Source organism: Candidatus Melainabacteria bacterium, from assembly GCA_003963305.1.
Lineage (GTDB): Bacteria > Cyanobacteriota > Vampirovibrionia > Obscuribacterales > Obscuribacteraceae > PALSA-1081.
In genome coordinates this window covers 115,343-222,497 of the sequence record RXJR01000023.1, presented here as the reverse complement: position 1 = coordinate 222,497, position 107,155 = coordinate 115,343, and the positions used below count along the sequence as shown (strand labels likewise).

The 107,155-nt window shown below is 49.1% G+C and carries 105 protein-coding genes, 1 tRNA gene and 1 riboswitch (1 of these 107 only partly in view); of the genes, 51 read left to right on the top strand and 55 right to left on the bottom strand.

Annotated elements, in window-relative coordinates; genetic code table 11:
* The first annotated feature begins 265 nt into the window (after positions 1-265).
* Complete coding sequence (locus EKK48_22885) at positions 266-826, top strand: universal stress protein (protein ID RTL38146.1); 561 nt, start codon at positions 266-268, stop codon at positions 824-826.
* A 123-nt stretch (positions 827-949) separates the two neighbouring features.
* Here EKK48_22885 and EKK48_22880 read toward each other — a convergent pair whose 3' ends face one another.
* From EKK48_22880 to EKK48_22835, 10 genes are all read right to left on the bottom strand, one after another.
* On the bottom strand, positions 950-3,313 hold the full coding sequence (locus EKK48_22880; protein ID RTL38145.1) for a nitric-oxide reductase large subunit: 2,364 nt from the start codon (positions 3,311-3,313) through the stop codon (positions 950-952).
* 182 nt (positions 3,314-3,495) lie between these two features.
* Positions 3,496-3,903, bottom strand: coding sequence for a ribosome-associated translation inhibitor RaiA (locus EKK48_22875; protein ID RTL38144.1), 408 nt, complete (start codon positions 3,901-3,903; stop codon positions 3,496-3,498).
* 140 nt (positions 3,904-4,043) lie between these two features.
* The gene (locus EKK48_22870) at positions 4,044-5,363 is read right to left on the bottom strand and encodes a Ni/Fe hydrogenase subunit alpha (protein ID RTL38143.1); all 1,320 of its coding nucleotides are present in this window, start codon (positions 5,361-5,363) and stop codon (positions 4,044-4,046) included.
* A 116-nt stretch (positions 5,364-5,479) separates the two neighbouring features.
* Complete coding sequence (locus EKK48_22865) at positions 5,480-6,256, bottom strand: hypothetical protein (protein ID RTL38142.1); 777 nt, start codon at positions 6,254-6,256, stop codon at positions 5,480-5,482.
* Positions 6,246-7,109, bottom strand: coding sequence for an oxidoreductase (locus tag EKK48_22860; protein RTL38141.1), 864 nt, complete (start codon positions 7,107-7,109; stop codon positions 6,246-6,248). The genes EKK48_22865 and EKK48_22860 overlap by 11 nt, the downstream gene beginning before the upstream one ends.
* The gene (locus EKK48_22855; protein RTL38140.1) at positions 7,099-8,151 is read right to left on the bottom strand and encodes a hydrogenase; all 1,053 of its coding nucleotides are present in this window, start codon (positions 8,149-8,151) and stop codon (positions 7,099-7,101) included. The genes EKK48_22860 and EKK48_22855 overlap by 11 nt, the downstream gene beginning before the upstream one ends.
* Positions 8,152-8,320: 169 nt before the next feature.
* Complete coding sequence (hypB, locus tag EKK48_22850; protein RTL38139.1) at positions 8,321-9,016, bottom strand: hydrogenase accessory protein HypB; 696 nt, start codon at positions 9,014-9,016, stop codon at positions 8,321-8,323.
* Positions 8,997-9,389, bottom strand: a complete 393-nt coding sequence (locus EKK48_22845; protein ID RTL38138.1) for a hydrogenase maturation nickel metallochaperone HypA — start codon at positions 9,387-9,389, stop codon at positions 8,997-8,999. Before EKK48_22845 ends, hypB begins: the two co-directional genes overlap by 20 nt.
* Positions 9,371-9,985 carry a hydrogenase maturation protease gene (locus EKK48_22840; GenBank protein ID RTL38137.1) on the bottom strand — a complete coding sequence of 205 codons (615 nt, stop codon included), beginning with the start codon at positions 9,983-9,985 and terminating at the stop codon, positions 9,371-9,373. The genes EKK48_22845 and EKK48_22840 overlap by 19 nt, the downstream gene beginning before the upstream one ends.
* The gene (locus tag EKK48_22835) at positions 9,978-10,472 is read right to left on the bottom strand and encodes a universal stress protein (protein ID RTL38136.1); all 495 of its coding nucleotides are present in this window, start codon (positions 10,470-10,472) and stop codon (positions 9,978-9,980) included. The genes EKK48_22840 and EKK48_22835 overlap by 8 nt, the downstream gene beginning before the upstream one ends.
* Positions 10,473-10,623: 151 nt before the next feature.
* Between EKK48_22835 and EKK48_22830 the strand changes: the two genes are divergently transcribed.
* Positions 10,624-11,250 (top strand): rhomboid family intramembrane serine protease, encoded by a 627-nt coding sequence (locus EKK48_22830; GenBank protein ID RTL38135.1) that lies wholly within the window; start codon positions 10,624-10,626, stop codon positions 11,248-11,250.
* A 25-nt stretch (positions 11,251-11,275) separates the two neighbouring features.
* Here the strand turns inward: EKK48_22830 and EKK48_22825 are convergent, their stop codons facing one another.
* Entirely contained in the window at positions 11,276-11,770 is a 495-nt protein-coding gene (locus EKK48_22825; protein RTL38134.1) for a universal stress protein, read from the bottom strand.
* A 219-nt stretch (positions 11,771-11,989) separates the two neighbouring features.
* On the opposite strand from EKK48_22825, the gene EKK48_22820 reads away from it, so the two are divergent.
* The 3 genes from EKK48_22820 to EKK48_22810 all read left to right on the top strand — a co-directional run bounded on the left by EKK48_22820 (position 11,990) and on the right by EKK48_22810 (position 13,792).
* Entirely contained in the window at positions 11,990-12,658 is a 669-nt protein-coding gene (locus EKK48_22820; GenBank protein RTL38133.1) for a universal stress protein, read from the top strand.
* The gene (locus EKK48_22815) at positions 12,658-13,209 is read left to right on the top strand and encodes a universal stress protein (GenBank protein ID RTL38132.1); all 552 of its coding nucleotides are present in this window, start codon (positions 12,658-12,660) and stop codon (positions 13,207-13,209) included. Before EKK48_22820 ends, EKK48_22815 begins: the two co-directional genes overlap by 1 nt.
* Positions 13,210-13,423: 214 nt before the next feature.
* On the top strand, positions 13,424-13,792 hold the full coding sequence (locus EKK48_22810) for an ArsR family transcriptional regulator (protein ID RTL38131.1): 369 nt from the start codon (positions 13,424-13,426) through the stop codon (positions 13,790-13,792).
* Positions 13,793-13,797: 5 nt separating this feature from the next.
* Here the strand turns inward: EKK48_22810 and EKK48_22805 are convergent, their stop codons facing one another.
* A complete protein-coding gene (locus tag EKK48_22805; protein RTL38130.1) occupies positions 13,798-14,562 on the bottom strand; it encodes a tetratricopeptide repeat protein in 765 nt (254 codons plus the stop codon).
* A gap of 188 nt (positions 14,563-14,750) precedes the next feature.
* On the opposite strand from EKK48_22805, the gene EKK48_22800 reads away from it, so the two are divergent.
* The 3 genes from EKK48_22800 (at position 14,751) to EKK48_22790 (ending at position 16,115) form a co-directional block, all read left to right on the top strand.
* A complete protein-coding gene (locus tag EKK48_22800; protein ID RTL38129.1) occupies positions 14,751-15,245 on the top strand; it encodes a universal stress protein in 495 nt (164 codons plus the stop codon).
* A gap of 24 nt (positions 15,246-15,269) precedes the next feature.
* Positions 15,270-15,608, top strand: coding sequence for a cytochrome c (locus EKK48_22795; GenBank protein RTL38128.1), 339 nt, complete (start codon positions 15,270-15,272; stop codon positions 15,606-15,608).
* A gap of 105 nt (positions 15,609-15,713) precedes the next feature.
* On the top strand, positions 15,714-16,115 hold the full coding sequence (locus tag EKK48_22790) for a hypothetical protein (protein ID RTL38127.1): 402 nt from the start codon (positions 15,714-15,716) through the stop codon (positions 16,113-16,115).
* Positions 16,116-16,179: 64 nt separating this feature from the next.
* Here EKK48_22790 and EKK48_22785 read toward each other — a convergent pair whose 3' ends face one another.
* The 3 genes from EKK48_22785 to EKK48_22775 all read right to left on the bottom strand — a co-directional run bounded on the left by EKK48_22785 (position 16,180) and on the right by EKK48_22775 (position 18,914).
* Positions 16,180-16,635 carry a cytochrome c gene (locus tag EKK48_22785; GenBank protein ID RTL38126.1) on the bottom strand — a complete coding sequence of 152 codons (456 nt, stop codon included), beginning with the start codon at positions 16,633-16,635 and terminating at the stop codon, positions 16,180-16,182.
* A 36-nt stretch (positions 16,636-16,671) separates the two neighbouring features.
* Positions 16,672-18,237, bottom strand: a complete 1,566-nt coding sequence (locus tag EKK48_22780) for an MBL fold metallo-hydrolase (protein RTL38125.1) — start codon at positions 18,235-18,237, stop codon at positions 16,672-16,674.
* Between the two features lie 167 nt (positions 18,238-18,404).
* On the bottom strand, positions 18,405-18,914 hold the full coding sequence (locus EKK48_22775) for an Hsp20/alpha crystallin family protein (protein ID RTL38124.1): 510 nt from the start codon (positions 18,912-18,914) through the stop codon (positions 18,405-18,407).
* Positions 18,915-19,207: 293 nt separating this feature from the next.
* On the opposite strand from EKK48_22775, the gene EKK48_22770 reads away from it, so the two are divergent.
* Together EKK48_22770 and EKK48_22765 are read left to right on the top strand one after the other, a co-directional pair.
* Positions 19,208-20,167 carry a universal stress protein gene (locus EKK48_22770; GenBank protein ID RTL38123.1) on the top strand — a complete coding sequence of 320 codons (960 nt, stop codon included), beginning with the start codon at positions 19,208-19,210 and terminating at the stop codon, positions 20,165-20,167.
* A 5-nt stretch (positions 20,168-20,172) separates the two neighbouring features.
* Complete coding sequence (locus tag EKK48_22765; GenBank protein ID RTL38122.1) at positions 20,173-20,931, top strand: hypothetical protein; 759 nt, start codon at positions 20,173-20,175, stop codon at positions 20,929-20,931.
* A 125-nt stretch (positions 20,932-21,056) separates the two neighbouring features.
* On the opposite strand, the gene EKK48_22760 is transcribed toward EKK48_22765, so the two are convergent.
* Positions 21,057-21,272, bottom strand: a complete 216-nt coding sequence (locus EKK48_22760; protein ID RTL38121.1) for a hypothetical protein — start codon at positions 21,270-21,272, stop codon at positions 21,057-21,059.
* A gap of 173 nt (positions 21,273-21,445) precedes the next feature.
* On the opposite strand from EKK48_22760, the gene EKK48_22755 reads away from it, so the two are divergent.
* Together EKK48_22755 and EKK48_22750 are read left to right on the top strand one after the other, a co-directional pair.
* Positions 21,446-22,747, top strand: coding sequence for an acetyl-CoA hydrolase/transferase family protein (locus EKK48_22755; GenBank protein ID RTL38152.1), 1,302 nt, complete (start codon positions 21,446-21,448; stop codon positions 22,745-22,747).
* An 83-nt stretch (positions 22,748-22,830) separates the two neighbouring features.
* Entirely contained in the window at positions 22,831-23,058 is a 228-nt protein-coding gene (locus EKK48_22750; protein ID RTL38120.1) for a hypothetical protein, read from the top strand.
* A gap of 548 nt (positions 23,059-23,606) precedes the next feature.
* Here the strand turns inward: EKK48_22750 and EKK48_22745 are convergent.
* From EKK48_22745 to EKK48_22725, 5 genes are all read right to left on the bottom strand, one after another.
* A complete protein-coding gene (locus EKK48_22745) occupies positions 23,607-24,080 on the bottom strand; it encodes a hypothetical protein (GenBank protein RTL38119.1) in 474 nt (157 codons plus the stop codon).
* A 116-nt stretch (positions 24,081-24,196) separates the two neighbouring features.
* Positions 24,197-25,549: an erythromycin esterase family protein gene (locus tag EKK48_22740; GenBank protein RTL38118.1), complete on the bottom strand. Its 1,353-nt coding sequence runs from the start codon at positions 25,547-25,549 to the stop codon at positions 24,197-24,199.
* Positions 25,550-25,612: 63 nt separating this feature from the next.
* Complete coding sequence (locus tag EKK48_22735; protein ID RTL38117.1) at positions 25,613-26,314, bottom strand: phosphoribosyltransferase; 702 nt, start codon at positions 26,312-26,314, stop codon at positions 25,613-25,615.
* Between the two features lie 63 nt (positions 26,315-26,377).
* Entirely contained in the window at positions 26,378-26,638 is a 261-nt protein-coding gene (locus tag EKK48_22730; GenBank protein RTL38116.1) for a hypothetical protein, read from the bottom strand.
* A gap of 266 nt (positions 26,639-26,904) precedes the next feature.
* Positions 26,905-29,652 (bottom strand): cation-transporting P-type ATPase, encoded by a 2,748-nt coding sequence (locus tag EKK48_22725; protein ID RTL38115.1) that lies wholly within the window; start codon positions 29,650-29,652, stop codon positions 26,905-26,907.
* A gap of 279 nt (positions 29,653-29,931) precedes the next feature.
* Here EKK48_22725 and EKK48_22720 point away from each other — a divergent pair, with 279 nt between their 5' ends.
* Positions 29,932-31,584, top strand: a complete 1,653-nt coding sequence (locus tag EKK48_22720) for an AMP-dependent synthetase (protein ID RTL38114.1) — start codon at positions 29,932-29,934, stop codon at positions 31,582-31,584.
* Between the two features lie 92 nt (positions 31,585-31,676).
* Positions 31,677-32,399: a cytochrome c gene (locus EKK48_22715; protein ID RTL38113.1), complete on the top strand. Its 723-nt coding sequence runs from the start codon at positions 31,677-31,679 to the stop codon at positions 32,397-32,399.
* Between the two features lie 96 nt (positions 32,400-32,495).
* Here the strand turns inward: EKK48_22715 and EKK48_22710 are convergent, their stop codons facing one another.
* From EKK48_22710 to EKK48_22700, 3 genes are read right to left on the bottom strand one after another with little or no spacing between them, the layout of a single operon-like run.
* The gene (locus EKK48_22710; protein RTL38112.1) at positions 32,496-33,080 is read right to left on the bottom strand and encodes a GNAT family N-acetyltransferase; all 585 of its coding nucleotides are present in this window, start codon (positions 33,078-33,080) and stop codon (positions 32,496-32,498) included.
* Between the two features lie 2 nt (positions 33,081-33,082).
* Positions 33,083-33,520, bottom strand: coding sequence for a universal stress protein (locus EKK48_22705; GenBank protein RTL38111.1), 438 nt, complete (start codon positions 33,518-33,520; stop codon positions 33,083-33,085).
* A gap of 34 nt (positions 33,521-33,554) precedes the next feature.
* Positions 33,555-34,052: a universal stress protein gene (locus EKK48_22700; GenBank protein ID RTL38110.1), complete on the bottom strand. Its 498-nt coding sequence runs from the start codon at positions 34,050-34,052 to the stop codon at positions 33,555-33,557.
* Positions 34,053-34,605: 553 nt separating this feature from the next.
* On the opposite strand from EKK48_22700, the gene EKK48_22695 reads away from it, so the two are divergent.
* The 3 genes from EKK48_22695 (at position 34,606) to EKK48_22685 (ending at position 36,517) form a co-directional block, all read left to right on the top strand.
* Positions 34,606-35,385: a hypothetical protein gene (locus EKK48_22695; protein RTL38109.1), complete on the top strand. Its 780-nt coding sequence runs from the start codon at positions 34,606-34,608 to the stop codon at positions 35,383-35,385.
* A 218-nt stretch (positions 35,386-35,603) separates the two neighbouring features.
* Positions 35,604-36,050 (top strand): universal stress protein, encoded by a 447-nt coding sequence (locus EKK48_22690; GenBank protein ID RTL38108.1) that lies wholly within the window; start codon positions 35,604-35,606, stop codon positions 36,048-36,050.
* Positions 35,963-36,517 (top strand): universal stress protein, encoded by a 555-nt coding sequence (locus EKK48_22685; GenBank protein RTL38107.1) that lies wholly within the window; start codon positions 35,963-35,965, stop codon positions 36,515-36,517. Before EKK48_22690 ends, EKK48_22685 begins: the two co-directional genes overlap by 88 nt.
* A 103-nt stretch (positions 36,518-36,620) precedes the next feature.
* Here EKK48_22685 and EKK48_22680 read toward each other — a convergent pair whose 3' ends face one another.
* On the bottom strand, positions 36,621-37,289 hold the full coding sequence (locus tag EKK48_22680) for a hypothetical protein (protein ID RTL38106.1): 669 nt from the start codon (positions 37,287-37,289) through the stop codon (positions 36,621-36,623).
* A 218-nt stretch (positions 37,290-37,507) separates the two neighbouring features.
* Here EKK48_22680 and EKK48_22675 point away from each other — a divergent pair, with 218 nt between their 5' ends.
* The 3 genes from EKK48_22675 to EKK48_22665 are packed head-to-tail and all read left to right on the top strand — an operon-like array spanning position 37,508 to position 39,706.
* On the top strand, positions 37,508-38,833 hold the full coding sequence (locus EKK48_22675; protein ID RTL38105.1) for an aminotransferase class I/II-fold pyridoxal phosphate-dependent enzyme: 1,326 nt from the start codon (positions 37,508-37,510) through the stop codon (positions 38,831-38,833).
* A 22-nt stretch (positions 38,834-38,855) separates the two neighbouring features.
* Positions 38,856-39,374, top strand: coding sequence for a hypothetical protein (locus EKK48_22670; GenBank protein ID RTL38104.1), 519 nt, complete (start codon positions 38,856-38,858; stop codon positions 39,372-39,374).
* A gap of 2 nt (positions 39,375-39,376) precedes the next feature.
* Entirely contained in the window at positions 39,377-39,706 is a 330-nt protein-coding gene (locus EKK48_22665; protein ID RTL38103.1) for a hypothetical protein, read from the top strand.
* Between the two features lie 47 nt (positions 39,707-39,753).
* On the opposite strand, the gene EKK48_22660 is transcribed toward EKK48_22665, so the two are convergent.
* Both EKK48_22660 and EKK48_22655 read right to left on the bottom strand, forming a co-directional pair.
* Positions 39,754-40,260, bottom strand: coding sequence for a universal stress protein (locus EKK48_22660; GenBank protein RTL38102.1), 507 nt, complete (start codon positions 40,258-40,260; stop codon positions 39,754-39,756).
* 34 nt (positions 40,261-40,294) lie between these two features.
* The gene (locus EKK48_22655) at positions 40,295-40,756 is read right to left on the bottom strand and encodes a cytochrome c (protein RTL38101.1); all 462 of its coding nucleotides are present in this window, start codon (positions 40,754-40,756) and stop codon (positions 40,295-40,297) included.
* 166 nt (positions 40,757-40,922) lie between these two features.
* On the opposite strand from EKK48_22655, the gene EKK48_22650 reads away from it, so the two are divergent.
* A complete protein-coding gene (locus EKK48_22650; GenBank protein ID RTL38100.1) occupies positions 40,923-42,863 on the top strand; it encodes an ATP-dependent metallopeptidase FtsH/Yme1/Tma family protein in 1,941 nt (646 codons plus the stop codon).
* On the opposite strand, the gene EKK48_22645 is transcribed toward EKK48_22650, so the two are convergent.
* Entirely contained in the window at positions 42,832-43,281 is a 450-nt protein-coding gene (locus tag EKK48_22645; GenBank protein RTL38099.1) for a universal stress protein, read from the bottom strand. The genes EKK48_22650 and EKK48_22645 overlap by 32 nt on opposite strands.
* Before the next feature lie 79 nt (positions 43,282-43,360).
* Positions 43,361-44,188 carry a response regulator transcription factor gene (locus EKK48_22640; protein RTL38151.1) on the bottom strand — a complete coding sequence of 276 codons (828 nt, stop codon included), beginning with the start codon at positions 44,186-44,188 and terminating at the stop codon, positions 43,361-43,363.
* Between the two features lie 144 nt (positions 44,189-44,332).
* Here EKK48_22640 and EKK48_22635 point away from each other — a divergent pair, with 144 nt between their 5' ends.
* On the top strand, positions 44,333-45,961 hold the full coding sequence (locus EKK48_22635) for a PAS domain-containing protein (protein RTL38098.1): 1,629 nt from the start codon (positions 44,333-44,335) through the stop codon (positions 45,959-45,961).
* 57 nt (positions 45,962-46,018) lie between these two features.
* On the opposite strand, the gene EKK48_22630 is transcribed toward EKK48_22635, so the two are convergent.
* Together EKK48_22630 and EKK48_22625 are read right to left on the bottom strand one after the other, a co-directional pair.
* The gene (locus EKK48_22630) at positions 46,019-46,432 is read right to left on the bottom strand and encodes a hypothetical protein (GenBank protein ID RTL38097.1); all 414 of its coding nucleotides are present in this window, start codon (positions 46,430-46,432) and stop codon (positions 46,019-46,021) included.
* A gap of 49 nt (positions 46,433-46,481) precedes the next feature.
* Entirely contained in the window at positions 46,482-47,021 is a 540-nt protein-coding gene (locus tag EKK48_22625) for a hypothetical protein (protein RTL38096.1), read from the bottom strand.
* A gap of 292 nt (positions 47,022-47,313) precedes the next feature.
* Here EKK48_22625 and mgtA point away from each other — a divergent pair, with 292 nt between their 5' ends.
* Positions 47,314-49,824, top strand: coding sequence for a magnesium-translocating P-type ATPase (gene mgtA / locus EKK48_22620; GenBank protein RTL38095.1), 2,511 nt, complete (start codon positions 47,314-47,316; stop codon positions 49,822-49,824).
* 60 nt (positions 49,825-49,884) lie between these two features.
* Here mgtA and EKK48_22615 read toward each other — a convergent pair whose 3' ends face one another.
* Positions 49,885-50,166 carry an XRE family transcriptional regulator gene (locus EKK48_22615; protein RTL38094.1) on the bottom strand — a complete coding sequence of 94 codons (282 nt, stop codon included), beginning with the start codon at positions 50,164-50,166 and terminating at the stop codon, positions 49,885-49,887.
* 309 nt (positions 50,167-50,475) lie between these two features.
* Here EKK48_22615 and EKK48_22610 point away from each other — a divergent pair, with 309 nt between their 5' ends.
* The 3 genes from EKK48_22610 (at position 50,476) to EKK48_22600 (ending at position 52,257) form a co-directional block, all read left to right on the top strand.
* Entirely contained in the window at positions 50,476-50,757 is a 282-nt protein-coding gene (locus EKK48_22610; GenBank protein ID RTL38093.1) for a hypothetical protein, read from the top strand.
* Positions 50,758-50,844: 87 nt separating this feature from the next.
* Positions 50,845-51,321, top strand: coding sequence for a universal stress protein (locus tag EKK48_22605; GenBank protein ID RTL38092.1), 477 nt, complete (start codon positions 50,845-50,847; stop codon positions 51,319-51,321).
* Between the two features lie 24 nt (positions 51,322-51,345).
* Positions 51,346-52,257, top strand: coding sequence for a universal stress protein (locus tag EKK48_22600; protein RTL38091.1), 912 nt, complete (start codon positions 51,346-51,348; stop codon positions 52,255-52,257).
* Here the strand turns inward: EKK48_22600 and EKK48_22595 are convergent.
* Positions 52,254-52,574: an ArsR family transcriptional regulator gene (locus tag EKK48_22595; GenBank protein RTL38090.1), complete on the bottom strand. Its 321-nt coding sequence runs from the start codon at positions 52,572-52,574 to the stop codon at positions 52,254-52,256. The two genes, EKK48_22600 and EKK48_22595, sit on opposite strands and share 4 nt — an antisense overlap.
* Positions 52,575-52,730: 156 nt before the next feature.
* On the opposite strand from EKK48_22595, the gene EKK48_22590 reads away from it, so the two are divergent.
* From EKK48_22590 to EKK48_22550, 9 genes are all read left to right on the top strand, one after another.
* On the top strand, positions 52,731-54,707 hold the full coding sequence (locus EKK48_22590) for a hypothetical protein (GenBank protein RTL38089.1): 1,977 nt from the start codon (positions 52,731-52,733) through the stop codon (positions 54,705-54,707).
* Positions 54,662-55,636, top strand: coding sequence for a hypothetical protein (locus EKK48_22585; GenBank protein RTL38088.1), 975 nt, complete (start codon positions 54,662-54,664; stop codon positions 55,634-55,636). The genes EKK48_22590 and EKK48_22585 overlap by 46 nt, the downstream gene beginning before the upstream one ends.
* On the top strand, positions 55,633-56,283 hold the full coding sequence (locus tag EKK48_22580; GenBank protein RTL38087.1) for a hypothetical protein: 651 nt from the start codon (positions 55,633-55,635) through the stop codon (positions 56,281-56,283). The genes EKK48_22585 and EKK48_22580 overlap by 4 nt, the downstream gene beginning before the upstream one ends.
* Positions 56,284-56,292: 9 nt before the next feature.
* Positions 56,293-57,723: a hypothetical protein gene (locus EKK48_22575; protein RTL38086.1), complete on the top strand. Its 1,431-nt coding sequence runs from the start codon at positions 56,293-56,295 to the stop codon at positions 57,721-57,723.
* Positions 57,720-59,198: a hydrogenase gene (locus tag EKK48_22570; protein ID RTL38085.1), complete on the top strand. Its 1,479-nt coding sequence runs from the start codon at positions 57,720-57,722 to the stop codon at positions 59,196-59,198. The genes EKK48_22575 and EKK48_22570 overlap by 4 nt, the downstream gene beginning before the upstream one ends.
* 9 nt (positions 59,199-59,207) lie before the next feature.
* Positions 59,208-59,981 carry an NADH-quinone oxidoreductase subunit NuoB gene (nuoB, locus tag EKK48_22565; protein RTL38084.1) on the top strand — a complete coding sequence of 258 codons (774 nt, stop codon included), beginning with the start codon at positions 59,208-59,210 and terminating at the stop codon, positions 59,979-59,981.
* Positions 59,982-60,273: 292 nt separating this feature from the next.
* On the top strand, positions 60,274-60,948 hold the full coding sequence (locus EKK48_22560; GenBank protein RTL38083.1) for a carbonic anhydrase: 675 nt from the start codon (positions 60,274-60,276) through the stop codon (positions 60,946-60,948).
* Positions 60,949-61,007: 59 nt separating this feature from the next.
* On the top strand, positions 61,008-62,519 hold the full coding sequence (locus EKK48_22555) for a tetratricopeptide repeat protein (protein ID RTL38082.1): 1,512 nt from the start codon (positions 61,008-61,010) through the stop codon (positions 62,517-62,519).
* 57 nt (positions 62,520-62,576) lie between these two features.
* Positions 62,577-63,434, top strand: a complete 858-nt coding sequence (locus tag EKK48_22550; protein RTL38081.1) for a DUF4412 domain-containing protein — start codon at positions 62,577-62,579, stop codon at positions 63,432-63,434.
* A gap of 119 nt (positions 63,435-63,553) precedes the next feature.
* Here EKK48_22550 and EKK48_22545 read toward each other — a convergent pair whose 3' ends face one another.
* Positions 63,554-64,729, bottom strand: coding sequence for a serine protease (locus tag EKK48_22545; GenBank protein RTL38080.1), 1,176 nt, complete (start codon positions 64,727-64,729; stop codon positions 63,554-63,556).
* Between the two features lie 150 nt (positions 64,730-64,879).
* On the opposite strand from EKK48_22545, the gene EKK48_22540 reads away from it, so the two are divergent.
* On the top strand, positions 64,880-65,125 hold the full coding sequence (locus EKK48_22540; protein ID RTL38079.1) for a hypothetical protein: 246 nt from the start codon (positions 64,880-64,882) through the stop codon (positions 65,123-65,125).
* A gap of 74 nt (positions 65,126-65,199) precedes the next feature.
* Here the strand turns inward: EKK48_22540 and EKK48_22535 are convergent, their stop codons facing one another.
* A complete protein-coding gene (locus tag EKK48_22535; GenBank protein RTL38078.1) occupies positions 65,200-66,720 on the bottom strand; it encodes a DUF4127 family protein in 1,521 nt (506 codons plus the stop codon).
* 121 nt (positions 66,721-66,841) lie between these two features.
* On the bottom strand, positions 66,842-67,555 hold the full coding sequence (locus tag EKK48_22530) for a hypothetical protein (protein RTL38077.1): 714 nt from the start codon (positions 67,553-67,555) through the stop codon (positions 66,842-66,844).
* A 121-nt stretch (positions 67,556-67,676) separates the two neighbouring features.
* On the opposite strand from EKK48_22530, the gene EKK48_22525 reads away from it, so the two are divergent.
* The 3 genes from EKK48_22525 to EKK48_22515 all read left to right on the top strand — a co-directional run bounded on the left by EKK48_22525 (position 67,677) and on the right by EKK48_22515 (position 71,636).
* Complete coding sequence (locus tag EKK48_22525; protein ID RTL38076.1) at positions 67,677-67,919, top strand: hypothetical protein; 243 nt, start codon at positions 67,677-67,679, stop codon at positions 67,917-67,919.
* 359 nt (positions 67,920-68,278) lie between these two features.
* On the top strand, positions 68,279-71,107 hold the full coding sequence (gene recJ / locus EKK48_22520; protein RTL38075.1) for a single-stranded-DNA-specific exonuclease RecJ: 2,829 nt from the start codon (positions 68,279-68,281) through the stop codon (positions 71,105-71,107).
* Positions 71,055-71,636, top strand: a complete 582-nt coding sequence (locus EKK48_22515; protein RTL38074.1) for an adenine phosphoribosyltransferase — start codon at positions 71,055-71,057, stop codon at positions 71,634-71,636. The genes recJ and EKK48_22515 overlap by 53 nt, the downstream gene beginning before the upstream one ends.
* 93 nt (positions 71,637-71,729) lie before the next feature.
* Here EKK48_22515 and EKK48_22510 read toward each other — a convergent pair whose 3' ends face one another.
* Together EKK48_22510 and EKK48_22505 are read right to left on the bottom strand one after the other, a co-directional pair.
* Positions 71,730-72,560 (bottom strand): biotin--[acetyl-CoA-carboxylase] ligase, encoded by an 831-nt coding sequence (locus EKK48_22510; GenBank protein RTL38073.1) that lies wholly within the window; start codon positions 72,558-72,560, stop codon positions 71,730-71,732.
* Positions 72,561-72,977, bottom strand: a complete 417-nt coding sequence (locus EKK48_22505) for an OsmC family peroxiredoxin (GenBank protein ID RTL38072.1) — start codon at positions 72,975-72,977, stop codon at positions 72,561-72,563.
* A 226-nt stretch (positions 72,978-73,203) separates the two neighbouring features.
* Here EKK48_22505 and EKK48_22500 point away from each other — a divergent pair, with 226 nt between their 5' ends.
* From EKK48_22500 to EKK48_22490, 3 genes are all read left to right on the top strand, one after another.
* Complete coding sequence (locus EKK48_22500) at positions 73,204-73,797, top strand: N-acetyltransferase (GenBank protein RTL38071.1); 594 nt, start codon at positions 73,204-73,206, stop codon at positions 73,795-73,797.
* 11 nt (positions 73,798-73,808) lie between these two features.
* Positions 73,809-74,561 carry an NAD-dependent deacylase gene (locus tag EKK48_22495; GenBank protein RTL38070.1) on the top strand — a complete coding sequence of 251 codons (753 nt, stop codon included), beginning with the start codon at positions 73,809-73,811 and terminating at the stop codon, positions 74,559-74,561.
* A 122-nt stretch (positions 74,562-74,683) separates the two neighbouring features.
* Positions 74,684-75,505, top strand: a complete 822-nt coding sequence (locus EKK48_22490) for a hypothetical protein (GenBank protein ID RTL38069.1) — start codon at positions 74,684-74,686, stop codon at positions 75,503-75,505.
* Positions 75,506-75,653: 148 nt separating this feature from the next.
* Here EKK48_22490 and EKK48_22485 read toward each other — a convergent pair whose 3' ends face one another.
* From EKK48_22485 to EKK48_22420, 14 genes are all read right to left on the bottom strand, one after another.
* Entirely contained in the window at positions 75,654-77,060 is a 1,407-nt protein-coding gene (locus EKK48_22485; GenBank protein RTL38068.1) for a hypothetical protein, read from the bottom strand.
* The gene (locus EKK48_22480; GenBank protein ID RTL38067.1) at positions 77,057-78,148 is read right to left on the bottom strand and encodes a cytochrome bc complex cytochrome b subunit; all 1,092 of its coding nucleotides are present in this window, start codon (positions 78,146-78,148) and stop codon (positions 77,057-77,059) included. Before EKK48_22480 ends, EKK48_22485 begins: the two co-directional genes overlap by 4 nt.
* Positions 78,149-78,167: 19 nt before the next feature.
* Positions 78,168-78,839: a Rieske (2Fe-2S) protein gene (locus tag EKK48_22475; protein ID RTL38066.1), complete on the bottom strand. Its 672-nt coding sequence runs from the start codon at positions 78,837-78,839 to the stop codon at positions 78,168-78,170.
* Complete coding sequence (locus tag EKK48_22470) at positions 78,832-79,929, bottom strand: hypothetical protein (GenBank protein ID RTL38065.1); 1,098 nt, start codon at positions 79,927-79,929, stop codon at positions 78,832-78,834. Before EKK48_22470 ends, EKK48_22475 begins: the two co-directional genes overlap by 8 nt.
* A gap of 96 nt (positions 79,930-80,025) precedes the next feature.
* The gene (locus EKK48_22465; GenBank protein ID RTL38064.1) at positions 80,026-80,877 is read right to left on the bottom strand and encodes an acyl-CoA desaturase; all 852 of its coding nucleotides are present in this window, start codon (positions 80,875-80,877) and stop codon (positions 80,026-80,028) included.
* A gap of 124 nt (positions 80,878-81,001) precedes the next feature.
* Positions 81,002-81,781 carry a hypothetical protein gene (locus EKK48_22460; GenBank protein RTL38063.1) on the bottom strand — a complete coding sequence of 260 codons (780 nt, stop codon included), beginning with the start codon at positions 81,779-81,781 and terminating at the stop codon, positions 81,002-81,004.
* Between the two features lie 25 nt (positions 81,782-81,806).
* Positions 81,807-83,396 (bottom strand): hypothetical protein, encoded by a 1,590-nt coding sequence (locus EKK48_22455; protein ID RTL38062.1) that lies wholly within the window; start codon positions 83,394-83,396, stop codon positions 81,807-81,809.
* A 78-nt stretch (positions 83,397-83,474) separates the two neighbouring features.
* Positions 83,475-83,903, bottom strand: coding sequence for a hypothetical protein (locus EKK48_22450; GenBank protein RTL38061.1), 429 nt, complete (start codon positions 83,901-83,903; stop codon positions 83,475-83,477).
* Positions 83,896-84,393 carry a hypothetical protein gene (locus tag EKK48_22445; protein ID RTL38060.1) on the bottom strand — a complete coding sequence of 166 codons (498 nt, stop codon included), beginning with the start codon at positions 84,391-84,393 and terminating at the stop codon, positions 83,896-83,898. The genes EKK48_22450 and EKK48_22445 overlap by 8 nt, the downstream gene beginning before the upstream one ends.
* Positions 84,394-84,867: 474 nt before the next feature.
* Positions 84,868-86,796 (bottom strand): HAMP domain-containing histidine kinase, encoded by a 1,929-nt coding sequence (locus EKK48_22440; GenBank protein ID RTL38059.1) that lies wholly within the window; start codon positions 86,794-86,796, stop codon positions 84,868-84,870.
* 2 nt (positions 86,797-86,798) lie between these two features.
* A complete protein-coding gene (locus EKK48_22435; protein ID RTL38058.1) occupies positions 86,799-87,524 on the bottom strand; it encodes a response regulator transcription factor in 726 nt (241 codons plus the stop codon).
* A gap of 77 nt (positions 87,525-87,601) precedes the next feature.
* Positions 87,602-87,850: a hypothetical protein gene (locus EKK48_22430; GenBank protein RTL38057.1), complete on the bottom strand. Its 249-nt coding sequence runs from the start codon at positions 87,848-87,850 to the stop codon at positions 87,602-87,604.
* Between the two features lie 803 nt (positions 87,851-88,653).
* Entirely contained in the window at positions 88,654-91,071 is a 2,418-nt protein-coding gene (locus tag EKK48_22425) for a hypothetical protein (protein RTL38056.1), read from the bottom strand.
* Positions 91,072-91,288: 217 nt separating this feature from the next.
* Complete coding sequence (locus EKK48_22420) at positions 91,289-92,887, bottom strand: FAD-binding oxidoreductase (GenBank protein RTL38055.1); 1,599 nt, start codon at positions 92,885-92,887, stop codon at positions 91,289-91,291.
* A gap of 1,043 nt (positions 92,888-93,930) precedes the next feature.
* Between EKK48_22420 and EKK48_22415 the strand changes: the two genes are divergently transcribed.
* The 5 genes from EKK48_22415 to EKK48_22395 all read left to right on the top strand — a co-directional run bounded on the left by EKK48_22415 (position 93,931) and on the right by EKK48_22395 (position 100,935).
* A complete protein-coding gene (locus EKK48_22415; GenBank protein ID RTL38054.1) occupies positions 93,931-94,380 on the top strand; it encodes a tetratricopeptide repeat protein in 450 nt (149 codons plus the stop codon).
* 19 nt (positions 94,381-94,399) lie between these two features.
* A complete protein-coding gene (locus EKK48_22410; protein ID RTL38053.1) occupies positions 94,400-94,939 on the top strand; it encodes a DUF3267 domain-containing protein in 540 nt (179 codons plus the stop codon).
* Positions 94,940-94,967: 28 nt separating this feature from the next.
* Complete coding sequence (locus EKK48_22405; GenBank protein RTL38052.1) at positions 94,968-96,119, top strand: hypothetical protein; 1,152 nt, start codon at positions 94,968-94,970, stop codon at positions 96,117-96,119.
* Between the two features lie 472 nt (positions 96,120-96,591).
* Positions 96,592-96,734, top strand: a riboswitch (cobalamin riboswitch).
* Between the two features lie 129 nt (positions 96,735-96,863).
* Entirely contained in the window at positions 96,864-99,671 is a 2,808-nt protein-coding gene (locus EKK48_22400) for a ribonucleoside-diphosphate reductase subunit alpha (GenBank protein ID RTL38051.1), read from the top strand.
* 46 nt (positions 99,672-99,717) lie between these two features.
* Entirely contained in the window at positions 99,718-100,935 is a 1,218-nt protein-coding gene (locus tag EKK48_22395; GenBank protein RTL38050.1) for a ribonucleotide-diphosphate reductase subunit beta, read from the top strand.
* Here the strand turns inward: EKK48_22395 and glpK are convergent.
* Positions 100,932-102,416: a glycerol kinase gene (gene glpK / locus EKK48_22390; protein RTL38049.1), complete on the bottom strand. Its 1,485-nt coding sequence runs from the start codon at positions 102,414-102,416 to the stop codon at positions 100,932-100,934. The two genes, EKK48_22395 and glpK, sit on opposite strands and share 4 nt — an antisense overlap.
* Before the next feature lie 431 nt (positions 102,417-102,847).
* On the opposite strand from glpK, the gene EKK48_22385 reads away from it, so the two are divergent.
* A complete protein-coding gene (locus tag EKK48_22385; GenBank protein RTL38048.1) occupies positions 102,848-103,927 on the top strand; it encodes a hypothetical protein in 1,080 nt (359 codons plus the stop codon).
* Here EKK48_22385 and EKK48_22380 read toward each other — a convergent pair.
* Positions 103,900-104,646, bottom strand: coding sequence for a pyroglutamyl-peptidase I (locus tag EKK48_22380; protein ID RTL38047.1), 747 nt, complete (start codon positions 104,644-104,646; stop codon positions 103,900-103,902). The two genes, EKK48_22385 and EKK48_22380, sit on opposite strands and share 28 nt — an antisense overlap.
* Positions 104,647-104,672: 26 nt before the next feature.
* Between EKK48_22380 and EKK48_22375 the strand changes: the two genes are divergently transcribed.
* Both EKK48_22375 and EKK48_22370 read left to right on the top strand, forming a co-directional pair.
* A tRNA-Leu gene (locus EKK48_22375) sits at positions 104,673-104,755 on the top strand.
* 243 nt (positions 104,756-104,998) lie between these two features.
* On the top strand, positions 104,999-106,276 hold the full coding sequence (locus EKK48_22370) for a hypothetical protein (GenBank protein ID RTL38046.1): 1,278 nt from the start codon (positions 104,999-105,001) through the stop codon (positions 106,274-106,276).
* Positions 106,277-106,386: 110 nt separating this feature from the next.
* Here EKK48_22370 and EKK48_22365 read toward each other — a convergent pair whose 3' ends face one another.
* Positions 106,387-107,004, bottom strand: a complete 618-nt coding sequence (locus tag EKK48_22365) for a hypothetical protein (protein RTL38045.1) — start codon at positions 107,002-107,004, stop codon at positions 106,387-106,389.
* Positions 107,005-107,131: 127 nt separating this feature from the next.
* On the opposite strand from EKK48_22365, the gene rpoD reads away from it, so the two are divergent.
* Positions 107,132-107,155, top strand: partial view of an RNA polymerase sigma factor RpoD gene (gene rpoD, locus EKK48_22360; GenBank protein RTL38150.1) — the 5' end (the start) only. Its footprint extends 1,185 nt past the window's final position; the window shows 24 of its 1,209 coding nt (coding positions 1-24); it begins with the start codon at positions 107,132-107,134; the stop codon falls past the right edge of the window.

Below are 107,155 nucleotides of genomic sequence, written 5' to 3'. Positions count from 1 at the left end.
CCGAGTGCCCGGAACGCCATTCGTCCCGCCTAGCCATGGAACGCACTCGTCCCGAGTGCCCGGAACGCCATTCGTCCCGCCTGGCCATGGAACGCACTCGTCCCGGGTGCCATGGAACGCACTCGTCCCGAGTGCACCACCACCACTTCATCCCGGTGACCTTTGGGTGTCATCCCAAAGGATGATACACACCAGTCCTCATTGTCATAGACTGTAAGCACAGAGGCGAAAGACAAACCAAACCCAAACCTCCAAAGTTGAACCAATCGGCCGTGCCAGGCGCAGCTCTCCTAAGAGTTTTAATTTGGACACGGCCGTTGGTTTTTCTGTTTTGGTATGGAGTCCCAAGATAATGCGCGTTATCATTGCTGTAGACGGTTCAAGAGCAAGTAAAGATACAATCGCAGCGGTGCTAGGCAGATACTGGGCCGCAGGTACTAGCTTCAGAATTCTGTCTGTGATTCCTTTTCCACTCAGTTACGATGACGAACTCGATGATGATGAGAATGAACTTCTGGAAAGGCAGTTTCAGAAGCGCAAGAATCTCATTGAAGCTAGGTGTCGCAGGTATCAGAGAATTATCGAGCAGTCTCTGCCGCATTGCTCTGTTCATATTCAATTGAAAGAAGGAAATCCACCGCCTGAAATTATCAAAGTTGCCAGCGAGTGGATCGCGGAAAAATTGATAATCGGAAGGTTTCAATCAGACACCTGCGATCGCTGTGTTTGGGGATCGGTCTCCAAGGCAGTAACGCTGCGGGCACCATGCGCGGTTGATGATGTAACCGGTTCCAGTAGTCATCGAGACGTAAGAACTGCTTGCTAACGGCTTGCTAACTGCTTGTCGACTGCTTGTCGACGATCTATAGATTGTTTGCTCACAAGCAGCAGCGTCCTAAATGCTCCTGCTTGTTTAGTCTACTGAATTATTCTGCGCAATCGCCGAGCCTTATTTCTGCGCCACCGCTACAGCAGTTGGAATGTTTTGGTCGAGCTCTTTGGAGATTGACCAACCCGTTTTCAGCCCAACTACAAACCAGGCTAAGGACATCACGCCGGCAGCGAAGATGGTATCGCCGATGACGCGCAGCCAGCGCAATGTATTCATGGTTCCAGTCTGCAAAAATTCGGCGGATCTCGCATACCACAAACCGTGCTCGACACTTGCCCACGTTTGCATCAATCCGACCGGCAATAAGCTAATCAGAACCATCAGTGCCAGACCAATGTTGATTGCCCAAAATGCGAAGCGCAGCGACCCTGTTTTCCAGATGTGTTTGGTGCCCAATCCTTTCAAACAAAACAGCATCAGTCCGATGGCGAGCATGCCATAGACTCCGAACAGCGCAGTGTGTCCGTGCACTGGTGTAGTGTTCAGTCCCTGCATGTAATATAAAGCGATGGGAGCGTTGATCAAGAAGCCGAATAACCCAGCGCCAACCAGATTCCAAAATGCAACTGCGACGAAGAAATTAATTGGCCACTCGTAGCTCTTCACCCATGGTTTTGCTCTGCTGAGCGTCAGATTCCCGTAGCCTTCGAAACCTATGAGCGTAAGTGGCACCACTTCCAGTGCGCTGAATGTAGCTCCGAAAGCAAGCACCGGAGTTGGTGTGCCGCTAAAGTACAGATGGTGCATTGTGCCGATGATTCCGCCAGCAAGAAAAATAGCTGTGGAGAATAGCACCCCGGCTGTTGCTGTTCCGGCTGCTAATAGACCCATGCGTGTAAACAGAAATGCGATTACGACAGTTGCGAAGACTTCGAAAAATCCCTCTACCCAGAGATGAACCACCCACCATCTCCAGTATTCAGCAATGGCGAGATTAGTGCGCTGTCCATAAAGCAGACCCGCACCATAGAAGGCTGCTATAGCCAGTGACGATATCAAAAAAAGTGCCAGCAGACTCTTGTTTTCTTTTGGATTTTTGAACGCGGGTGCGAGACCGCGTGTCATCAAAGCGAGCCAAACGAAGAGACCTACAAATAGGAATATCTGCCAGAATCGTCCCAGGTCGATGTATTCATAACCCTGGTGACCAAACCAAAAGTTCGCTTCTAATCCAAGCTTTTGTTGTACTCCCAGCCATTCTCCGGTCAGTGAACCTACGACAATCAAGAGCAGACAGAAGAAAAGGAAATCGACTCCAGCTTTTTGGAACTTCGGCTCTACTCCTGAAACAGCGGGTGCCATAAAAAGACCTGTGCCGAGCCAGACTGTAGCTATCCACAAGATGCCGAGCTGCGTGTGCCAGGTGCGTGTGACAGCGTAGGGCAGCCAATCCGCCAGCGGAATGCCATAGAAGCTTGAGCCTTCTACACCGTAGTGCGCTGTGACTGCACCCAGTCCGACTTGCACTACCAGTAGTGCGCCAGCGATCCAGAAATACTTGAGTGTTGCGTGCATCGACGGCGTAGGCTTCAATCCCAGGAGCGGGTCTGAATCTGGAATATGATCGTTTACTTCTTCACGCCCGCGCTGCACTGCGAAGTACCATGCCAGTGCACCAATTCCGGCGAGCAAAAACACGAAGCTGAAGACCGACCAGACCACAATCATTCCGGTTGGTTTGTTATCGATCAGCGATTCTGCCGGCCAGTTGTTGGTATACGTTATGTCGCTGCCCGGGCGATTTGTCGAACACGCCCAGGCTGTCCAATAGAAGAATGCATTCAAGCATCGCATCGAATTAGCATTTTGTACTGCGTGCGGCTGGAGTGCATATGCGTCTCGCAGGTCTTTGGTTGCCGGATCTCCCGTGAACAGAGCCGTATAGTGTTTGCTGACAACTTCGATGGCTTCCGCTTGAATGGGCTCTACTGTAAGTTGCCCGGTGCCCGGATCAAAAGTGTTTTTGCGCATGAGTAGCTGAAGTCGCTCTCGAAGCGCAGCTTGCTGCTCGGGATCAATGTTTGCGTAGTCTTTACTTGCCGATTCTTTTGTTGCGTAGTCTTTGCCTGCAAAATCTTTGCTTGCGGAATCTTTGCCTGCAAAGTCTTTGCTCTCGCTTCGAAGAGCCCATTTGTCGAGTATGCATGTGATTTCTCGATGCAGAAAATCTGCAGACCAATCGGGCGCTACATACGCGCCATGTCCCCAGACTGAGCCGACTTCTTGCCCACCCAGCGATTGCCAGACGCTCTGCCCGGTGCGAATGTCATCGCCAGTAAATAGTGTTCGTCCATCAGTTACTACGACGCGATCTGGAACCGGTGGTGCTTGCATGTAGATCTCGTAACCGAAATATCCGAGCACCAAAAAGGAGGCGGCCACGACGATGGCTAGACCCCACCATAGTCTTCGATACGACATTACAGTGAACCTGCAATTAGGAATGCGCCATGCCCAGACTACTGTATTGCAGTCTGGGCGCCAAGCTGAGCTGTAGCTGAAGTCAGCTGCAGCTCAGCTTACTTCGCGCCGCAGGAGTTGACTTCGCGCTGTGCACGAATGCAATCATCCTTTAGGATGATTTTTATGCAGATTCAAACAATTTAGAGTGCGTTTTCTATCAGGTTGTCCCGGTGCGCCTGCACTTTCGGGGCATCCAGCTTTCGCTTCGCGTAGTCTTCCAGTCGACGTCTTGCCATTAAGAATGCGTCCCGAATGGCAACGTACACGTCTTGATATTCTTCATGGTTGTCGGATTTAGTCTCAACTGAAATCGTCTGTCCCGGCACAGAAATATCGATACGCACCTGAAAGATGTTGCCTGAATGGTGACTCTTGTGCGGCATCTCAATAGCTACATTGATACTTGCTATACGTGGATAAAAGCGCGAAAGCCGTTCAGTGGACTGGCGCACCATTTGCTCGACAGCTGCAGAACTTTCCACGTTGAGGAACGAGATTTGAATCGGATAATTCACGTTGGGACTCCGTAAAATGAGACTGATGTCCATTTTGCCAGTGGGTTCGTCTCAGGTCATCATCCGCAGGGCTGATTCGAATTCTGATGTTTTTGCGAGCTTTTCGGCAGGGCTGATTCGAATTCTGATGTTTTTGCGAGCTTTTCGGCAGGACTGATTCGAATTCTAGGGCTTTACTTCAACTGTCTCACTGATACCATGTGGGTCGCGCATGTGTTGCACGGGTCGTATGCTCTGACGAGTGTTTCGAGTGTACTGCGCAAATGGTCAGGAGCCTTTTTGAGTTCCAGCTCCGCCGCCTTGCGTATGTCTAACTCAATATGAGCTGAGTTCTGCGCAGATGGAGTGATCATGTCTGCTGCGGTAATGTTGCCGCTCTCATCGAGCGTGTAGCTGTGATAGAGAGTACCCCTGGGGCACTCCACGGCACCAACTCCTCGACCGGCTTTGAGCTTATTCTTAAAGTCCGTGTTTTCGCTGCCAGCAATCGTGCTTGTGAGCAGAATTTCGATTATTACTGTTGCGCGCTCAATTGCTTCGACGATTTCTATCGCCTGCGCGAAGTTGTTCCATAGTGAGCTGACTCTTTTGTTCTTTTGGGCGAGCGGGCTTTTGTCGAATATATCTTTCGCTGTTTTGCCGAGCTTTTCCGAAAAGAAAAACAATCTCGCCATCGATCCGACCATGAATGGCTTAGTACCGAGTAATGAACGCTTGGAGTGACTATATTCGACGCTGCTTTCAGAGAGATATGTTGTGTACTCTTCGACCGGTGCTTGCCATCCGTCGCTGGCTTTGATGGTCTTACCGAAATAGCCGTACGAATCTCCCTCAGGAATAAGTGCTAAGAAGCATGGGGCGAGTTCTGTTTCGGTTGGCAGGTTAAAGCTTTTGAGCAATGTGATCAGGTGGGCAGCATCTTCTGTGCCGCGTTCAAGTTTTACGAGCAGTGGGCGCAGTTCCTTCCTGCTCGGATATCGCGATAGTCCACCGGCGTGCAGATTGACGGGGTGAAACGGACGACCGCCGACGACGGTTTGTATGGAGGCACCAAGATCGCGCAATCTAGTCCAAATGGCAAATTCATTTTCGTGTTTTCCGGCAAGGTCGCTGAGGTCGGCAGCGCCTACAAAGTCTGGTAGTGCCAGGGCGCAGATATGGGTCGCGTGCGATTCTATGATCATTCCGAGGTGCATCAGCTCTCGAAACAGTTTCTCAGTTTCAGACGGGCTGAATTGAAAGATATTTTCCACCGCTTTAATCGCAGCTAGCACGTGTCCGGTAGAGCAGATTGCACAGATTCGAGAGGTTATGTGCGGCATCTCATCGTATTTGTGTCCGAGCACAATGCGTTCGAAGAAGCGAGTTCCCTCGAAGACCTCAAGCTTCACATCAACCACTTTGCCGTTTTCGACATCGACAGTAACGGCTGAATGCCCTTCGACTCGACTTATTTCAGGGATTTCTATTTCTGTTCTCTCGATTTCGCTCATCTGTTTTTTGCTCGCCTGCTCACTTCGTTGTTCCCAAACTTTTGGCTTCTTACTTTACTCATCAGTTCTTCATCGCTTCTTCAAAGGTTCCTCATCAGTGCCTCTTCAGCGCCTCTTCAGTTCTTCTCGCTCGCCATTCGAGTGAAAAGTTCTTTGGGGGCACCAAACGTTTGCAGTCTGGAAAGCACGTCATCCAGCTCGTATCCTTTCTCTTGCAGAATGGTCGCCATTGCCTCCATTTGTGGCTCCTGGCACGGACCCCAGCAACCGTAGCAAGCAGCACCGACGCGCGGGCAGAGAGCACCACATCCGGCGGCAGTAACTGGTCCCAGGCAGGGTAGATTTTTTTCAATCAGGACGCAAGCTGTCTCTCTCAGTTTGCATTCCAGGCAAACAGGCTTATGCGTGATGAATGGCAGGTGATCTTTCAACAAGCTTGCCGTAACTGACAGAAACTGAGTGGCATTGATAGGGCATCCCGATAGACGAACGTCAACTTTGACAAACTCTTCCAATGGTTTCGCCTGCATGACTTCGAATTTGCAAGTATCGCCATAAACGCTGTGCATCATGTCATCAGCATGACAGCGAGAGCAAGAACCAGCCTGCACACAGCCCCAGACTGCGCAATTGCCGATGGCAACCAGCCAGCGCGTCTTGGCGCGAATCCTTTTGAGTTTTTCCAGATCATGAGGTTGGCTGACGCTGCCTTCGACGAATGCGATATCGAGCGGACCATCTTCATTTTTGCTTTGCGCAAATGGAAAGCTCATGATTCGAATGAAGGGCACAAGCTTCTCTAAGTTGTCCAAGATGACGAGCAATTCACCGGCGCATCCGGTCAAGCTCTCGACAGCGACTTTGGGAATTGGTTTTGCAGGATTATTTGACATGAGTGGCCGCTCCAGAATCCAATTCAACAACCTCTTCCATCAGTTGCAATTCAGTTAGTGGAAACACTGGACCCGATTGGCACGTAGAGCGCCCGCCGATGAAACAGTGTCCGCATTTGCCGATGCCGCATTTCATCTGTCTCTCCAGAGATAACCAGATGCTCTCGTCGCGGACGCACTTCTGTCTCAACTCGTTGATGACATATTTGTACATTACAGGCGGCCCGCAGATTGCTGCTTGATACGAATCAGAGAGCGCCGCTGCTCTGAGCATATCGGTGACTCGTCCCAGCTGCACCGCAAGTGGTGGCAGCTCGGGACCGATGAGTTCTTCTGCGGCGATATAAACATCAATGTCGCGACGACGCATCAAAAGCTCGAACTCTTTTCTGAAAAGCAGTTCGTCCGAGTGCCGCATCCCGTAAATCAAAGTCAGCTTGCCATAGTCTTCGCGATGATCCAGAACGTACTGCCACAGTGATCTGATTGGTGCTACTCCCAATCCTCCGGCTATCATGCACAGATCGCTGCCAACGTAGCTGTCGATGGGAAATCCATGACCATACGGGCCACGCAGTCCTACCCAATCTCCTTCTCTCATTTTGAAAAGTGCGTCTGTAACTCTTCCTACTTTGCGCACCATTAGCTGAATGCTGTCACCGACTCGACCGGAGCAAACTGAAATCGGACACTCTCCGACGCCAGGCACCCACAGCTCTACGAATTGCCCAGGCATGCAGCCACTGAGATTGGCGCTTTCTGTTGTGAATTCAAAAAGCCAGTTGTCTTCAGTCATTGGTATGACTGAGCGGATTGTGCCTTTTTCGGATAGGAGCGGGCTGCTACATAACATCTTGATTCGCCTCAGATTTTGAATCGTTTCCTTGCAGAGCTTTCACAACAGCGACAATATCGTCGATACCGGCGGGGCATGACACCGTGCAGCGTCCGCAACCCACGCAAGTTTTGAAGCCATAAGGATCATCGAATCCATGCAATTTGTGTTGATACCAGTATTTGAGCCGGTCTACTGGTGTTGGTCTGAAATTGTAGTCGCCGGCTACCTGCGCGAAAGCAACGAACTGGCAACTGTCCCACTGCCGGTGCCGCTCGCCTGACTCACCATCCAAACTGGCAATGTCGAGTATGTCGAAGCAATAACATGTCGGACAGACAGGTGTGCAGTTACCGCAGCTCAAACAGCGTTTTCCCAGCTCTTCCCAAATTTCGTTATTCCATTCCATCTGCATGACGGAACGAAGATTGCTTTCCGTAAATCCATTTGTGAAGGCTTCGGCGCGCTTGTTCCAAAAATCTTTGTATCGTGCGCGATCGCCGTCCGTTGCAGGAGTCAGATATTCCAAAACAGGATCAAGCGCCGACAGTCCTGCCACCGTTTCAACGTCAATGTAAAGCGCGTCGCCGATATCAGTGAGGAAAAGGTCGTAACCTTCTTTTGGACTGTCTGTGCCCATCGATTGACAGAAGCAGTGTTTGTCGGGCATACATGACATACCGACAATCAGACTCGCTTCTCGCTTTGACAGATAGTGACTGTCAGCGGGACCAGCCGCGAAGATTGTATCCATAATTCCAAGACCGGCCAGGTCGCATGGATGCACGCCGAACAGAACGACAAACTCGATATCTGCGTCATGCTCATAGATATTCTCTTTGTCGTAAGTGATAAGCGTTTCGTCTGTGGGATAGAAGAATTTCTTTGGCGGCAGAATGGTTCTTAGAGCCTCGAAACAAATCTCTTCTGGTTTTTTCACCGAACGAAAAGCATAAGACTGTTCTGAGACTTTCACCGGCGCATAGACTTTTCCCAGATCGCGCAACGCCGAAAAGAGATGATGGAAAGATTCTTTGGCGAGAACAAAACGTTGTTTCACAGCAACACCTAATCACTGACTTTCTAATTAAACTGAATGTAGGATCGATCGACATCGACCAAAGGAACGAATGCAATCTTGCACTGCCGACTGCACCGTTTAAAATCGTACTGATGAGCCTGAATGAAGAACTAGCTTTCATTCCGAGAGTATTGATGGAGCACTATCATCACCGCTGGTGGGTCACCAATGGGCTATTGGCTTTGTTTTCGCTAAGCTCTCGTGACAACCATGCAATCCATTCATCCATACCCTGACCAGTCACGGCTGATATCGAGAAGCAATGAACCAGAGGATTCAAGTTCTTCAAATGTTTTGTGGCGCGCTCGATATCGAATTTGACATAGGGCAGCAAATCACATTTCGTGAATATAACCGCATCACAGCGATGAAAAATAACTGGATACTTAATCGGTTTGTCATCACCTTCGGTTACTGACAAGAGCACTACGCGCCGGTGTTCGCCGAGCGGAAACTCTGCTGGGCAAACCAGATTTCCGACATTTTCGATGAATAAGAAATCAACTCCTGAAAACGCCTTTGCGTGCAGAACTCGTGCCACCATTTGGGCGTCTAAGTGACAGCTCCTGCCTGTAGAAATTTGAGTCACATCCACGCCGTTCCGGCGCAATCTGTCTGCATCAAGCTCTCCGACCATATCACCTTCGATGACAGAACAGCGCCAATCGTTTGTCAGACTGGTTAATGTCTTTTCGAGAAGCGTCGTCTTGCCCGCACCTGGTGCACTCATCAAATTGACGGCGAGTACGCCCAGTTCGTCGAAGTGCTCGCGATTGTGAAGAGCTAGATCTTCATTGTTCTGTAAAATTCGCTCTAACTGGTGTTCATCTACCGATTCGTGCATTTTCTCGCTCCTTCATTTTACCTGTTTCCATGCGCACGCTGACAATGTTCAACTCTTCACCACGAATCATGCGACCGATTCCACTTCCGCATATTTGACAGCAAAACGCGTTTTCGAATTGCGGATGATAAGAATGTTCATTTGATTGACAGGTAGCTTCGGCGTTGACTGTCTCTATCTCCAATTGGCAGTCCGCCATTCCCTCGTACTGCGATTTCATGTTGTCAAACGCAAACTGCAGAGATTCTGGGTCTACGTTACGGAATTCCCCGACTGAAACTCGCACTTTAGTTATCTGCAGAGCCTCCGGCGTAGTCAGAAGTTTTGCAGATGCAGATTGAAGTATGGCGTCAGCTATGCTCGCTTCATGCATTTTTTGTTCAATGTCTCCAGTACACTCTCAATCAGAGATTCCAGTGACTGTGCCAATTGCGGAATTTTAGCTTCGAGTTCGGGGCTGAGGTTTTCACTCCAGTCGATTGACTTCGCCTCGATTCCGAAGAAATAAAACTGACTTGGAAGTTCTGTCGACCTGTGGTAGAGCCTCAATTCATCCAGAAATGAGAATCCATGCGATGAGCTTACCTTTATGCTTCTATCACCCTTCAATAATGCTTCAATTTTTATAATCGTAAGTGCACCGGTGGTGGTGCCGTTTTCCGTTGCATCTATGACTATGGCTGCTTTGTGTTTGCGCAAACATTCCCCGAGAAAACTTGTGTAGGTACCCAGGTCATATCTGCATACATACTTTAATGCCGCAGCAGGCAATGCGTCGCAAACGCGCGAGGCGATGTCGTCGTCTGCTCTCAGCGAATTGCCAATTGTCGCTAAACCAATGGGGTATCGCTCAGTTAGCGTTCTTTGCAATGAGACTAATTCAGTGCCTTCGATCGTTTCAGTGCCTTCGATCGTTTGAGTGCCATCGATGGCTTGAGCGCCCTCAGCGGCATTGGTTCTGTCAGTCATTCTTTTCGTTTGCCCCGGCAGTTACTATTGTTTTCTCTTCCAATTTGGCTAGTTTAACAATTAAGACCGAGCAAGGTGAGTGCGATAAAACAGCTAGCGATGTGCTGCCCACGAGCAGTCGTTCTAAGCTGTTCCGGCTGTGAGACCCCATGACGATGAGATCTGCTTGCCATTCCGAGGCTAGATCGAGAATTTTCATTTTCGGGTCGCCATCTTCAACAATATCTTCCACCGTGGCATGCGGAACGTGTTGTGCCAGTTGGCTTCCTACACCGAGAACCAGACTTTTGGCGGCTCGACGACGCTCTTCCTGGACTTCGATAAATCTTGTGTCCACGACACCGGTAACTGCTGGAACCGGATACTTGAGCGGTGGCACGGTGCTGATGATTTTGAATTCCGGTTTTTCGTCCCAGTCCATAGAACAGATACAATCTGTAATAGCCTGTGCGTAAGTTTTGTCTTCTACGGCAACGATAATCTTCATTTCCGTTCTTCCTGTGCAGATTACCTGACGATCATGACAAAACAAGAAGCTGGGGTCATCGACCGCAAGACAGACATTGCGTCGTCCAAAAGGATGACAGTGGAGTTAAAAATACCTTGTTTCCGCTCGATGATTCAGTCGATATCAAGTCCTGGCCGATTTTCTTGTTCGGCATCGTTGTTGCGAACTTCTTCGTGTTTCTATACGAAGCATCTTTATCCAACACCGCTATCGAGCAATTGTTCCAGACTTTTGGATTGGTTCCAGCAACTGCATTCAGTACAATCCCTCATTTTTTTGTGGCTGCATCGACTTCAATGTTTTTGCACCTGGGCTGGGGGCACCTGCTCGGCAATATGTGGTTTTTGTGGATATTCGGGCGGGCTGTAGAAGACAGGCTGGGGCACCTGGAGTTTATTGTGCTCTACTGTTTGTCCGGCTGTTCGCTGCCGTGGTTCAACTGCTTATCAATCCCGGTGAAACGTCCCCAATGGTTGGGGCAAGCGGAGCAATTTCAGGAGTGCTGGGCGCCTACTGTTACGCCTTTCCGCGATCGAGAATAAAAACTTTGATGTTGATCTGGTTCTGGTTGAGGCTGGTCGAAATACCAGCCGCCGTCTATTTAGGTTTCTGGTTCTTCATGCAAGTAATAACTGGATTTAGCACCATTTTTTCCAGCGATCAAACGCCTGTACAGGTCGCGTTTTTCGCTCATGTCGGCGGTTTTATATGCGGCTTGATGATTGGTTATCTAACTTTAGACAGAGAAGCCTACTGAGAGCCCTGGCTTTGAAAGAAAGAAACTATTTCGCTGTCGACATAGAAGCAGCATTTTTAGCTGGTTCTGATGAACTTCCCTTTGGCAATTTCAAAACGATTACCGAGCAAGGTGCGATGCTCACTATCGCAGATGAAACACTGCCCATTGCAAAGCGGGTCAAACCTTTTCTGCCATGCGATCCAACAAGTAGAAGATCGGCAGGCCACTCTTGCGCTATTTGAATCAGGCGGTCTCCGGCATGACCTTCGATGACTTCAGTGATTATCTGCGGCGAGTCAAGGTGTGAAACCTTGATCTGTTGTGCTAAATCCTGAACCAGTTCGTGTGACGCCTTCTTTTCGCTCTCGACCAACTCGTTGAGCAAAGGTAAGAAGCTGACATCAGTTTCATGTACCAGGGCTGGTTCGATCACATGTACGACTCGAAAGGTTGTGCGGGGCTTCCAATTGTGTGAATTGATGAACGACGCGGTCACTTTGTTGAAGGCCAGGCTATCAACCCCAATCAGAACTTTCATTTACACACTCCACAGACAGAACGAAATTTAAGCCCTCAACTGCACGTGAAAAGCGACTCATCACCCCGTTTGTTGGTTCTTAAGAGAATCGGGCTTTGGGTGAGGTCGCTTTTCTATTGTTGATAACTTATGCTCCAGCTCCTTGCCATCCCGTTTGGCACTTCCTTTTTACATTTAAAGTGTAGCTCATGGACCTGAGAGGCAACATCATCTTTTGGGATGAGTATACGTTGCCGGAGAGTTCGGATAAAAGTCACAAAAGTCAAGAATCTTCAGCGAATGAAACGCGTAATACGCACCGGGGATGATGTCATCGTCGACACTGTTTGCGAAAATTTGAATGTTGACCAAACAGAGGGCTTAACAATGAAAGTTCTAATCGCGCTCGACGAGTCTGAGTGCTCCGATCTCGCTTTTCATTCCTTACTTGAGCGAACATGGCCTGATAACGCAGAGTTTCGAATTCTCACGGTTGTCGAACCTATTTATATGCAGCCCAGCTTTGGCGGAATGTATATGGAGCCCGCGGTTACGGCTCAGGTTGAGTTTGAAAAGTTATGCCAGATGAGAGTCAAAGATAAGATCAAAGAAATGCAAGCTGCGTTTCCAAAATATGCAGTTTGCGGTGACACTGTTTTAGGCCCGGTTGCTGAATCGATCATCGATGACGCCGAATCTTGGGGCGCTGATCTCGTCGTTGTAGGCTCGCATGGTCGACGCGGCTTTAGCCGATTCTTCCTGGGCAGCGTTGCAGAAAGAGTTGCAGCACACGCACCTTGTTCAGTTGAAATCATCAAACATAAGATAACTGGAAAGGAAAAATGCGTCACGAAGGAAGAGCAGAAATCTGTAACTGAGCCTGTCGCGTCGGGGGCAACGAAACCATAATGAAAGTCATAGTTGCAATTGATCAGACTGACTATGCCGATCAAATCCTGGATAAGGTATCGACATCTCATTGGCCGTCTGGTACTCAAATCAAAGTTCTGACAGTCATTAAACCCTTGCAGTGGGAATGCGTTCCGTGCATCGAATGGAACAAAGAAGCGGCAGAGTTCTTTAAACACAGAGAGAAAATTGCTGACGAAATTGTGCACAGGGCGAAGAAGGTCATTCACAAGGCTTGCCCTGATGTTAAGGTGAGCGTTGAAGTTTGCACCGGTGATCCCAAAGAGGAGATCACTAATGTTGCAACTGAATGGATGGCCGATCGCATCGTCATTGGTGCTCATGGTGCCTCTCCCAACCGCTTCTTCAGAGGCAGTGTCGCTCGCCTGGTATCGCAATATTGTGCGTGCTCGATTCAGTTGATTAGACTGAAGCCGCTGGAAGAGAAGGAAACGGCAAAAGAGAAGGAAGCTGTAAAAGAAAAGGAATCGGCAAAAGAAAAGGACAGTGAGAAGGCTCACAAACATAAATCAGCAGTTTCGTCGCATTGAGCTGGTCTACTCGGGTTGTACTCGGGAATGTGAATGAGATTCGTTTCAGAAAAGGGCGAGACTCTTAGTTTTGCTGCCTGGACAGGCTAGAATTGCTGAACGCGGGGGATTACAGAACTCGCAGGAAGCAGAAGAGCTCGCCGGAAAAATAAGAGCTCTCAGGAAACATAAGAGCTTGCAGGAAGCATAAAAGCTCGCTCGTTCACAGGTCAGGATGCCGACGAAAAAGAAAAACTCGGGAAAAGTCGAACGTGTGACTGCCGAACATCGTGAGAAATTGGTGCAGTTCAAAGCGGATTTTTTCAAGGCTCTTGCTAATCCGCTACGAATCAGAATTCTGGATGAACTGCGCTCCGAAGAGCTAACGGTCTCTGAAATACGTGACAGGCTCGACGTTGAAATGCCCAACGTCTCCCAACAATTGGCTGTTCTGAAAAGCAAACAGCTGGTGATCGCACGCAAGCAGGGCAACAACATTTATTATTCATGTGTTGATCCGACTGTCTTCGAACTTTTAGATGTCGCGAAACAACTTTTCCAGAATCATTTGACAGATATACACAATGCGCTTAAGCAGCTTTGAGTATCCTAGTGCGGAGTTTCTTGTAGTTTTTTGGCTGCGCTGTATTTGTGATTGACTTTGAGAACGCTGATGTAGTTCTCTTTGATCACCTGTTGCAGTTTTTCGTTGCCGGGATTTTTGCGAACTATCTCTAAAGCTTCTTTGAGAAACGGTTCGGCTCGAACATAATCATTTCGTTCGATGTACAAATCGCCGAGGGAATTGTCCAGCATGCCCACGAGTAAGTGAGAAGGTCCGAGTTTTTCTCTGGTTATTGCCAGACTTTCGCGAAGATATTTCTCCGCTCTCTCGTAACGATGTTCTTGCATATCCAGCCATGCTTCGTTATGCAGAGCAACTGCGAGTTCAACAGGATAATTGGCGCGATTGTGCCGCAGATTTGAAATCGCTTTCGCGTTAGCCTTTCTGGCCAGGGCGTGTTCACCAAGGGAAGCGTAATGTCCGGCCAGCTGTTCGTATGCTAACCCGATATCCGGGTCAGAGCTCGTAAACGCGCTTTCCAGGAAGCGTATCGCCAGGATGTAGGCGAGTTCAGCATTGACCGACCGTCCGGCTGCGTCGTAACTGTTGGCGAGTTGCTCGAAACCTCTGGCTAAACGACGAACGTCGTCATAAGTTTTGCAGTGGTTGTACATGTACTCTAGCTTTTCTTCAGCGCTGCCGCGCAAGACTTCGCCGTTCGTATCGATGTTTGGCTCCGGCATAGCCGGTGCTCCGGAGACGATCAAGAGCGAGGTTAAGAAATTGAGGAGTAAATTTGACATGAGCATTCACCTGAGCGGCAAGATCATTTTAGGTTCAGGCCGGTGCTGTCGGCATCGTTCAATAGAGTGACCGCGTCCAGCCAGGCTGCTTTCTACTGATGAGGAGGATCCTCCGCAAGATGGAGGCGTTTAGCCTCGCATACAGATAGCATCAAAGTGTGGTTTCATGCGGGGATAGAGCTGTGACGAACATATTGGTTCCAGTAGATGGTTCAGCTTACGCCAAGGTGATGACGGATTTTCTAGTTAATCATCGCTGGACCGCGAAAACGCACTTCAGACTTTGCCATGTGGTAGAGCCTTTAGCCGACGATGTTTATCCGGAAGCCCTCTGGGAGCAAACAGCGCACGTTGCGGCAATGAGGCTTCTTAATGAGATGTCGAAGAAAATCAACGCTTTATTGCCGAGCGTCACGGTATCCTGTGTTGTAAAGCGTGGTGATCCTCAGAATGAAATTCTGGAGGAAGCCGCCCAATGGCCAGCTGATTTGATTGTTCTAGGTTCGCATAGCCATCATGACCCCCACCAAACTCGGCTGGGTAGTGTTGCGCTGTCCGTATTGGGAAAAACGAGGTCAACTGTTATCATCGTTCGTGTTCCATCAGAGAAGATCAAAGAGTTGTCGACGCACTCAGATAAGGAAAATTCGCGGGCTCGTTACGGCTATTGTGATTCACAGGCGTCGTAGCATCGGTTGCAAAACAGGTATTGAATGAAACAGACTAGTTCGTTGAAGATGCTTTCGCTGGTTGCGTTGATGCTTGTTGTTTTTCCGCTTGTGTCGCCGGCGGCAAATAAGAAGAGCCAGTCTAAGAAAAATTCCGACCGCGGTGCATATCTGTACATGGCGAGCTGCGAGCCGTGCCACCAGACAGGCGGCAACATGATTAATCCGGACAAGAAAATAGTCAACTCGGATAAAATCACCTCTGAAGCCGTCTTCAAAAAGTTTTTGGCAGCGCAGCACGCGCAAATGCCGCCCTGGAAGACCATCGTCAAAAGTGAAGCTGATTTGAAGGCGCTCTATAACTATGTTCGGAAGCTGAAGTAGATTCGGTCAATAACTGAAGTAAGTTCAGTCAATCATCCTGCTGGTTGATTGCCAGCGGCTTCGCATGTTTTATTCTGAGAATGTGCGCTGATACAGGGTGGCTCGATGGAAGAACGGTGTAAGAGGTGTTTGCGCATCTGTAAGTGGCTTGACGCGACAGATATTCCTGAATTTTATAGTTTCAAATCACTGAGCGCATCAGATGTACTCACAATGCTGGAAGAGGCGCTAAGAACTCACACTTTTCAAATGTTACTCCTCAGGCAGTTCGCTCGCAGCCAGGGGAACCAACTGGCGATGACCTTCGTGCCGACTCTTTCAGGGTTGGAAACGTGTTCAATTGCATTGATAGCTCAGTGCGCAACTACAGCTTCGGGAACTGAGCTCTGGTTTCGATTTGGCGTCGATGATGAGGTGTGCGAATTTGAAGCAGTGGTAGATGAATTTCATCGAGTTTTGAACGAGACAGTAAACATGCTGAAGGATCGAGATTCATCGAGCTGCTGAGAGTGGCGTGATTCAAAGTTCTGAAGGCGCGACATTAATTGAGATGTTCAAATCGCTAGAGATTTCAGAGCGTGTTGTAGTCCTTCGATTTTAGCCCCTTCTTGGGAATGGGCTTTTTTAGCGTCTGCAGATAATCGACAATCAAATCAACCTCTTTGGGCGTGAGATTAGGATTCGTCATCATATTTGGTTCTGAGTTGAAGGCTTTGCGGTTTTTTTCTACGTGCTTTTCAGGATCTAATAGTTGCTCCTTGAGAAACTCTGCATCTCGACGCAAGCCTACACTGCTAAGACTGACTCCTTCTGTACAGCCCCGGCCATCAATGGAATGACAATCCATACATCCATTAGAAAGATACAACTGCTTCCCTCTGGCTGCATTTGAATTTGACTTTGCGTTTGATTTGTTTGGCGCTTTCGACTTAGATGCCAGCGAAGGCTGAATAACCATTGGCTGACCAGCCAGGCACAGTAGAAATAATGCGATGATTCTTTTCACGACAGCCCCTTCTGTTCTCATGCTCCCAGCAAACCGACTCCATTCTATAACATTGCACTATTCAAGATTAACTGTTTCATTCGCTTTCGGTTTGCTTACAACAAGATCGAAGTTCCGTTTGATTTCGTATGCCAGTTGATCGATGGAATGGCTTTCTCCATGAGTCAATACAATTGCCGGTTTGCTTGCTACCATGGGTTGCAGCCATTTGAGCAGATCCGCCTGGTCGGCGTGAGCGCTAAATCCTTCCAGGTTTGCAACGGTCGCCCTTACGTGGATAGTTTCCCCGAGAATTTTGACTTGTTTTGCGCCTTCGATTAGTTCGCGTCCAAGGGAGCCTCTTGCCTGGTATCCAACCACGATTAGTGTGTTGTCGGAGTCGTTTAATCCGTGTTGCAAGTGGTGAAGAATGCGACCGGCGTCACACATGCCTGCACCTGCCAGAATGATGCAAGGTCCGTCCAAAGAGTTCAATGCTTTTGATTCTTCGGCGGTCTCGCACGTTGTGAAAGTTGCGAGATCCCGCTCCAACTGCTCGTTCAATGTCATTTTTTCATATCTCTCATCCAGATCTTTCCGGTGGCGAGAGTACAAATTGGTGGCGTCGATCGCCATGGGGCTATCGAGGTAAACAGGCACCTGCGGAACCTTTTGTGTGCGCATTAAACTGGCTAGATGGTAGAGAATCTCCTGCGCTCGTCCGACTGCAAATGTCGGAATAAAAATCTTTCCGTTTCTTTGAATTGTCAAATTCAAAATAGATTCAAACTCAGATAATGTTTGGTCTAAAGATGGACGCGTTCTATCTCCATATGTTGACTCCATGAAGACGAGATCTGCTTTTTCAATTCGCGCAGGATCTTTTACGATCGGATCATTCCAGTGCCCAATATCGCCTGAAAAAATCACGATTCTCGATTTGTTTGTCCTGTCGTGCACCTTCAGTTGGATGCATGATGAGCCAAGAATGTGTCCAGCTTCTACAAACCGTGCTGAAATTCCTTCTGCTACATCCAGATTTTTGTCGTATTCAACTGTTTCAAATAATGCAACTACGCCGGTCACATCATGATCGCGCAACAAGGGTTTGATCAATTTCAGGCGATTTCTTTTGCGTTTTTCATTTTCGCGTCTGGCGTCGTCTTCTGCAATGCGAGCCGCGTCGCGAAGAACCAACTCAGCAATTTCGCTGGTTCCTTCCGTGGCGTAAATCGGACCTGTATAGCCTGCTCTGATAAGCAGTGGCAGTCTTCCGCAATGATCTAGATGTCCGTGAGTTAGCAGCACTGCGTCGAGCGGTTTGTTCAGAATTTCAGGCGGAAGTTTGTTTTTTCTTTCGAGTCGTTCAGACCCCTGGAACATTCCGCAGTCAATCAAAACTCTGGCGTTCGCCGTTTCAAGCAAATAACAGGAGCCCGTTACTTCTTGCGCGGCTCCGTGCAAGGTCACTTCTAGCACACTGCGGTTTTCGTCTGAACTCTTTGATGTCGAATTTTGAGATAACAAAGTGAACTCCCTGAGTTCTAATTGTACGACCATCTCGTTGTTGACATCGTGGCGCGTTGAAGCGGCTGGCCCACTGTCCCATCGTGGCGCGTTGAAGCTTCTGGCCCACTGATCCATCGCGGACGCGTTGAAGCGGCTGATTCACTGATGAACCGCTGGAGTAAATTACTCAATTCAGTTCAGTTCAGTGGATCAGCCGCCGCTGTATCACGGGCTGTATTGAGCGTGCACAGGCAATTGCCACCGACTGTCAGCGACAAAAGCTCAATCAGCGCACTCAGGTTCTAAGCGCTCTTCACTTCGATGCGCTTCGCGGCTTTCTGCTGCACCGCCGATTTAGGCAATTTCAGTGAAAGAATTCCGTTTTTATAAACGGCATCTACTTTGTCGCTTTCAACTTCGTATGGCAGCGGAATGTTTCGGCAGAACGAACCGTACTGACGCTCCATTCGATACCAGCCTTTTTCCGACTGCTCTTTCTCTTGTTTCTTTTCGCCTGAGATTGTGAGCAGTTCGTTGTTCACCGATACATTGATGTCTTTTTCGTTCATGCCAGGAAGTTCGACTTTTATGACAACTTCTTTCTCTGTTTCGACCATGTCGATTCGAGGAGCTAATTCTGCTGACAGAAACTCTTTGTCTAGTGATCCCAGATCGGCAAAATCGCCGAATCCTGGATAGCGGAAGAAGTTCTCAAAAACCTTGTTCATTTCTTTCTGCAATGCATAAACAGGATGGTCTTCTTCGACTCTAGCAGGCGTGCGCTTGTGACTCCATGGTTTTAGATTGAACATAATGTTCTCCTCTCTTCATGATTTGTGCATGTTTTTGCCGTGTTACCGTTTGACGAAGATGCTCTTGTAGAGTCGCTCTTTCGTCCTCTCGTCCAGGTAGTTATTTGATTCCGGCATTGATCTTGTCGCCGGATGTTCAAAAGATACTCCGCAAGCGCGGTGCCGAGTATCATCCGCCCGAATGACCTACGGAATGATTCGTAGCTCAGCAGTAGTGCCTGAAAATAATCCGCTTGATTGATGAAGAATTGGTGCTGGGCTGCCAATCTAGCAATAGCACTGGAGGAACAGTCATGAATACAAAATCCATATTGCTGGCTTTAAGCGGCTCGGAGCAATCTTATCAAGCCGCTCAGGTGGCGCGGAATCTGGCTCAGAAGACAGCGTCGAAACTGGTGGCAGTACACGTCGTCGATATTAAAAAGACCTGGGCGATGTTCGGCTGTGAGCGTGCCGGGCTTGTAGGCAGTGGAATGTATGTCGCTGCGTATGAATTGATATGTCAGTCGTTGCGAGATTTAGGAAAGAAGCTGGCAGAAAAATTCGAAGCGGTTTTCCCTGCTGTCGAGTGCCTTATCGTTGATGGTGATCCACTCGATGAACTTTGCCGTCGCGCCAGTGATTTTGACCTGCTGGTCGTGGGACACAGACCTCTTGTGTTAGACGAGAGCCATGCCGACACAACGACTCAATTCCGCTATTCATTAGCAGAAAAATTGTCGACTTTATGCAGCAAGCCACTGCTTGTGGTGCAGGGCGAGTGCAAGGAATGGGCTAATCTGAAGATTCTCGTATCTGTAGAGCATCTGAATTTCCGCTTTATAGATGAATCGCTAAATCTTGCCAATCGACTTGGTCTGAAACCGAAACTTGTTTGCCTCTCCAGCGGTGGCAATGAAGAGCCGGCTGCTAAGCTGCTTCCGAATCTGCGAACTTCTCATCCCGAATTAGCCAATATCGAGATCGATTTGATTGGTGTTGGCGGAGCGGTTGATGAACACTTCTCGACAAATGGAATAACAGGGGTTGAGATTGAGGCTGCTGAAGAAGATTTGTTTGTTTTGCCCACAGAGAAGATTTGTAACAAGCGTCTGTCCGTTTTGGGAATTCCAACTAGTTCATTCTTGAAGACATGGACGTTGCCCAACGTTATGTTTTATCCAGAGGAAAATTTGGCTAGTAGTTCCACTGAGCTGACTCAGGAGTCACAGTTCTTGAAAGATCAGGAAATAGTTGCTTCACACACACGCTGAAGGCAATGCGAAAAAGAAAGAATCTACTTTGGAAGCTTGCGCTGAAGATGATTGAGGCGAAAGTCAGCGTCGCGCCCCGCTATCAATTGACTGCAAAAGCACGGGAAGAAGTTAAGAAAATCGTCGAGTCAGGCGACATCTTGCTTGATTGCAATAGCGCCTTCCCGTGCTCCCAATTGATGGCTGGAATCTTTTTCAAAACGAGCTGGATTCATTCTGCGATGTACGTCGGAAATGGCGTAGTTATTGACTCAGGGCGAAAGTCACACGTGGCTGAAATCAGCCTGAACGATTTTCTGGAGACAACTGATGCAGCCGTGTATAGACCTCAATATGTTGACCAGGCTGACCGAGACGCTGCTGTGGCGTTCGTTCGAAAGGCACTCGGTAAGCCTTTCAACATTACCTTCGATGATAAGAATGGTAAAGCATTCTATTGTACGCAATTGATCTCGGAGGCGTTGGCTTCGATGCCTCATCCCATCAGTCTGCCGCGCCGCCAGCTATTCTGGAAGCAGGTCATTCCTCCTGCCTCAGTTGAGATTTGCTCTCAGATCGTCTGTGTTTGGAGCAGTCATCCCTCTGTATTCAAAAGCGTTCTCTGCCACACTCCTATTCTTGCTGGAGCTCTGACAGGCGGAGTAGCTGCGCTTGTTTTAACGGGATCAAACATTTGGGCTGGCGCCATCGCCGGCAGTTTTCTCACTTCTCGTCTTATGCAGACAGCCGTGGTTACGAACCGCAGAAGAAATATTCACGAGTAAGTACATCCGCACATTCGACTCCGGGTGCATGGAGCGCACCGTCCCGGGTGCAATGGAGCGCACCGTCTTGGGTGCATGGAGCGCACTCGTCCCGGGTGCAATGGAGCGCACCCGTCCAATCACTCCTACCGTGCGTTCCGCAATACGATCACGCGTTTCTTCTTCGCTTTACTCTGCTTGTGTTGCGGCTGAGCAATTTCCTGATCGATTTCCGGGTCATGGTACTGTTCGCCAACGGCCAATTTTGCAATTACTTTCGCCAGCATGCACTCGGAGTAACTGCTTTCTTCTTCATGCTTTTGGGAAGCTTTCAATTTCGCTTTAGATACACGCGGTTCCATAACGCTATGCTCCAACTTGAATGTCTATCTGGTATTGATTCAAGTTTAGTCCGTTCGGCACAGCGTTATATCGTCCGCAGGGAGGACAACTCATGGTTGTCGATTGTCTAAACTTGGTCTATGCGTAAGGAATCACTGATCGGGCGAAAAAAGTGCTTAATAAATCTACAATTCTGAAAAATTGGAAAGCGGAATACTCTGCCAAGCTGTCAACCGCGAGCGAGGCTCTCAAGCTAATCTCTTCCGGCGACACTGTGTATGTACATTCTCATGCAGCCGCTCCGCATCCCTTATTAGAGGCAATGGTGGCTCGGTCATCTCAACTTCGCGACGTCAAGATTGTGCAGATCATGACGCTTGGAGCTGCTCAGTATGCGCGCAGTGAGTACAGCTCTTCTTTCAAAGTTCAGGCGCTTTTCATTGGTCCTAATGTGCGCGAGGCAGTCAATGCAGGTCGCGCTGATTACATCCCCATTTTTCTTCACGATATTCCGTCTCTGCTGGGTTCGGATGATTTGCCCATAGATGTTTGTCTGATGCATGTCTCTCCGCCCGATGCACATGGTTTTTGCAGTTACGGTGTGTCTGTCGATTGCACGATTGCCGCCAGAAAGGCTGCTCGAATCGTCATTGCCGAAGTCAACAAGCAGATGCCCAGAACTTACGGTCGTTCTTTCGTGCATGTCAGTAAATTCGATCGCATTGTTGAAACCGACCGCCCCCTGCCCGAGCTGGCGAGCGAAGAGCCATCGATGGCTGAAAATGCCATTGGTAAGAATGTGGCTTCATTGGTTGAAGACGGAGCAACGATTCAGCTTGGCATCGGTGCAGTACCAAACGCAGTGCTGAAGTACTTGCGCGATCGCCAGGACTTAGGCGTCCATAGTGAGATGCTTTCTGATGGAATTATCGATCTCATTGAGTTGGGGGTCGTGACAAATAACAAGAAGACAGTGCTTCCGGGAAAGACCGCGGTCAGCTTCGTTATGGGCTCTCAGAGACTTTATGATTTCGTAAATGAAAACCCGGCGATGGAATTTCAGCCGTCTGACTTCATCAATGATCCATTTACAATTTCTCAGAACTACAAAATGACTGCGATCAATTCTGCCATCCAGGTCGATTTGACCGGACAGGTTGATGCTGACTCGATGGGAACTTATCTGTACAGCGGATTTGGTGGACAGGTAGATTTTATTCGCGGTGCTTCTCGTTCGAAAGAGGGTCGTGCCATTATTGCGATGCCTTCTACCGCGAAGAACGGTACAGTCTCGCGTATTTCGCCTGTTCTGCCTGCCGGCAGCGGAGTGGTTACGTCGAGAGCTGATGTTCACTACGTCGTTACTGAATACGGTATCGCTCAGCTCTTTGGAAAGACAATCAAACAGAGAATGCGGGCATTGATTGACATTGCTCACCCGCAATTTCGTGAAGAGTTGGAGCGCGGTTTCGCAGAGCATTATGGAAAGCTGTAGGACTATAGGACCTGTAGGACTGAGCTGGGACTGAGATAGGACTGAGATAGGACTGAGGTAGGACTGAGGTAGGACTGAGGATTATGAGAATATCGATGCATGACCTGAAAGAAGCTATGTACATTGTGCAAACAATGTTTGGTTTCATTCTGTTGGCTCTGGGAATTCACACGTTACAGATGGGCAAGACCTCAGGCGACTTTGCGACTGCCTTGATCACCGGAGTTGTTCTTGCAATTGTTGGAGTCGGATGTTTGTTCTTTGGGTTGGAAACGTACATCCTTAAGGATGAAGAAGACATCTGGCGTTGACCGCCGCGGGCATCTAGGTCGTTGAGCGCGGGAAGTTGTCGGCGCAGTCACTCGGTTCGCAGGGCATTACTTCAAGGTAATTAATTACGTGACAAACGATGCCCACCAGTTGGCACTCGAGGCGCATGGAATTAATTACATCGGAGTAAGGGTCCAGAAGGTTCTAGCATCTTGAGTCTAAGTACTGATAAGCATTTTCGGATGATCTTCATCGACAAGTGCTCGCATGGATCTTGCTGTGCCACAGCTAGACTTTGTTTTGATGATCTGTGATGAATTTTGATGAGCTGAGACTCGTCAGCAAAACAACTGGCGAGTCTCAGTCTGGTTTTAAAATCGTGTCGTTAGCCCTCATTACTGGCTTTCTTACGAACTCTTTTTCCGTGAGATGGTAGCTGACCATCCTTACGAACTCTTCTCCCGTGAGACTCCCTGCAACAGGGCACCGGCAGTATCAGTTTGTCCGAAGAACCAACTATCTATAAGGACGATAGACAGCGGAATTATCCACATTAAAAGCAGGGCGATGATGGCAAGTATTTCCATAATCAAGCTACTAGATTGTGGATGTCGACTGCGCCGCTTTCCTTCATTGCTGCTTCTATTGCCGGTTCAATTTCATTCGGAACGGTCGCTGAGATCGTGTATAAGGTGGGTTCTTCTATGTCCAGTCGGTCATCTAAGCTGCCGTTGAATACGACATCAGAAAGACCAGCCACCAACTGACCTAAAGCTGCTCCGGTTACACCAAAAGAGAGAGCGGCTAAAACCGTTGCACCGACTCCAACTGGTTGCAGAAATTGCACTGTGTAACCAACGCCAACCAGAGCACCTAGAAGCATCCACGCTGTAAACAAGCGAGTCAGATAGTTTTGATCGCAGTATTCGTAGCGAGTTGATACGTTCGCTTTGACCGTGATTTCGGATGCCGGAATGTGGAAGCGGCGTTTCGTCAAGTCATCGAGCAGGCTTTTCGCGTCTTCCAATTTGTCAAAATTGCCTGCGACTTTGTTGTTAAACATGATTTTGCCCTCCCGATCCGCTCCTTACAGGCCTTATTCTTATCCACTGCAGCGGTCATGACATCGACCTGGCGGATGGATGAAGATCAGCCTTTAGGCTGATGTCGCCCGGCACCCTAATCGATTCTGTCTTCGACCCGATCTTCTCCTGCCAGCCATCGAACCGTTCTTTCAAGCGGCTCTACTGCTTGAGTCTCTTGAAAGTGAATAATTGCGTCGAACTGCTCTGATAGGCTGGTGTAGAAGTAGTGACTTTGCCGCTCCGTTTCGGGGGCATAGATAACGCCAATGGCTCTTTCTAAGTATGGGCGGCAGAGCTGATATGCGAGTTCTTTGCTTCTCAGGTTGAGGATGAATGCCGGCAAGTCGATTGTATGAAAGAGGCTTTCGACACTGCCGCAGAGAGCGGGACGAACCGTCTTGCGCTCTGCAACAGAGCCCCAACGGGAGGCTGCAGTGACTGTTCCGGAAAAACCGGTAAATCCAATCAATTTGCACTCCTTTGGAAACTGTTCGCGCATCAGCTGTCCAAGATTCAGTTCTCCTCTGTCAATCATTTCGGTAGCGCGAGCATCGCCAAGATGTGAATTGTGAGCCCAGATCACTGCTTTCATCTTCTGTCCGTGTTTGGACAAATGCTCTTTCAATGACAGGGTAGTTTCGAACATGTGCCGATCGCGCAAATTCCAGGTGCTGACCTGACCTGTGAATAACTCGCGATAATACGCCTGGGCGTTCGATACAAGTTTCGCATTTTGTTCGATAAAGAAATAACCATCCGCAGCAGGCCTGCCATCTCTCTGCATATAGGTGGTGGCGTTTGCCTGCAGCTCCTGTAGTTCAGCGAGAACTTTTGCTTCGCAATCGTCAGTCAACCCCAGCGATGCCGCATATCCGTAAGCTTGCTCGTCTCGACCAAATTTAGCAAGACACGCATAGCGGTGATATGCACGCTGAGCTGCTGATGGATCAACATCTTTCAGATATTCGAGTACCTTTGCGGCGGAACGGTACAGGCTGTACAGATCCAATCCGTAAAAACCAACTTGGTTGTCGTATTTTGGTATCTGCGCATTGTGCGCTCTGAGCCATTCCACAAATGATAGAACGTCTGCATTTCGCCACAGCCAGGTTGGGAAACGCTGAAATTCGTTCAAGGACTCGTTTGCTGTGAGCGCTGAACCCGTTCCTTTGACGAATTGATTTACTTTCCAGCAGTCCGGCCAGTCAGCTTCGGCAAGTATGACGTTGAATCCTTTCTCTTCAATCAAACGTTTCGTCAAGTCGATGCGGGTTTTGTAATACTCATGTGTTCCGTGTGATGCTTCTCCGATCAGCACGTATGATGCATCACCTACTATTTCTAGCAATGAGTCGAAATCGTGATATTCACCGGTAAATGGCACCGCATGTTTTCTAATCGTTCTGCTGATATCCGTCTTTGCGGGACGGTGTTGAGTGGATGTCATTTTTGAAAACTCCGAAAAATTTGGACTCCGAAATAAATTAACACTGCGTGCTTTCGGGCTCCTTTAGCCGCCATGCAGATTGGGTGTTGCGTGTGGTGGTGTCGTAAATAGTCTGCTTTCTCTCATCGCCTGAATGACTTGTGAGTTTGAAGTTTGAGTGAAATCCAGATAGTGTTGTCCGACAGAATCCAATCGGTCGGGAATATTGACCGGCACTACGGCATCACAAAATTTGGACAGATCTTTGATACCTTCGTTACTCATTACCGGAGCCGCTAAGATGACCGTCTTAGCCCCACGTAACCGGACCGATTTGAGCGCTGCTGCCGCAGTCATGCCGGTCGCAATGCCGTCGTCAACGACAATGACGACTTTATCTTTCAGTGGTGACGGTTCGTAACCCGCTTCTTCATAAAACTCCGTTTCGAGTCCTCTCGAGAATTGCAGGAGCTCGAAATGCTGCTCATTAAGATATTGCTGCCACTGCATGTTGTGCGGAATATCCGGGTTGAGCACTATCACGTCGTCGGAAGATACTGCGCCGACTGCGTACTCAGGCTGTCCAGGAAACGGAATCTTTTTTGAAACAATTACATCTAGCGGGCACCCAAACTGCCGCGCCACTTCCAGTGCCACCATGACTCCGCCTCGGGGCAGTCCGACCACAATAATTTCGTTAGTCCTGACGCCTGGATTCTTTGCGAAATACTCTTGAAGCTTTATAGCTAGCCGGTGTCCGGCGTCCTTTCTATCTCTGAATAACATGGTCAAATCCTCAATCGATGTAAATCTTGTTCTTTTTTGAGTCGTCCGATTGGCGCAAAAGCATCACCGCAGCTGCTTGCAGTGATGCTTCTGTAGATTTGCTGACAGATCTCCCTGAGGCGAATAGCCATCCACAAGTGTCACCGCACGCAAGTTGTACTTGTCTGCGCCGCATACGGGACACATCCAGGATTCAGGCAGGTCATCAACTCTGGTGCATGGTTTAATTCCTCGTTCTTTGTGTCCGGCAGTTTCGTCGTAGACAAAGATGCGACAGCTGTCACAGAAGAAATTATCGAATTCCAGCACTCGTTGAAATGACATGATGACTCACCTGGCCTTGCAGTTATTTGCTCGATTGAGGTTGACTTTTCGCGCCTCTCAACTGTTCTCATTTTGGCTCATATCCGAGCCGCACATATCCTTCCAATGGTTGAATTTTTGTGCTTGTGTAGCAGTGCTGGAATGCGCCGCTTTGCTAATCAGACCACGTTCTCATACTCGCGACGGATAGTAACGAATAGTCGACTCAGAGCAGTCCTAATTAAAATGTGCAGAGTGAGCTTGAAATTGCCAGCGTCCAGGTCAGGCTAGCGGCGGATGGTAACGAATAGTCGACTCGAAATAGTCGTAATCAAAAATGTGCACAGTGAGCTGGAGACTACCAGTGTCCAGTCAGGCATGCTCATGGTCGTCGTATTTAAGATTTCTTGGACGGGTGTTAAGGAAGTTCCCGCAAGCAACATCAGTAGCCCAAGCAGGGTGCTTATCTGCATTGGTGCGTTTGAGAGAAGTGTCGACATTTTTATAGATGGTTTGGTGGCTAACCATGACCAGGATTGCATTAGCAGTGCCAGCGACATCGTGGCAAGGGCGACGGTTTGCTGTTCCATTACTGCTGCAGGCGTTCCATGTTGCGCTAGATTGATAGCGATCAAGCTAGCTATCGCAACGATGGCTCCTCGACCAATGATCTGCATCCAGCTTTTGCTGTCTAGCAAACTCTGGTTTCTTCCACGTGGCTTTTCATCCATTATGCCTGGATACGACTTCTGCAATGCCAGACCCAGACCAGGAAAAATATGCATGATTAAGTTGAGCCAGAGTAACTGCAGAGGTGTAAGCGGCATTGGCATATTCAGCATTGAAGCACCAGCGACTGTGAAAACTGATGCCAGGCTGGCGGTGAGAAGGTATGCAATCGCGCTGCGAATGTTTGCATAAATGGTTCTGCCCTGCTCGATCGCGTGTACTACAACGTTAAAATTGTCGTCAGTCAGTACCATATCCGATGCTTCACGTGCCAGCGACGTTCCTCCTTGTCCCATCGCTATGCCGATGTCTGCTTGTTTTAGCGCTGCCGCGTCATTGACACCATCACCCGTCATTGCAACTACTTTTCCCGCTGCCTGCAACGCTTTTACAATTCGAAATTTCCCTTCCGGCTCGATTCGTGCCAGTACGGTAATGTTTTCCAGTCGCCTGGCGTCATCATGCCAGTCTGTATAGCCTGTTGATCCATTTAGTACAGCATCGGCGGCATTACGATCGCTTGCGACAATTCCGATCTGTTTAGCAATCGCGCATGCTGTTTCCGGTTGATCTCCAGTCACCATAATCACTTTTATTCCAGCTCTATGACACTGACTGACTGCTGTATCAACGCCTTTCTTTGGTTGGTCGCTCATGCCCACCAGTCCTAAAAAAGTCATGTCGTTTTCAACGCTGTTTTGATCCAGCTGGGTGTCCGAAGTAATTTCTTTTCGGGCAAATGCGAGTACTCTCAGACCCTTTTTTGCCAGCGCGTTATTTTGCTCGACAAGCCAGGCTCTGGTTTTGTCATCTAGTGCTTGCGTGCCGTTCTCCGATGCGAATTGACTGCATGTTCGAATTACCGATTCAGGGGCACCCTTTGAATAAGCGATCAGATTGGCGCCCTCGTTGTGGAGCGTTGTCATTCGTTTTCTTTTCAGATCAAAGGAAAATTCGGTTGTTCGTGGATGCGTATTCTTTGTTGCGGATTTTTCAATGCCTGCTTTGAGCGCGACTACCAATAGCGCTCCTTCGGTCGGGTCGCCGTGCACGTGCCAGTCATGGCTGTCATGCGCCTCGAGCTTGGCATCATTGCATAATATGGCAGCGACTAGCACGTCCTGCAGTTTTGGAACTTGTGCTGTATCGATTTCCTTGCCGGATTCGTCGAAGAATGACCCGCTAGTTAGTTGCTCGCTGCTGGAAACGCGAAAGTGCCGATTCCCTGCCAGAATATCCGACACAGTAAGCTCGTTTGTCGTTAAGGTGCCCGTTTTGTCTGTGCAGACAATTTCAGTGCAGCCAAGAGTTTCTACGGCGCTCAGACGTCTTGTCAGTGCTCCGAGTTTGATCATCTGGCGGGTGCCTTCTGCGAGAGTCAAAGTCGCGATGACAGGCAAACCTTCCGGAATGGCTGCGATGGCAAGCGCAATAGCTGTTTGCAGCATTTGCCATGAATTCTCCCCCTTTGCCAAACCGATGAAGAACAAAACGGCGCAGATCGCGACGATGACTACGCTCAGTTGTTTGCCCAGTTGTTCGAGCTCTTCTTGCAGCGGTGTGGCGTGCACCATCAGCGTTGTCAGCGTTCGTCCGAGTTTGCCGAGCTTGGTATCGAATCCCGTGGCGATGACAATGGCCTTTGTTTTCCCGGCCGATACAACCGAGCCCTGGTAGAGAATGGTGCTGGTCGGCGAATCTTCATCTGCTTCTGAAGCTTTGTATACCGGCACTGATTCTCCTGTCAGCGCCGATTCATCAACAGTCAGATTGGTCGAGGTAATCAGGCGCACGTCCGCCGGAACGCGGTCTCCTTCGTTTAGAAGCAGGATGTCACCAGGTACGAGTTCGTTGACCGGGATGTTTTTATCCACGCCGTCGCGCCGCACATGTGCGAGCGGACCAGAAAGCTTTTCCAGCTCAGCAAGAGAGACTTGTGAACGATACTCAGTCAGAAATCCGACCAGGCTGTTTATGACAACGGCGATGCCGATGCCTATCGCTTGCAGATATTCACGCGCTATCACGGAAGCAGCGGTAGCGATTAACAACACAATTACAACCGTCGACCGATATTGATCGATAAACAGAGCAAAAGCATTTGGTGATCTGGGCTGATTGTCTATGCTGGATGTAAGTTGCAACCGACGCTCTGCTGCGGCGGTGGCAGTTAGTCCTGATTTTTCGTCGCTCGAAAGAGACTGGACGATGGTCAGCGAATCTTGACTGGCTGCCTGTTCAATCGAGGGAATCGAGATCGGAACCGGACTTTTATTCGCGGAAGTGTTCAGGTCGGATGAAGGCATACTATGTTTGATCTATTTCGCAGCGAGGCTGTTTGATGCGCAGCGCAGAGTCCATCGCGCTCGTGTGACATCTGTCATTTAACGATGATGTAAGCTTTTGCCGCTTCCATCGTACGGACGAGAAGAAGAGATTCGGAACTCCTTATTTTTTGTGCTCTGATCTGTACGGAAGCAATCAGTCCAAAGGATGACGGTCTGAAGACTATAATCGATATTATGAGCGATGCTGGAATGCGCTGCAAGTGCGACCATGAATAAGATATAGTCTTGAAGGTACACATGCTAGAGACAACGATGCATCCAAATTCAGTACAAGAGTTGTCACCTTTGCCGGCGCACTGGCATTCGTTGGCGCACGCGTTTGTGCATCAAGCACGCAGTCAACCACGTTCTCTGGCTCTTGCTGATTCTTCGGGCCTGTCGCTCACATACCACGACACTCTTTTACGTTCGATTGCACTGGCAAATATTTTGCATAAACGCCTTGGTTCGGCTGAACGTGTTGGCGTGCTTTTACCGCCTTCCGTAGGCGCGGTATTAGTCAATCTTGCCTTGACGATGTTAGGCAGAATTCCAGTGAACTTGAACTATACATCGAGCCAGAACACATTCAATCACTATTTGAGTCAGTGCGAGTTCGATCAAATCATAACCAGCCGCCGCATTATCGAGCGCTTTCCGTTTGATTCGACTGCCAGATATTTGTTGGCGGAGCGACTTCGGCAGGATGCATCTATCTTTCTAAAAGCGATTTCCTGGTCTGAGGCTGACCTGGTTCCCGAGAATTTGCTCGGACACATCTTTGCAGGTCTGAGAAATTCTGACGACAGATTGGACGAGACGGCCGCAATTTTGTTCACAGCCGGTTCGACTGGAGATGCGAAAGGCGTGATGCTAACGCATCGAAATATTCTTACGAATGTTCATGCAATTCAGCAACAAGCACGACTGTCGGAACGCGAATTTGTGCTCGGCGTCGTGCCGTTTTTTCACTCGTTTGGTTTCACACTGACACTATGGGCAGTATTAGCACTTGGGCATGCTGCTGTTTATCATTATGACCCCCGAGATTGCAGGCGAATTGGAAATTTGGCTGAAAAACACAAGCCGACTGTGCTGTTCTGCACGCCCACTATTATGCGCACCTATTTAAGACGCAGTAAGAAGGAACAGTTCGAGAGCATAAAGATTTGCATCCTGGGGGGTGAAAAAGTAAAGCCGGCTCTTGCTCACGATCTCGAACGTGAGCTGGGAATTACGCCATTAGAAGGTTACGGGTTGACTGAGACATCGCCTGTAGTATCGTGCAATGTTCCAGGTCGGGTCGTATTGAAAGATGGCACCGAAATCGCGGGCACGAAACTCGGCACTGTAGGACTGCCTTTGCCGGGAACAGCGATACGCATTGTGGATGCTGATAGCGGCCAGGAAAAGAAAACTCTGGAAGAAGGTTTGATTGAAGTAAACGGTCCACAGGTGATGAAAGGATATCTAAACAATGTCGAGGCTACAGACCGTGTCATCCACAATGGATGGTTCAGAACTGGTGACCTTGGGTTTATCGATGAAGATGGATTTCTGACCATTTCAGGTCGCTTGAGTCAATTTTCCAAAATTGCCGGTGAAATGGTTCCGCACTTGAAAGTAGAAAGGGAGATTGTGCGCATCGCAGAATGTGAGGAACAGAATGTCTCGGTCACGTCAGTGCCCGATGACAATCGCGGCGAGCGTTTGATTGTCCTCTATAGCAGTGGCAAGCTGAAGAAATCACCAGAGGAGATCGTCTCGATTTTAAGTAGCGAAAAAGTTATACCGGCGCTGTGGATTCCAAATCCAAGAGATTTCATCGAAGTTGATGAATTGCCGGTGCTCTCAACGGGTAAGTTAGACTTGCGTGAGATCAGGAACATCGCTTGCAGAAGAACTATTTGATATAATTTTCCAATTCCGATTCGAATTTTTGCGTGCTATTGCATGAACAAATCCCAATTTGAATTGGTAAGCGTGACAAGAACGAGGTGAAGATGCGTCGGTTTAAAGTGTGGGTTGCTTTCATTTTCTTGTCATCAGTGTCAGCAGTGGCATCTGCCATAGCAAGTCCTGATAAATCAGCGCATGAACAATCTTCCTCTAATTCTGCTGAAGCCAAATATTTTAGTGAGAATTGCAGCGCCTGCCACAGCGTTGGCACTAGTGGTGGTTGCTTAGGACCGGTTCTGGCTGGAGAAGGGCAGAGGCGTACGAGAGAATTCATTGAATCACGAATCAGTAATGATCCGGCCAAAGTTGCTGCTTTTCAGAAATTGTACGGTCACGCAGAACTGATGCCGCATAAGCGTATCGCTCCAGCTGAAGCGAAGAAAATGGCAGACTACATTATGACTTTGCCTGGACCAGACAAAGGTTTCGCAGTAAAAGGACATGCCAAAACTGATGTAAAGGTTGCCACCACGAAACACGCGCCCGTAGGCATTGCTTCTATCATCCATGGCAAGCAGTTGGTGTATGAAAAGGGTTGTTTGCAATGTCATTCATTTGGCGGAGTGGGCGGACAATTCGCGCCTATTTTCGATGGCATCGGCACCAGGCATAAATCGTCCTATATCTCCGACCGAATCAATGCTGCTGAATTGCTTTTCGCTAATACAGATCGCGAATACAACGAGCGCGGCATAGACATGCCGCCGCTTGGATTGAATAAGAAAGAAATCGCTGATATCACAGCTTATTTGAGTAGCTTGAAGTAAAGCTTGTAGACTTGGAAGCTTGTGTGCTTATGTCGCTTGGGCATTGGCAATGATGCGTTACGACTTTGTGTATTGCCTGATTGAAGTCGAATTCGATTACTGCGTACTTAGCCAGCCTGACATGAACGTATGCCCAGAGTCCGGCTCTAGTGAGAGTGTAAGTTCAAGCACACCAGCAGTGTGAATTTTGCTTGAAAGCGGCAATCCGCAGTGTTTGAAAACGTCGAGCATCTTCAAATTGTCAACCAGTACAATCGCTTTGAAGCGTTTGATACCACTTGCTTTCGCTATGATGCTCAAATGTTTCAATAGTAGCGTTGCAATACCTTTGTGTTGGTATTCGTCTTCTACAACAAAGGCGAGTTCTGCGCAGTCAGGTTCTTTCGGTGCTTCGATGACGATGTATCGGCCTACGCCAGCCGGGTGCTCATTGCCGTCAGCATCTTTGATCAGAGCCAATAGCGCAACGTGATTGTGAAAATCAACTTCAGTGAAAAACTGCAGTTCTTTCTGCGTCAGTGCACGTTTCGGTGTGAGAAATCGATAGTACAGCGATTCCTGGCTGAGGTGTCTCATGCCTTCCACAAAAATACTTTTATCTGCTGGGCAAACTGCGCGGATTACGAGACTTCTTCCGTCTAACAGTTTTTCTTCAACAAGATAGCTGCTAGGTGCGTTCATACTCAAACTCCAGTTGGGTGCGCTTGTCGCTCGGATGTTTGGATCTTTACGACTTCAACAGAACATGGTGCGTGATCAACTACGGCGGCAGCCACACTTCCTACTTTTGCCATTCGTCTGCCGGCATCACCGTGCGAGCCGATTATGATCAAGTCTGCGTGAATTTCCCGAGCGTAATTTACTATTGACTCCGCCGCTTTGCCTTCCAGGAGGGTTGTTTTAACCGACTTGGCGTGCAATTTCATCTTTAATAATTCGGCGCGTTCCGAAAGAATTATCTGTGATTGGTGTAATAACTGGCGCAGCATTTCGTCAACGTGGCAGTGCTCCACTATCATCAGCAGTTCAAATTCTGTTGACGGTGACCAGCGGCGAGAGGCGATCTGACTCAACACCGAATCAGACGAACTGCAGCTATCGACAGCAATTAAAACTTTCATTTCTCTACCTCCAGCATCAGCTGCATAATACTTGTCACGAGCAACACGGCACGTTTGTCGCTGCGAATCCGTCTCTAGCGGTCGCCCGAACCGGCCTCATCTTTATTATTTGAACGGAACATGGAGCGTGATTTAAGAGATGTCTCGCATTGTTGCCCAGAATCACATCTGGAACGCCTTTGTTTTCGTGTGCTCCAATGACTAGCAGGTCTGCGTCCCAGGCTTTGAGTTCTGCGATAACTTCGTCGCAAACGTGCCCGACTCTAACCTGTCCTTCGACGAAATTTCCGCCGTCCATCAGGGCTTTGATTCGGCCGCCGTAGCGATTTACGAGGTCTGTGGCTTTGGTTTTGAATTCAGTCAAATCTTCATCGTCCACGCCCAGACCCCAATCCGTCCACTTGTGGTTATCCAGGCTGGCGACGACTGTCATTACTTTAAATTGGGTCTCTGCTCGCCATGGGCGGGTCGCTATCTGTTCGATGACGTTTCTGCTTTCTTTTGAGTCATTGACCGCTATTAAAACTTTCATTCCTATCACCAATTCGTTGAATTACCAGTTCACAGATCTAGTTTTACCTAATCGTCTCCTGTGCACATCCTTCTTTCGAACCAGTATGCCTGCTTTCAACCGAACATTGGCAATGAGCGGCTCGTTCTTTTGAACGATGTCCGGCACCTGACTGCAGTGCGACTATTGTGTTGTCTTTGCACATTGCAACCAGAGGAGGTCTTTAGCGTCGTGTTCGATCTAATACCTTCCAGTACGAGGTAACCCAGCATGGACAGCAGGACTGCTTTAACTGAAAAGACCCACGTTTCCGGCGGCTATCTTTGCCAATCGTGTGGATGTCAGTTCCCTTTTATTTCGGGCGAATTAAAGTGTCCGCGCTGCGGATGCGTATCGTCATTAAGCATGGTCGCAATCTATGTTGAATACGATCCTGATGAGGAGGAATTGCACGGAAAAGATGATTGGAGTGCAGGCGATTGAAGTCTGCCTTCTGGTTGTTGTGCGTCCTGGTTGTTCTGGTGCACTCCAGCGGATTACGAATTAAATACACTCCCTTTCAAGGCGCATCGAAATGCATAATCCATTGATCAACATGTTTGCTTCGCTGGTACTTTTCACAGGACCTACCTTTAGCCCTGTACCCGTTACGCCAGTCCTTGAGCCTGGATTCCTTCGCTCGCACAGTGACATGGTGATCGGAAGACCAGAGGACAAGTTGCAAGATTTACTGGATCAGTGTACGACTTCTGCCGATATTGAAAAGCTGGCAAACAGCTTTGATGCGGTTGCGAAGTTGTATGAGCAGGAGCTTGATCACAGAAACGCTGAAGTTTGTTATCTAGTGGCTATTCGCTTGATGAACATGTGTTTGCCGAAGAATTCTCCTAAACTGGCTGTAGAGTATGAGCGACTAGCCGTGCATTACAGTCATGTCGATCAGGGTGAATTGGCACGCATAGCCAATCTTAAGGCGTTGAAGATTTACAAGGCAAATGGACGTGAGTTCGCTGTTGAACAAGCAGTCATTGAACACAATCAGGCCTGGCTGGAGCTTTATGCCGGAAAAAATAGTGCAGCAGAGTATTATCTGAAGCATTGTCTGGTTTTGTTGAAGAGCGTGCTTGGCAGCGAGCATCCGCTTGTAGGTCTTGTTTCCAGTAGCCTGGGCGAACTTTATATGTATAACGGGAATTTCCAGGCTGCCGAGAAACTTCTCAAAAACGCTCTTGAAATATTGCCTGAGAATTCTGATATGGAAGAAGTGAACAGGTATGTACGAACTAACTACAATCTGGTTTTGGAACGTCTCGGTAAGCACGGTGAAAAAGTCGTGCACGGTCAGATCAAGTAGTGGTAGTGCGCATTAAACTGACTTTTCCGTCCAAAGAATGATGTCCCTGACTCTGAGCAGCACTAGAATTTAGATGCAGGGGTGAAGCGATTAACACCCATGAAAACCAACCGACCGTGCAAGGCAAGACTCTCCGCAGAGTTTCATATTGTGTACACGGTCGTTGGTCTTCCGGCGCGAACCCGGCACCAGCATTGGATATTAAGCGGGTAGAGAAAATGAATATTGTAATTGCCCTCCAGAAAGAATTGGATTCCAAGTTGATTCTCGATTTTGTGTCGAACTACAAGTGGCCTGCGAAATCAAAATTCAAGGTGGTTCATGTGTTGCATCCGCATGAGTGTACGAGTACGACGAAGCGAGAATATTTGGAACGATTTTTGAATAGTTTTGTACAAAATGTCAAAAAGAATACAGGTAGTGACGACGTCTCCTCCGTTGTCGACGAGGGTGAGCCCGTCAGCGCGGTTTTGCGTGTCAGTGAATATGCCAAAGCCGACATGGTGATCATGGGTCACGACCCAGCTCATGCGGAAAGTCATAAGTCTGTTTCTGAGTCGCTAGCACAGTTAGAGAAATGTTCCATCGTGATCATCAGACCTCCTTTCCATACAGGTGGTGGCGCGAAGGCGAAAGACACTGCAAAAGAGGAAGCAATTGTATGAGAGTTCTAATTGCCATAGAAGAGTCTGATTGCTCGAAGAGAGTGTTGGAGTCGGTGCTCGATCGATGCTGGCCCAATCGTTCGCTATTTCGCATCATCTCTGTGTTTGAACCCAGCCAGGTTCTAACAGCCTACAGCCCGGGTCTGTACACACCGGATGCTTGTGATGCTATTGCAAAGGCAGAGCATGAAGAGTTTCTGGGCAAGCAAACTTACGTCAATGATGCAGTCGAGTTGCTCAAGCACCATTTGGTGGCCGCTGAAGTTACTGGAGATGTTTTGACTGGTATTGTCAGTGAGAAGATCTTGGACGAAGCCCGTGAGTGGAGCGCTGACTTGATAATCTGCGGTACGCACAGCAGGCGTGGTCTGGCGAAGATGTTTTGCGGAAGTGTTGCCGAAGCTGTTGCCAACAATGCAGAGTGTTCAGTCGAAATTGTGAAAACCAAGTCGAGTGAGGCGGCCTAAACAACCCACGAGCAGAGCGATGGGCAGAGCGATGGTTCGGTCTTGCCCTTCGCTCTGCCAGATTGAGCATTCATTCCGCTTCGATTCCGCTTCGATTTCCAGGCTATCGCAGATACTTCTGGAACCACTCACCAGTTTCGACAGATACCTGCTCTAACGCTCCAGGTTCGCTGAACAGATGTGTGGCGCCTTCGATGATCGATAATTTCTTGACACAAGTCATTCCAGCAAAAGCCAGTTTGTTGAGTTCAATCACCGTATAATCTTGTCCGCCGACAATCAGAAGCGTCGGTGCTTCTAGTTCGCTCAGGTAATCTTTCGCGAGGTCCGGTCGTCCCCCACGTGAGACGACAGCGTTTACCCATTTGCCGCGTCTGGCAGCTGCTCCGATCGCTGAAGCTGCACCAGTACTGGCGCCAAAGATTCCCAGCTTCATGCCTTCTGTCGCCGGATTAACAATCAGCCAGTCAACGATTTCGACCAGCCGATCTGTCAGCATTGGTATATCGAAGCGTAACGCAGAAGTTTGTTCGTCAATTACTTCTTCTTCGGCTGTGAGCAGGTCCATCAGTAAAGTACCCAGGTGCATCTCGTTCAACTTTGCCGCTACAGCTTTATTTCTTGGGCTGTGTCGGCTGCTGCCGCTTCCGTGCGCGAACAACACCAACCCGAGCGCGTTTGGTGGAACGGCGAGATCGCCCGACAATACACTTCCGGACGCGGGAATGGATACAGCCTGTTTTACAGCTGAGGTTTTCGAATGTGACTGCATAGTCGTAACCCTTGGTTGGAGCATCAATATTCATTTTCTGCGCAATGCACTCGGGTGGCATGAGTATTGCGGCTGATTTTTTCGAACTGATACTAATCCATTTGGATGACAACAAAATCAGCCAATCAGGCAGTCGAAAAGTTCAGTGGGACGATGCGCTTTGTTCGTCGATTTTGAAGAATAATAGGGACGTTATAGACGCACCGGGAGAATTCGTAATGTCCAGAAAAGGTCAGAAGCGACATAAAGACTATTCGATACGCACTAGCATGATCCATAACGATTATGACAGTCGGCACTGGGAATATAATCACCCGCTCGTTCCTCCGATGAACGTTTCTTGCGCCTATCGGCTGGACTCGGTGCAGAGAGGCATGCAGGGTTTCGCACAGTTCGCTTCTGATGAGAACGGAAGTGAAGCTCCAATCTATGTATATGAACGGCTGGACGAACCAACCCGTGGAATCCTTGAGGAGAAGCTGGCACTTGCTGAGGATGCCGACATTGCAGTCTGTTTCGCGACCGGCATGGCTGCAGTAAGCGCAGCATTATGCATCAACGTGACTTCCGGCGACGAGATCATCGCTCACCAACTTCTCTATGGCTGCACTTACAGCTTGCTGAGCAATTGGATGATCAGGCAGGGCGTGTCGACGAAATTTATTGATCTGCGTGATATGGAGGCGCTTGCCGGTGCCATCACCAGTAAGACTCGCGTGGTTTACTTTGAGACACCTGTTAACCCCACGCTTGAATTACTCGATATCCGGGCTATCAAATCTTGCGTTGACGAGGCTAATAAGCATCGAAAAGAAGACGAAAGAATTGTATTGATTGTAGACAATACCTTTGCTACGCCATTTTGTCAGAGACCAATCAGCCACGGCGCAGATTTTGTTGTTCACAGCTTGACCAAGAATATTGGTGGCTTCGGCACTGATATGGGCGGTGTCGTCATCGGTGCCGGTCGGTATCATCGATCATTGCTTTTGTACAGGAAGGATTTTGGTGGCACATTAGCGGCGCGCTCTGCCTGGCCGCTGCTTGTTTATGGCTTGCCGACACTTGCAACAAGGCTCGAACAGGAACAGCGTTCGGCAATAGCGATTGCACAATTTTTGGAAAATCATCCACTCATCGATCACGTTTCTTACCCTGGACTTGATTCATTTGCGCAATCAGATCTTGCGCACCGCCAGATGATTAGTTACGACGGAAGATTTGCGCCCGGCTCAATGATTTATTTCGTGCTAAAGGGAAGTTCCGGCGAAGCACAGGCTGCAGCCGCGCACTTCATCGATGCAATTGCCCGCTCCTCGCAAAGCATTACGCTCGCTGTCAGCCTGGGTCAAACGCGTACCCTCATAGAAGAACCATATTCGATGACTCACTCAGCGTTGCCCGACGCTATTAAGGACGTAGCCGCGCTGGCACCCGGTGGTATCAGACTCTCCATCGGACTGGAGGACGTTAACGACATTATTGGGGATCTTTCAAGAGCTTTAGAAATTACCGGTTCGAAACTTCAGGCGAAAGCGCTGTAGTACACGGATAAAGGAGTAGACTATGAATAAGAAACCAACCAACATATCGTTCAAGCAGGGACGATATGAAGCAAGTCAACACATTGATTCTACAACTGTCAAAAATGCGAAAGCACAAAAAGGATATATGATTTGCACGGAATGCCGGGCGGTTCATCATGACAAGCACTGGTACACCGAAGACGAGTCTCTAAAGAAAGGATTACCGGAGCATCTGGTCGAAACCCTTTGCCCTGGCTGTTCTATGGTAGAGAAAAATGTGTGGGAAGGAACGGTCGATATCACCGGCGAGTTCGAACCTGCTGCTCTCCAGGAAATGAATAATCTCATCGCTAACATCGAGTCGGAGTGCCGGCAAGACAATCCGGCATCGAGGATCTTGAGTAGAATTGATGGAGCTTCTAAAATCGAAATCAAAACCACCAGTATGTGGCTTGCCAAACGAATTGGTAAAGCAATTGAGAAAGCATACGGTGGAAAATTAGATGTCACATCGTTGCCGGAAAAACCAAGTGTTCATGTTCGCTGGAGCAAAGAATAGTTGTGACAGGTGATGGCGCAGCAGAGAGCCTGCAGGAAGGGCTTCAAGTCCGCAAAACAGGTCAGTCTTTGCTGGTCTACTGGAAGTCGACTTGTCTGCTGAACAATATAGAAATGCAGCGAGAGATTTGTGAGCAGATCGATCACGACTCCGCTGCATTCTGGTTGTTCGTGTTGAGCAACTGGGGGCTGGCTGGTACGAAATATGAAGGGTTGCGCTTGAGCAAAACCGACAAGGTGATGTTGATATTTCCGCGTGCGCTCACGGAACCGACCAATGTTATTCTTGGCGTGGAAGCACAAGCAAAGCTCAAGATTTTGTTAGAAGAATAAGCACTGTGATGTGAATTCGGAGTCTATGACTTGTAACTCGAAGAGTTTCAAGATGAGGCTAACGGTATGCCCAGCTCTTCAAGCACTTCATCTTCTTCCAGGCTCAAATCAAGCGCCTCGTCATTGGCGATACGCACGATGGTGAATGAGCAAGGAGCATGTTCTGATATGTATTTCGAGACGCTTCCGAGTATCAGCTTTTCAAAGTTGCTCTGCTCATGGGCTCCGAGAATGATGATATCAGCCGGCCAATTGGTGGCGTATTCGATGATTACTTTTGCCGGGCTTCCGATTATTACTTCAGGCGAAATATCGCAGCCTTCTTTGTTTTTGCCGAGCATCGCGCAAAGTTTTTTCAGCAAATTATCGGCTAGTTTCATTTCTTCTTGAAACGAAATTTCGCGGTCTTCATTGGTTGCCCCAGGTTGATGCTCCGCAGGCAAAACTGCTTTGATCACCTTGAAGTGGGCATTCTCTTCCCAATGGTGGTGGCGTGCGAACTTCACCAGTGCGTCCCCGAAAAAGCGATCTGATACAGCTAAAAGTACATTCATGGCGATAACCTTGGTTGGGTGGGTAGTACTACATTCAGTGGCTGCCGGCTTGTTTCGTTGCTTTGTCTTGAACAGAAAGCAGAAAGTCGATTATCGATCGCTGCTCATCTTTGGTTAGATGTCGCGTTTTGAAATCCATCTCGGGTTCATCTGCGCCACCATGAATCTCTTCAGACATCTCTAGTGCGCTCGCGTGTTTGCCTAATTTGTCTAACGCCGGTCCGAACTTTGCGCCACGATTTCCAATCGTATGGCAGCTCTGGCAGTTATTCGCGTAGTAGAGTTGTTTTCCGCGTTTTATTGATTGAGCTTTGTTTTGCTGCACTCGCTGCTGCTCGTTCTGTTTATGCTTCTTTTGACCATCGGTTGACTTTGCATCATGCGAATCCCCTGCACCGGCGGGCAGCGCCAGGCTGGAAAGCACAAACAGTACGGAGAGCACGGGGATTTTCATCAGTTGCATCCACGAGTGAACCTTTATAAATTTTGCTCGCATTTTGTGCTCCTGTTATCGATCTAAAAGCTGAAGTTGCTGCGAAATCCTACTCTGAAATCATCCTTTAGGTCTACCAGCCTCGATTCTGACGATAATCAATTTGACCGAGGTGTGGACGATAGTACAATGCGATAGTTGTGTGGTTGGACCCACGTTCGGACATGTTATGCCTGAAGAGACTGTTGACAATAAGATAAAGACGCCGGACCCCATCATCGTTGCCTGGCGGGTCTTTCTAATCTTCCTCATTATTTCCGCTCTGGGTAATCTGTTTCAGGCGTCGTTGACCGAAACCGTTCCCTACAGTCGTTTTATAGCACTTGCTCAGGAGAAGAAGCTTGCCAATGTAAGCGTCAGCAAGCAGGAAATAACGGGAACCTTGTCTGAGAATGGCAAGACGAAAAGATTCCGCACTGTGCGCATAGACGATCCGCAGTTGCTGACTCGATTAGCCGACAACTCCTCTAGTTTTCAGGGCACACCGGAGATTGGCTTCTGGGAAGCCAACTTGCCCTGGATTATTTTCGGTTTGTTCGTGCTGTTCGGCACGCTGGGTTCATTGGTCGGACAGAAAGGGTCTTTGGGTGCAGGTCTTTTGCCGTTTGAGCGGAACAAAGCGCGTGTCTATAGCGAAAGCAATATAAAAACAACGTTCAACGATGTCGCTGGTGTCGATGAGGCCAAAGGTGAACTGCAAGAGGTTATCGGTTTCCTTAAAGAACCTGCTCGATACTCGCGGTTAGGCGGTCACATGCCTAAAGGTATTTTGCTGGTCGGTCCTCCAGGAACTGGTAAAACGCTCTTGGCTCGTGCTGTTGCGGGCGAGGCCAAAGTTCCGTTTTTCAGTATCAGCGGCTCTGAATTTGTCGAGATGTTTGTCGGAGTTGGCGCAGCAAGGGTAAGAGATCTCTTTGCCCAGGCGCAGAAAAGCGCACCGTGCATCATTTTTATTGATGAGCTAGATGCACTTGGTCGGGCTCGTGGTCTGGGCTCTATCGCTGGCGGACCTGACGAGAAAGAACAAACTCTAAATCAATTGCTTGTGGAAATGGATGGTTTCGATCCGCGCCAGGGCGTTGTCTTGTTGGCAGCTACCAATCGCCCTGAAATTCTCGACGGGGCACTGTTGCGAGCGGGTCGCTTCGATCGGCAAATACTGGTCGATCGACCAGATAAAACTGGACGTGAGCAGATCTTGAAAGTGCACTTGCGCGGCATCAAAGCCGATACGAGTGTGAAGGTAGAGGACATCGCTGGAACAACTCCCGGTTTCACAGGCGCGGATCTGGCTAATCTAGTTAATGAAGCTGTCATCCTTGCCACCAGGCGCGGTGCTGAAGCCGTCGAGCCTGCCGATTTTACCAATGCCCTGGAGCGCATTGTAGCTGGGCTGGAGAAAAAGAACAGATTGCTCAACCCCAGAGAACGCCAGATTGTGGCCTATCACGAGTCTGGACATGCGCTTGTATCAATGTCTATGCCTGAAGCGGATCCCGTACAAAAGGTATCGATTATTCCGCGTGGAATTGGTGCTCTTGGTTATACGATGCAACGACCTACCGAAGATCGATTTCTCATGTCGAAGAAAGAACTGGAAACTAAACTGACTACGCTTATGGGGGGACGAGCCGCAGAAACACTCGTTTTCGATGAACTCTCGACTGGTGCTGCCGACGATCTACTTAAGGCAACCGATATAGCGCGCGCCATGGTCACCACATATGGTATGTCGCAGCTCCTGGGACCCGTGACATACAGCAATGAGCCCACTCCTGTAACTTCTCTGAGCGGAGCCGTAGTTCCAGAAACTAGATACCATAGCGAACAGACATCCCGAGAGATAGATGCCGCGGTAAAAGACCTCGTTACCGAGGCTTTTGAAAGAGCAATCCAAATTTTAAAAGGAAGGCGCCACGTCCTGACGGCGATCGCAGAAAAGTTGCTGCAGAATGAGACCCTGAACTCTACGGAACTCGAAAAGATCGCAGCATCGGCGTCGGCTGAATGTACCCCTGCAACTGCCAAAACTACAGCTGAATCTACCGTTGCAACTACAGCTGCACCTACCGCGCAGCCTATTGATGATTTGGAAGCCGTATCACAATAATCGAACATTCGGCATGAAAAACAAGATAGTGAGAAACGCTTCCCAGGAAGGCTCGTTCAAGACCGTGCCGCGCATGGCTACCCACAATCAGAATATCTGCATGGCTGGCTTTCAGCGTTTCCATAATTTCGTCGGTGGGAAACCCTTCGCGCACCGATGTTTTGATTCTCGCCTGATCTATTGTTTTAGTGATTGACCGCACGAAAGTTTGCACAAGGCTTTCGGCAGCCGTTGTTTTCTTTTGCATTATTTCGTCCAGTATCGGGCCTGGTAGAACTGCTTCGAAGGAAGCTACTTTCATGGGCTTTACTATTGAAATGACTTCGAATGTAGTGTCATCTTTCCAATCGTGATTGATGACGAAGTCTGCAATTGCTTCGGCGTATTTTGCCTCGTTTATGGCGATTACTACGTGCATATTTCCTTGACGGATGTATTTCCTGCGAGTTGAATGATTATGCTCGCCTCTTGAATGTTTGGCGAAAGATTCGTGTGCCTTAAACTAAACCGCGCCGCATCGCGTGCACTGCCGCTTGAGTTCTATCGTCAACCGCCAGTTTGTTCAAAATGTTTCGGACATGTGTTTTGGTTGTTGGCAGCGAGATTATCAACTTGTCTGAAATTTGCTGGTTTGACATTCCTTCGACGATCAGACCAAGCACCTCCAATTCTCGGGGTGAGAGTGGTTCGGCATAGGGACGATCTAGCTTTTGCGGATTTCCCGCTCCCGAATGAGCAGCTAAATCTGAGGAAGGCACAACCTCATGATCTGTTCTGTCGTGATGAGTACCGTGTTCGGCGTGCTCCTCAGGCGACTCGTGCGCCGAAGACTCTGTTGGTTGAGCTGATTGAACGTTTTGCTGCTGGGCCTGGTTGATCTGTCTTTGAAGCTTCAATACTTTGCCTGCGATTGCTGAATCCAGCCAGGCATCGCCCGCGAAGACTGTTCTGATCGCCATGAACAGCCGAGACTCTTCGACATCTTTCAAACAGTATCCCGAGGCACCGGCGGAAAAGGAAGCGAGGATGTCCTGGTCGTTATCATGTTGTGTAAGCATAATAATTCTGGCGGCGTTGCCGTGTTCGACAATCTTCTTGGCCGCCTGGATTCCATCCATTATCGGCATGCCAACATCCATGAGGATGACATCTGGCTTCAAGAGTTCGGCTTGCTCGACGGCTTCTTCACCATTGGATGCCTCACCAACGACTTGCAAATCGGCTTCACGTTTTAAGACTGTCTTGATTCCGACCCGTGTCAGGGCGTGGTCTTCCACGAGTAAAATTCGGATCTGATGTCCATTTGCTTCTTTTTCAACACTCATTTCCAAAGTACTCGCTTGATTTAGTTTGCTTTTAGTTGCGACCGATTTGTCGCTTATATCCGAAATCATGATTCCTTCTCGATAATTATATATACTTTGCCTCGACATTGACGCTTGTAGAACGAGCTTGCTTGTTGAGCATCGATGTTCGACGTTTTCAAGGTGAGGCTGATGACTCGAAAAGATGCAATAGAGCAGGAATTTCTAGAGCCGCTCACCGAGCAGGAAATCGATACCAGACAAAAATGGCTTGAGTTCGAAAAGATTGAACCGGGCCAGCTGGAGGCAATCGACCTTCTTTTGCAGAATTGCGTCGATGATCTCATGGACGCTATGTATGAACATTTTTTGAGTTTTCCAGAGACCCGAGATTTTTTCCCGAACGAGCATGTAATACAGCGCGCCAAGCAAGCTCAGAAGCAATATTTTCTGCGTTTAGCTCATGGTGCTCATGATCGAGCTTATGTCGCTGATCGGCTAAAGGTGGGTTTGACCCATCATCGCATCGACCTTGAACCGAAGTGGTACATCGGCGCCTATAACAAGGCTGTCTCATGGCTACTTCCCCGGCTGCTGGAGAAATGTGAGCCCGGCACCGAATGTGAAACCATGGCATCGATGATGCGGTTGATTTTTTTCGATATGAGCCTGGCGATCGAGAGCTACATCAAGTCTAAAGAGTTTGCTCTCTTGATTCATCGCGATGCGATTCGCGAGCTCGAAACAGAGAAGCGCGTCACGAAGAGTATTTTAGAAAGCGCTCCAATCGGTATTGTCAACCTTGACGAGCATTTCGTCTGTCTCGAATGCAATGAAGAGTTTGCCAAGCTTTTGTCTTGCGCAAGCACCAGAGAAGTAATCGGTAAATCATTCTTTGAACTTTCGCCCTTTGTTCCGCGCAAGGTCTTTGAAGATGTTCTTTTAACAGCCACCCCAGCACGTTTTTCAGCAAACGCTTTGAATCTTTCATCGGAGAAGACGCTGGAAGTTTCATACTGGGATTGGGCAGTCTGGCCGACCAAAGATGGAAGCGGCGCCACAACCGGTCTGGTTGCCATGTTCGCTAATGCGACCGATCGGGTGCAACTGCAACAGCAGCGAGAAGACTTCGTGGCAACGCTTACGCACGACTTGAAAACTCCGGTTTCGGCAACCAATCGAGCTGTCAAGCTACTGCTGGATGGCGACTTTGGCGAAGTAAATGCCGAGCAGCGTGAGATTTTGTCCACTTTGTTGCAGAGTAATACGACCCTGTACGGATTGGTGCAGACGCTGCTCGATGTCTATCGGTTTGATAGTGGCGTCAAAGAGATGCGGATGACGCCCTGCGATCTGTCATCGATTGTGACACAGTTCGTCACTGAGGTCATGCCACTGGCAGAGGAACGCAAGATTCAGTTGATTACTGTGCTTCCTGACCGGATCAAAGAAATTCCCTGTGACAAGGAAGAAATCAGAAGAGTGATTCAGAACTTGATCGATAACTCGCTCAAATTCACCCCTGGTGGTGGCAGAATACAAGTCGAACTTTTTCAAAATGACGACGTCACCACACTCACCGTATCTGATACCGGAAAAGGCATTCCACCTGAAAATATGGCTAAGCTCTTTCAGCGCTTCTGGCAAGCGGGATCGAGTGGGCGCTACTACGCCAGTACGGGGTTGGGACTCTATCTCTCCCGCAAGATTGTTGAAGGGCACGGCGGTCAAATCTGGTGTGAAAGCCAGATTGGCAAGGGCAGTCAATTTACAGTAGAACTGCCCTCGCAGTGACGACCATTTTGTTGCGAGACCGGATCGGGAGGGGTCCAGATCAAGAATGGTTCCAGATCAAGAGTGCCGATTTACTTCTTGCAATAAGTAGTCAAAAATTATAGGTGCATGTTGAGAGCAGGATTTATTTTGATCCGTTGCAGCAGCATCGTGACTCTCTGCGGTAGCCTGAATAGCCTCTGGTCCCAGGCGTTTTTTTGAGCGTTCTTGAAGACTCTCCCAGCTCTTTTGAAATGCTTCGGCCGCGTCGGTATCGTTATTGTCAAAGTATTTCTTCAAGATTAGTCTCGCTGTTCGTGAGCATCCGCACATATCTGACTGAGCTGCAGATTGCCCTCGAACTGATTCAATTTCGACCGGGCTCATTAATCCGAGTTCGCATGCGCCTGCTGCAATTGCATCTTCTCCGCTTAGCTTTCGCTCAGCGATGAGGTTGTGAATTAGCAGTCGTGCGTTGGGGAATTTGAGCATTTTACCTGGAGACCAGAGGTTCCATATTGTTGGCTGGCTGGCTAGCGAATTATGTATCGAAGCCTTGTTTGGTTTGGCACATTAGTTCGATGGCATTTTCCTGCCCAAAAGATGTACTTGTATCGATGCCATCGAATATGGTGATCAAGTGCTTTTCGTAGAGGCAGAAGAAATGATGAATGAAAGGCCGGAGTTCTCTAACTCGGTCCCCATTGTCCTTGATGAACATGGTCATATCGCATGATATAAGCCCATCTACGACTTCCAGCGCATCAAACGCAGACTGTAGACCAAACGAGGGGCGATCGCCTATATCGGTGAAGAGATGGACGACCTGGTATGAATGTTTTTGGCAATAGTTAGCAATTTCTCGCCAGTGATTGTCGATGTGATCGTGATTCGGGGACCTTATGTATGCGATGAGAGATTCACTCTTCGGTTTGCCGAAGAACACATCGGCAAGCGAACCAGAAGTGCTGCAGATACAATTTGCGGACTGCACTCGACCATGCGGACGGTAGCTTTTGCTGTTTGCGAGTATTGTCGCCATCAGACTTCGATCGTTATTATCGTTATCAACGGTACCCATGATTCCCCTCCGGAAACGTGACTTTCGCTTTGATTTGAAAAGTGTGAGCCGTTTACGTTAGTAATCGAATTGCTAGAAAAAGCTCGTACTATCATTTGAACAGTTCTGAGCTGTATGTGCATCCGTCGCGAGTAGTATTTAGTCGACGTGCCGAGCCCGAGTTTTGCCGTTCACCCTTTAAAACTCATCCCTTGGGATGAGGCGCACTGGTCATGCTCTGGTAGGAAACAAGGTCAGGAACCCCAGCTGGCGGCTTTGTGAGAAGATATAGGAATCTCCAGTTAAACCACCAATGTCCTTCACCGAAGCCCTCGCCAATCAATCTAACGTCGGGCTAACCAGCGGCGAAGCCGCAGCACTTCTTGAACGCTGGGGCAAAAACAGCTTTGGCAAGAAGGCAAAGTCCCACTGGCTCAAATCCATACTAGATAGATTGCGAAATCCGCTTGTCTGTATCTTGCTGGCAGCCGGCTTCATTTCGGCTTTGACGGGCGAGACCGGCAGCTTTGCCATAATCCTGATGGTCGTTTCGATTAGCATCGCAATGGACATCTGCCAACAGAGGAAAGCTGACGATGCCGTGGAAAGGTTATCGGCAAGTGTGGCCTTGAGTGCTCGTGTGCTTCGAGATGGGCATGAAGTTCGTGTACCTAGCGACAGTATCGTGCCCGGTGACGTTGTCTTGCTGTCAGCCGGAGATCTGATTCCCGCCGACGGCGTACTTCTTGAGGCTAAACACTTATTCGTCGATCAATCGAGCCTTTCAGGCGAGTCCTATCCGGTGGAAAAGGTTGTCTCAGTTTCGTCGAATCTGGAAAATGCCGCTCAGTCGTCTGATTTGAGCAGTGAAACTAAGTGCTTCGCAGGAAGCTCTGTCAGCAGCGGAACAGCAAAACTGTTGATTTCTGCGACCGGGCTTCGCACTGTATTTGGTGAACTCAGTCTCAGCCTGGCGCAGCAGCGCTCTGCAACTTCATTTGACAGGGAATTGCAAAGTTTCGGCAATTTGATATTGCGGTTCACCATAGTGCTTGTAGTCTTTGCATTTGTCATCAACATCTCGTTTCACCGCCCATTGTTGGAATCGTTGTTGTTCAGCGTTGCTCTGGCTGTTGGTTTGACGCCCGAGTTGTTGCCCATGATTGTCACTGTCACTCTGGCGCGTGGCGCCTTGTTGATGGCGAAAGAAAAGGTGATTGTCAAACGCCTGTCTGCTGTACAAGACCTCGGGTCTATGGACGTTCTGTGCACCGACAAAACTGGAACATTGACTGAAGGCAAGATTGAGCTGTTTAAACATATCGATCTGGATGGGAAGTCGTGTGATGAGGTGCTCCGCTTCGCGTACTTGAACAGTGCCAATGAGACAGGCATTAAGAGCCCGCTTGATGATGCAATTATGCGTGCGTTTCAGGACCGCGGTGAAAAAGCCCTGTACCACAAAATCGATGAAGTGCCGTTCGATTTCGAGAGAAGGCGTGTGTCTGTCTTACTAGAGCAGAACGATCGCCAGTTTCTGTGCGTCAAAGGTGCTGTTGAAGAAGTCGTCTCTGTCTGTTCGGACTGCAAAGTAGGTGGTCGTTTGTATCCGATATCTGAATATCGGACTCGTATCAATGATCTATTCTCTGAATTGGCGTCCAGTGGATTTCATATTCTTGCTGTCGCTTGTCGGGTAAATTCGGAGCGATTGTCTGGACTGACAGTTGCCGACGAAGAGAAACTTACATTTCTGGGTTTCGCGGCTTTTCTGGACCCACCTAAACAGTCAGCTTCGGCAGCACTTCGTGCTTTGAAAGACGATGGAGTTGATGTAAAAATCCTTTCCGGCGATCATGAATTGGTGGCGCGCTACGTTTGCAATGAATTGCAGTTTACAGTTACAGGCAGTCTTACGGGCGCAGACCTTGACGCTCTGGATGATGCCAGCCTGAGCTTGAAGATCGACCAGGTGAATTTGTTTTGCCGTGTCAACCCATCTCAAAAGAATCGCATTATTATCCTTTTGCGTGGACGGGACAAGATTGTTGGATTTTTGGGCGATGGAATTAACGATGCGCCATCGTTGCACGCAGCTGATGTCGGAGTTTCGGTCGACAGTGCCGTTGATGTGGCGAAACAAGCTGCCGACCTGGTTTTGTTGGAGCACGACCTGCGCGTGTTGCACGCTGGTATTCGCGAAGGACGGCGAGCCTTTTCCAATGTGCACAAATACATAATGATGGCGACAAGTTCCAACTTTGGAAATATGGTCAGCATGGCCGCAGCAAGTTTGATTTTGCCTTTCTTGCCGCTGCTTCCTTTTCAAATTTTGCTGAACAATCTCCTGTACGATCTTTCTGAACTGGCTCTGCCGACCGATAATGTGGATGAGGAGTTACTGGCAAAACCTTGTCGCGAGAGCATGTCGAGCATCCAGAAGTTTATGCTCAGTGTTGGTCCAATCAGTTCGATATTCGACTTCATTACTTTCTTTTTGCTGCTTGCAGTTTTAAAAGCGGATCAAACCCTCTTCCGTTCAGGCTGGTTTATCGAATCGTTAGCGACACAAATACTGGTCATCTTCGTCATTCGTACGAGGCGGAAGTTCTGGCTGAGTACCCCGAGCGCTCCGCTTGCGATTGCCAGCGTCGCCACTCTAATAGTGGCTTGCCTCCTGACGCAGACGAGGCTTGGAGCGCTGCTTCAATTTACAGCGCTTCCGCTCTCATTCTTCATCATGCTTGGAATTATCGCTGTTATATATCTGGCTATAGTTGCCGTAGTCAGCACCAGATTCTATGCCAGGGGGAGCCTTCGGTGACCAAAAGTTAGCGGGACGTTGAGCTCGCCCGCAGCATTGCTTACCGTGCGAGCGGGACGCTCAGCTCGCTTCCGCACCATTGCTGGTCGTGGGGAGCGGGACAGTAATTTCTGCGTTGCGTTCACACATTGCTAAAAGCCTGGACGGCTTCATCTTCAACCCAATTGCGACTCGATTGAATAGCTCGATACTTGGGTTTCGTCTGCCGCTTTCTAAATGGCAGATGTAAGCGCGATCAACTCCACATCGCTCAGATAGATCTTTCTGAGAGATCTGTAGGAGTTTCCGACGCGATGTAATCGTGTCTCCAAATGTTTTCAAAAATGTACTGTTGTTAGTCATGGTTGATAACTATTCCAATTTTGAGTGGATTCTGATTATTTTGCGATTCTCTGCTCTTCACTATGATGCCTATTATGGTGCAGATTCTGCGTCAAAACATCGCTCCATCGACTCATGCTAAATCATTCAAGACTCATACCAGATCAATCAAAAGGATTAGCCGGATCGGCTTCGAAAGTATCATCTTTTGGGATGACTTTTCAGTTCGGTGTGACCTGAAACGGAGCTTTAAGCCCTTAGACGGAGGTGCCAGCTCGTGTTTTGGTGCAAACTGATTGTGCAAGCAACGGTTTTTCGAGGTTTAGTGAGATGATGATCATGCAGATAGTCGGAGCCGGATGCGTAGGATTGTTTTTCGGCATTCTGTTCGAATGTTTCAGAGATGTAAATGAGCGGATGGGGCACTTCTTCCTTGGAGTGACTATTTTTAGCGCTCTCCTCACAGCACTTTTCTTTTTAGCCTGCACACGGTTTTACGGTGAAGCAGTGATGGCTGTGATGGCTCTATGCATCGGTGGTTTTGTCGGTTGGGCATTCAGTCGCTTCTTGAATCTTACCTGGCGTAAGAACTGTAGTTCTCAGAAGAATTGAGATGCCCGTGGTGCCTGCTGCATTTTAGTGTCATGCTGGTGCCGTTATGATTTGTTGGATGTAGTCAGACAGGAGCAAGGTGCAGGAATGAAAGTAATAGTCGCAATTGACCAGACAGAGTTTGCAAATCAGATCATTAATGAAGTGGCGACGACAGAATGGCCGCTTGATACACAGATCAAGATTCTGACTGTGGTTGGCTCCTTGAGTTCCGAAGCAGAAGCTGCTGCCGAGACTGCGAAACAATTGGAAAAGAGGAAAAAGTTTGCCAATGATCTGGTAATGAAGGCAAGGCAGCAAATTTCCGAATCTTGCCCTCAATCTATGGTCTATGCTGAAGTTCGATGCGGAGAACCGCACCTGGAGATAATCTACAGCGCTGCTGAGTGGATGCCTGATCGCATTTTGATCGGTGCGCATGGCAATTCGCCTAATCGCTTCTTTGGAAAGATTGCTCAATCCATTCCGCAAAATAGCACTTGCTCCGTGCAAATTGTCAGATTGAAGAAGAGCAAAAACGCAGCAGCTGAAACTGTTGCTGAAGCCGCGAATGTTTCGAAGTAATTGATCAGTCTTTCGGAGAATCTAATGAGGATCCTATTTGCCGCCGACCTGTCACCGCATTCTCAAGCAAGCGCAGATGCGCTGATAGCAATGCGTTATGGACGCAACGATGAAATCAAGGTGCTGACAGTCGTTGAGCTTTTTGAACCGTTCCTGGCTGTGCATGCGGCAGAGGCTGCTGAACAAGCGCAAGCCCATGTGCGATCTGTGGCAGCTACAATTTTGCAGCATCTTCCCTATTGCAAGGTCTCCGCAGAGTCGTTAGCTGGTTATCCTGATCAAGTAATCATCGATACTGCAGCAGCATTTAAAGCCGATTTGATTGTTATTGGTTCGCATGGACGATCCGCGTTGACGAGATTTTTGTGGGGCAGCACATCGCGTGCTGTTGCCCTGAATGCAGCGTGTCCTGTTCGCATTGTTAAGAATGGACATCAAGCCCGATCGCCGAAAAATGTAGTGATCGCTCTAGACGAATCGCCCGCCCGATCGGAACAGACTGAGTACGTAATAGAACATGTTTTGAAGGCTTCCTGGCCTGATGGCGTCAGATTTAAGTGTGTTACGGCGCTAAAAAATGAACATGGAGCTGTTCTGTCGAAGCATAACTCTGGAGAGACGCTCCTGAAGGAAGAGAAATCATTGAAAGCCGGTGTGGAAGAAGCGTTGCGAAATCATGTGGCGCGTCTGAATTCAGAGTTTGGCGACAACTGTGCTTGCTATGAAATAGTGTACGGCGATGCGCGTGAACAAATAATCAATGCGGCTCAAGCGTTCGAAGCGGGATTGATTGTCCTGGGCAGTCACTCCCAGCGTACATATAAGGATATTGTGTTCGGAAGTGTTGCTGATGCGGTTTCATCGCATGCCGAATGTTCGGTTGAAATTGTCAAACATTACTCGATGAAAAAGGCGAAGATGCACGTGATTGTCTAGCTCATGTCCTTAAGTGTTTTCTGCAAATCGATAAGGTGGTTGTTGAAGATCTTTTTGGCGACATCAAGCAGATAAAATATATTGGAATCGCTGCATGAGTAATAAATGTTGTTGCCCTGTTTTCTGGCAATTACAAGATTCTTTGAACGCAACACCGAGAGTTGTTGCGAAAGATTTGGCAATCCGACACTGAGACGGTCTCTCAGTTCAGAAACTGTTAACTCTGCGTCTCTCAATTCGTTTAAAATGCGAATCCGCAGGGGATTGGATAGAGCTTTGAAGAATTCCGCTTTGAAGGCAACTAGTTTTTCTGTCATCACAGCACGGTTCTAGGAAGAGTTCGCCAGTTATCGTTCATAAATAATTGCGCGCCTCAGGGATTTCTTTACTTGCTTAGAGTTTATCATAGTTGCGAAATTGCGTATTTGTGCAATTAGTTTTATACTAAAAATGACTTAGTACGGGTGGCCTTTGTGTCCTTAATTTCGCCAGCGCTCTGCGATCAAATTGTTTTCAGCACAGCAGTTGTGATAAGCGGAATTTCATTATTTGCGGCGGCGTTGAAGCATAACCTTTCCGATCGCATCGGTAGTGTTTTGCTCTCCGCTTTTGCCATTGCTGTGTTTGGAGCCGCGGTTTTGACCTGGGGTCGGGTCTTTTATTACCAGCTGCCACCACCATTCGTTGTCGGCGTCTTTCTGCTTTCGTTTCGTGTGGATGATCTGACGAGACTGTTTGTCGTTCTTTTTTCAGTTCTCGTCTTTTCAGTTGCTATTTTCACCCCAGCCTATTTGGACCACATGAATGACAAAGTCCATAAAGGTCAATACTGGGTTTCATTTTTACTATTTGCCCTGTCGTTGCTGCTGGTGATTTGCAGTGCTGATGCCATCGGATTTCTGGTGTTTTGGGAAACGATGGCGTTGTCTTCCGCAGCGCTCGTAGCAAGTGAGCACGTGCAGAAAAAGACACGTAAAGCTGCGTTAATCTATCTCAGCGCGACACGCATGGCTAGTGCGTTTCTTGCATCCGGCTTTTTATGGATGTATGTCGTTACACACAGCTGGAATTTTGCAAACTGGGATTTTTCTCAACCTTCGACACACGGCCCGGCTTTTCTCGTGCTCCTTGGTCTCTGTATCAAAGCAGGCATCTGGCCGTTTCACCTCTGGCTGCCGTATGCCTATTCTGCTGCACCCGCTCCCTCTTCGGCGCTAATGAGCGGATTTATGAGTAAAGTTGCCATGCTCGCAATGATTCGTATTCTTCTGTTTGGTCATTTAAACTCTGTTTCTGTAGTCTGTTTTGCATTTTTACTTGGTGCTGTTACCGCGTTTTGGGGTGTACTCTTTGCGCTTGTGCAGAATCAGCTGAAGAAACTTGTGGCATATTCAAGTATTGAAAACATGGGGCTCATACTGATGTGTATTTCGCTCAGTATGTACGCCAATTTCAGTGGTCAGCCGTTGATAGCAAGTATGGCTCTCATTGCTGCGATCATGCAGTGCCTGAATCATGGGTTGTTTAAGTCTCTTCTGTTCCTTTCCGCTGGTGCCATTCAATGGTCCACTGGCACCCTGGAGCTTGAGCATTTGGGCGGATTGGCAAAACGTATGCCGGTCACATGGATTTGCACTTGCATCGGAGCCCTTTCTCTCTGCTCTTTGCCGCCTCTCAATGGTTTTCCTGGCAAGTGGTTGCTATATCAGTCGTTGTTTGCCGGCATTTGTGCTCGCACCGGCCTGGTGGAAAAAGGCGTTGCGGTGTTAGCCATTTGCACTCTGTCGGCGATTGGCGCGATGGCACTTTCTGCCCTGGTAAAGGCTTTAGGTGTCATTTTTCTCGGAAACGCTCGCAGCCACGGTGTTGCTACCGCAAAGGAGTGTTCGGCGGGAATGCGCGCATCAATGTTTTTCCTGGCGATATGCTGTATCGCCTCGGGATTATTTGCTGGCTTGCTTGTTTCAACTATCGGCAAGGCTTTGTCGCAGAGTGGTTTGCAAGTCATGGCTGTGTCCTTGAAGCTGCCGATATTTCCGCTGGCTGCAAGTCTCTCGGCAATATGCCTGGCAACTTATTTCGCCTATTTGCGTCCTGCAAAAACTCGAGAGTATATTACCTGGGATTGTGGTTACGGCCAGCAAAACGTCAAAGCGCAGGTCACTGCTGACTCGTTTGCACAGCCTTCCGCCAGAATTTTTCGGCCGATTCTCCGATATCACAATCTGTCGAAAATCGATGGCGTAGATCGTCGCCACTTCCCCGAGCGCATTCACGTTGACACCAAAATAGTTTCGATTCTTGAGACGAAAGTCTACGCTCCGCTTGTAGTTTTGATTACTCAAGCGTCTCGTTTGATCGCCCGTCTGCAAGCCGGGAGCATACATTTGTACTTGCTCTATGTCTGTACAACCTTGATTGTGCTCCTTCTTTTGGGGGTAGTGCTTTGAATCGGGTACTTGTATGGAGTCTGTTTGTCGTTACACTCGCTTTTGTGCCGCCACTTTGTCTTGGTATTTTGCGAAAAACTAAGGCTCGCTTGCAAAATCGCATCGGCTCACCGATCTGGCAGCCTTTTCTGGACCTGACAAAGCTTTTTCAAAAGGACGAAACTTTAAGCGGCACTATGTGCGGTGTGTTTCGCATCTCTACAGTTGTCGGCTTGTCCTCGGCGTTGACCCTTTCGTGGCTTATTCCCTGGGTAGCCATCAAACCATGGTCACATCAAGCCGACATTTTCGTGGTCATTTATGTTCTCGCCCTGGCAAAAATGTTCACCATGCTCGGTGCGATGGACGCAGGCTCTCCGTTTGGTGCGTTTGGTGCGAGCCGCGAAGCGACTTTGAATTTTCTGGTAGAGCCGGCCATTTGTTTGGCCTTGATCGCGCTAGCAATCACCTGCAACAGCACCGATCTTACAGTTATCTTTGCCAGCACTCCCGGTGCTGGTATGTCTGTCGTCTGGCTGCTCGTCGGCGTTGCTGTTTTTCTAGCCAGTCTGGTTGAGCTGAGTCGAATGCCGGTTGATGACCCGACCACCCACCTGGAACTCACAATGGTCCACGAAGCTATGATTCTTGAAGCGTCGGCAAAAAATCTATTTCTCCTGGAACTTACGCAAGTATTGAAGATGGCGATGTTCTGGGGACTCTCGGCGCAATGTTTCCTGCATACTATTCCAGCATACGCACGTTGCAATCTGCTGGAGAAAGAGCTTTGCAGCGTCGCCGGAATTTTTCTACTGGCGTTTCTGGTCGGCGTTCTCGAAGGTTTGATTGTTAAGTTGCAGTGGCGGAAAATCCCCGAGTTTGTAGCCTATATCATGACCGTTAGTTTGATTGCTGTTTTTGTTGCTGTTAGCGGGAAATCCATTTTATGACATTAGCGCCCTACGAAATTTGCTTGCTGTCAGCCGCTCTGCTTGCTTGTCTTGCCCTGGGATCGCTGCATCTGAGGGTGAACCTGTGGCTGTTTTCTTTTCAGGCACTTTTAATTGCTGCCGCAACTATCAACATAGGTAGTATCACGGGTGATCAGGAATTGTGTGTAATCGGCGCAGTGATTGGTCTCTTGAAGGCGCTGGTTGTGCCGGCTTTCCTTGCCTGGATAAGCGAAAAACTCATGGCTCAACGTGACATGGGCACCTTCCTGCCTGCGCCTTTGTCGATGCATTTGTGCATAGTTCTATTTGTACTGAGCTTTGCGCTTGCTAAAGGCATTCCATCTTCGGAAGTAGCAGGTCATTCTTGGCTGGGCGTTTCCGCCGGAATTTCCTTATTGCTTTCCGGTTTGATTTTGATGTTGACGCGGCGACTGGCAATAAGTCAGGTCGTTGGTTTTCTGGTTATTGAAAATGGCATCTATACATTCGCGCTTACTCAAACAAAAGGCATGCCGCTTATGGTCGAAATGGGAATTCTGCTAGACCTTCTCGTTGCTGTCATGGTTTCTGGTCTGCTGATTTTCAAGATTCAGAAGAGTTTTGAGCATATTGATATTGCTCAGTTGAGCGATTTGAGGGATTAAGGAGCAGTCATGTACGAATTACTTGCATTCTGCCTTATTCCGTTAATTATCTGTTTGCTCAGTCTTTTCAGTGTGCCTAATACGGTTCTGCGAAAGTTGGTTCCCATTTTGATGTGGGGGCAGTTAGCTGCTGTCATTGCGCTGACGGCGCCGGTCTTTCGAGACGCTAATCTGCACTTCAAATTGCCAGTCGATTTCGGGCTTGACCATCTATCCGCTGCTTTTGTCGTACTTACAAATGTGGTGGCAGCTAGTTCCTTGAGTCATGCGACGGTATTTTTCACCAACGAAAGCAAGCTCGGAAATTTGACCGTTCCAAAAAACGAAAACTGGTTTTACTTTTACGCAGCGCTCTTTCTTTGTGCCATGGACTTTGTTTTTCTATCGGAAAACCTTGGATTCATGTGGATATCAATCGAGGCGACGACGTTGTTTTCTGCGGCGCTTGTCTATTATGGACGCGACAAGCACGCCCTTGAAGCAACCTGGAAATATTTGATCGTTTGCAGCGTCGGTATTGCCTTCGCTCTGCTCGGTACTATTCTATTTTTCGCTGCCAGTCAACATTTCATTCCTGCCGGTACACTCGATATCCGCTTGTTGACTGCGGCGGCGAAACACTTGCAGCCAAAATTCGTGCAGCTTGGATACGTCTTTTGCTTGCTGGGCTATGGCACTAAAGCCGGTCTTTTTCCCCTGCACACCTGGTTGCCTGATGCCCACTCGGAAGCTCCGGCACCGGCTTCGGCAATGCTTTCAGGAAGTTTGTTGAATTGCGCCCTGTTTGCAATATGCCGACTGACCGAGTTGGTCAAGTTGACTGACTACCACACGCTGGCTACGAACGTGCCAATATTCTGGGGCGCGCTGACCACCTTTACCTCGACTCTATTTCTCGTTAATCAAATTGGAATCAAGAGGCTCTGGGCTTATTCAAGCATCGAAAATGTCGGAATCATGCTCTCTGCAATTGGTCTTGGTGCGCCATCACTTTTCTTGCTGCAGGCTATCAACCATAGCATTGCAAAAGTGGCTCTCTTTCTTCTTTCCGGTAACATCATTCAGCTTGGCGGCACAAAAGAGTTGTCAAAGATTCGTGGCGTGCTGAAGAGTTCGCCTGCTTGTGCTCTGGCGCTTATCCTCGCTGCTGCTGCTGTGACAGGGATGCCGCCTTTCGGCTCTTTTGTCGTTGAATGGTTGATATTGATGAAGGCAATGAGTTCGGGACAGATTCTCTTTGCTATTTGTTTGATGGCTTCGCTCGCTTTGGGTTTTATTGCCGTTAGCGTGCACGTTTGCAATATGGTTCTTGGCACACCTAAGCACGAATCTCGGATTTTGTTGTCGGCTGCTAACGTTCTTATTCCACTGCTGCTTTGCTGTGGCTCACTGTTCATGGGCGTTACAGGACTCACGCAGGAGATTCTGGGAATCTTATGAAGCTCCAGGTTTTGACTGTACCCGATGGAGAACGATTGGCGCTGCTGCAGAAGCGACTGCAGCATCCCGACACTCGTCTTGGCTCGATCACTTCGGTTGACGGAAGGCAGATTGTCACTTTGATACTGAATACGGAGTCAGGCGATGCTGAGCTCTGGTACACACCGATGGAGACAAATCGCTACCATTCTCTGACCGCGCACATAGCGCAGGCGCACTGGCAAGAGCGAACGCTATGGGATATGTTTGGCCTGATACCAGAAGGGCATCCCCGACTCAAGCACAACCTTTTGCATGAATCGTACAGGGAATCCTTCTTTCCATTACTGCCAGATGCTGCTGAAAATCCGGATTCTCCGTTCCGGACTTATTCATCGATGCGTGTGAGTGGAAGCGGTATCTATGAAATACCTGTCGGTCCTATTCATGCCGGTATCATCGAACCGGGGCACTTTCACTTTAGCTGTCTGGGAGAAGTGGTTTACAACCTGGAAATACGCCTTGGTTATCTTCATCGCGGTATCGAAAAGCGCATGACAGAGGTGCCGTGGAAGAAGCTGAGATTCCTCGCGGAGTCGGCTGCCAGTGACAGCGCGGCTGCTTACGCCCTGGCAAACGCTACTGCTCTCGAAAATTCTTCAGATATTGCGGTTCCTGAACGAGCTCTTTATCTGCGCAGTCTGGCTCTGGAGATTGAGCGCGTTGCCATGCATGTAAGCGATCTCGGTGGTCTTGCTGGTGATATCGGTTATCTGGGCGTCGCCGCTTCACTGAGTCGATTGAGAGGAGTAGCGCTGGGACTGGGCGAGTTACTCAGCGGCAGCCGTTTGATTCGTGGATTTGTCTGCCCGGGTGGCGTGCTCCACGATCCCGATAGTCGTCTGGCTCAGATTCAGAAACAAGCGGTGGAACTGAGGAAAAAGTTGGCACCACCTCTGAAGTCGATGCTCTCAAATCAAGTTTCTGTCGATCGGTTTTCTGGTGTGGGTCGTGTTTCGAAACGCCTTGCTTTTGATTTCGGCTTGACTGGACCTTCTGGACGTGCCAGCGATCAGGATTATGATGCGCGTAGTTATTTCGCCCATGGTGTTTATCCTCGGATCAAACCCGCTGTTGCAGTAGAACACGAAGGCGACATCCTCAGTCGATCAAAGGTTCGCATTAGCGAGATTGAGACGAGTCTGATGTTAATTGAAAAGTTTATCGATGAAATGCCCCCCGGTAAGTTTTTCGAAGAGCCTCCTGAGCATCTGAAAAAAGACAGTGTCGGTGTGTCTGTCGTGGAAGCTTATCGTGGAGAGCTTATACACATGGTCTTTACCGACGCAGACGGTGCAGTAAAGCGCTATGCGATCAAAGATCCGAGTGTCAACAACTGGACTGCTCTAGCTATCGCTGTTCGGAATAATCTTCTTGCAGACTTTCCTCTGTGCAACAAGAGCTTTGCGCTCTCCTACGGGGGGCACGATTTGTGAGGTGTGATTGTGCTTAAAATGCTTGCTTATTTGCTTGGCGAAGGTGTAGTCACAGCCAGAGAAATGCCCGACGCGTTTTCTGATGAAACGCGGTGCCTGCCAAAACTTACCGATACCCCCTGCGTGTCGGAAGAGTGCGATATTTGTGAAAAAATTTGTCCGACTAATGCTATCGCTCGCGATCGTTCAGGAGATGGCGCTGCGGTCACTATCGACTTGAGCGCTTGTATCAACTGCTCTTTGTGCATATCTGCATGCCCGTCTAAGACGATAGTCAGTGATAAACGGATCAGCGTTGCACGTGCCACTAAAGATGATTTACTTTTGTCGACTGCAAGAACTGCAATTCAGCCGGCATCGAGTACGGTGCCTGCCCAGAGGAATTTGTTCAAGAGATCAATCGCTTGCCGAGTAGTCTCTACTGGCTGTAGCGCTTGTGATTTGGAACTTTCTGCATCCGGTAATCCAATTTTCGATATGGAGAGATTCGGAATTACAGTTGTGGCTTCCCCACGATTTGCTGATGTCTTGCTTGTTACGGGTCCGGTGCCGAAAGCCATGCATGAAGCTTTGAAATCTTGCTACATGGCTATGTCTGAACCTCGTAAAGTTGTCGCTGTGGGAACATGTGCTTGCTCTGGCGGCGTACATCGCGGCGGTTACGCCGAGGCTAACGGTGTTGCCGACGTGCTGCCGGTCGATTTTTATATACCTGGATGCCCGCCGCATCCGTGGAGCATAGTGGAAGGATTGTTCCGGTTGATGGGGCGCGAGGGGGTTTGAGTTGTTGAGGGCTTGTACTGAGCAGGTCTTGATGTCAGGATGTAGGCTGGAGCCTTTTCAAAACAGCCTTTGTTTGAGCTAATGTTACGTGCTCGGGCGATCGCTCTGTTAATGCTGATTGTTACTCGTCTTGAAGCATGAGGCCGCCCGCGCCTGGTCATTAAAGCTGTGTGCAAGATATCTATGCCATAGTGGAATGCAAGCCGTGTGGTTGCCAAGAGGGTAAGATTCTCAGTTCGAGATAACTTAGAGCCTTAACTACACGCCTGACAGCACGCTAAGGAGACAAGCCGTGAAGAAATTAGTTTCAGGTCTTCACCAATTCAAGACTCAGATATTTCTTTCACAGAAAGAATTGTTCGAGCGTTTGTCGAAGGGGCAGTCTCCTGACGCCTTGTTTATCACTTGTTCGGATTCTAGAATCAACCCGAATTTGATTACCCAAACAGAACCAGGCGAACTCTTCATTCTGAGAAACGCAGGCAATATCATTCCGCCTTATGGTGCATCTAATGGCGGAGAAGGTGCCACCATCGAATTTGCTGTTGGTGGTCTCAACGTGAAAGATATTATCGTCTGTGGTCATTCGCTTTGTGGTGCCATGGATGCTCTTTTGAATCCTTCGAAAATCAAGAATATGCCTGCACTGGCAGCATGGCTCAATCATGCCGAGGCTACACGCAGAATTGCTACTGAAAATTATGTCGATTACAGCGAAGAAGATTTGCGCAGTGTGGCAGTGCAAGAAAATGTGCTGATTCAGTTGGAAAACCTTCGCACGCATCCCGCCGTGGCGGCGAAACTTTCTCGCGGTGAGCTTAACTTGCATGCCTGGGTTTACAAAATCGAGACAGGAGCCGTGTTTTATTTCGATCCGAAAGAAGCTCAATTCATGCCGCTCAATGAATTTTCTAGATTTGACACTCAAGAGGTTCCTCATCGCTTCGGCTCTGAACAGTTGATATAGTTGAGGCTATAGAGAGTAATCCGTAATCAGTCTCCGCCCACTGTAAATCTGGTTTTTCTGTGACTGGACCATTGTTAATCGATAGAGTGACGCGAGCCGCCCTGTGTTTCGTCCTTTCGTCGATGACCGTTTTGCCGGTGATTGCAGGCAAGACCTCATCGGCTGATGAGTTGTCTAAGAAGGCGATGTCGCTTTTCGCTGCAGATAAATCTCAGGATGCAATCGATCTTGAATACCAGGCAATTAAGAGCGCACCGCGCTATTGGCTGCCTCATTGCGTGCTGTCAATTTTCAAATGGAAAGGCAATCTTTTCGATGAAGCAGTGGCTGAGGCGCAGGAAGCTGTGAAACTTGCCCCTGATAATGAACTCGTTAACCTCAATCTGGCACAGATGAATCAGATGCTTGGTTATTACGAAAAGGCTATTCCGGCTTTCAAAAAGACAGTCAAGGTGGCACCTGAAAGTTGGTCTGCAAGAATCGGACTCAGTCAATCTTTGATTGCAAACGCACAGCCGGCTGACGCGATTGAAGTTTTGAATCAGATGAGTAAAGCTGAAAACGGCACGTTTAACTGGTGGTACAACCTGGCTGTGTCCTACTCTAAGCTAGACAAGCCGAAGCAAGCGGCAGATGCAGCCGAGAAAGCTGTTGCCGCAGCCACGAGCAGTGAACAAAAGTCGCGTGCAAATATAACGTTGCTGATTGAATTGATTCGTGCCAATGAGCTCGACCGTGCACGAATAGTTCAGAATGAGGCGCTCAATTCTAAGCCCAAGGATGACCAGGTCTATCTGCAAGTACTATCCGCCTTGTGCACACCAGCTGATACGAAACGCGGTAAGGAATTGCTCGATCAGGCAATTACAGTTGGGCTCGCGTCGCCGGACGGATACTATAAGTTGGGTCTTGAGTTCGAGAACAAATCTATTGCTCCAGCTATTGATTCATCCCTGAGCAATGCCTGGCTCGAGCTGGCTGAAGCCGCATACAGGCATGCAATAAAGCTTGCGCCCGCTGAAGAAAAGTTCTATCTGGCGTTGGCAGCGGTTTTCGATCGCAAGGGGCAGACAAGTGACATGACAGCTATGTTGTCAAAAGCGGCATCGCTGAACGCGTCTGACGCATTGCCATCATATCTGGTGGCTTGTGTGAAAGCAGCGGATAACGATCTGGCTGGGCGATTGCGTGAGAAACTGGTTGGTGTACCAGAAAAGCCTTATCGGCTCAACTTAGCCAGAGATGATTTTTCCGTAGAGAACTTGAAGTGTCTGTGCAAACTCAATGTTCTGGAATTTGAATTGAATCGTCAGAACGGCATAAAATTTGCCGCTATTACTAAGAAAGAAAAACCTCTTGCAGGTGTTCTTCTCGTCGACCAGTCGTTGGGAACCGAGCAGGCTTTTAAAACTGTCGAGAAAGCACAGTCGGTCGATCTTTCGGTGACGAAAAGCGAGCCCGTTTTGACCGTTAACGAAGCGATTAAATTCGTGCTTAATCTTCGCTCGCCCGGCGCGCCGACCAACGTCTGGTCGTTCGAGATCGACTCGCCCAAGATGCCTTTGCTTTAGACAACTGCTATAGTTAGCTTTCGAGTCATTAACGAAATTCAGTGTGAAGGGTCTGACATGGATAAGCGTTTCGTACAAAAGATTTGCCTCGCTCTTTCCTTGATCGTAAGCAGCGCAACGGCGTTGCCGCTTCCCATTTACGCCGGTAAAACTCCAGTAGCCGACAGCAAAGCCTCTTCAGAGAAGCTGATTCCAGCCTGGGTGATTAACGTCAATAGCAATTTCGCTGGCACCGTTCTCTACTGCATCACGCCGAATGCTGTGCGGGTGAAATTCGATAAGCTCGGGCTGGTGATGATTATCAAGGCGCCCAAATGGAACGCCCTTGTATACAACGAGAGCAACAAGAATTATGTGGACCTTCCCTATGAGCATTGGAAGGCTAAGTTCTTGCTGCGAGGAAAACGAGTCGCTGACAAGTCGGTTGTCTTGACGCCGGTGAAGACCGGCAAGAAGCAGTCTATTCTCGGGGTTCCCTGCTATCAGGTTGTTGTAAAACGAAAAGATGCCAAGTCCAAGAACGAAATTACCATGGCTGAAGCCTGGATTGCCAAGGATATCCAGGCACCTCCTCAATTTAACAGCATGATGAAGACTATGCTTGACATTCCGATCGATTCGGGTACGCCGATGAGAGTGTTCCAGATGGGCAAAACAAGCAACAAGATGGTCATGGTTATGGACTGCTACAAGGCGGCCAAAACTGAAGTGAAAGCATCGGATTTTGTACCTTTGACCGGTTACAAGAAGGTCAAAGACGAGATGGCGATGATGCTTGATGAAAGTGATGATGCCGGCGCCGATGATGATGAATCATTCGATGCCATGCCAAAAACACCCGTGAAGGCGCCCGCGCCTGTGGCCCCGCCGCCCAAGAAACCCGGCGGATTTTTTGACATGTTCAAATCAAAGTAATACGCACGGCTCCACGTAAACGCACACCATGGAACGCACCAGTCCCGGGTGCACCAAAACATGGAACGCACTGTCCCGGGTGCCAAAACATGGAACGCACCCGTCCCGGGTGCACCACCTCATTTTACCGACAAGTGTGAAAACAGCTCCGGTGCAAAGTTCTGCACCGACTGTGTGGTGACGGCACCGGCAAAGTTGGGCAGTTCCGTTCCATTTAGAATGGCGCGCAGTGCCACCACCCCCAGTACCTTACCGCGGATGCTTACTACTGGTCCGCCGCTGTTACCGCGCGAGACTGGCGCATCGACCTGCAGAAGCGATGGTGTGACGCGGCTGATGCGACCGCTGTTCAATGTGGGAGAGTAATGTTTGTCGGCGTCTTTGTCGATAATTTCAGATGCGACCGGATAGCCCATTACCTGCACCTCCTGCCCTTCCGATGCAGGCAGAGTATCCAGGTCTAGTCCCGGGCTTGTGGCACCAGATGCGGTGAGAATGGCAAGGTCGGGTTCTTTGTCTGATTTCGCTGTCTTGTAGATCCGCCCCTCTAATGGTGGCACTGTCACTGGACCCGGAGGATGCAGGAAATAGCCGAATTGCGATTCGACACCGGCTTGCTTCAAATACTTCTTGAACATGACACGTCCAGGATCTGCTCTTACTGAAAGGTAAGATTCATAGCAGTCCCAGATGGCATCCACGGTGGCACGATATGTCTGCAACTCGGAACCTACCAGACCCTTTCCTTTTAAAGCAAGATTGACCGTTTGCAATAGCTCTTTGTATTTCGCTTCGCAGTTGTCTTTGTCTTGTTGCTCGGCATATAGGCGCATCGCCGCGAAAAATCTTTCGCATTCTTTGACGATGTTTTCACCACCATTTACTACGTGCGCGCTCGTTAAAAAATAAGTTTTGTCAGTTTGACTGGTGCGCACCGGAAAACTGGAGCCGAGGCTGATGACGCGGAATCCTTTATCGTCTTTTGAGGTGCTGTAAACGGGAAAGTGTCCTTTGGGCGATAGATCCGCAATTTGTGCCCATAAGTTATCGCGCACACGAAGTTTCAAACCAACGTTCAATTCGTATATCTGACTTTTGACTCGTTTATCTACTTTTTCCCAGTTATCCAGAGCTTTGACTGGAAGCATGCTCGACCAGCTCAGGCTCAGGAGGCAAATTGCCGCAGCGCCCGTGCGGGTATCCATTCGGCGAGTCCTGGCTCGAATATTCCAGCTGAATGAGGATTGATTATGCCTGTCGATGGAAGCCCTAGCCTCGTTTCCGTCTTTTCGCATTATATCGCGGACATATAGCCTTTGCTTTGACGCGCATTTCGTACAGCTTGGATTCTTAGGTTTTTTTTCAATGCAGTTGTTGTGAGCAGGAAATACAATGCAATGACAACGCGCCTTCGGCACTGAAAGTCACTAGGAAGAGTAAATCGAATGTGTATATTGTGTACAGCGATCGGTAACCCTGCTGCCGGGCAGCAATCGTTTGCGCCCCCGCAGACCGTCACTTCTTCGATAGTCAATTGTGGGTGTATCACAATCTATCGAGACGGTCAGGTGCTGGAAATCTTCCCGTGTGGTCCGAATCACGCGACAGGTCAGCCAAATGCCAGTATTGTTCGCGGAACACAGATGATCGTTAACCCGCTTTCAGCTAGCGTAAATCCGATCACTGGTTAAGAAAACTCGCGACCAACTGCTGATAATGTTTCGGTTTGTCTCGGATTGTCGAGCAGTCTGAATAAAAATTGCTCTTACTTTGCGTACGATAGCGAACCGCTGTTGGTATCTGACGGCAAGCCAATTTCGACCTCAAAAGTGCGATTCCAGGGAAATCCCAATGTCAGGCTATCCGGTTTGTAAGAAAGCGCCTGGCTGATTCTTTCTAGATACGGTTTCATATTGTCGCGCAAGGTTTCATATGACGGCGCCGAATTCAAAGTCGAGCGCACTCGAGATTGGTAGGCGTAATCATCAGCTAATCTAACGTAGAGGCAAGCCTTAAGATTGGCGTTGGTGTCGCATGCGGTGCCGGAATACCATTGCGCAACGGCCAGTGCCAGCGCTGAACCGGTGCTGTTTCCGGTCGTGTTCCAGCCCGAGTAAGCCGATAACTTAGCCAGCAACTCTGGTCTTTGCAGCAAGGTTTCAATTAATTCCGGATCGGCACCATTTGCATACGCTACATCGCAAAGTACGCAAGGATGCTGCGCTTCCTCGAGCAGTTCGATCGTCCGTTTGATCGATTTCGATGTATCCATTCGCCTCAAGTCAGAGTGACCAGGCAACTGAATGTGGTCGCCCTGAGCATCGCCACCGGTGTGCACAATGACCATGAAGTCGACCGGGTTCGGGCGGTCGTCTTCCTTTTGTACGTCGATGCCACACGCCTGCATCTGGGAAGTGATCGTATCGCCGATGTTCTGCCCTTCGTAGCGGCTCGGGCAGTTTGCACCATCTTCCGGACTATAACGAACAAGCGCTGTGGGACCAGTTCTTGACGGATTTTTCGAATCGACCAGCCAGCGCGCCAGCAGTGCACAGAGTACCTCGTCAGCACCAGCATAGGTGGCAACTTTCTTCTGCAGATTGCCTTGCTGCACCATCGAGACCAGTCGTTCCTTTTCGAGCATATTTAATCCGGTCGGTCCCGAATCATCAAGGCTAAACGTCAATCGACTGATCACGCCCTGTTGTACGAACTCAATCAATTTCTGGTTGGCCTGGAAATTTCTCACTCGTGTTTGTTGATAGTCCTGGCGAATTTCAGCCGGAATACGGGCTTCGGATGCTGCCAGACTGCCCGACACCAGGCTGTCGCCCTTAGCGAGCCGGTGCATTTGCGACGACCATGCGTATATTTCGCGCCCGTAGCGAGCCCAGTAGGCTTTCTCTTCCGTTGCATCATAGTTGTCCGAAATACGCATGATGCTGGCTTGGACGTAAATCGGCAGTTTGCCGCCCGGCTTCTTTTGCCAGTTCTGCAGTACTGCAATTCTGTCCTGCACCATTTTTGCTGAATCAGTAGATCGTCTCGAATTGATCAATCCGCCATATGCGAGCGTGTCGAGACAAAGTAGAAGCACATCGGGATTGGTTTTTTGAATAGTGTTTTGAATCCACTCGGTGATTCCCTCGATGTCTGCTGCTGTATTGAGAGACCCGAAGAGACTGCGCGGCGGCACCAGAGCTTCCACTCCCGCGACCCTGGCTATCAGCTGGGGGAAGCCATACGTCACCGGTCTGTCGTCAAGGGGGAGTAGTACAGCTCGCATTAGTGAAAAGGTCTCCTTATGGTCTTTTGGGTTCTACAGGTTGCTTCCAGCTTTGATTCAAGTTTTGATTCAGGTTTTGACTCAGGTTTTGATTCAGGTTTGACCTTCTGGTTTGGCTTTGTTATGGTCGTCCGGCGTTGTTACCGAGGCTTGTTCCGGCGTTCTTCAGCAATGGGCTCAGGGGCGCTGTGTTTGGAACGATTTTAATGCCTTTTTTGGTGTCTCCCTCGGCGGCGATCAGCACTCCGTTGTCGTTTTCTTTGCCCTGCTCGTCGTACCGCACGGCTGTGGCGAATTCTACGTCGCTGAAGTCGGGCTTGGACCAGATCACCGCCTCAAAATACAGATATTGCCCGATCAGATCTCCCTGAACGGGGGTCTCGACGTTCAGGCTGATCACGCCGGTCTCCGGCACCTGACCGAGGGCAACCAGTTTGCGGTCAGCGCCCAGTTTGACTGTGTGTCCTAAAATCGGTTTGGCGCCTGAATTTTTGTCGGCCATGGCGAGCGCCACCCAGCTTCCGGGCTTGGCTTTTACACTGAATTCACATGACCTGCCAAGAATCATGCGCCCGGGCAGGTAAAGCCGGGTCGGCACTAGCCGCTGTGAAAGGCTCAGACGCCTGTTGTTGCCGCCTGTGATGGCGATGGGCGCAAATTTGGATGTTTCTTGCGTCTCGGCTTCGTCTTTGCCGGCACTGCCAAAAGGGGTTTTCATGGTCTTGAGCAGATTTGGTGGACCATATTCTTCAGCTTGTGCCGCAGCAGCCCCAAAAACGGCTGCAAAAACAGTGCTAACAATGATCGAGCGTAGTTTGGTCGAGTCGAGTATCATTCAACGCCTGGAAATGTCGAGCTAAGCCAGGTATTCAAAGTGTATGCTGAATCTTAGTTAAACATAGTACCACCCTATACATGCTCAGATCAGCACTTCAACTTGATGTGAAGAAGCCGCCTTGCACAAACCGCTCCGCGAAACTATCGTAAATTTCCTGGTCGAGACCGTTCCGCTGTTCGAGGCGTTTCTTGTCGCTCTCAGTTTGCATGTGGTGGCATTGCCAGTTTTGTGGGTGATTGGTTGGGCGCTGCCCTGGCCGAAACCACCTGTGATAACCACGATTGTAGAATGGGACTTGCGAAACTGGCCACCCAAACCCAAGAAGATTTTCGAATATCGCGATCCAAAATTGAATAAGTAAAGCGGCAAACGAATTGCTATTTAGAAATGACCGCATTTGGATATTTCACGGGGCTGTTTTGTATTTCGGTTGGTGGTATGAATCGTTGTCTGCCGCAACTTCAATTTAGTATTGAACTTTTTTGAGTTTTCATACGTATAGGTGTTTGGAAGCAAGAACCGAAATGTCGCATAAATCTTATGAACACTCTTCTATGCGAAGGTGATCCAAAGCTTGCGCATTGGATATAGAAGCGCCTCTCGGGAGGATTGCTGCCGCTGATTGAACGTAGATCCGGCAGAGGGGATGCAGTATTCTAGCTGTGTTGTCTTGCATCGCATCTGGTGGCGCTGTGAGTAGGTATAAGTCCGTCTGAATATATGTCTTGTGGACATATCGATGTTGTATCGGGGGATTTGGTGACTACATCTTTAGCTAGTAATGCCGGTTTCGCTTTTGGTGATGAAAAAGCCAGATTATCGGCGCTGGGCAAATTCTGGCAGATACACGAAGCCGGTGAAATCAGTGCCGAGTTTTTAGAAGCCGCCGAGGGGTCGCAGCTGCTTGCGCAGATATTGCAGGCTCGCGGCATCGGTGACCCCGGTGAAGTCAAAACTTTTCTCAACACAGATTTGTATACTGCCACCGGTCCGATGGAACTGCCGGATGTTGATAAGGCAATTGTCCGCATCACCGAGGCAATCGAAAAGGGTCAACGCATAACTGTATATGGTGACTACGACGTTGATGGCGTCACTGGGACCTCGGTTTTGCTGACGGTTTTGCGTAAACTTGGCGCCGAGGTGGATTTCTACATACCCAATCGTGCCGGAGAAGGATACGGATTAAATCTAAAAGCCGTCAGTATTCTGGCAAGCAAGCACAGAACTAAGCTGATAATTTCTTGTGATTGCGGTGTTTCAAATTTTGCCGAGATTCAGTTTGCAAAATCGCTTGGCGTGGACACGCTCGTTCTCGATCATCATTCTATGCCTGAGATGTTGCCTCCTGCCGTTGGCATCGTGCATCCTAAGCGGCTTCCGGAAGACCATCCGTTGTTCCACTTGCCTGGCGTTGGTGTGGCGTACAAAGTTTGTGAGGCGCTGCTGATTGATCGCAATATGCCTGACGAAGTGCCACTTCTGCTTGATTACGTGACCTTGGGAATGATTGCCGACCTTGTGCCATTGATTCGAGAGAATAGATATCTCGTCAAAGTGGGCTTGCCAATTCTCGTCAACTCCGCTAGACCTGGAATTCAGGCGCTTCTCGCCCAGGTTAAGAAATCAGATGATACTGACCTTGTCGGTTTTGGATTGGCCCCCAGGATTAATGCCGTCGGTCGTCTGGCTGACGCAAAAATTGCTGTCGAGTTGCTCACTACTGAAGACGAAGACTATGCCGACAAACTTGCCCGTCAATTGCAAACTGATAATTTGCGGCGGCAGGAATTGTGCGAAGAAATCTTTGCCCGGGCAGAATTATTGATCTCTAGAAAGATCGATCTCGAGCGCGATAAATGCATCGCTATCTACGACGAGGGATGGCACCATGGTGTGGTTGGCATAGTTGCCTCCAGGCTCGTGGAAAAATATCACCGCCCCGTTTTCATTGGTGAACTCGACCCAGCCGAGGGCATTGTAAAAGGCTCAGCTCGCAGCATTGATGCAATCGACCTGTATGAGGTTTTGAAGAATAACGACCATTTGCTTGCTAAATATGGTGGCCATAAAATGGCAGCCGGATTCACAGTAGAAGCCGGAAAAGCTGAGGCTCTCTGCCGTGGATTGACTGACACTTGTAATCGTATGCTTGTCGATAAGCCATTGCAAGCAACTGTAAAAATCGATATGCAAGTTCAGCCCTCCTCCGTAACGGAGCAAATGGCCAAGCTGCTGACCAAATTGGCACCGTTTGGTATGTGGAACAAAAAGCCGACTTTATGCATGAAGTCGTTGGTGTGCGTTGGTACTCGTGTTTTAGGCAAAGACGGCAAGCATCACCGCGTCATGTTGGAAGACACAGAGACGCACAGTACATTCGAGTGTGTGATGTGGAATACTCGCGGCATAGTTCCAGGCGAGCGGCAAATTGTCGACGCTGTGTTTACTCCTGAAATCAATGTCTTCAATAACAGAGAACGGTTGCAGTTGGTGCTCTGCGATTGGCGTGACAGTCTATCAATGGTATTTGCACCAGCACCGCAGGCTACAGTGGTATCAAATACAACACCAGCAAAAAATGCTATGGACGGGCCGGTGGCGTCCAAACCAAGTGCTATGGCTGAGCCGATGGCGTCCAAACCAAATGTCATGGCTGAGCATACGGCGTCTAAACCAAATGTTGTGGCGGAGGCGATTTCAGGCGAAGACTCTACTCCTCCTGACGGCGGTAATAAAGGAACAGCTCAAACGGTAGACGCAGAAGAGCACGATCAGCTTGCCGTGCGTGATTTTTCAAGCTACAGTGCCAAGCTCGTCTGGAAAGACTTGCGCAACCATACGAAGGCTGCCGACATTCTGGCGAAAGCGGTTGAAAAGCTTGGCAGCACCGTCAGCATCTTTGCAGAAAGCAGTCCCAAGCAGCTGGCATTTCAGTTTGTAGATCGCATGTCTGTGTCTCGTAAGCAGCACCTGATTGTCTGGCAGATCCCGCCTAGCAATGTTGTCTTCCAGGAACTCCTGGCCAGCAGTGGTGCTCAAAATATCTATCTGGTCGGCACCCTGGAAGATGACGATGTTTATGAGCCAAATGCTTTCCTTAAGAAGCTTTATGGGCTGGTTAAGTACGCTATCAACAAAAAGGACGGCCAGGTCGAGGGTGAGAAGTTGGCTTCGGTTCTCGCCAGCACCAAGATGTCAGTAGCCCTTGGGCTAACTATCTTGAAGAAAGTCAATTTGATTGATTGGTTTGCCGAGGCTGGCTACATCAATCTCGACCTCGTCGGTCCAGCCACCGGTAACGCTGAAGAGCTGCCCGAGTTCAAACAGCTCGTCTTGTCGCTTAAAGCTGCGAAAGAGTTTAGAGACTGGTGTTCGACAGCATCCTTGAAAGAAGTACAATTAGCCGTCATGCCTAACCAGATAGGGTTGGGTTCCCAAGCGGACGCACTGGAGTTGCTTCAGTCGGACGACGAAGATGAGATGGAGCACACGAATGAGTACCCAATTGGACAAGAGCAAGTTGGCCAAGTTAAGCCTTCCGCTTAACGACGAGAGTCAAGAACTCCTTAAAAGCAAAATTCGCGACATTCCTGATTTCCCCAAGCCAGGAATCATGTTCAAAGACTTGACCCCGCTGCTCAAAGACGTTGAGGCTTTCACTTTCGCGATGCAGGCGTTGACTGAAAAGTGTCGTTCGCTGCAGCCTAAATATATTGCTGGTATTGAAGCCCGCGGTTTCATCCTCGGACCAATCATCGCTTACAACCTGGGAGTCGGCTTTATTCCCATTCGCAAGCCGGGCAAGCTGCCTTACGAAGTTCAGAAATTGGAGTATGCCCTGGAATACGGCAGCGACTGTATTGAAGTGCATGCTGACGCGGTCGAAAAAGACGACCGAGTTGTTCTTATTGATGACTTGCTCGCCACTGGTGGCACTGCTGGTGCCGCTGATAAGCTCATGAAAGTACTGGGTGCAAACGTCGTCGGCATCGGCTTCATTGTTGAGTTGGCTTTCCTGAATGGACGCGCCAATTTGCCACATGACGCCGAGTTGTTCTCGCTGATTACCTACTAACTAACGATACTAACTAACGACCGCTGATTCTGCGCTCAATAATGCAGTTCTCAGAATGTAGTTGTTCGGATGATACTGCTATCCATTGAATGGCTAGCAGTAGCTTCCATCTGCGTTGCGGATTGAGATTTCACCCGCATGAAGCTCGATTCTTTCGCTGCCTGTGTCAACTATGAGGGCGCCGCTCGAAGCAATATCAATCGCCGTGCCTTCCGTACTGCGCTCCCCTGAGGTGGCTATGATTCTCTTCCCCAGAGTTATTGAGCGGCGTCTCCAATCCGCCAGCACCTTCTCGGACTGCCCGCGCAAGAGCTCATCGTAAACAATCTCGAGTTCGTTTGCGATTTCGGCTATGACTAAATTTGGATCGATTGGTTGACCGGTTATTTTTTCCAGCCAGGTCATCTTTTCTTTTAGCTCGTCCGGCAGTTCGTTTTCGTGAAATCTGACATTAATGCCGATGCCTATGACAAGTGCCTTGCCGGTCTTACTGGCTGGCATCTCGCAAAGAATTCCGCCGAGCTTTCTGCCATCTACGACCAGATCGTTTACCCACTTCAATCCAATATCGATACCAGCAGTGGTGCGTACCGCTTTTGCGACCGCTACCCCGACTGCCAGTGTAATGGTCGAGAGATTCTGTATCGATTCAGCTTCCGGACGCAGCAGAAAGCTTGCATATATTCCTGAATCGCTGGGGGAAACCCACTGCCTGCCCAGTCTTCCACGACCTGCGGTTTGCTGTCGAGCAAGAACGAGCGTGCCATGCACGCCGCCGGCAGCGGCCAACTCAACGGCGCGAGTGTTCGTTGAATCTATCGTCTGCCAGAGCTCATTTTTGCCGCCATGTTGGCGCCCAATCAATTTCGTGCGCAATCGCGGCTCGATCTTTTCCAGATCTAGAACGTCAACCGGCGCGGTCATTTAGTTTTTGTTCAAAACTGTGTCGATGTGTTTTGGTCCGTTCAGAATTTTGTGAATAGGGCATCGATCGGCGGCTGATTTGAGGCTTTCGATTTGTTCAGCATCAAAATCGCCTTCCACCTTAATGTCTCTCGTAATCTTCAAGACTTTCTTGCCGGGATTGGCTGGATCGTCGACCGATTCTTCTTGCAAATCGATGTTGATGCTTTTCAGATCCCAACCTTTCTTGGCGGCATACATCTCTAGAGTTATAGCTGTGCAGGAGCCCAGGGAGGCTAAAAGCAATTCATGCGGGTCTGGACCTGTTGCCAGACCACCTACCGCTTCCGGCGCATCAGAAACAAAAGAGTGGGCTGCTGACTTTATCTCTTGTTGATACTTCTTGCTAGTGTTCGACTTTACTGTTACCTGTGCCATCGAATCTATTCCTCCTTGAAAAAATTCCTCAGGCTGTCAGTGTATCAATAAAGGATTCGCCCACATCGCTACCGCAGATTAAGTGCGTCTCCGTGCATTAAATTGCAACAAACGCTACAGGTGCCGGTAGCAGCAACTTGTAATCTGGACGAGCTTCTTTGAATCGTCATCAGGACAATGAGACAGGTTTGCGGTAGGCTAAACAAATCGCTCCGCTTTATTGACTATGAATCAGCAAGATCTCAATTGTGTAACCATAAAGACTGATCGTCTGACGCTTCGTGAATTTCAGGAAGGCGACCTTGCCGCCGTTCACGATTACGCGCAAGATGCTGAAACGACTAAGTATCTGGAGTGGGGTCCGAATACTTTGCGGGAGACTAGCGTCTTCTTAAACGAGTCCATGGGATTTCAGACGGAAAAGCCGCGCGTCACTTTCGATATGGCTATTATTTCCGACACCGAACAGCGTCTGGTCGGAGCCTGCAGCGTCACAGTTTTGGATTCGAAAAAAAAGCTCGGGGCTATTGGATACGTTCTCAATAGCAAGTTCTGGCGACGTGGTTATGCCACTGAAGCAGCGTGCGCGCTGGCGCGATTTGCCTTTGATGAGCTTGGAATGGAAAAGTTGATGGCTACTTGTGATGCGCAGAACTCTGCCTCGGAAGCGGTGATGCAAAAGTTAGGCATGCATCAAGAGCAGAAGTTGATTCGCGACAAATACATGAAGGGGACTTACCGGGACACCCTCGTTTACTCTGTCGACCGTAGTACGTTCTTTGAAAGAATCGGCAATCAGTCGAATTCTCGAATCCAATAGAAAACGTGGATATGCTTTACAGCGATGACATTGTGCGCGGTGCCAGGTTGATAAAACAGGCTGCTGCGGTAGCTGTTTTGACCGGTGCCGGTGTTTCAAAAGAGAGCGGCATTCCTACCTTTCGCGAGGCTCAAACCGGGCTCTGGGCTAATTACGAGCCTGAGAAGCTGGCTACGGTTGAAGGTTTTGTGAGCGATCCCAATCTGGTTTGGACCTGGTACGATTGGCGCCGAAAGATGGTATCGAATGTGAAGCCTAATCCGGGACATTTTGCTCTCGTTGAGTTGGAACAGCTGGTGCCGAAGTTTACTTTGATTACTCAAAACGTTGATGGTTTGCACCGTTTGGCCGGATCCAGGCACATCGTTGAACTGCACGGCAACATCTCACGTCATAAATGTTTGAAGCACGGGCATGTCGCTTCGGAAGAAGTTGAGAGCGATCTACCTGAACCACCGAAGTGCCACTGTGGATCTTTGATTCGCCCCGATGTGGTCTGGTTCGGAGAAGCGCTGGGTCCGCAAAATCTTGCTGATTCTTACGCCGCTGCAGAGAGCGCTGATGTCTTTCTAATAATCGGTACATCGGGACTGGTGCAACCGGCTGCATCATTTCCATTTGTCGCTAAAAGACGCGGCGCCAGATTGATTGAAATCAATCCGGAGGAAACTCCATTGACGAGAGAGGTGGATTTCTTTTTGCAAGGCGCTTCCGGTGTGATTCTTCCCCAACTTCTCGAAGTTTTGCGCGATCAATCGGCTTGAGAAGCGCCTTCGCTAATCTCGCTTTTACAATTCTTTGGCGTTCCTTAACGTTCTTCGCAGCACTTTCATCATGACTTTACGCGCTTGCTTTTCAATGGTAGCAGTCGATGTGAGGAGCACTGATGATTTCGCAAAAGACCCTTTTTCTACAAGTTGCGATCGTGGCTGGCAGCCTGAATCTTTTGCCGTGTCATGCTGAATCTGGCGCGAGCAAGGTGTCTGAGCCAAAGGTCTCTGAGTCAAAGTTCTCTGAGTCAAAGTTGAGTCAGCCAAAGCGGTCTGAGTCAAAGTTCTACGGGACAAAGGAATCCGTCAAAAATGCGTCGGCACGCAAATCTCTAACGAAGTTGAAGTTGACCTTAAATGAAGGCTCCAGCGAGGCCAGACCCGACCGCTCGGACGGTCCGCCCAGACTGAGTGAAGCTGAGCTTTTGCGTCTGGCTGAGCTGAAGGGAAAGTTGGAAGACAGCCTGGCGCCCAAAATGCTTGAGCTTCGTTCATTGCAGAGACAACAGAAGCTGGCGATGGCGAAGACATCTATTGACCGTGCTCAGGTGATGCAGTTGCAAACTCGCATCAATAATGTTCAAGCTGATATTGCTAACAGCAGGCTGACTTTTCAGCTAGACGTAACTGATGGCATGCCTGCCGAAGCAAAAGAAAGGATGCGCAAACATCTGCTTCTCGATGCTGCTTTTGGTGCTGACATGGGTTTTGGCGGTCCACCACCTCCTGGACCTGGACTGTCGCCCACTTGTGTTCCGCCAGGCTTTGGGCCACCCCCACCCCATCTTTTCGGTCCTCCGCCGATGATGGGTGTTCCTCCAGGATTGCGGCCTGAAGGAATGGGCTCGAAGCCTGGTCGTGGACCAAGGGGTGCCTTGCCCGTTCCGCCTGGACCGCAGGCTGCGCCTCCTCCGGAAGACGCCATGCCTTTTAGCTAACTAGTTTGACAGCGAAAGATTGCGAGCCTGGTTTTTAGCGACCAGGCTCGTAGTTTATGTTCGCAGTGCAGACTTGCTGACTTTTGGGGCAGTGCAAGTTCTCAGAGTTTCCTTTGTGCAACTTGTCTGCGCCGCTATCTCTGATTTCTCAGTGCAAGTTGTCGCCCTGTTTGGCTGTGCTCTGTACGAGCACAGGTTTGGAGTTAAACTTGTGTGCCGTTTCGAGCTTCCCATTGTCATTGATGGTGGCGAGATATTTTGCCAGATATTTCAGCTCCGGTTCTGTCACTGCTAGCGGTGGCATAATATTGGCGTAGTTGTTTTTTGTTTTGTCTGTTTCTTTCAGGATTTGCAAGAAATTGCAGATCGCTTCTTCATCACGCGAACCAAGCAGCTTACGCATGCTCCGGTAGCCTGTTTCTGTGTGGCATGCCATACACTGATAGCGGAAAATCATTTCGCCTTTTTTGACGTCATCGGCATTGCCTTCAGTCAGCGCATGCGCCCAGACACCCTGGGAGAGAAATCCGGCTTTCTGCAGATCAGCGATTTGATCTTTATGGATGCCGTTTGAGTACATGTAGCCATAAATCACATATGGCTTTCGCAACATCTCGCGCATCCACTCAGTTGTTCCGGTTGCAGCCAGTCCACAAATCATGAACAGCAGTGCGATGCGAAACGTAAATCCCTTCGGATTGAGGTACGGTCCAAAGAATGCAAAGAGAAGAATCGTTCCTGAAAGGACTAGGCTGGTATAAAGCGCCCGTGCCAGAATCGAGAAGTTGCCCACACCGGAGTTTTGAATGCCGGTGAAGATTGTGGTGAGAGTAGATTGGGGTACCTGAGTGAGGAACCAGATGGTGCAGATCGGACCGAGGAAGAACACAGGCAACAGCCATTTGGCGCAATAACGCACCATGAACACACGAAATCTTGTTTCTTCGATTCTCGAAGATGTTACCAGCGCGTACATTCCGGCGATTGCAAGCATGATCAGGAGTCTCACTGCCAGCGATGGCCAGTAAGTTGCGTTGAATACCCCGTCAAGCCAGTTGTGAGTTTCCAGCCAGCGGCTTGGCGTGAGCATGAATGTCAAAATGCCATTGATGATGACGAGCGTGAAGACTGAAAACACTGCATAAAGGTTGGCTAGAAGCAGGTGTTGTTTCTTGGTGATCTTGTCCCAGGTGTAGTAGTACGCAATTGCTGTGGCAATCTCAGCAACGAAGAACAGATACTCTTCCGCCCAAGCCAGCGTGAAACTTTGGATCAATGACGCCAGTCCGTCCGGGCTGACAAGGCTGACTGAAAACCAGATACCGACTCCAGTTACGGCCCCTGCTACGGTGGTTAAGAGAACGAAGAATCTCGAATGTCGCTTCAAGAAGTCGTACATTTTGTCATCTTGTTTTTTGTAAGCCAGGTTCTCTGCCACGGCCAGGAATATTCCACCGCCCACTGCGAAGTGCGAGATGAAGACGTGAATAATGGAGATAATTCCTATAACCCAGGTTCCACCAAGGGTTGGTACGACCCAGAGCGGATAGTTCATGATAGTGCTCCCATTAATGTTAAGACGACTGCGCCAATTAGAATTGCTGCACCAAAAGCAGTGGCAATGTTAGAACGAGTTTTGGACTCCCCTGTGTCGTAGAAGGGGACGAAGATCATCGCCAGAGCGACCAACGACATCACAGCTATTCCTGCTAGCTCTCCCTCGATTGGTCCAATCATGGCCGGTATCATCTTCAGGAATTGGAATGGCGCCAGGAAATACCATTCGGGTTTGATGCCGATTGGTGCGGCTGCGAATGGATCGGCTTCTGGACCGATTCCCCATGGGCTCAACATGGTCAGGATGAAAAGGACATTGACAGCCAGAATCCAGACCAGAATGTCTTTATAGAAGAATTGCGGGAAAAACTTCTCGTAAGTCTTTTTGGCATCTGGCAGCTTCTTGAAGAAGTCGGGTTCTGAGATGCCATGGAACTGCACCATGAGAAGATGCGCGCCCATTGCAACAAGCAAAATTGCCGGCAGCACCGCCACGTGAATCATGAAAAACCTTGAAATGGTGTTTTGCGAAACTGTGTCACCGCCGCGCAAAGCATGAGCGAGGAAATCGCCAATCAGCGGCACTTTCGATGCTACGTCCAGACCGATTTTGGTGGCAAAGAATGAAACGTCATCCCACGGCAACAGGTATCCGGTAAAACCGAATGCGAGGCAAAGTCCCAGCAGTGCCAGACCGGAAAACCAGGTGATTTCACGCGGCTTTCGATATGCCTTCATAAAGTAAGTGCTGAAGAGATGTACGATCACTACAAAGATCATGGCATTGGCGCTCCAGCTATGAAGCGAGCGAATGAACCAGCCAAAGGTGACTTGCGAGTTGATTTTAAGAATGCTCGCATGAGCGGCATTCAGCTCAGGAACGTAGTAAACCATCAAGAGGATGCCTGTGACTATCTGGATGCCGAGCAGAATGCCTGCGATACCACCCATGTAGTACCAGATAGAGTGCTTGTGAATGGGAACTTTTTTCTTTTCAGCCAGTTCAGACATCTCCGCAACAGGCAAGCGCTCTTTCAAGAACTGCTCGATGCTGTTTTTGGAACTGACGATGGGATTGTAAACCATGATTCTGACCGTCCATCCTTTACGCAAGTGAAACTATAATTTTGCCGTCTTTGACTTCGGCTTTTAGTGCCGTTAAAGGCTTGGGCGGCGGACCGGCAATATTCTTTCCGGTCGCAGCATCGTATTCTCCTCCGTGGCAGGCGCAGTAGACGTTCTGTTTATCCGCGCGGAACTGCACAGTGCAACCAAGGTGGGTGCAAATCGCTTTGAATGCGTGCAGTTGTTTGTCTTCTGTGCAAATGAGGATGGCGGGGAATGATCCGAAGCGGAAATTCTTGCCGGTTCCAGGCGGCAGATCGGCGACTTTGCAAACTTCGATGCTTGTTACCTTCGAGTGTTCTTCCTGGTCGCTGGCGGGTGGATTCAGGTACATGAAAATGGGAAAGGAGGTCAGACCGCCCCAGGTCAATGCCACCAGAGCGAAGAGTGTGCGCGTGAAGTCGCTTCTCGTCATCGGCGGCACGTCGTCATCGTCATGTCCGGCGGAAGGGCAACCCTCACACTTTTTGGTACATTCGCATTCGTCTTTGCTGCTTTCGGACAAAACTGCGGTTGCTGCAGTCTCTGCACCGCCAGTGGCTTTACTTTCTGCCGTTGCGGCAGCTTCTGAGCTGGCAGTAGCTTCTGCGCCGGCAGTAGCGGCTGTAGTTTCTGCGGATTCTGCAGTTGCTTTTTTAGTGTCTTCAGTCATTGGGCATTCCTACTAACAGTGGTGCTGCGGACTCTTTTTGAGGCATGAGAGCGCGGTAGACGAGCTTGCACAGCCAGACCAGATAAAAGATGAGCGCAACTGTCGAAACTAGAAAGATCGCCAGAAGATCCCATTGAGTTGAAACAGATATCGAATCTGGTTTGACATAATTTTGCAGATGAAAAAGTCTGAGTTGATGTCTGTTCACGATCATCGCCAGGATGAGCAGTGCGTTGGCGATCAACCCTCCCAGAAATGCCATGCGGTTGGCGCTTACAGCAGCTATGCACGAGGCCAGCAGCGCAACAATCATCAGGGCCATGGAAGCCGCGAATACCAGCGAGGCTATTTTGTCTGCGCCCATAAAGTTTGCTGCAAACTGTGCTGGAATGGATTTTAGGAACCAGAGTCCAACTGGAATCTGAATAACTGTTGCAGCAACGAAGATTTTGGACCCTGTCTTAATGAGCCATTGCGAGTACTGCTCGTCATGTTTTACGAAAAGTCCGAAACATCCCAGTGTCATTCCTGCCACGGCAAACGCGGATATGAAGAAGTGCAGGTAACGAGCATGCAATGACGGTTCGGAGTTGTTCAGGTTGAGTCCGTTCGGACTGGCTTGATACATCGTCAGCCACTTTTCCGGGCTGAGCATGAGTGTCATGTTGTTGCTGAAAACGTACCCGACGATGGCAAAACCAATTGCCATTACCAGTAGTATCATTGCCGCTCTGGTGGCAACACCGTCGTCATCTTTACGAAGCACCCTGTAAATAGTTATGTACGACAGGTAGTAAGACGTCATTACGACTAGCAATAAGCAAATCCAGGGCACAGCCATCAAAATAGATGAAGTGTAGAATGCTGGACCGTAAAGCAATTGCAGGAATAGAAGCGGTACGATTCCCTGGGTCACTGCAAACGAAATAAACACGGGCAGAGACACAGCGAGCGCTTTGGCGGCGCGGAACTGGTATGACTTCTTGTCTTTTGACATCGCAAACAGCACTGCGCAAATGAACCCGCCACCCAGGATGACGTTCATCGGCAGAGCATGCAGGAAGAACCCGAGCACCAAAAGTGTCTGCATTAGCCAAACCGGAAGCGGAAAAGGCAATGGTTGATAATTTGGGATTGGTGTAGCTGTGTCCACTTTGAACTCCGATTAGTCTGCTTTTATTGAATGCTATTTGCGTGTTAGTTCAGTCGCTTCAGTTGACAATTTTGAATCTTCAGGGATGGTTACCTCGCTGACATCATTCCTGGAGATGGCTTCAGAAACTCTTGACCGCGCGCATTCTCCGTTGCCAATAAGGAGAATGTCCTTCGCCAGTCCCACTGTATTCAGTAGCTTGATCGCCAACCAGCTGGGGTCGAATTCGGTTCGAGTCAAACCGTGACGAGCGGAAAAGGGGAACGCGTGGTGATTGTTATGCCAACCTTCGCCCATCGAAAACATTGCTACGAACCAAACGTTGCGGCTGTTGTCTTTACATGGATAGGTTTCGTAGCCGAACTGCCTGAGATGCCCTACAGAATTGACAAGCAGAGGACCGAGGAAAGCAAAGAACGATGCGATCAGATTCGCTAACAGAATTGTTGGTCCGAATACAAAGTAGATAACCGCTCGATATGCAATGCAGCAAGCCAGGCAAAGCAGCCCGTCCAGATTCGAATGTTTGCAGTGAAGGAATCTATAGAGAGGATCTTTGTATAGGTCCGGTGCCAGCTGTCGGCTTTCGGCATCTGAAATTTTTACGATCGGATTCCACATCCATTTGACAAAGGAGTGAAAGAATCCATCGAGCGGAGAGTGCGGATCGCCTTTGTGGTCAGAGTATTTGTGGTGAAGGCGATGGGTGGTCACCCAGAAAATTGGTGCGCCTTCAAGCGATAGGTATGCGCCCGAAACGATGAAGTACTCGACTAATTTAGGTACTTTGAACGAGCGGTGCGATAACAGTCTGTGATAACCAACAGTGATGCCGAGGGCGTGATAGACATAGAAGATGGCCAGGGCTGCAATAAAGGGTGCCATATAGTTTTCCTTGTACGTTTGCAAGGATTCTATGCGGGTCAAGATTTGTTGTTATCAGCCTTTAGGATGAGCCGTAATATCTATTCAAATTTGGTGCCTCATCCCCCGGAAGGATAGCTGTAAGCTACTTGCTTCTTGGCTTTGCGTCTTGCTTGGCGCCACTTTTTTCGGTGCTTTTGCTTTGTGCATTTGAACCTGACTTGTTGTCTGATTTGTTGTTTGTGCTTGAACCGGGCTTGTTGTCTGATTTGTTTCTTGCGTCTGTCGCGATTGTTTGTTGATGGGAAGGATCTTTGTAGTTGCGTACAAAAACGTTGGTGCCAATTTCTTGTAGGTGTGCTGAACCCGGACGCGGCTTCGATTGCATCAAATCCTGCAGATTTTGTCGAACTCGATCCTCCTCTGTTACGTACTTAGCAACTTTGGCCAGCCCTGAGTCTTTTGAATCTTTTCCATCTTTGGAATCTTTTGGATCCTTTGAATCTTTTGAATCTCGCTTTGCTAATGTTTCGACTTCCTTTCCTTTCTCAAGTTTTGGCGGTGCTTCAGGCATGGGCAAAAAGCCAGCCGCATCGATACCAAAGAGATACAGGCATTGTTTGCTGTAGCTGCCGATTTTGCCATGGGGATCGAGTGCATATGCAATGCGATATTCTCGGATCGCAGACTCTTTTTGTCTCATATGCACCATGCAGTTTGCCATGTGGTAGTGCAAGTTGGCATTATTGAATTCATCGGGTAGCGCCGCGCCCAGATGACTTAGTGCTTCTTCCCAATCATGTTTTCTATAGTTGTCCATGCCCAGTTGAAATTCGTTCGCTTCGGCATTTGATGCTGGACTTGTCACAGTCATGATTGTGAAAGCGATTAACAGTTTCTTGGAAAGCTTTGATATTTGGTGCATGATGTCTGTTTTGTTCTGCCTGGTTTTACTTGTTCGGATTCAGCCCCGTAAAGGTGAGATTCGTAGTGCGGTTAATGGTTACAACGCCCAAATTGCTGTTAAAGCCTGTTCCGGGCTGCCAGGATACAACTCCCCACTCGCCGGCGCCGTGTATATCTGTCGGGTACGGTCCGAGAATGGTACTGAATGCGGTGTTATGTCCATTTGGTTCGTCTTGCTCCGTGCCGACTTCCTTGCTTGAACCGTCCGCCATCGATTCGGCGCCAGTCATAGGAATGAACGAAGGCATATTTAAAGAGTGCATGTCTCCCGAATCGTCTTCCCAGGTCATTCCGTATTGTAGATCGGGGAGATTGCCAGCCGCATTGCAGCCATCGTTGCACCAAATAAATGCGTAGAGCTTTGCGGCATCAGATGGCATCGGAATCTTTTGCAGAAGTTTTCTGAACTGACTGTCTGTGAACCCCGGTCGCATCTCTCGCACTCGCTGCAATAGCTTGCTTAGCACCGTGGTCTTGTCTCCTTTGATCGCATGGATTGCTCCCCACAGTGTCAAATCCGTATACTCCTCTCCGAGGATACCGTATGCGGTCAGCTTCCCTTGAGCGGGCGGCTTTAATTGTATGCTCTTCGGAATCATCAACTTCTTTCCAGTTGAGGGGGAGTACCAGACTGGTTGAAGTGGAACTCCCTGTACTTTGCCTGTCGCCTGGTTTGTAATTACAACTTCTACATAGGCACGAGGTAGTTGCAGTTGATAGGTGAGCATTGGGTTGGCAACTGCTGCAGCGGCTGCATTTAGAGCCAGTTTTCCGTTTATCTGCCCTGCTGTTTTGAATGCGTTCGGTATCGGATTTGTGGCACTGCCTATGGTACTATTTTTGGCTCGCTCGAATGTTCCGACCGTGATCAGGTGAGGTGCCTCGTTGCTGTGAAACGTTGTGAAAACGAATTTGTTGCCGTTTGCATCCATCGCGTTGTAGCCTTGCAGATAGGTCTTATTGTTCATATTGATCTGATTCGGATGTGCACCAGGTGGAAGACTGGCTGGATCGAAGCTGATGTTTGACTCTTCACCTGGGTACATGCAGGCGGTGGACCAGTCGATGTCGTGATTGGACGAGACATCACCTCCGCTCTTTAGCAATTTTGCCGGTTTATTTGCCGCTAGCTGATTGAAGTGAACATCAGCCGAAGCCCCGCTGGTCAAAGCATTGTAAAGCTGATCGTTTAGCTTGGTGGCAAGGGTGTATGCAGATTTCGCCGAGTCTGCCGATGCGGATGTAGAATATCCGGAGTTGTTCATTTCCTCAGCGTTTGCATTGATTAAGTAAGCTTTGCCCCAGACTCGGTTGATGTTTGATATGCCGATGCGTCCGTTGCAGTCGGCGACATCGTCATAGCCGGTAACCGGTGGTGCCGGGATTCGAATTTCTGTGGCGCGCATGGCAACGTTTAGAGAGCCTGCATCAACAGAGTTTTTCAGCTCCTGGGAGCTACCAAAATAGATCATCAGTTGAAAGCCAGCTACGAGCGCGAGTATAACTAACAACGCACACATAGCTACAAGTCCGAGCGTAGATCCGCGATTGGTTCGAGTGTCTCTTCGATTCATGCGAGTTGATCCTCGTTAATTCGAGTCATTTCTCGATCCGTCCGAATGGTTGACAGCGTTCTGGACACTTTGATTTCCTCACTGCTCTGCTGGAAATGAAACAATCGGTTGTGTCACGCTAGCTGTCACAACTTGAGTGCTGTGTCCCGGTATTGGTACCGGCAATGCCACTACCATTGATGTCGTCAAGCTGACTCGTTTTGAGCCGACGTCGAATACTAGTTGATCCAAATTGACTGACTTTACGTTCGACGCGGGCTGGTATTGTCTGATTACGTCGCGACAGGCGGCTTTGGCGTTATCTTGCGTCTGTACGGTGGCGCAAAGCCGAGCCAGCTGCTCTGCGAATTCTTCATTGGCTTGGGCTGCGTTTGTGACGACTACGATATCGGCGATTGTAAATGCCAACGGGATGAATATGAAAAATCCGCACAGCGCTTCGACGAGGACGCTACCCTTCGAAGTCTTTCGGCTTGTATTTAGCGTTTTATTTTTTTCTCTATTCATTCAAGAAGCGATTGTTCTCGACAGGTCGTCTACCAGTTACCGTAAAAGTCATCGGCGCTCCTAATCCGGGAATGCCATTTAAAAACGGGATAGTAAGAAGAGGTCTGAATGAAGCGGTAGTGGTAACGGTAACGAACCAGAAATTGAGAGTCTGGCTTTCGCCGACCGGCTGCCAGGGAACGGGCTTATAGTCGACTATTGTAGTGATTTGAGTGTCAGCAGGTGTCATTCCGCCGATCAGACCGGCTCGCCAGAGGCGCGGAACGGTCTCAATCACGGGTCCCTTTGGGCTAGTGGCAAGAGACTTGGGCAGCTTCTGAGCTTCCCGCAATTGCATTTCGTTGAGATAGAAGGCTGATGCATAGTCGATTCCAATCATCACAACGTCGATAAGGGGCAGCAAGCCGAAGGTCAACAGCAGGAAAAATGCCGGACCAAATTCGCTTAATGCGGACCCCTTTCTTGACCTGGGACGGGTCGCTTGCTTCACTACCTCGAATCCTCTCCTCTGATAGATTCAAATAGTCACACTATAAAGAATGCCCAAATTCGGTCTCTCGCTATCACTTATCTCACCTTACTCCGAACTCTCGGATCCGGCTAGTCCCTGGAGATGAAAGCGGAAGATATTTGATTTGTCGAAAAAGTTTTGAGTTCACTGTAATTGAGATTTGATGCGGCGTTGAGTGTGGTAGTGCCACCATATATGCTACTGATCGCTTGCTAATTAAATCTGCGAGTTCGGATCGTTTTACATTGTTTATAATTCAAAACGTATGCTTAACATTACCGTGGTTAGATCGCATTGTTCAACCCAAGCGATGACATCGAAACCAGCCTGAAGCCATGCGCACGATTGTTAGAGTTATAGTTTTCCCGTTTGCCGCTATAGTCGGGGCCGTTGTGATTTTGACTTATACCGCGGCGCTTTTAGCAGCAGTTCTCTCTACAGAGCCATGGAAATCTAATGGACGGACTTGAGTCTGATCTGAACATTGAGCCCGCCTGCAGGTAGGTTCGACAATGTGACGGAGCCATTGCAAGCTTCGATGCAGCTTTTGACAATTGCCAGACCTAAGCCGAAGCCTCCGAGATTACGATTGCGCGAGAACTCAGGGCGGAAGAATGGCTGTCCCAGATATTTCAAAGTTTCCTCTGGAACACCGGGTCCGCAGTCTGAAAATGAAACAAATAAATCGGGTCCATCGTGTTTTGACTGAATCGTTAAAGGTCCAGCTTCGCCTGCGTATCGAATGCTGTTTCTGATGATGTTTGAAAACGAGCGCGAAAGCAAGGTTTCGTCGCCTTCGACTGTCGATGTTTGATCAAGTTCTACTTTGATTTCCATCTGGTCGTTGAATTTTGCAACTAGGTCATCGAAAATCGGTTTTAAATCAATCGCGACGAGCTGACGCTCTGACTGAATCAGACCTGCTTTCGAGTAGGCAAGTAACTCAGTGATGAGACTTTTCATTTCATCGATTTCTTCATTGATTTCTTTGAAGTGACGAGATGAGTCTTCCGGTTTGCAATCTTCGAGAAGCTCTATTGCCATGTGTAATCGAGCGAGTGGCGAGAACAGTTCGTGCGAAACATCGGCAAGAAAGCGTTTTTGAGTGAGCACATATTCGTTGAGCTTTTCGGCCATAGTGTTGACTGCGTCGCCGAGCCTCCCTATCTCGTCTTGACGTGCTCGAATAATACGTGCATCAAATTTTCCGTCTGCAATTTTCTCTGTGACGGCTGTTAGTTCGCCTATTGAACGAGCGATTTGATGGACAAACGGCCACCAGAATAGTAGTGACAAAAGCAGGATCAATCCGCCGACCAGGAGCAGAAATTTGAAATCGAAGAGTAGTGTGCTTTGCCAGATATTACTGGTCGAGGCGAGAACGTAAGATGGTTCGGGATGCATGCGTTCGGTATCGAACAGCATGATTTTAGTCCCAATGAAAAAGGTATCCGGATTCTCTGTGTGAACGATAAAACGACCTTGCGCATGCATGAACGGGGGCGGACGAAATTCATGCACGAACCGAGGCAAATCGCCATTGCCGAGAGAGCCGTTATGGAAGTTTCCGTCCATGCCAGCCTGCTGGAAATCGTTTGGAGGTTCGCCGGGTCCACCGTGGAAGCCAGGTTCAGGTCCGGGTCCGCCGGGTCCATCGTGGAAGCCGGATCCAGGTCCGGGTCCGCCGGGTCCATCGTGGAAGCCAGGTTCAGGTCCGGGCCCGCCGGGTCCACCGTGGAAGCCAGGTTCAGGTCCGGGTCCGCCCGGTCCACCGTGGAAGCCAGGCTCAGGTCCGGGTCCGCTGGGTCCACCGTGGAAGCCAGGTTCAGGTCCGGGTCCGCCGGGTCCACCGTGGAAGCCAGGTCCAGGTCCGCTTGGTCCGCCTGGTCCGCCACTCTCCGGCGGGGGCATGTTCTGTCCACCCTGCGGCATGGGCCCGAAGCCCTGTTCAGGATGCCATCCGTGTTCATCATGGACCACTGGAGTCCTGAATCCGAACATATGATTGCCGTGCGGTCCTGCCATATTGGGCGGCAGACCCAGAGGAAACTCGTTTACTTTGTCCTTTAACGCTTTAGGCAGTGTTAAAGGCTTACCGGCTAGCTGTTCGCCATGAACGTTGAACACATAGAATTGTGCGTTGTATAACTTGTCGAAATTCTGTAAAACTGCTGTCCAGTGTTTCTTGTCTGATGATTGAAGCTGGCTGCTTATCGCATCGGCAATTGTGTCAATTCGATCGCCAGCCGGGCTCTTCAGCATTGCTTCCCAGCCGATTCCAAATTGCGCATTGAAGCAGATGAAAACTATTGCGTTTAGCGCAATTAAATACAAAAGCACCATGCTGAGAGTTTGCATGTAGAGTGAGTGAGCAACTTTCAAGCTCAACCCCTGGATGAATCAACAAGCATGTATCCCGCAGAACGAATCGTTCTGATGAAACGAGGGTTTTTTGCGTCGTCCCCCATTTTTTTTCTCAGCGATGAAATGTGTACGTCGATCGAACGGTCGGTGATGTCGTACGTGCGATCGCGAATATCATTCAGAATTTGCTCCCGAGATCTGATGCGATGTGGAGTTTGAGCGAGTGCCAATAACAGATCGTATTCGACCGCTGTAAGAGTTACCGGAGTATTCTCCACTGTCACGCGTCGGGTTAGCAAATCGATCTGAATGCAACCAACGACGATCTCATTTGTTGATGAACTTTGCGTTCTCGCAGTGCGACGCAGAACCGCTCTCAGTCGCGCCAGAAGCTCTCGCGGCGAAAAACTCTTTGGGAGATAATCATCTGCGCCAATTTCCAAACCGACAATGCGATCAGTTTCGTCACTCAGCGCCGTCAGCATCAAAACCGGAACATTGGAAAATTCACGTAGCTTGCGAAGAATGTCGTAACCGCTCATTCCGGGCAGCATTACGTCGAGGATAACGGCATCCCATGGTTTGGCTGCTGCGGTTTGTAGCGCATTAGCGCCGTCATGCACAAATGAAACTACAAAGTCATGCTTCGATAGATACTCAGAAATTAAACGACAGAATTTTATATCGTCATCGACGATAAGCAATTGCATCGGCTCGCTTCTTTGACCAGACGGGAAGTCAACCATTACGTTTCTCTTTTCTGTCTGTATTGAACTACGGAACTGTAAAGGAAAGATTTCCTTTGCAAAGGAATGTTTGCATTTTAGTCCCGAGCATGTAGGGCGTCGTACACGGCGTTGTAATCAATTGGTGCCGGCAGCGACGATCTGGTGAACCAATAGAAGTTTATCGAGAAAGCGACTACCAGTATTAGTGCTGCGAGTAGGATTTTAAGTTTTTCGGGACGTTCTTTAAGCTTTGATAGCCCGATTTTTCGTGCGGTTCTTGCTTTCTGAACTCGTGCTTGCTCTCGTTCTCGCTCTTGCTGGCGCTCTCGCTCGCACTGACCCATATGATTTCACCTGAATGAATGAATGTTCGGAGGACAGATGTTCTCTCTTGTATGAAACCGCTTCATGGTTAAGCTCCGATGAGCAACTGTTTGTATTTCCTAACTTTCCGCTATCAGGGAGTTCGAGCTGAAAAAGAAGAATGCCATCAATCGCTTGATGGCACCCGCCCCTTTCTTCAAAATTGAAAATCTTGTGCGCTTGGCTTATCTGGTTTGTGCGCTGCGCCTCACACAAAAACAATACGAAATTACTTGTGTCGCAGGCATGACAACTCGAAAGTGTCTGACGCCGAGATTTTGAGGTTCCTTTTTGTGTATCTCTTCTATATCTCGGTCTGCTTTTATTTATGCCTGCAAATGATCGAGCGCTTGGTAATAAAATCGATCCGTGGATCGACTGTTCATCAGCCATTTTGCGTGATCCGAAAATTCGATCCTTAAAAACAAAATGGGGTAGTGGAATATTCTTTGCAGTGGGATAAACTAAATACATCAACGGTGAGTGCTCACTTAAATGATGCGCACTTTGAGCCGAGGGGCTTTGTGGAAACGACAGGTCGGCGCTGACCAGAAACGTTAGCAAGTAGCCCGATGCATGTGAAGGACTGACTGAAGCGTGCATAGATATTGAGCCCACATCGCAAGGGGCAGTCAGGCAATAGCTAAAAGACCACCGCAGATTTATCTGGGTGGTCTTTTAGTGTCTCGTGGGTGTTAGCGGGGCGGAATGCCGAACTGAGCGGGGGCGCGCCCGGACCACAGTTTGAGCGGAACACAAAAAACTGAGCGGATTACAGCTTTACTTAGCCCGCAGCAAGCATAAGTTCATCTAGTCCGCGGTTGAATTGCCCAACCAGTCCTTCGACGTCGTAGAGCATATTCAGCCGGTTTTTAATCAACTTGATTGATTCGGAGTGCTGAGAGTGCGCTGGTCCGAAAGCCGCGACCTTTTCACGATTTGATTGTTTGTCCATGTTGATATTGATTGTCTTGGCTTGCTTCCAGGCTAGTTTCATTCGCTCGACGCGCGTTTGTCCGTCGCTTGAGCCTGGCGGCACGTTGTTAATGTATTGCCAGATAACCGGAGAGAAGCGGTAATCTTCGGGCGGCGAGACCCCGATAGTTTGTCCCAGCATGTTTGGATTGGCTGGCAGAGGTCGGCTACCGCCGTGTTGTTCGATTAGCGTCAGCCCCGCTAAAGTTCCAACTGAAAGCCCTGAAACGATGTTCAGGATGTTTGAGGCGCGGACGTTATTTGGCTTGTGGCTTTGACCGAGCAAACCGTCGATTATCAATGCCAGAATATTGAGCTGGTAGAAGTTTGCGTTGTTAGTCATGGCGACCACCTTGTCGCGTGCTCTAACCATGCGGTTCAGCACATCATACTCGTAAGAAATTTCGCCATCGAGAGTATCTTCGGTAGCGCGAACATCGAGCGCCGTTGCGAACACCGTGCGCACTAGTGCCAATGTGTAGGTCGGGTTGTTCGGATTGGCTCTTACTTTGCTGACCAGTGATTGTGCTCCGATCAGGTTTGCCGTTTCATTGGCTTCAGGAGTGAGCGTTACGGTTGCCACTGACTGATCCGCAGACAGGGGTGCGGAAGGCTGTGTTGCGTTTAGAAGTTCCAGCAGGATGCCGTCGAAAGCCTCCAGTTTTGATTCCACTGCATGCAGCATGGCAATACGATTGGTGACGATCTTGATTGTGTCCGGTTTCGCGCCGGGCATGGCAGCAAGATTGTTCAAGGTCTTTTCCTTGCCAAGATCGACAGAAGTAATTTTGTGCTCTTTCCAATATTGAAATAGTTCTTCTCGTCGAGATTTTCCGTTTTTTGATGTCGGGTCAGGTGAGTTTAGATAAGCGGTGATCAAGGGCGAGAAAGTATATTCGCCCCGTTGGCGGAAATCAAAAATATTTGCCAGCATGTTTGGTTCGGTATCAATTTTTCTCGAACCGCCACGCATCAGGCGCAAGGCCATCGTTGAAAGACAGGTACCGATGCCGCCGCTAATGACGAACATGTCGTTTCCGGCTTTGGTGTACCCGTTCAGATAGAGAAGACCGGCCGTTGAACCAAATGTGCCGGCTTGGATAAAGTTGATCTCGTAATTCAATTGAAGTGCTTTTCCACGTTTTGCCAGCAGTTCAGCAAGCACTACGTCAGAAGCATAATTCAACTCTGCGTCGATTTCGTCAGTTGCTGCGCGCACTTCAAGCGAGCCTGCAATCAGTCTTTCCAATACGGTAGATTCCAGTCGAAGTCTCTCTGGATTGTCGAGCCCGGCACCACCCTTGTTTATCGTGCAGAGTCGAGCAACAGGTGACTGGATGTCGAGCAGTTTGGCTGCTTCGATGGCTCGGGCATTGAATCCAAGTGCCGTTAATTGGGAACTGTCGTTGGCGCCGCCTGGAGTGTAAACTCCAGCTGGCTCAATCTGTTTCAGCAATGCCAGTAGTGCCGAGTCCATTTGCAAGACGTAAGTTTGCAATGAGAATAGTAGTAAGATTCGGGTTCGCAGCATTCCCATCTTTTGAGGTTTTCCCTCGTTATGCAGGCTGCACAAGGTTGCCTTGTTGGATGGGTCGACTCCGTAGCGCTTCTTCCAGAGAGCAAACATCTCGGAACGTCGTGACTGAGCGCTTCCTGGAACCGGTGTGTCAAGGAATCTATCGACATATAGCGGTAAACCGCTTGCATCTACAGGACCCCCTTCGATTACATTGCGCATCGCGGGTGGTGGCTCGATGTGTTTAATATGCGCCGTTTTCTGCTGCAGTATGTTGAGAGTGGGAAGCGTGAGTCCGAGTCCCCCTCCGGTTGTGGTGCAGATTGCTGAGGTTTTGAAGTGAGTATGAAGACGGAAAAATGGTTCCATCGTGTACAGAGTTCCAAGCTGCGCAAAGTTTGCGAACGTGAACATCTGGTTGATCAAGTCTTGCTTTCGTTGTTCACGACGCATTATGTTGAATGTGTATGACAGCTCTCGAAAATTTCTGTCGCTGGCACGTCGAACTTCTAAAAATCCAGTCAGCACCTTTTGCAGGATCTGTCCTCTGAGTGCCAGAGCTTCTTGCCCGTCTGAATCGGCCGTTGCCGACAGAGCGTGCAGCCGATCGAATTGAGATCTGATTCCCAGAATTTCCGCCATTTGCACTGCTTCTTCAGGCGGCGCCGCTCCGCGCAGTTGAGGCGATATAGCCGCGTAACTCTGTTGCATCAGAATTGACGCGCAAGACAAAAGGCAAAACAACGCTCTAAACGTTTTTCTCGAGAAATTTATTCGCACGTCAGGATCTCAGTAGTGGCAATAAAGGAAAGGCAACCCGCAACCCGTAGCGCACAACCGCGCTTGAAACGCAGCGTTAGCGCTCAGAATCAATGTTTCCATATTGACATTTGTTCTGAGCGCCAATTGACCTTAGAATTCCAGCTTTTTAGGACTTTTTGATTCCGCCAAGGAACCCAAAGAATACGCCTTGAGGATCGTATTTAGCTCGTATGTCGCTGAGTTTCTTCCATTTTTCCGGCGAGTATGAGCCTTTTGCTCGGCTGTTATCTTCGACTATGTCAGTCTCACCAATGTAGTGTTCGGCTGTGAATGGTCGGAGAATGGCGGTCATTTCGTTGTGCCATTTCTTGTTCTTCGCATCGTCTGCTGCGTTTTCCCAGATCGTCCAGATGCCACCATACGAACGTGCATTCATAGAGAGTGCCATGTCTGGTCTGGTCTGCACGAGGTTGTGACCACCAGTGCTCTGGCAGAAAACAACGACAGATTTATGCGATGGCGCCTCAACGAATTTGTCGCGCAGAGCCATCAAGATGTCGACGGGGTTTTTGTTCGAGCCCTGGTTTTCACAGAAGTTGCGATGTCGTTCCGGCCAAGTTGCACCAGAAACTTCGGCTAATTTTGCGAAATTGCTTCTTTCGTTGAGCGTCTTGGAGAGGGCCTTGGCTGCCACTTTTCCATTTTCAAGATGTGCCAGTGCGGCCTTGCCTTCTTCTTCCGTGTCGGCGAATGCCACAGCTGAGATCATGCAGCACATGCCGTTGTATTTTTTGCACTTCTCCGCAAGTTCCGCTGGAGCTTTGATCATAAATATGGAAAGTTCTACTTTGTCCGGCATTTTGTTCCAGCCGATGTCGGTCACTTCCTGCGCGACTTCTTTCAAGTCGTCAAGCGAATATACGTATGTGCTTGTCATGATAGCTTTTGGCAACGGGAAGCACTTGAGGTGGAATCGAGTTGCCACTGCGAACATGCCTGGTCCGCAGCCGCGCGCAGCCCAGAATAAATCGGGATGTTCTGTCGCACTTGCCTTCACCTTTTTTCCATCAGCGGTTACGAACTCGACCGCTTCTACACTGAATACTGCTGGACCCCAGTGACCCATGTTCCATGACATGCCGCCATTGAGAAGATATCCGCTCGCTTTGACCGTTGGGCAGTGACCAATTGGAAACGCTAAGCCTTGCTCGCCAAGCATTTTCGCAACGTCTCTATTGCTGATTACTGGTTGGATGACTGCTTTACTATTCTCTTTATCGATCTTCGCTTCGGTTAGTTCTGTTAGATCTATTGTCATACCACCGTTGCGAACTGCCAGACCACACCAGGTATGTCCACCACCATGCACTACGACTTTGAGACCATGCTCTCTGGCGAAGTTCACGGCTTCAACAACATCGTCGTCGTTCTTTACTGAAACGATTACATCAGGCGAACGATCGGGCTTGACCTCATTCCAAACCATAGCCGCTGTTTTTGCCGCGAAATCTGGTGAGCCTGCTGCAACTAGCGTTCCTTTTATCTTGCTTTGTAGTACCGAGTAATCAATTGTTTTTGCCACCGCAATTTTTGTTCCGGCCAGTGCGTTTAATCCTTTGGCAACAACATCTATCTTGGCTAGAAAAAAAGTTCCGGTGACTGCTGCAGTTGATGAAAGGAATCGACGTCTGCTCAGACCGCCGCGCCATTGGCTGTAACGCCCTGCTGCTTTCTCAGAGTCAATATTTTTTTCGTTGGTAGTCATCGGAGCTGAATCCTCTTTTTTAGGAAGGGGTCTTTGGCGTTGGGGCGGTGGGGGCTATCGGGCGTCGAGTCCTCGCTCGGGCGGACGTAGGCTCTGGGCAACGGGTCCTTCGCTCGGGTCGCGAAATCCCTTGCGCGCCAAGGCGTCGAAGGGATGGCAGCGATAGTAGCATGCAAAGGCTATCTGGTCGCTATGCGTATGGATCGACTTGTCGCTTATCCAACATTCTGAGTTCTGGCGTCCGTATATCGATGCTATATGCGATGCCGCTTTCCATGCGCCTTTCAGTTGATCAAGCGCTTGTTAATCGAATTCGATATTTGATGCGGTCATTGAAAGCGGTTCTTGGTGATGCCAAGGATGCAAACGTTAAATACTCAATGGGGTACTGGAATATATTTTGCGATCGGATACACTAATGGCATCAACGGTGAGCGGCTTACTTAAATGATAAGCGCTTTGAGCCGAGGGGCTTTACGGAAACGACAGGTCGGCGCTGACCAGAAACGTTAGTAAGTAGCCCGATGTATGTGAAGGACTGACTGAAGCATACATAGATACTGAGCCCATATCGCAAGGGGCAGTCAGGCAGTAGCGAAAACACCGTCCGAGAGCAATCTGGACGGTGTTTTTGTTTTGTTTTTTTTGAGTTTGATTTAGTGAGTTTGGCCGAGGAGTTTTAGTTTACACACGCGCTCGATCACTTACTTATTTGACTTGCGTACGTCCTTAGTTGTTTCATTCATTCCTTGACGTATTGCATTCGTGAATGCACGCATGCATGCCTTCATTCATTACTTACTCACTCACTCACGTACTCACGTACTCACGTACGTACGTACTTAGCTTACTTACTTACTTACTTACTTACTTACTTACTTACTCCGCCCGCTAAACTGCGTGCACCACATGTAGTGTCAGTCGGTTTACTGACCTGACACGAACTCAAGCAGTCACTGTTTTAAGGTTGTACTTTGCACAGATTAGTGTAATGTTGAATTCATTGGTATCCGAACTTACTGGCATTTTTGTTCGAGGTTGATATGTGCCAAAGTGTTCCAGCTGGTTATGACGCCACGCCCCTGAACCCGCATCAGTATCCAATTTTGATAAAGGTCTTTGGTGCTGTGGTGTGTGTCGTTGTTCTGGCGTCTTTGATCTCCGCTCCTCCATATTTAATTGCCGGAAGACAGGTTTATAAGGCAGAACGTGCATATCTCAAAGGCGATTTCAGCGAGGGATTGGCGATTTACCGGGATGTCTTTAAGAAATATCCCAATGCGTTCGCTGCTAGAGTAGGCGTGGCACAGGGGTTGTTTGCTCAGAACAACGAAGAATCTGCCAAACAAGCATTCGAAATGCTTCGATTTTCAAAACTGGACAAGTACCAGTGGGAAGACCTTAAAAAGGTGATGCCTGAAAAGTATCAACGTGCTTTTGAACCAATCGGTCATTACGATGATTATGTAGTCAAGAATGAAGTGACAGAGTAGTTGCAGTGGGGTTTGCGTAGTGTTCTTTATTCCTGGCTTCTTGATCGCCCTGCTGACGTTTCCCGGCGTCATTGTTCATGAAATCGCGCATAGAGTTTTCTGCGACCTGGCAAAAGTGCCTGTCTACAAGGCTGTCTACTTCAGACTTGGTGATCCGAGTGGCTATGTCGTACATGGTCCGGTACCCGATTTGAAAAGCGCCTTTCTAATTGCAGTCGGACCTTTTTTCATCAATTCTTTCGTCTGTGCACTGATTGGTTTCTCAGTGCTCGTGCCGGTCTTAATTTTAAAAGACTATGCTCTAGCCGGAACTCCATTATCGTTGTTCCAACTGTGGCTTGGTATTTCAATCGGGATGCACGCTTTCCCTAGCAAACAAGACTTGGATAACTTTCATGCACAAATTAAAGCAGGAAAAGGAATCACGCCGCTTCGTGTGTTTTCAGCTTCCATGCGCATAGCTTTTTCGCTGGCGAGATTGGCAAGTATCTTCTGGTTTGACGCAATCTACGCGGTGGGAATATCAATGATCGTGCCGACAATTTTGTGTGGAATTTGATTTAGGTGAGGAATGAGGACCAACTGAAATGGCGATAATTACCGGACTTTCTGGAAATGAATTGTATTGTTTGAAAGAGAAGGGCTATTCCCCGGGCAATCTCGTCATTGGCAATAGTGTCTTTGCACTTGGTTTTGCAGGTGGTGTCGTGTCCGGGCTGAAAACTCTCGGAGGCGGGGAAGTACATCAGATTACGGAAATTATTCGCGATGGGCGCTCTCTTGCTTATTTACGGATGATTGAAGAAGCCAGGCGTCACGTTGGCGTCGGTGTAACCGGCGTAGCCAGTCAACTTATTTTTCACAGCGCCAATATTGAGTATTTGTCCATAGGGTCCGCTGTGCACGCAGAAGCTGGCGATCCTCCAAATTCAGATCACCTCTGGTCTACTTCTGCTAACGGGCAGGAATTGTATTGTCAGCTTGATTGCGGATTTGAGCCCTTGCAATTCGTTTTTGGCAATGTCGCCTACTCTATCGGCGTCGGTGGTGGTATCAAAGGTGCACTTCGCAGTTTAAAAAGCGGTGAAGTAATTGAATATTCCAATATGCTTAATCACACCAGGCACCTCGCACTGGAGCGAATTACTGCGGAAGCGAAAGCGGTCGGAGCTAACGCAGTGCTTGGTATCAACACTGTGATCACGCCGATCAGTGGAATGCAGGAAATGTTGATGACGGGCACTGCATCTCACAATTCTGATTTGCCGGCTAGATTCAATGAGGCTCCGATTACCAGCGACCTGACCAATGAAGAGATGTGGAATGTAATTCATTCTGGTTATTGTCCTGTTAAACTCGTGCTCGGAGTTTCAGTCTTTTCTCTTGGTTTCGCTGGTGGTGTCAAAGCGATGTTCAAGAGTTTCGTGCGCGGCGAAATTTCAGAGTTGACCTACCTGATCTATCAGGCACGCGTTAGAGCCCTGTCGATGATTGCTGAAGATGCGCAGACTGTTGATGCTGACGATGTGGTCGGCGTAAAAACTTACGTCTACGATTTTGGTGGTGGCGTGATTGAATTGCTTGCAATTGGAACTGCAATCAAAAAAATGCCGAATATGAGACCGCGCAGTCCTCAACTGATACCGCAGGCAATTATCAAAGACGTGGATACGTTTACGAATAAAGTGCCGACTTTCAGTGCTGCGATTAGTCAGCAGTTCGGTACGACAGACATGTAGAGCGGTGTGGTGCGACAGCTATGTAGCGGTTTGGTACGACAGATATGTAGAGCAGTTCGGTACGACAGATATGTAGAGCAGTTTGGCAAGACCTGATATGTAGACTGATCCCGTTTGCCAGATATGTCGAACGGATACGTTTGGCGGTCTTATATCCTCGAGTGCGCAAGCGTATATTGAGTATTGATACAGTATGCGGTTGCCTCACTCGTATGTGTCAGGCATATCGAAATGCGCCAGTCTGGGATCCCGAATCGCTAGATATTTGGCGGTTCCGTCCAATAAATCCAAAATCATGATCGAGCAAGGATGCGGCATTGCAAGATTAGATCTGGCTTTCGGGAAAATATGCCGCTTGCCTAAAGTTTGCCTGAGTGTTACCTTCAAATCGTGCAATACGCAAGTGTTGTTACTGAGTTGTAAATCCAAAAGGAGCGCAACAATAAAATTCCTTTGCTGAGCATTCAGCAACGTCAGGGATCGAATTACATGTACAGCGTGTAGTTGAGATCTGGTGGGGGAAGTGTGGTGAGATTCCACCGCTGTCCCGCAACTGTAACTTCAGTCCATTGAGATTGAGAAGCCAGGCTACCCACCTGAATGCCAGATAACGGACGAACCTTCTCGAGGCAAGAAGGGAAACGTCATATGCAGCGGATACATATCCGTGCCGATGATTTTTCCTTCTGGGCTCATACCAGAAGGATTTTTATTTCTCAGCTTTCACATTCGGGAGTTCGATTAATGAGTCAAGTAACCGCAAACAAATTGCCTGATTCGGCGGCAAAAACGGCAGTTGAATACAAGGTTTTGAGGCGCGATCAAACAGTTGTCGACTTCGATCCAGCCAAGATTTCAGTTGCGATTACCAAGGCCTTTATCGCCGTTGAGGGCGAGAGTGGTGGCACCATTAGCTCCAAGGTGCGCGATATAGTGCAGCGTTTGACAGCGCAGGTTTGTTCAGTGCTCGAGCGTCGTTTGCCTGAAGGCGGCATCTTGCATATCGAGCATATCCAGGACCAGGTCGAGCTGGCCTTGATGCGTGCCGGTGAGCATGAAGTGGCGAGAAGTTATGTTCTTTATCGCGAAGCTCGCGCCAGAGAACGTGCCCACGACAACGTGCGCCAACCGAGTTTCGCAATCGACGTTACGAACCCGGATGGTACAAGCGCACCATTGGATGTTGCCCGTCTGAAAACAGTTATTGAAGAAGCGTGTTCATCGTTGGGCAATGCGGTGTCTGTCGAGAAAATCTTCGATGCCACAATTGCCAGTTTGTACCACGGTGTACCTCAGGCTGAAGTCTACAAATCAGCCATTCTTAGTGCGCGGGCGTTGATTGAGCATGATCCTGCCTACGCTTATGCGACTGCCCGTTTGTTGCTCGATCAGATTCGTCTGGAAGTGATTGGCGCCCCGACCACTCATGAGCAGATGAAGGCGCTCTACCCATCCTATTTTGCTGAATACGTTGCAAAAGGAGTTGCTGCCGGCCGTATCGATGCCCGTCTCGGACAATTCGACCTCGCTAAAATTGGTGCAGCAATCAAGCCAGATCGCGATTTGAATTTCCAATATCTCGGTTTGCAAACTTTGTTCGACCGTTATTTAATCCACATTGACGGAACTCGCATCGAGCTGCCGCAAGCTTTCTGGATGCGCGTAGCCATGGGTCTGGCGCTCAACGAAGTTGAACGAGAAGAACGTGCTATCGAGTTCTATAACTTGTTGTCTAGCTTCGATTTCGTTTCGTCGACTCCAACGCTGTTCAATTCCGGCACCCAGCGCCCGCAGCTATCTTCTTGCTTCCTGACCACCGTTAGCGATGACTTGATTGGAATCTACGATTCGATCAAGGAAAATGCATTGCTGTCTAAATACAGCGGCGGACTCGGTAACGACTGGACTCCTGTTCGTGCCCTCGGCGCTCATATCGAAGGCACCAACGGCAAGAGCCAGGGCGTCGTGCCGTTCCTCAAAGTCGTCAATGACACTGCTGTTGCTGTTAATCAGGGTGGCAAGAGGCAGGGTGCTGTTTGCAGCTATCTCGAAACATGGCACCTCGATATCGAGGAGTTTCTGGAACTGCGCAAAAATACGGGCGATGATCGCCGTCGTTGCCACGATATGAATACGGCAAACTGGATTCCAGATTTGTTCATGGAGCGCTTGCTGTCAGATTCTGAGTGGACTTTGTTCAGCCCGGATGAGACTCCGGACCTGCATAATCTATTTGGACCAGCGTTCAAGGACAAGTACGAAGAGTACGAAGCGAAAGCGCAAGCTGGTCAACTGAAACTGTTCAAGAAGGTTCCGGCTGTTTCATTGTGGCGGAAGATGCTGTCGATGTTGTTCGAGACCGGTCATCCATGGATTACTTTCAAGGACCCCTGCAACTTACGCAGCCCGCAACAGCACGTAGGTGTAGTTCACAGTTCGAATCTCTGTACCGAAATCACTTTGAATACATCTGATACTGAGACGGCGGTTTGCAATCTCGGATCCGTCAACCTGGTTGCTCACATCACCGATGGTGCCCTTGATCTTCAGAAGCTGCAAAACACCTGTCGCATCGCTATGCGTATGCTCGATAACGTTGTCGATATCAACTATTACAGCGTGCCTAAAGCTCGTCAGGCGAACATGAAGCACCGCCCTGTCGGTCTTGGATTGATGGGATTTCAGGATGCATTGCTTCTGTTGAGGATCCCCTATGCTTCAGAGGCAGCAGTTGACTTTGCCGACTATTCGCAGGAAGCCATCAGTTTCTATGCGATTCTAGCTAGCAGTCAGCTGGCTAAGGAGCGTGGTGCATACCAGAGTTACGCCGGTTCTCTTTGGGATAAGGGCATCCTTCCGCAAGATTCTCTTGAACTTCTCCAAGCCGCTCGCAGTACTCCTGTAAATGTCACTCGTGGCGGAAAGCTTGATTGGACCGCAGTTCGTGAACACATCGCTAGATGGGGAATGCGTAACAGCAACTGTCTCGCGATTGCACCGACTGCCACCATATCGAACATTGTCGGCGTCAGTCAGTCGATTGAGCCCACATTCCAGAATCTGTTTGTTAAGTCAAACCTCTCGGGCGATTTCACGGTGCTCAACAGTTATCTCGTAGACGAGCTCAAAGAGCTTGGTTTGTGGGATGAAGTGATGGTGCATGACTTGAAGTACTTCGACGGCAGTGTCTTGCCAATCGAGCGGATACCGGCTGATGTGAAGGCCCGTTATGCAACCGCTTTCGAGGTGGATGCGAGCTGGTTGATCAAAGCAGGTTCCAGACGCCAGAAGTGGATCGATCAATCTCAGAGTTTGAACCTGTACATGTCAGAGCCAAGTGGCAAGAAGCTCGACGAGATGTATAAACTGGCTTGGACGTCAGGTTTGAAGACAACGTATTACTTGCGTACGACAAGTGCTACCAGTGCGGAAAAGTCTACTGTTAAGACAGGCGCGCTGAACGCGGTGTCATCTACGGTGGCTGTATCTGCGCCTGTGCAAATGGGCAAAGCATGCTTGATCACCGATCCAGAATGCGAATCTTGCCAATAACTTCCGGTATTTTTCAACTAAAAACTAGAAACTGAGGGTAACTAATATGCTCGATTTTGGCGATGGCGCAGCGACTGCACAGCAGGGTGTTGGAAATTCAACTGCTGGACAGGCACTTGGACAGAATAGTGGACAGCCGATTGGAATTTCGTTTGCACCGCCGAACACAGCGGCTGCGAGTAGTTCAGCAGTCTCATCAGCCACTGGTCATGGTGTCACAGGCATGGAAGAGATAAAGTTCAACGCCGCACGAATAAAGGTGGACGAAAAGCGCATCATCAACTGTCGCGCCGATTTAAATCAGCTTGTGCCTTTCAAATACGAATGGGCCTGGCAGAAGTATCTCGACGCATGCGCCAATCACTGGATGCCGCAGGAAATCAATATGAGTCGTGATATTGCCTTGTGGAAGAACCCGAATGGATTGACCGAAGACGAGCGTATGATCATCAAGAGAAATCTCGGTTTCTTTTCGACTGCAGATTCACTCGTCGCAAATAATCTCGTGCTTGCGATCTACCGACACATCACGAATCCTGAGTGCCGACAGTATCTTCTGCGCCAGGCGTTTGATGAAGCTGTGCATACTCATGCGTATCAGTACGTCATCGAGAGCCTTGGGCTCGACGAAGGCGAGATCTTCAACATGTATCGCGAAGTGCCTGTGATCCATGATAAGGATGCATTTGAACTCCAGTTCACGCAGGAACTTTCAGATCCAAATTTCAATACCGGAACTCCAGAAACCGATCGCCGGTTCCTGCGTAATTTGATTGGCTATTACGTAATCATGGAAGGCCTGTTCTTCTACGTTGGATTTGTTCAGATGCTCAGTTTTGGGCGCCAGAACAAAATGACTGGTGCTTCGGAAGAATTTCAGTACATCTTGCGTGATGAGTCTATGCACCTCAATTTTGGAATTGATTTGATCAACCAAATTAAGGCTGAAAATCCGCATTTGTGGACTCCTGATTTTCAGAGTGAAATCGTAGATCTGATCAAGCAAGCCGTCGAATTGGAATTGCGTTATGCCCAGGACACCATGCCACGAGGCGTGCTTGGCTTGAATCAGAATATGTTCTACGACTATTTGAGATTCATTGCTAATCGCCGGTTGAATCAAATTGGTCTGCCTGAGCTGTACGCCGGTGCGCAAAATCCATTCCCCTGGATGAGCGAAATGCTGGATCTGCGTAAGGAAAAGAATTTCTTTGAAACGCGCGTCATCGACTATCAGACAGGTGGTACTTTGAGCTGGGATTAAAATCGTTTGTGTTCTGCTACTGCAAAGGCGCCGCGAATCGCCGCTTGCCAGCCCTCATAGTCGTTTGCCCGATCCACTTGAGGCATGATTTTGGAATCAAGCTGCCAGTCCGCAGACAATTCAGCGAAGTCTTTCACCAGCCCGCAAGTCAGCGCCGCTAATGCACCGACCCCCCAGGCTGTTGATTCGGTTTGAGCAGAGCGGATCACCGGCACCTTCAACAAGTCAGCCTGGAATTGCACCATGAAGTCGTTGCGTGTTGCGCCACCGTCGACTCGCAACTCTTTGATGCTTATTCCATGCTTTGACATGTCTCTGGCGACATCTGCAATTTGGAATGCCATCGATTCTAGTGCCGCGCGTGCGAAGTGCGCGCGGGTTGTGCCTCTGGTCAGTCCGACGATTGTTCCGCGCACGTCTGAGTTCCAGTAAGGCGACCCGAGACCGACAAAAGCCGGAACGAAGAATACTCCTTCGTTCGACTCCAGAGACTCTGCCAGTTTCTGTGTGTCGGCACTGGATTCGATGATGCCCAGCCCATCCCGCAACCATTGAATTGCAGCACCTGCGACGAAGATTGCTCCTTCGAACGCATAGATCGGTGCTGTTCCCTCGAGGTGCCATGCTACTGTGGTCAAAAGCCCCGGCACCAACTTAACTTCTGTGCCGATGTTTGTGAGCAAGAAGCTGCCGGTGCCGTATGTGCACTTGCCCATGCCGGTATCGAAGCAGCATTGTCCGAAGAGGGCGGCTTGTTGATCGCCTAGATTAGCTCTGATAGGTGCTTTGAACCCTAATAGTTTTTCGTCTGTGTGTCCGAAGCTGCCGTTTGATGGTATCACCTGCGGCATCATCGTCTTGGGGATTTCCAGCTGCGACAACAGATGGTCATCCCATTCCATTGTCCTTATGTTGTAGAGCATCGTGCGTGATGCATTGCTAGGTTCGGTGAAATGATTCTTCTCGCTTGTTAGATTCCAGATCAGCCATGAATCTATAGTTCCGAAGGCCAACTCTCCGTCATTCGCAAGTTTGCGAGCGCCGTTGACGTTGTCTAAAATCCAACGAATTTTCGGACCGGAAAAATATGCGTCTGGAACGAGTCCAGTTTTTTCTCTGAACTCATCCGATTTATCGCGCAATTCTTCGGCAAGCTTTTGCGTGCGACGGCATTGCCAGACGATTGCCGGATAAACAGGTTTGCCTGTTTTTTTATTCCAGACAACGGTGGTTTCTCGCTGATTAGTGATGCCTACGCAGGCAATTTCGTCAGCGTTAACGCCCGCCTTTTTTATTGCCTCTTTAATGCATTCTATTTGCGTCGCCAAAATTTCCTCGGCGTCGTGTTCGACCCATCCCGGCTGCGGAAAAGATTGCGTGAATTCTTTCTGTCCGACTGCTATGGTCTTGCCGGTTTTGTCGAAGACGATAGCTCTACAGCTAGTCGTGCCTTGATCGATGCTGAGAATGTAGTTTTTCATAAATCACATTAATCGCGGTTTGGAGTTAAGATTCTAGTATGCAACCTTGACTATCTCATTTGGATTATGAAATTACCTCCAATCGTTCCGAAGAATCCACTTGGCTTTACCTGCACTGTTTGTGGGTCGCCGCTGGGCGCATTCCTGACCGGATTGCCGGGAACGGGCGGCAAAAAATGTTCTGTTTGTCATGAGAAAGTCTGCGACAAGTGCATTGTAGGCGGTAAGGACGTGTGTTCGAGCTGTGAACGAACTGGTTGGTGCGATACACCCAAAGGACCGCGACTCTGAGTGACGCTGGCCAGGAATGGTCACTTTTGAGTTGGGCTCAACCGCATAGTTCGAAACCTGAGCCTTGACTAGGTAAAACCCTATTTAAACCGCTGCGCGTTTTTGTTCTAATCCACTGGTTAGTAACGAAGGTGTTGTTGATGATCAAAGCCTTCTCGAGTCGCTTCATCCCTGAGTTTGAGGCTGCCTGCACAAGACTGCGCCTTAATCAGGGGAAGCCGAAAGATGTGTTTTCTGATATTCGATTCTTGATTGATCACTATGTGCGACGTGGAGAGTTGGATCGCGCAGATGCCCTTTCCTGCTCGCTTGTAGCTCTGGCTGAAGGCGACGCTGTGCGCTGGACCGACCCCGAACTTTTTCCGGCGCGCAAATCGATTCGCTATAAAAAAGATGCCTTCAAGTGGCGAATGACGCTTGCCATGCTTCTTTTAATGCCAATTTTGGCGGTGTCACAACACCAGCTGATTTTCCATTTGATGGCGAAAGACAAGATGCGTCATGGCAATGTTCATGAAGCAATTTCGTTGCTGCGTTCAGAACTGGCTCTGGAGAGCCTCTATAGAAAGCCGGATCTGAATGTATCCCTTTCATTGGCAGATGCACTGATTTGTGATTACCAGTTGCCCGAAGCGCTTTCAATCATCAATAGTGTGCGACGCTTATCGCCAAGAAACGAGCGTGCCGTCTACCTCGACTTGCAAGCCGCCATGCTGACGGGGCAGGGGCAGCGTGCTAACCAAGATACCTTGATGCTCGCGGGCTATATGAATAAAAAAGAGCTGATTGCGTCTTTGCTTCTATCCAATGTTCTTATTGGACACGGACCGTATACCGATTTTCAGACCATGCTGCAACTGTGCGGCACAGAGCAGGGACTGGCGGGCTATAAGCTTTTCAAAAATTCGGTGCCGGAAAATGAGACAGATCAAAAATTTGCTGCGGCTATGGGCTATTTCTGCAAAGCCTCTAACGATGAAGACGCCGCAGAGAGATGGTTTAAGCAGTCGATGACACTCTTACGCGGCAGTAAGTTCAAGTCGGATCAAGTCAGATTTGTCGACTCGGTCAAACAATACGTCTCTCTAATCAGTCACAAGAAGCCGATCGAAGCGCGCCGCCTGGAGTGGACTGCAATGGGGATCGCAAATCAGAATCGCATCCCTTACGAATCTTTTGAGACTAAAAGTCATCAGGAAGAGCTGAGCTTGCTGCAGTAAGCGGCTATGTCTTGAACGCAGTCTGTCATAAGGTTCAGTGCTGCCTTGTTACGTGCCGCCGGCGATTTTATTGCAGTGATCTCTTCATGCTCAGCTTCCACCAGTGTATTCGCCAGGTCTTTGATTTGAGGAACGTGCACAAACAGCACTGAACTCAACCCGCCGTTTTTTTCTTTGTAGCGCAAACCCTGGTAGTAGACTTCATTGCAGATGAAGCTGCCCGCGAAATTTGAAACCTCTGCAGGAATGTTTTTCTTGCGCAGCGTGTCTCGCAGATGGGTCAGCGGCAAGTCCGTTTTCAATGCTTCCGGCTCACCTTCATAAATTGGGGTGCCGTCGTACTTGTGACCGTTGTTGTCCTTAATCCCATAGTCGCGAATGTTCAGGGCGAATCTTTCCAGCGCTATGCGTTTCCTGCCGCCAGCCATGCCTACCATAATCAACGACGAATAGTCGTCTTTTGCCAGTTGTTTCGAAATCAGACGCCATGACTGTTTGCAACATGTCGGTATGACTAGCGTGTCGATTTCAACTGACAAGTTGGTCCTTGGAATCTCAAATTGGTTCGGCAGTAGTTCAGCGATTCGCTGGCTGGGGTTTGAGGCGTGTTTTCCAAATGCGTCGAACCCCGTAATCAAGCACCGCACGGTGCGGCTTTGCGAATTTTTTGGTCTCATTTTGTTGACTTTTACGTGTTTCCGTTGTGCTTCCATAGTCATAGTGTAGAATGAAAAATCACTCCTGCGCCGAAGTGGCGAAATGGCAGACGCAGTTGACTCAAAATCATCCGCCTTCACGGGCGTGTCGGTTCGACTCCGACCTTCGGCAGGTTTTAATCCCAGATTTCGAATATAGAATTTCTGGAACAGTCACATCTTAGAAATTCCTTTTCAGGCAGCCTGATTCGCATCGCGCGTGGTGTCAGCCGACTGCTGTCATGAAAACGGGCAGTGACGCGCATTTGAACCAAAATTGCCAGCCAGCATTTTAATGGCAATTTTGATTACAATGCGGATAAGACGGGCATGATATGTAGTGTGAATCAGGTCCGAAACCGTCAGGGTTTTTCAGATGCGACTCAGGTCATCTGGCTATTCGCCAGCCGCTCGTATGTCCGCCGCTCTTCTGGGAGCGCTGTTTTTGGGCGCAGTGCCAGCGGCATATTCGGTCGAGAGCAACGATATAACCATGTTGCAGCCGCAGAAACCGCAGCTTGACAACTCGCCTGTTCAACAATCTCGTATGAAGTTAGAAGGTAAAGCCGAGGTGGCTGCGCCGTTATTTTCGAACCTGCGTGAATGGCAGGCTTCTCAGTACTACAAGCAGGGCGTGTCGGCGTTGGCCGTCAACAACTTGTACGGAGCAGCTGAGCAGTTCCGCATTGCCGAGGCCGGTTTCGGCATGGCAAACAACGGCAGGTTCCAGGCTCAAGCCAAGTATGCTGAAGCGCAGACGCGAAGGCTGTTGCGCCAAAATGCTCAGGCCGCAACGCTTTATGCTCAGGCGGCGGAGCTGTTCCGCAAGTATGACCCTACCAGCCCCTACCTGAAAGCGTCCATCGACCAGTCCGGACTGCTGTCTATGGTCGGGAAGCCTGATCTCAGTAAGAAAAAGCCGTTGCAGGGCGTTGCGACAGAAAACGACTTACTGCCGGCAGACACGTTGAAGTCGTTGCCTGCCATGACGGACCATGTCGACAAAGTCATACCATTGACGGCAAAGGTCACGCAGTTGGCTGGAGGCGTCAAAGTCGATGCCCTGAAGGACGCGGACTTCTTCAATGGCGGAAACCTTCTCCCGACTGCTGCCGCGGTCAATGTCACCGACGGTTATGTCAAAAACACTGTTCTGAAGGCGTTTACAGATATGACGTGTCTTGAATTTGCCGCACTGGGCGGGAATTATTACACCGCTCCTGACCTCTACAGCGCCTTCAAAGTCAATGGAAAAGCTGTCGTAGTGGGAGCTTCGGACCAGGCATTCAGCCCAACTGTGAAAATCACAATCAACGGAAAGCAAGCCTCTGTGGCTATGGATTTACCCGGTATGAGCCGTCACAGCAAGAACGTGCTACTTGTCACTGACGAACAGCACGTTCTGGCGATGGATCCGCGCACTTCGGATACTTGGAAATTGTGTACGCAGTTCAGCAAGGGTGCGCCTGAATTCCACTGGTGGAAGCTGACACACGAAAAGAAGCAAAAGTACATTTCTCCAAACATGAAACGTGTGGACATCGACCAGGAAGTGGCTGGCGCGAGTGTTCCAGGCTCGTTCTTCAGTCACACCAAGAACCAGTCCTTATTCAGCCATACAAAACCGAGTACGCAGGCAGCAGCCTCACGCTGAGCCCATAAAACTGTAAGACCAGAGACTGTGGCTGCGACTAGAGCAGCCTGCGACTACATCAGCCGCGACTAAAGCAGGCGATTAAAGCAGGCATTTAAAGCCACCTTCCATTAATTCAGCGCATTAATCCAGTCGACGCACAACTTGATGGCTGCGTCTTCGCCCCTGGGGTTGAATGAATGGTCGCCTGGTACTACCTGTGATGCGAATTCGCTGGCAACGTGTTTTTGCTCTTCCGCGAGCCGTTCCAGAGGGCACAATTTGTCGTTATTGCCGGTAATGAAGAAAATTGGCGCTTTAATGTTGCCCAGATGTGACCAGTCGCGGGGCTTGGGATTTTTGCCCATACCGCAAATTGGTAACCCGTAAAAGACAAGAGCGCGAATGTCGTCTCTTTCGGCGGCTACAAATGAGCCGACCCTGGCGCCAAATGATTTTCCGACCAGGATGGGATTTCCATACTGTCGCATGTATTCGATTGCGCTCACCAGTTCAGGCTGTTCTTTTTTTCCGCCGGCCGATGGCGCGGGGCGTTTTCCGATATAACTAAAGTTGAAGCGAAGGACCCGAAAACCCAGCTCTGCCAGTTGTTCAGCAGTTTTGACCAGAATTGGGGCATCCAGTCCGCGCCCGGCTCCGTGAGAAATAATCACCGGTCCGCGCTTTCCTGCACCATTAATGGTGCCGTACAAGTCGCTTCCGAACTTGATTTCGCTCTCCTTGACCACTCTTTTTCTGTCCTTTGTTTTGGGGTATCATCTCACATCGAGAGAGAACCTTTAAAAATAGTGGAATAAAATAGAGGAAGGAACTCCCGTTCGAGGTGAATCGATGAAGTGTAGTGAAGTCGTACCAATGCTGACATCCCTCCTGGATGAG

What these genes read in the sequence shown, in the direction of transcription:
- mgtA (RTL38095.1), top strand. Translation starts at nt 47,314, where the DNA reads ATGTCCTTCACCGAAGCCCTCGCCAATCAATCTAACGTCGGGCTAACC.
- EKK48_22645 (RTL38099.1), bottom strand. Translation starts at nt 43,281, where the DNA reads ATGCACGTAGTAATCGCCATAAACGAGGCAAAATACGCCGAAGCAATT.
- EKK48_22810 (RTL38131.1), top strand. Translation starts at nt 13,424, where the DNA reads ATGCCGACGAAAAAGAAAAACTCGGGAAAAGTCGAACGTGTGACTGCC.
- EKK48_22610 (RTL38093.1), top strand. Translation starts at nt 50,476, where the DNA reads ATGATGATCATGCAGATAGTCGGAGCCGGATGCGTAGGATTGTTTTTC.
- EKK48_22715 (RTL38113.1), top strand. Translation starts at nt 31,677, where the DNA reads ATGCGTCGGTTTAAAGTGTGGGTTGCTTTCATTTTCTTGTCATCAGTG.
- EKK48_22690 (RTL38108.1), top strand. Translation starts at nt 35,604, where the DNA reads ATGAATATTGTAATTGCCCTCCAGAAAGAATTGGATTCCAAGTTGATT.
- recJ (RTL38075.1), top strand. Translation starts at nt 68,279, where the DNA reads ATGTCTTGTGGACATATCGATGTTGTATCGGGGGATTTGGTGACTACA.
- EKK48_22605 (RTL38092.1), top strand. Translation starts at nt 50,845, where the DNA reads ATGAAAGTAATAGTCGCAATTGACCAGACAGAGTTTGCAAATCAGATC.
- EKK48_22880 (RTL38145.1), bottom strand. Translation starts at nt 3,313, where the DNA reads ATGTCGTATCGAAGACTATGGTGGGGTCTAGCCATCGTCGTGGCCGCC.
- EKK48_22815 (RTL38132.1), top strand. Translation starts at nt 12,658, where the DNA reads ATGAAAGTCATAGTTGCAATTGATCAGACTGACTATGCCGATCAAATC.
- EKK48_22450 (RTL38061.1), bottom strand. Translation starts at nt 83,903, where the DNA reads ATGAATAGAGAAAAAAATAAAACGCTAAATACAAGCCGAAAGACTTCG.
- EKK48_22580 (RTL38087.1), top strand. Translation starts at nt 55,633, where the DNA reads ATGACATTAGCGCCCTACGAAATTTGCTTGCTGTCAGCCGCTCTGCTT.
- EKK48_22760 (RTL38121.1), bottom strand. Translation starts at nt 21,272, where the DNA reads ATGGAACCGCGTGTATCTAAAGCGAAATTGAAAGCTTCCCAAAAGCAT.
- EKK48_22670 (RTL38104.1), top strand. Translation starts at nt 38,856, where the DNA reads ATGAATAAGAAACCAACCAACATATCGTTCAAGCAGGGACGATATGAA.
- EKK48_22400 (RTL38051.1), top strand. Translation starts at nt 96,864, where the DNA reads ATGAGTCAAGTAACCGCAAACAAATTGCCTGATTCGGCGGCAAAAACG.
- EKK48_22705 (RTL38111.1), bottom strand. Translation starts at nt 33,520, where the DNA reads ATGAAAGTTTTAATTGCTGTCGATAGCTGCAGTTCGTCTGATTCGGTG.
- EKK48_22785 (RTL38126.1), bottom strand. Translation starts at nt 16,635, where the DNA reads ATGAGAACAGAAGGGGCTGTCGTGAAAAGAATCATCGCATTATTTCTA.
- EKK48_22875 (RTL38144.1), bottom strand. Translation starts at nt 3,903, where the DNA reads ATGGACATCAGTCTCATTTTACGGAGTCCCAACGTGAATTATCCGATT.
- EKK48_22725 (RTL38115.1), bottom strand. Translation starts at nt 29,652, where the DNA reads ATGCCTTCATCCGACCTGAACACTTCCGCGAATAAAAGTCCGGTTCCG.
- EKK48_22470 (RTL38065.1), bottom strand. Translation starts at nt 79,929, where the DNA reads ATGCAGACACTTTTGGTGCTCGGGTTCTTCCTGCATGCTCTGCCGATG.
- EKK48_22660 (RTL38102.1), bottom strand. Translation starts at nt 40,260, where the DNA reads ATGAATGTACTTTTAGCTGTATCAGATCGCTTTTTCGGGGACGCACTG.
- EKK48_22835 (RTL38136.1), bottom strand. Translation starts at nt 10,472, where the DNA reads ATGAAGATTATCGTTGCCGTAGAAGACAAAACTTACGCACAGGCTATT.
- EKK48_22510 (RTL38073.1), bottom strand. Translation starts at nt 72,560, where the DNA reads ATGACCGCGCCGGTTGACGTTCTAGATCTGGAAAAGATCGAGCCGCGA.
- EKK48_22505 (RTL38072.1), bottom strand. Translation starts at nt 72,977, where the DNA reads ATGGCACAGGTAACAGTAAAGTCGAACACTAGCAAGAAGTATCAACAA.
- EKK48_22600 (RTL38091.1), top strand. Translation starts at nt 51,346, where the DNA reads ATGAGGATCCTATTTGCCGCCGACCTGTCACCGCATTCTCAAGCAAGC.
- EKK48_22455 (RTL38062.1), bottom strand. Translation starts at nt 83,396, where the DNA reads ATGAATCGAAGAGACACTCGAACCAATCGCGGATCTACGCTCGGACTT.
- EKK48_22380 (RTL38047.1), bottom strand. Translation starts at nt 104,646, where the DNA reads ATGACTATGGAAGCACAACGGAAACACGTAAAAGTCAACAAAATGAGA.
- EKK48_22425 (RTL38056.1), bottom strand. Translation starts at nt 91,071, where the DNA reads ATGCAACAGAGTTACGCGGCTATATCGCCTCAACTGCGCGGAGCGGCG.
- EKK48_22825 (RTL38134.1), bottom strand. Translation starts at nt 11,770, where the DNA reads ATGAAAGTTCTGATTGGGGTTGATAGCCTGGCCTTCAACAAAGTGACC.
- EKK48_22745 (RTL38119.1), bottom strand. Translation starts at nt 24,080, where the DNA reads ATGTTTAACAACAAAGTCGCAGGCAATTTTGACAAATTGGAAGACGCG.
- EKK48_22495 (RTL38070.1), top strand. Translation starts at nt 73,809, where the DNA reads ATGCTTTACAGCGATGACATTGTGCGCGGTGCCAGGTTGATAAAACAG.
- glpK (RTL38049.1), bottom strand. Translation starts at nt 102,416, where the DNA reads ATGAAAAACTACATTCTCAGCATCGATCAAGGCACGACTAGCTGTAGA.
- EKK48_22765 (RTL38122.1), top strand. Translation starts at nt 20,173, where the DNA reads ATGCGAAAAAGAAAGAATCTACTTTGGAAGCTTGCGCTGAAGATGATT.
- EKK48_22750 (RTL38120.1), top strand. Translation starts at nt 22,831, where the DNA reads ATGAGAATATCGATGCATGACCTGAAAGAAGCTATGTACATTGTGCAA.
- EKK48_22465 (RTL38064.1), bottom strand. Translation starts at nt 80,877, where the DNA reads ATGGCACCCTTTATTGCAGCCCTGGCCATCTTCTATGTCTATCACGCC.
- EKK48_22385 (RTL38048.1), top strand. Translation starts at nt 102,848, where the DNA reads ATGATCAAAGCCTTCTCGAGTCGCTTCATCCCTGAGTTTGAGGCTGCC.
- EKK48_22685 (RTL38107.1), top strand. Translation starts at nt 35,963, where the DNA reads ATGTTCCATCGTGATCATCAGACCTCCTTTCCATACAGGTGGTGGCGC.
- EKK48_22485 (RTL38068.1), bottom strand. Translation starts at nt 77,060, where the DNA reads ATGAACTATCCGCTCTGGGTCGTACCAACCCTTGGTGGAACCTGGGTT.
- EKK48_22635 (RTL38098.1), top strand. Translation starts at nt 44,333, where the DNA reads ATGTTCGACGTTTTCAAGGTGAGGCTGATGACTCGAAAAGATGCAATA.
- EKK48_22675 (RTL38105.1), top strand. Translation starts at nt 37,508, where the DNA reads ATGTCCAGAAAAGGTCAGAAGCGACATAAAGACTATTCGATACGCACT.
- EKK48_22700 (RTL38110.1), bottom strand. Translation starts at nt 34,052, where the DNA reads ATGAAAGTTTTAATAGCGGTCAATGACTCAAAAGAAAGCAGAAACGTC.
- EKK48_22475 (RTL38066.1), bottom strand. Translation starts at nt 78,839, where the DNA reads ATGACTGAAGACACTAAAAAAGCAACTGCAGAATCCGCAGAAACTACA.
- EKK48_22435 (RTL38058.1), bottom strand. Translation starts at nt 87,524, where the DNA reads ATGGTTGACTTCCCGTCTGGTCAAAGAAGCGAGCCGATGCAATTGCTT.
- EKK48_22625 (RTL38096.1), bottom strand. Translation starts at nt 47,021, where the DNA reads ATGGGTACCGTTGATAACGATAATAACGATCGAAGTCTGATGGCGACA.
- EKK48_22640 (RTL38151.1), bottom strand. Translation starts at nt 44,188, where the DNA reads ATGAGTGTTGAAAAAGAAGCAAATGGACATCAGATCCGAATTTTACTC.
- EKK48_22775 (RTL38124.1), bottom strand. Translation starts at nt 18,914, where the DNA reads ATGTTCAATCTAAAACCATGGAGTCACAAGCGCACGCCTGCTAGAGTC.
- hypB (RTL38139.1), bottom strand. Translation starts at nt 9,016, where the DNA reads ATGCACGAATCGGTAGATGAACACCAGTTAGAGCGAATTTTACAGAAC.
- EKK48_22780 (RTL38125.1), bottom strand. Translation starts at nt 18,237, where the DNA reads ATGGATCAGTGGGCCAGAAGCTTCAACGCGCCACGATGGGACAGTGGG.
- EKK48_22540 (RTL38079.1), top strand. Translation starts at nt 64,880, where the DNA reads ATGTGTATATTGTGTACAGCGATCGGTAACCCTGCTGCCGGGCAGCAA.
- EKK48_22840 (RTL38137.1), bottom strand. Translation starts at nt 9,985, where the DNA reads ATGACTGACAGAACCAATGCCGCTGAGGGCGCTCAAGCCATCGATGGC.
- EKK48_22550 (RTL38081.1), top strand. Translation starts at nt 62,577, where the DNA reads ATGGATAAGCGTTTCGTACAAAAGATTTGCCTCGCTCTTTCCTTGATC.
- EKK48_22405 (RTL38052.1), top strand. Translation starts at nt 94,968, where the DNA reads ATGGCGATAATTACCGGACTTTCTGGAAATGAATTGTATTGTTTGAAA.
- EKK48_22770 (RTL38123.1), top strand. Translation starts at nt 19,208, where the DNA reads ATGAATACAAAATCCATATTGCTGGCTTTAAGCGGCTCGGAGCAATCT.
- EKK48_22500 (RTL38071.1), top strand. Translation starts at nt 73,204, where the DNA reads ATGAATCAGCAAGATCTCAATTGTGTAACCATAAAGACTGATCGTCTG.
- EKK48_22535 (RTL38078.1), bottom strand. Translation starts at nt 66,720, where the DNA reads ATGCGAGCTGTACTACTCCCCCTTGACGACAGACCGGTGACGTATGGC.
- EKK48_22490 (RTL38069.1), top strand. Translation starts at nt 74,684, where the DNA reads ATGATTTCGCAAAAGACCCTTTTTCTACAAGTTGCGATCGTGGCTGGC.
- EKK48_22710 (RTL38112.1), bottom strand. Translation starts at nt 33,080, where the DNA reads ATGAACGCACCTAGCAGCTATCTTGTTGAAGAAAAACTGTTAGACGGA.
- EKK48_22730 (RTL38116.1), bottom strand. Translation starts at nt 26,638, where the DNA reads ATGTCATTTCAACGAGTGCTGGAATTCGATAATTTCTTCTGTGACAGC.
- EKK48_22575 (RTL38086.1), top strand. Translation starts at nt 56,293, where the DNA reads ATGTACGAATTACTTGCATTCTGCCTTATTCCGTTAATTATCTGTTTG.
- EKK48_22655 (RTL38101.1), bottom strand. Translation starts at nt 40,756, where the DNA reads ATGCGAGCAAAATTTATAAAGGTTCACTCGTGGATGCAACTGATGAAA.
- EKK48_22860 (RTL38141.1), bottom strand. Translation starts at nt 7,109, where the DNA reads ATGTTATGTAGCAGCCCGCTCCTATCCGAAAAAGGCACAATCCGCTCA.
- EKK48_22680 (RTL38106.1), bottom strand. Translation starts at nt 37,289, where the DNA reads ATGCAGTCACATTCGAAAACCTCAGCTGTAAAACAGGCTGTATCCATT.
- EKK48_22570 (RTL38085.1), top strand. Translation starts at nt 57,720, where the DNA reads ATGAAGCTCCAGGTTTTGACTGTACCCGATGGAGAACGATTGGCGCTG.
- EKK48_22415 (RTL38054.1), top strand. Translation starts at nt 93,931, where the DNA reads ATGTGCCAAAGTGTTCCAGCTGGTTATGACGCCACGCCCCTGAACCCG.
- EKK48_22740 (RTL38118.1), bottom strand. Translation starts at nt 25,549, where the DNA reads ATGACATCCACTCAACACCGTCCCGCAAAGACGGATATCAGCAGAACG.
- EKK48_22595 (RTL38090.1), bottom strand. Translation starts at nt 52,574, where the DNA reads ATGACAGAAAAACTAGTTGCCTTCAAAGCGGAATTCTTCAAAGCTCTA.
- EKK48_22650 (RTL38100.1), top strand. Translation starts at nt 40,923, where the DNA reads ATGCCTGAAGAGACTGTTGACAATAAGATAAAGACGCCGGACCCCATC.
- EKK48_22805 (RTL38130.1), bottom strand. Translation starts at nt 14,562, where the DNA reads ATGCTCATGTCAAATTTACTCCTCAATTTCTTAACCTCGCTCTTGATC.
- EKK48_22430 (RTL38057.1), bottom strand. Translation starts at nt 87,850, where the DNA reads ATGGGTCAGTGCGAGCGAGAGCGCCAGCAAGAGCGAGAACGAGAGCAA.
- EKK48_22720 (RTL38114.1), top strand. Translation starts at nt 29,932, where the DNA reads ATGCTAGAGACAACGATGCATCCAAATTCAGTACAAGAGTTGTCACCT.
- EKK48_22515 (RTL38074.1), top strand. Translation starts at nt 71,055, where the DNA reads ATGAGTACCCAATTGGACAAGAGCAAGTTGGCCAAGTTAAGCCTTCCG.
- EKK48_22395 (RTL38050.1), top strand. Translation starts at nt 99,718, where the DNA reads ATGCTCGATTTTGGCGATGGCGCAGCGACTGCACAGCAGGGTGTTGGA.
- EKK48_22795 (RTL38128.1), top strand. Translation starts at nt 15,270, where the DNA reads ATGAAACAGACTAGTTCGTTGAAGATGCTTTCGCTGGTTGCGTTGATG.
- EKK48_22870 (RTL38143.1), bottom strand. Translation starts at nt 5,363, where the DNA reads ATGAGCGAAATCGAGAGAACAGAAATAGAAATCCCTGAAATAAGTCGA.
- EKK48_22845 (RTL38138.1), bottom strand. Translation starts at nt 9,389, where the DNA reads ATGCATGAAGCGAGCATAGCTGACGCCATACTTCAATCTGCATCTGCA.
- EKK48_22630 (RTL38097.1), bottom strand. Translation starts at nt 46,432, where the DNA reads ATGCTCAAATTCCCCAACGCACGACTGCTAATTCACAACCTCATCGCT.
- EKK48_22615 (RTL38094.1), bottom strand. Translation starts at nt 50,166, where the DNA reads ATGACTAACAACAGTACATTTTTGAAAACATTTGGAGACACGATTACA.
- EKK48_22865 (RTL38142.1), bottom strand. Translation starts at nt 6,256, where the DNA reads ATGTCAAATAATCCTGCAAAACCAATTCCCAAAGTCGCTGTCGAGAGC.
- EKK48_22820 (RTL38133.1), top strand. Translation starts at nt 11,990, where the DNA reads ATGAGTATACGTTGCCGGAGAGTTCGGATAAAAGTCACAAAAGTCAAG.
- EKK48_22420 (RTL38055.1), bottom strand. Translation starts at nt 92,887, where the DNA reads ATGACTACCAACGAAAAAAATATTGACTCTGAGAAAGCAGCAGGGCGT.
- EKK48_22530 (RTL38077.1), bottom strand. Translation starts at nt 67,555, where the DNA reads ATGATACTCGACTCGACCAAACTACGCTCGATCATTGTTAGCACTGTT.
- EKK48_22695 (RTL38109.1), top strand. Translation starts at nt 34,606, where the DNA reads ATGCATAATCCATTGATCAACATGTTTGCTTCGCTGGTACTTTTCACA.
- EKK48_22460 (RTL38063.1), bottom strand. Translation starts at nt 81,781, where the DNA reads ATGCACCAAATATCAAAGCTTTCCAAGAAACTGTTAATCGCTTTCACA.
- EKK48_22480 (RTL38067.1), bottom strand. Translation starts at nt 78,148, where the DNA reads ATGGTTTACAATCCCATCGTCAGTTCCAAAAACAGCATCGAGCAGTTC.
- EKK48_22790 (RTL38127.1), top strand. Translation starts at nt 15,714, where the DNA reads ATGGAAGAACGGTGTAAGAGGTGTTTGCGCATCTGTAAGTGGCTTGAC.
- EKK48_22545 (RTL38080.1), bottom strand. Translation starts at nt 64,729, where the DNA reads ATGCGAAAAGACGGAAACGAGGCTAGGGCTTCCATCGACAGGCATAAT.
- EKK48_22735 (RTL38117.1), bottom strand. Translation starts at nt 26,314, where the DNA reads ATGTTATTCAGAGATAGAAAGGACGCCGGACACCGGCTAGCTATAAAG.
- EKK48_22370 (RTL38046.1), top strand. Translation starts at nt 104,999, where the DNA reads ATGCGACTCAGGTCATCTGGCTATTCGCCAGCCGCTCGTATGTCCGCC.